This window comes from Dyadobacter beijingensis DSM 21582, from assembly GCF_000382205.1.
Taxonomy (GTDB): Bacteria; Bacteroidota; Bacteroidia; order Cytophagales; family Spirosomataceae; genus Dyadobacter; species Dyadobacter beijingensis.
In genome coordinates this window covers 519,045-634,387 of record NZ_KB907786.1, presented here as the reverse complement: position 1 = coordinate 634,387, position 115,343 = coordinate 519,045, and the positions used below count along the sequence as shown (strand labels likewise).

Annotated in this window: 103 protein-coding genes, 1 tRNA gene and 1 riboswitch (2 of these 105 cut by a window edge); of the genes, 61 read left to right on the top strand and 43 right to left on the bottom strand. The window is 51.9% G+C overall.

What is annotated here, in order from left to right:
• Nucleotides 1–410: the 3' portion of a mechanosensitive ion channel family protein gene (locus H144_RS0102745; RefSeq protein WP_019940499.1), read on the top strand. It extends 670 nt beyond the left edge of the window; 410 of the gene's 1,080 nt are visible here — the last part of the coding sequence; its start codon lies beyond the left edge, outside the window; it ends in the stop codon at nucleotides 408–410.
• A gap of 274 nt (nucleotides 411–684) precedes the next feature.
• Here H144_RS0102745 and H144_RS0102740 read toward each other — a convergent pair whose 3' ends face one another.
• From H144_RS0102740 to H144_RS0102730, 3 genes are all read right to left on the bottom strand, one after another.
• Nucleotides 685–2,055 (bottom strand): HAMP domain-containing sensor histidine kinase, encoded by a 1,371-nt coding sequence (locus H144_RS0102740; RefSeq protein WP_019940498.1) that lies wholly within the window; start codon nucleotides 2,053–2,055, stop codon nucleotides 685–687.
• Entirely contained in the window at nucleotides 2,052–2,729 is a 678-nt protein-coding gene (locus H144_RS0102735) for a response regulator (RefSeq protein WP_019940497.1), read from the bottom strand. The genes H144_RS0102740 and H144_RS0102735 overlap by 4 nt, the downstream gene beginning before the upstream one ends.
• Nucleotides 2,730–2,941: 212 nt before the next feature.
• On the bottom strand, nucleotides 2,942–3,502 hold the full coding sequence (locus H144_RS0102730) for a DinB family protein (RefSeq protein ID WP_019940496.1): 561 nt from the start codon (nucleotides 3,500–3,502) through the stop codon (nucleotides 2,942–2,944).
• A 354-nt stretch (nucleotides 3,503–3,856) separates the two neighbouring features.
• On the opposite strand from H144_RS0102730, the gene H144_RS0102725 reads away from it, so the two are divergent.
• From H144_RS0102725 to H144_RS0102715, 3 genes are read left to right on the top strand one after another with little or no spacing between them, the layout of a single operon-like run.
• Complete coding sequence (locus H144_RS0102725; RefSeq protein WP_026350360.1) at nucleotides 3,857–4,468, top strand: DUF4136 domain-containing protein; 612 nt, start codon at nucleotides 3,857–3,859, stop codon at nucleotides 4,466–4,468.
• A gap of 3 nt (nucleotides 4,469–4,471) precedes the next feature.
• Entirely contained in the window at nucleotides 4,472–5,131 is a 660-nt protein-coding gene (locus tag H144_RS0102720) for a hypothetical protein (protein WP_019940494.1), read from the top strand.
• Nucleotides 5,132–5,141: 10 nt separating this feature from the next.
• Nucleotides 5,142–7,310, top strand: coding sequence for a hypothetical protein (locus H144_RS0102715; RefSeq protein ID WP_019940493.1), 2,169 nt, complete (start codon nucleotides 5,142–5,144; stop codon nucleotides 7,308–7,310).
• Nucleotides 7,311–7,389: 79 nt separating this feature from the next.
• On the opposite strand, the gene pheA is transcribed toward H144_RS0102715, so the two are convergent.
• Both pheA and H144_RS0102705 read right to left on the bottom strand, forming a co-directional pair.
• Nucleotides 7,390–8,463, bottom strand: a complete 1,074-nt coding sequence (gene pheA / locus H144_RS0102710) for a prephenate dehydratase (protein WP_019940492.1) — start codon at nucleotides 8,461–8,463, stop codon at nucleotides 7,390–7,392.
• 111 nt (nucleotides 8,464–8,574) lie between these two features.
• Nucleotides 8,575–10,446, bottom strand: a complete 1,872-nt coding sequence (locus tag H144_RS0102705) for a DNA topoisomerase IV subunit B (RefSeq protein WP_019940491.1) — start codon at nucleotides 10,444–10,446, stop codon at nucleotides 8,575–8,577.
• Nucleotides 10,447–10,720: 274 nt separating this feature from the next.
• On the opposite strand from H144_RS0102705, the gene H144_RS0102700 reads away from it, so the two are divergent.
• The 18 genes from H144_RS0102700 (at nucleotide 10,721) to nagA (ending at nucleotide 30,436) form a co-directional block, all read left to right on the top strand.
• The gene (locus H144_RS0102700) at nucleotides 10,721–13,270 is read left to right on the top strand and encodes an SLBB domain-containing protein (protein ID WP_019940490.1); all 2,550 of its coding nucleotides are present in this window, start codon (nucleotides 10,721–10,723) and stop codon (nucleotides 13,268–13,270) included.
• A gap of 2 nt (nucleotides 13,271–13,272) precedes the next feature.
• On the top strand, nucleotides 13,273–14,370 hold the full coding sequence (locus H144_RS0102695; protein WP_019940489.1) for a GumC domain-containing protein: 1,098 nt from the start codon (nucleotides 13,273–13,275) through the stop codon (nucleotides 14,368–14,370).
• A gap of 2 nt (nucleotides 14,371–14,372) precedes the next feature.
• Nucleotides 14,373–15,206, top strand: a complete 834-nt coding sequence (locus tag H144_RS0102690) for an ABC transporter permease (protein WP_019940488.1) — start codon at nucleotides 14,373–14,375, stop codon at nucleotides 15,204–15,206.
• Between the two features lie 17 nt (nucleotides 15,207–15,223).
• Nucleotides 15,224–16,480: an ABC transporter ATP-binding protein gene (locus tag H144_RS0102685; RefSeq protein ID WP_019940487.1), complete on the top strand. Its 1,257-nt coding sequence runs from the start codon at nucleotides 15,224–15,226 to the stop codon at nucleotides 16,478–16,480.
• A complete protein-coding gene (locus H144_RS0102680; protein ID WP_019940486.1) occupies nucleotides 16,473–17,561 on the top strand; it encodes a DegT/DnrJ/EryC1/StrS family aminotransferase in 1,089 nt (362 codons plus the stop codon). Before H144_RS0102685 ends, H144_RS0102680 begins: the two co-directional genes overlap by 8 nt.
• A 4-nt stretch (nucleotides 17,562–17,565) precedes the next feature.
• Nucleotides 17,566–19,623 carry an ArnT family glycosyltransferase gene (locus H144_RS0102675; protein ID WP_019940485.1) on the top strand — a complete coding sequence of 686 codons (2,058 nt, stop codon included), beginning with the start codon at nucleotides 17,566–17,568 and terminating at the stop codon, nucleotides 19,621–19,623.
• Between the two features lie 8 nt (nucleotides 19,624–19,631).
• Nucleotides 19,632–20,330, top strand: a complete 699-nt coding sequence (locus tag H144_RS0102670) for a WbqC family protein (protein ID WP_019940484.1) — start codon at nucleotides 19,632–19,634, stop codon at nucleotides 20,328–20,330.
• A gap of 2 nt (nucleotides 20,331–20,332) precedes the next feature.
• Nucleotides 20,333–20,989 (top strand): acetyltransferase, encoded by a 657-nt coding sequence (locus H144_RS0102665; RefSeq protein ID WP_019940483.1) that lies wholly within the window; start codon nucleotides 20,333–20,335, stop codon nucleotides 20,987–20,989.
• A 41-nt stretch (nucleotides 20,990–21,030) separates the two neighbouring features.
• Nucleotides 21,031–22,254, top strand: a complete 1,224-nt coding sequence (locus tag H144_RS0102660; protein WP_026350359.1) for a glycosyltransferase family 4 protein — start codon at nucleotides 21,031–21,033, stop codon at nucleotides 22,252–22,254.
• The gene (locus H144_RS0102655) at nucleotides 22,251–23,234 is read left to right on the top strand and encodes a glycosyl transferase (protein WP_019940481.1); all 984 of its coding nucleotides are present in this window, start codon (nucleotides 22,251–22,253) and stop codon (nucleotides 23,232–23,234) included. Before H144_RS0102660 ends, H144_RS0102655 begins: the two co-directional genes overlap by 4 nt.
• Entirely contained in the window at nucleotides 23,234–23,986 is a 753-nt protein-coding gene (locus H144_RS0102650) for a DUF5672 family protein (RefSeq protein WP_019940480.1), read from the top strand. The genes H144_RS0102655 and H144_RS0102650 overlap by 1 nt, the downstream gene beginning before the upstream one ends.
• Nucleotides 23,987–23,992: 6 nt before the next feature.
• Complete coding sequence (locus H144_RS0102645; protein ID WP_019940479.1) at nucleotides 23,993–24,946, top strand: hypothetical protein; 954 nt, start codon at nucleotides 23,993–23,995, stop codon at nucleotides 24,944–24,946.
• Between the two features lie 18 nt (nucleotides 24,947–24,964).
• Entirely contained in the window at nucleotides 24,965–25,852 is an 888-nt protein-coding gene (locus tag H144_RS0102640; protein WP_019940478.1) for a glycosyltransferase family 2 protein, read from the top strand.
• Nucleotides 25,849–27,198, top strand: coding sequence for a hypothetical protein (locus H144_RS0102635; protein WP_019940477.1), 1,350 nt, complete (start codon nucleotides 25,849–25,851; stop codon nucleotides 27,196–27,198). Before H144_RS0102640 ends, H144_RS0102635 begins: the two co-directional genes overlap by 4 nt.
• A gap of 49 nt (nucleotides 27,199–27,247) precedes the next feature.
• Complete coding sequence (locus H144_RS0102630; RefSeq protein ID WP_033402353.1) at nucleotides 27,248–28,297, top strand: acyltransferase family protein; 1,050 nt, start codon at nucleotides 27,248–27,250, stop codon at nucleotides 28,295–28,297.
• A 94-nt stretch (nucleotides 28,298–28,391) separates the two neighbouring features.
• The gene (trxA, locus tag H144_RS0102625) at nucleotides 28,392–28,688 is read left to right on the top strand and encodes a thioredoxin (RefSeq protein ID WP_019940475.1); all 297 of its coding nucleotides are present in this window, start codon (nucleotides 28,392–28,394) and stop codon (nucleotides 28,686–28,688) included.
• Between the two features lie 15 nt (nucleotides 28,689–28,703).
• On the top strand, nucleotides 28,704–29,267 hold the full coding sequence (locus H144_RS0102620; RefSeq protein WP_019940474.1) for a pentapeptide repeat-containing protein: 564 nt from the start codon (nucleotides 28,704–28,706) through the stop codon (nucleotides 29,265–29,267).
• A gap of 59 nt (nucleotides 29,268–29,326) precedes the next feature.
• A complete protein-coding gene (gene nagA, locus H144_RS0102615) occupies nucleotides 29,327–30,436 on the top strand; it encodes an N-acetylglucosamine-6-phosphate deacetylase (RefSeq protein ID WP_019940473.1) in 1,110 nt (369 codons plus the stop codon).
• Between the two features lie 3 nt (nucleotides 30,437–30,439).
• On the opposite strand, the gene H144_RS0102610 is transcribed toward nagA, so the two are convergent.
• The gene (locus tag H144_RS0102610) at nucleotides 30,440–32,638 is read right to left on the bottom strand and encodes a B12-binding domain-containing radical SAM protein (RefSeq protein ID WP_019940472.1); all 2,199 of its coding nucleotides are present in this window, start codon (nucleotides 32,636–32,638) and stop codon (nucleotides 30,440–30,442) included.
• A 78-nt stretch (nucleotides 32,639–32,716) separates the two neighbouring features.
• Here H144_RS0102610 and H144_RS0102600 point away from each other — a divergent pair, with 78 nt between their 5' ends.
• Both H144_RS0102600 and H144_RS0102595 read left to right on the top strand, forming a co-directional pair.
• Nucleotides 32,717–32,950, top strand: coding sequence for a hypothetical protein (locus H144_RS0102600; protein WP_019940471.1), 234 nt, complete (start codon nucleotides 32,717–32,719; stop codon nucleotides 32,948–32,950).
• Between the two features lie 166 nt (nucleotides 32,951–33,116).
• Nucleotides 33,117–34,520, top strand: a complete 1,404-nt coding sequence (locus H144_RS0102595) for a purple acid phosphatase family protein (RefSeq protein ID WP_019940470.1) — start codon at nucleotides 33,117–33,119, stop codon at nucleotides 34,518–34,520.
• 50 nt (nucleotides 34,521–34,570) lie between these two features.
• Here the strand turns inward: H144_RS0102595 and H144_RS0102590 are convergent, their stop codons facing one another.
• From H144_RS0102590 to H144_RS0102580, 3 genes are read right to left on the bottom strand one after another with little or no spacing between them, the layout of a single operon-like run.
• Nucleotides 34,571–37,564 carry a glycosyl hydrolase family 28-related protein gene (locus H144_RS0102590; protein ID WP_019940469.1) on the bottom strand — a complete coding sequence of 998 codons (2,994 nt, stop codon included), beginning with the start codon at nucleotides 37,562–37,564 and terminating at the stop codon, nucleotides 34,571–34,573.
• Between the two features lie 6 nt (nucleotides 37,565–37,570).
• The gene (locus H144_RS0102585; protein ID WP_019940468.1) at nucleotides 37,571–38,347 is read right to left on the bottom strand and encodes a ThuA domain-containing protein; all 777 of its coding nucleotides are present in this window, start codon (nucleotides 38,345–38,347) and stop codon (nucleotides 37,571–37,573) included.
• Nucleotides 38,348–38,395: 48 nt separating this feature from the next.
• Nucleotides 38,396–40,267 (bottom strand): CocE/NonD family hydrolase, encoded by a 1,872-nt coding sequence (locus H144_RS0102580; RefSeq protein ID WP_019940467.1) that lies wholly within the window; start codon nucleotides 40,265–40,267, stop codon nucleotides 38,396–38,398.
• 123 nt (nucleotides 40,268–40,390) lie between these two features.
• Here H144_RS0102580 and H144_RS0102575 point away from each other — a divergent pair, with 123 nt between their 5' ends.
• The 3 genes from H144_RS0102575 (at nucleotide 40,391) to H144_RS31330 (ending at nucleotide 41,996) form a co-directional block, all read left to right on the top strand.
• Nucleotides 40,391–41,497: an MBL fold metallo-hydrolase gene (locus tag H144_RS0102575; protein ID WP_019940466.1), complete on the top strand. Its 1,107-nt coding sequence runs from the start codon at nucleotides 40,391–40,393 to the stop codon at nucleotides 41,495–41,497.
• Between the two features lie 67 nt (nucleotides 41,498–41,564).
• Nucleotides 41,565–41,750 (top strand): type II toxin-antitoxin system HicA family toxin, encoded by a 186-nt coding sequence (locus H144_RS0102570; protein ID WP_019940465.1) that lies wholly within the window; start codon nucleotides 41,565–41,567, stop codon nucleotides 41,748–41,750.
• A 12-nt stretch (nucleotides 41,751–41,762) separates the two neighbouring features.
• On the top strand, nucleotides 41,763–41,996 hold the full coding sequence (locus H144_RS31330; RefSeq protein ID WP_019940464.1) for a hypothetical protein: 234 nt from the start codon (nucleotides 41,763–41,765) through the stop codon (nucleotides 41,994–41,996).
• A 69-nt stretch (nucleotides 41,997–42,065) separates the two neighbouring features.
• On the opposite strand, the gene H144_RS0102560 is transcribed toward H144_RS31330, so the two are convergent.
• A complete protein-coding gene (locus H144_RS0102560) occupies nucleotides 42,066–44,243 on the bottom strand; it encodes a T9SS type A sorting domain-containing protein (RefSeq protein ID WP_019940463.1) in 2,178 nt (725 codons plus the stop codon).
• A gap of 321 nt (nucleotides 44,244–44,564) precedes the next feature.
• Nucleotides 44,565–44,636: transfer RNA gene (locus H144_RS0102555), tRNA-Glu, on the bottom strand.
• A 255-nt stretch (nucleotides 44,637–44,891) separates the two neighbouring features.
• On the opposite strand from H144_RS0102555, the gene H144_RS0102550 reads away from it, so the two are divergent.
• Complete coding sequence (locus tag H144_RS0102550; RefSeq protein ID WP_019940462.1) at nucleotides 44,892–47,372, top strand: M14 family zinc carboxypeptidase; 2,481 nt, start codon at nucleotides 44,892–44,894, stop codon at nucleotides 47,370–47,372.
• A gap of 59 nt (nucleotides 47,373–47,431) precedes the next feature.
• Here the strand turns inward: H144_RS0102550 and aroQ are convergent, their stop codons facing one another.
• Nucleotides 47,432–47,848 carry a type II 3-dehydroquinate dehydratase gene (gene aroQ / locus H144_RS0102545; RefSeq protein WP_026350356.1) on the bottom strand — a complete coding sequence of 139 codons (417 nt, stop codon included), beginning with the start codon at nucleotides 47,846–47,848 and terminating at the stop codon, nucleotides 47,432–47,434.
• Nucleotides 47,849–47,882: 34 nt separating this feature from the next.
• On the opposite strand from aroQ, the gene xerD reads away from it, so the two are divergent.
• Nucleotides 47,883–48,779, top strand: coding sequence for a site-specific tyrosine recombinase XerD (gene xerD / locus H144_RS0102540; RefSeq protein WP_019940460.1), 897 nt, complete (start codon nucleotides 47,883–47,885; stop codon nucleotides 48,777–48,779).
• Between the two features lie 2 nt (nucleotides 48,780–48,781).
• Here xerD and H144_RS0102535 read toward each other — a convergent pair whose 3' ends face one another.
• Nucleotides 48,782–48,988, bottom strand: coding sequence for a hypothetical protein (locus H144_RS0102535; protein ID WP_308425736.1), 207 nt, complete (start codon nucleotides 48,986–48,988; stop codon nucleotides 48,782–48,784).
• Nucleotide 48,989: 1 nt separating this feature from the next.
• Nucleotides 48,990–49,499 carry a SixA phosphatase family protein gene (locus tag H144_RS0102530; protein ID WP_019940458.1) on the bottom strand — a complete coding sequence of 170 codons (510 nt, stop codon included), beginning with the start codon at nucleotides 49,497–49,499 and terminating at the stop codon, nucleotides 48,990–48,992.
• Between the two features lie 199 nt (nucleotides 49,500–49,698).
• Between H144_RS0102530 and sppA the strand changes: the two genes are divergently transcribed.
• Entirely contained in the window at nucleotides 49,699–51,465 is a 1,767-nt protein-coding gene (gene sppA, locus H144_RS0102525) for a signal peptide peptidase SppA (protein WP_019940457.1), read from the top strand.
• 52 nt (nucleotides 51,466–51,517) lie between these two features.
• On the opposite strand, the gene H144_RS0102520 is transcribed toward sppA, so the two are convergent.
• From H144_RS0102520 to metH, 4 genes are all read right to left on the bottom strand, one after another.
• Entirely contained in the window at nucleotides 51,518–52,441 is a 924-nt protein-coding gene (locus tag H144_RS0102520) for a YihY/virulence factor BrkB family protein (RefSeq protein WP_019940456.1), read from the bottom strand.
• Nucleotides 52,442–52,594: 153 nt separating this feature from the next.
• Nucleotides 52,595–53,833 (bottom strand): NupC/NupG family nucleoside CNT transporter, encoded by a 1,239-nt coding sequence (locus H144_RS0102515; RefSeq protein WP_019940455.1) that lies wholly within the window; start codon nucleotides 53,831–53,833, stop codon nucleotides 52,595–52,597.
• Between the two features lie 95 nt (nucleotides 53,834–53,928).
• Entirely contained in the window at nucleotides 53,929–54,477 is a 549-nt protein-coding gene (locus tag H144_RS0102510; protein WP_019940454.1) for a nuclear transport factor 2 family protein, read from the bottom strand.
• A 200-nt stretch (nucleotides 54,478–54,677) separates the two neighbouring features.
• On the bottom strand, nucleotides 54,678–58,502 hold the full coding sequence (metH, locus tag H144_RS0102505; protein WP_019940453.1) for a methionine synthase: 3,825 nt from the start codon (nucleotides 58,500–58,502) through the stop codon (nucleotides 54,678–54,680).
• 189 nt (nucleotides 58,503–58,691) lie between these two features.
• On the opposite strand from metH, the gene H144_RS0102500 reads away from it, so the two are divergent.
• The gene (locus tag H144_RS0102500) at nucleotides 58,692–59,168 is read left to right on the top strand and encodes an Lrp/AsnC family transcriptional regulator (RefSeq protein WP_019940452.1); all 477 of its coding nucleotides are present in this window, start codon (nucleotides 58,692–58,694) and stop codon (nucleotides 59,166–59,168) included.
• Nucleotides 59,169–59,242: 74 nt separating this feature from the next.
• Here H144_RS0102500 and H144_RS31325 read toward each other — a convergent pair whose 3' ends face one another.
• Nucleotides 59,243–59,857 carry a PepSY-like domain-containing protein gene (locus H144_RS31325; RefSeq protein ID WP_019940451.1) on the bottom strand — a complete coding sequence of 205 codons (615 nt, stop codon included), beginning with the start codon at nucleotides 59,855–59,857 and terminating at the stop codon, nucleotides 59,243–59,245.
• A gap of 220 nt (nucleotides 59,858–60,077) precedes the next feature.
• Here H144_RS31325 and H144_RS0102485 point away from each other — a divergent pair, with 220 nt between their 5' ends.
• The 3 genes from H144_RS0102485 (at nucleotide 60,078) to H144_RS0102475 (ending at nucleotide 63,194) form a co-directional block, all read left to right on the top strand.
• Nucleotides 60,078–60,692, top strand: coding sequence for an RNA polymerase sigma factor (locus H144_RS0102485; RefSeq protein WP_026350354.1), 615 nt, complete (start codon nucleotides 60,078–60,080; stop codon nucleotides 60,690–60,692).
• An 85-nt stretch (nucleotides 60,693–60,777) separates the two neighbouring features.
• Nucleotides 60,778–62,217 carry a hypothetical protein gene (locus H144_RS0102480; protein ID WP_229207829.1) on the top strand — a complete coding sequence of 480 codons (1,440 nt, stop codon included), beginning with the start codon at nucleotides 60,778–60,780 and terminating at the stop codon, nucleotides 62,215–62,217.
• Between the two features lie 92 nt (nucleotides 62,218–62,309).
• Nucleotides 62,310–63,194, top strand: a complete 885-nt coding sequence (locus H144_RS0102475) for a Ppx/GppA phosphatase family protein (RefSeq protein ID WP_019940447.1) — start codon at nucleotides 62,310–62,312, stop codon at nucleotides 63,192–63,194.
• Between the two features lie 85 nt (nucleotides 63,195–63,279).
• On the opposite strand, the gene H144_RS0102470 is transcribed toward H144_RS0102475, so the two are convergent.
• The 9 genes from H144_RS0102470 to H144_RS0102425 all read right to left on the bottom strand — a co-directional run bounded on the left by H144_RS0102470 (nucleotide 63,280) and on the right by H144_RS0102425 (nucleotide 72,840).
• Nucleotides 63,280–63,648: an SxtJ family membrane protein gene (locus H144_RS0102470; protein ID WP_019940446.1), complete on the bottom strand. Its 369-nt coding sequence runs from the start codon at nucleotides 63,646–63,648 to the stop codon at nucleotides 63,280–63,282.
• A 101-nt stretch (nucleotides 63,649–63,749) separates the two neighbouring features.
• Nucleotides 63,750–63,899: a DUF5989 family protein gene (locus H144_RS34540; RefSeq protein ID WP_015812275.1), complete on the bottom strand. Its 150-nt coding sequence runs from the start codon at nucleotides 63,897–63,899 to the stop codon at nucleotides 63,750–63,752.
• A 74-nt stretch (nucleotides 63,900–63,973) separates the two neighbouring features.
• On the bottom strand, nucleotides 63,974–65,095 hold the full coding sequence (locus H144_RS0102460; RefSeq protein ID WP_019940445.1) for an SGNH/GDSL hydrolase family protein: 1,122 nt from the start codon (nucleotides 65,093–65,095) through the stop codon (nucleotides 63,974–63,976).
• A 26-nt stretch (nucleotides 65,096–65,121) separates the two neighbouring features.
• Complete coding sequence (locus H144_RS0102455) at nucleotides 65,122–66,984, bottom strand: carbamoyltransferase family protein (protein WP_019940444.1); 1,863 nt, start codon at nucleotides 66,982–66,984, stop codon at nucleotides 65,122–65,124.
• A 94-nt stretch (nucleotides 66,985–67,078) separates the two neighbouring features.
• Nucleotides 67,079–68,116: an SGNH/GDSL hydrolase family protein gene (locus H144_RS0102450; protein ID WP_019940443.1), complete on the bottom strand. Its 1,038-nt coding sequence runs from the start codon at nucleotides 68,114–68,116 to the stop codon at nucleotides 67,079–67,081.
• A 108-nt stretch (nucleotides 68,117–68,224) separates the two neighbouring features.
• A complete protein-coding gene (locus tag H144_RS0102445) occupies nucleotides 68,225–68,608 on the bottom strand; it encodes an acyl-CoA thioesterase (protein WP_019940442.1) in 384 nt (127 codons plus the stop codon).
• 142 nt (nucleotides 68,609–68,750) lie between these two features.
• Nucleotides 68,751–71,072 (bottom strand): 5-methyltetrahydropteroyltriglutamate--homocysteine S-methyltransferase, encoded by a 2,322-nt coding sequence (gene metE, locus H144_RS0102440; protein WP_019940441.1) that lies wholly within the window; start codon nucleotides 71,070–71,072, stop codon nucleotides 68,751–68,753.
• Between the two features lie 223 nt (nucleotides 71,073–71,295).
• Nucleotides 71,296–71,516: riboswitch (cobalamin riboswitch) on the bottom strand.
• A 374-nt stretch (nucleotides 71,517–71,890) separates the two neighbouring features.
• Nucleotides 71,891–72,067, bottom strand: a complete 177-nt coding sequence (locus tag H144_RS34195; protein ID WP_019940439.1) for a hypothetical protein — start codon at nucleotides 72,065–72,067, stop codon at nucleotides 71,891–71,893.
• A gap of 41 nt (nucleotides 72,068–72,108) precedes the next feature.
• The gene (locus H144_RS0102425) at nucleotides 72,109–72,840 is read right to left on the bottom strand and encodes a 6-phosphogluconolactonase (protein ID WP_019940438.1); all 732 of its coding nucleotides are present in this window, start codon (nucleotides 72,838–72,840) and stop codon (nucleotides 72,109–72,111) included.
• A 148-nt stretch (nucleotides 72,841–72,988) separates the two neighbouring features.
• On the opposite strand from H144_RS0102425, the gene fumC reads away from it, so the two are divergent.
• The 12 genes from fumC (at nucleotide 72,989) to H144_RS0102370 (ending at nucleotide 82,487) form a co-directional block, all read left to right on the top strand.
• Complete coding sequence (gene fumC / locus H144_RS0102420; RefSeq protein WP_019940437.1) at nucleotides 72,989–74,392, top strand: class II fumarate hydratase; 1,404 nt, start codon at nucleotides 72,989–72,991, stop codon at nucleotides 74,390–74,392.
• 70 nt (nucleotides 74,393–74,462) lie between these two features.
• On the top strand, nucleotides 74,463–74,978 hold the full coding sequence (locus tag H144_RS0102415; protein ID WP_019940436.1) for a HEAT-like fold family protein: 516 nt from the start codon (nucleotides 74,463–74,465) through the stop codon (nucleotides 74,976–74,978).
• A 51-nt stretch (nucleotides 74,979–75,029) separates the two neighbouring features.
• Nucleotides 75,030–75,971, top strand: coding sequence for a D-2-hydroxyacid dehydrogenase (locus H144_RS0102410; RefSeq protein WP_019940435.1), 942 nt, complete (start codon nucleotides 75,030–75,032; stop codon nucleotides 75,969–75,971).
• Nucleotides 75,972–75,987: 16 nt separating this feature from the next.
• Nucleotides 75,988–77,175 carry a galactokinase gene (locus tag H144_RS0102405; protein WP_019940434.1) on the top strand — a complete coding sequence of 396 codons (1,188 nt, stop codon included), beginning with the start codon at nucleotides 75,988–75,990 and terminating at the stop codon, nucleotides 77,173–77,175.
• A 34-nt stretch (nucleotides 77,176–77,209) separates the two neighbouring features.
• Nucleotides 77,210–78,352: an aldose epimerase family protein gene (locus H144_RS0102400; protein WP_019940433.1), complete on the top strand. Its 1,143-nt coding sequence runs from the start codon at nucleotides 77,210–77,212 to the stop codon at nucleotides 78,350–78,352.
• 113 nt (nucleotides 78,353–78,465) lie between these two features.
• The gene (locus H144_RS35050) at nucleotides 78,466–78,597 is read left to right on the top strand and encodes a DUF4160 domain-containing protein (protein ID WP_084599901.1); all 132 of its coding nucleotides are present in this window, start codon (nucleotides 78,466–78,468) and stop codon (nucleotides 78,595–78,597) included.
• 166 nt (nucleotides 78,598–78,763) lie between these two features.
• Complete coding sequence (locus H144_RS0102395; RefSeq protein ID WP_019940432.1) at nucleotides 78,764–79,009, top strand: DUF2442 domain-containing protein; 246 nt, start codon at nucleotides 78,764–78,766, stop codon at nucleotides 79,007–79,009.
• A gap of 75 nt (nucleotides 79,010–79,084) precedes the next feature.
• On the top strand, nucleotides 79,085–79,708 hold the full coding sequence (locus H144_RS0102390) for a beta/alpha barrel domain-containing protein (RefSeq protein WP_019940431.1): 624 nt from the start codon (nucleotides 79,085–79,087) through the stop codon (nucleotides 79,706–79,708).
• 138 nt (nucleotides 79,709–79,846) lie between these two features.
• Entirely contained in the window at nucleotides 79,847–80,470 is a 624-nt protein-coding gene (locus tag H144_RS0102385) for a PspC domain-containing protein (protein WP_033402351.1), read from the top strand.
• A gap of 36 nt (nucleotides 80,471–80,506) precedes the next feature.
• On the top strand, nucleotides 80,507–80,692 hold the full coding sequence (locus H144_RS0102380; protein WP_019940429.1) for a LiaI-LiaF-like domain-containing protein: 186 nt from the start codon (nucleotides 80,507–80,509) through the stop codon (nucleotides 80,690–80,692).
• A gap of 5 nt (nucleotides 80,693–80,697) precedes the next feature.
• Nucleotides 80,698–81,729 (top strand): toast rack family protein, encoded by a 1,032-nt coding sequence (locus tag H144_RS0102375; protein ID WP_026350353.1) that lies wholly within the window; start codon nucleotides 80,698–80,700, stop codon nucleotides 81,727–81,729.
• A 62-nt stretch (nucleotides 81,730–81,791) separates the two neighbouring features.
• Nucleotides 81,792–82,487, top strand: a complete 696-nt coding sequence (locus tag H144_RS0102370) for a M15 family metallopeptidase (RefSeq protein ID WP_019940428.1) — start codon at nucleotides 81,792–81,794, stop codon at nucleotides 82,485–82,487.
• Nucleotides 82,488–82,492: 5 nt separating this feature from the next.
• Here H144_RS0102370 and H144_RS0102365 read toward each other — a convergent pair whose 3' ends face one another.
• Nucleotides 82,493–83,212 carry a head GIN domain-containing protein gene (locus H144_RS0102365; protein ID WP_019940427.1) on the bottom strand — a complete coding sequence of 240 codons (720 nt, stop codon included), beginning with the start codon at nucleotides 83,210–83,212 and terminating at the stop codon, nucleotides 82,493–82,495.
• A 169-nt stretch (nucleotides 83,213–83,381) separates the two neighbouring features.
• Here H144_RS0102365 and H144_RS0102360 point away from each other — a divergent pair, with 169 nt between their 5' ends.
• From H144_RS0102360 to H144_RS0102350, 3 genes are read left to right on the top strand one after another with little or no spacing between them, the layout of a single operon-like run.
• A complete protein-coding gene (locus H144_RS0102360; protein ID WP_019940426.1) occupies nucleotides 83,382–84,002 on the top strand; it encodes an RNA polymerase sigma-70 factor in 621 nt (206 codons plus the stop codon).
• A 2-nt stretch (nucleotides 84,003–84,004) separates the two neighbouring features.
• Nucleotides 84,005–85,039, top strand: a complete 1,035-nt coding sequence (locus H144_RS0102355) for a FecR domain-containing protein (protein ID WP_019940425.1) — start codon at nucleotides 84,005–84,007, stop codon at nucleotides 85,037–85,039.
• A 21-nt stretch (nucleotides 85,040–85,060) separates the two neighbouring features.
• The gene (locus tag H144_RS0102350; RefSeq protein WP_033402350.1) at nucleotides 85,061–86,878 is read left to right on the top strand and encodes an STN and carboxypeptidase regulatory-like domain-containing protein; all 1,818 of its coding nucleotides are present in this window, start codon (nucleotides 85,061–85,063) and stop codon (nucleotides 86,876–86,878) included.
• Nucleotides 86,879–86,880: 2 nt separating this feature from the next.
• Here H144_RS0102350 and nadE read toward each other — a convergent pair whose 3' ends face one another.
• The gene (nadE, locus tag H144_RS0102345; protein WP_019940423.1) at nucleotides 86,881–88,941 is read right to left on the bottom strand and encodes an NAD(+) synthase; all 2,061 of its coding nucleotides are present in this window, start codon (nucleotides 88,939–88,941) and stop codon (nucleotides 86,881–86,883) included.
• A gap of 109 nt (nucleotides 88,942–89,050) precedes the next feature.
• Here nadE and H144_RS0102340 point away from each other — a divergent pair, with 109 nt between their 5' ends.
• Nucleotides 89,051–90,286 (top strand): ABC transporter permease, encoded by a 1,236-nt coding sequence (locus H144_RS0102340; RefSeq protein WP_019940422.1) that lies wholly within the window; start codon nucleotides 89,051–89,053, stop codon nucleotides 90,284–90,286.
• 103 nt (nucleotides 90,287–90,389) lie between these two features.
• Here the strand turns inward: H144_RS0102340 and H144_RS0102335 are convergent, their stop codons facing one another.
• The 3 genes from H144_RS0102335 to H144_RS0102325 all read right to left on the bottom strand — a co-directional run bounded on the left by H144_RS0102335 (nucleotide 90,390) and on the right by H144_RS0102325 (nucleotide 92,772).
• Nucleotides 90,390–90,824 carry an Xre family toxin-antitoxin system antitoxin gene (locus H144_RS0102335; protein ID WP_019940421.1) on the bottom strand — a complete coding sequence of 145 codons (435 nt, stop codon included), beginning with the start codon at nucleotides 90,822–90,824 and terminating at the stop codon, nucleotides 90,390–90,392.
• Between the two features lie 75 nt (nucleotides 90,825–90,899).
• Nucleotides 90,900–92,060 (bottom strand): methionine aminotransferase, encoded by a 1,161-nt coding sequence (locus H144_RS0102330; protein WP_019940420.1) that lies wholly within the window; start codon nucleotides 92,058–92,060, stop codon nucleotides 90,900–90,902.
• A gap of 103 nt (nucleotides 92,061–92,163) precedes the next feature.
• The gene (locus tag H144_RS0102325) at nucleotides 92,164–92,772 is read right to left on the bottom strand and encodes a redoxin domain-containing protein (protein WP_157504411.1); all 609 of its coding nucleotides are present in this window, start codon (nucleotides 92,770–92,772) and stop codon (nucleotides 92,164–92,166) included.
• Nucleotides 92,773–92,920: 148 nt separating this feature from the next.
• On the opposite strand from H144_RS0102325, the gene H144_RS0102320 reads away from it, so the two are divergent.
• Nucleotides 92,921–95,062 (top strand): glycoside hydrolase family 31 protein, encoded by a 2,142-nt coding sequence (locus H144_RS0102320; protein WP_019940418.1) that lies wholly within the window; start codon nucleotides 92,921–92,923, stop codon nucleotides 95,060–95,062.
• Here the strand turns inward: H144_RS0102320 and H144_RS0102315 are convergent.
• A complete protein-coding gene (locus H144_RS0102315; RefSeq protein ID WP_019940417.1) occupies nucleotides 95,049–95,540 on the bottom strand; it encodes an NUDIX hydrolase in 492 nt (163 codons plus the stop codon). The two genes, H144_RS0102320 and H144_RS0102315, sit on opposite strands and share 14 nt — an antisense overlap.
• Before the next feature lie 19 nt (nucleotides 95,541–95,559).
• The gene (locus H144_RS0102310; protein ID WP_019940416.1) at nucleotides 95,560–96,594 is read right to left on the bottom strand and encodes a LacI family DNA-binding transcriptional regulator; all 1,035 of its coding nucleotides are present in this window, start codon (nucleotides 96,592–96,594) and stop codon (nucleotides 95,560–95,562) included.
• Nucleotides 96,595–96,860: 266 nt separating this feature from the next.
• Here H144_RS0102310 and H144_RS0102305 point away from each other — a divergent pair, with 266 nt between their 5' ends.
• The 7 genes from H144_RS0102305 (at nucleotide 96,861) to H144_RS0102275 (ending at nucleotide 104,140) form a co-directional block, all read left to right on the top strand.
• On the top strand, nucleotides 96,861–97,631 hold the full coding sequence (locus H144_RS0102305; protein WP_019940415.1) for an SDR family oxidoreductase: 771 nt from the start codon (nucleotides 96,861–96,863) through the stop codon (nucleotides 97,629–97,631).
• Between the two features lie 43 nt (nucleotides 97,632–97,674).
• Nucleotides 97,675–98,505, top strand: coding sequence for a 5-dehydro-4-deoxy-D-glucuronate isomerase (gene kduI, locus H144_RS0102300; protein ID WP_019940414.1), 831 nt, complete (start codon nucleotides 97,675–97,677; stop codon nucleotides 98,503–98,505).
• Entirely contained in the window at nucleotides 98,502–98,861 is a 360-nt protein-coding gene (locus H144_RS0102295; RefSeq protein WP_019940413.1) for a cupin domain-containing protein, read from the top strand. Before kduI ends, H144_RS0102295 begins: the two co-directional genes overlap by 4 nt.
• Before the next feature lie 109 nt (nucleotides 98,862–98,970).
• Nucleotides 98,971–100,809 carry a glycoside hydrolase family 88/105 protein gene (locus H144_RS0102290; RefSeq protein ID WP_157504530.1) on the top strand — a complete coding sequence of 613 codons (1,839 nt, stop codon included), beginning with the start codon at nucleotides 98,971–98,973 and terminating at the stop codon, nucleotides 100,807–100,809.
• Between the two features lie 11 nt (nucleotides 100,810–100,820).
• The gene (locus H144_RS0102285; RefSeq protein WP_019940411.1) at nucleotides 100,821–102,356 is read left to right on the top strand and encodes a tagaturonate reductase; all 1,536 of its coding nucleotides are present in this window, start codon (nucleotides 100,821–100,823) and stop codon (nucleotides 102,354–102,356) included.
• The gene (locus tag H144_RS0102280) at nucleotides 102,337–103,653 is read left to right on the top strand and encodes an MFS transporter (RefSeq protein ID WP_019940410.1); all 1,317 of its coding nucleotides are present in this window, start codon (nucleotides 102,337–102,339) and stop codon (nucleotides 103,651–103,653) included. Before H144_RS0102285 ends, H144_RS0102280 begins: the two co-directional genes overlap by 20 nt.
• Before the next feature lie 52 nt (nucleotides 103,654–103,705).
• Nucleotides 103,706–104,140 (top strand): nuclear transport factor 2 family protein, encoded by a 435-nt coding sequence (locus H144_RS0102275; protein WP_019940409.1) that lies wholly within the window; start codon nucleotides 103,706–103,708, stop codon nucleotides 104,138–104,140.
• 115 nt (nucleotides 104,141–104,255) lie between these two features.
• Here H144_RS0102275 and H144_RS0102270 read toward each other — a convergent pair whose 3' ends face one another.
• From H144_RS0102270 to H144_RS0102260, 3 genes are all read right to left on the bottom strand, one after another.
• On the bottom strand, nucleotides 104,256–105,470 hold the full coding sequence (locus H144_RS0102270) for an ATP-grasp domain-containing protein (RefSeq protein WP_033402393.1): 1,215 nt from the start codon (nucleotides 105,468–105,470) through the stop codon (nucleotides 104,256–104,258).
• Between the two features lie 134 nt (nucleotides 105,471–105,604).
• Nucleotides 105,605–106,987 carry a leucyl aminopeptidase family protein gene (locus H144_RS0102265; protein ID WP_033402392.1) on the bottom strand — a complete coding sequence of 461 codons (1,383 nt, stop codon included), beginning with the start codon at nucleotides 106,985–106,987 and terminating at the stop codon, nucleotides 105,605–105,607.
• Between the two features lie 75 nt (nucleotides 106,988–107,062).
• Entirely contained in the window at nucleotides 107,063–108,637 is a 1,575-nt protein-coding gene (locus H144_RS0102260; protein ID WP_019940406.1) for a M20/M25/M40 family metallo-hydrolase, read from the bottom strand.
• 146 nt (nucleotides 108,638–108,783) lie between these two features.
• Here H144_RS0102260 and H144_RS0102255 point away from each other — a divergent pair, with 146 nt between their 5' ends.
• Nucleotides 108,784–109,707: a UbiA family prenyltransferase gene (locus H144_RS0102255; protein WP_026350351.1), complete on the top strand. Its 924-nt coding sequence runs from the start codon at nucleotides 108,784–108,786 to the stop codon at nucleotides 109,705–109,707.
• A gap of 3 nt (nucleotides 109,708–109,710) precedes the next feature.
• Entirely contained in the window at nucleotides 109,711–110,352 is a 642-nt protein-coding gene (locus H144_RS0102250) for a class I SAM-dependent methyltransferase (protein ID WP_019940404.1), read from the top strand.
• On the opposite strand, the gene H144_RS0102245 is transcribed toward H144_RS0102250, so the two are convergent.
• Nucleotides 110,336–111,235, bottom strand: coding sequence for an EamA family transporter (locus H144_RS0102245; protein WP_019940403.1), 900 nt, complete (start codon nucleotides 111,233–111,235; stop codon nucleotides 110,336–110,338). The two genes, H144_RS0102250 and H144_RS0102245, sit on opposite strands and share 17 nt — an antisense overlap.
• A 152-nt stretch (nucleotides 111,236–111,387) precedes the next feature.
• On the opposite strand from H144_RS0102245, the gene H144_RS0102240 reads away from it, so the two are divergent.
• Nucleotides 111,388–112,185: an HAD family hydrolase gene (locus H144_RS0102240; RefSeq protein ID WP_019940402.1), complete on the top strand. Its 798-nt coding sequence runs from the start codon at nucleotides 111,388–111,390 to the stop codon at nucleotides 112,183–112,185.
• Between the two features lie 9 nt (nucleotides 112,186–112,194).
• Here H144_RS0102240 and fabF read toward each other — a convergent pair whose 3' ends face one another.
• From fabF to H144_RS0102220, 4 genes are all read right to left on the bottom strand, one after another.
• On the bottom strand, nucleotides 112,195–113,445 hold the full coding sequence (gene fabF / locus H144_RS0102235) for a beta-ketoacyl-ACP synthase II (RefSeq protein ID WP_019940401.1): 1,251 nt from the start codon (nucleotides 113,443–113,445) through the stop codon (nucleotides 112,195–112,197).
• Nucleotides 113,446–113,481: 36 nt separating this feature from the next.
• Entirely contained in the window at nucleotides 113,482–113,715 is a 234-nt protein-coding gene (locus H144_RS0102230) for a DUF2798 domain-containing protein (RefSeq protein ID WP_157504409.1), read from the bottom strand.
• Between the two features lie 50 nt (nucleotides 113,716–113,765).
• On the bottom strand, nucleotides 113,766–114,527 hold the full coding sequence (locus H144_RS0102225; RefSeq protein ID WP_019940399.1) for an SDR family oxidoreductase: 762 nt from the start codon (nucleotides 114,525–114,527) through the stop codon (nucleotides 113,766–113,768).
• A gap of 227 nt (nucleotides 114,528–114,754) precedes the next feature.
• Nucleotides 114,755–115,343, bottom strand: partial view of a PQQ-dependent sugar dehydrogenase gene (locus tag H144_RS0102220; protein ID WP_019940398.1) — the end only. The gene runs 668 nt beyond the window's last position; the window shows 589 of its 1,257 coding nt (coding positions 669–1,257); the start codon falls outside the window, past its right edge; its stop codon occupies nucleotides 114,755–114,757.

Genomic DNA, 115,343 nt, shown 5'->3' with positions numbered 1-115,343 from the left:
TGAATATCTGGGACTTGCGCCGCATGGTCCTGCCCATTACCTATTTCATCGAAACGCCTTTCCAGAACTGGACCCGGAATGAAAGCGCATTGACGGGCGCCGCGTTTTTTTACCTTAACTACCATACCCCTGTGCAAAAACTGCGGGAGAAACTGAAAGAAATCCTGGACGGAACCCCGCTGTGGGACGGCCGTGCCTGGGCTTTGCAGGTGACCGATACGCAGGGACAGCTCATGGTCGTGCGCGCACTTATGTCTGCAAGAAATTCCAGCGAAACTTTCGACCTGCGGTGCATTGTACGCGAGAAACTGATCGAATATATTGCCGCCGAGCATCCCGAGGCATTGCCATCGAGCCGTGTGGAAGATGCTGGTGAGATGAAGTTCAAGCTGCCTGATCAGGGGATATAAAAAAATTGGCCTCCGGAAAGTCCGAAGGCCAGTCTTTTCTTACTACTCACCTAACTCAATTTAACTCAATACAGTTTGTCTTTGATATTTTAACCGATCATCGCCGCGTCCAGCTTTTTGAAATACTAAATAATGGCTGGTGAAAACGGTGGAAATGAAAGGATGAAAAGCGCTTTGAAATATAGCGGCACGCTGGCCTCACGAATCGCGTGATCTACATTACAAAGGAGCTTTTTCCTTGTTAAAGAGGCATTAACGCTGAATTAAAAAGGAATTAAAAAGGTGGGAACTTCAAAATGAACGTCGTGCCGGCGCCTAATGCTGACTCCACTTCGATCGTGGCGCCCTGCATATTGATGATGCGTTTGGTAAGGGCGAGCCCGATGCCGTAGCCGGCCTTGCTGATCGTGGACTGGCTGCGGTAGAAGGTGTCGAAAATATACGGCAGCTCGTCCCGCGCGATGCCGATACCCATATCGCGGAAGTAGATAACGATCAGCTTGTTTTTGATTTCGAGGAAAACGTTGCAGGTTTTGTCGGGCGAGTATTTGCAGGCATTGTCCATGAGGTTCAGGAACGCCGTGCGGAGCAGGCTCTCGTCGCCGAAGCGTTTCAGCTGTTCTTCGTCCTCGGGAATTTTGTCGTAATGGATATGGACCTCGTAACCCGGATTTTTCTGCTGAACGGAGGTTTTGGCCTGCCATAGCACCTCGTCGACGCGGATTTTCGAAAAGGTTACCCGGAATGCATTTTCCTCCGTCCGGGCGAGTTCGAGCAGGCGGTTGACGAGCTCGTTCATTTCCTTCGCTTCCGACCAGATTCCTTTCAATGCATCCTGATACTCCGGTGCATTCCGCTCTTTCATCAGACTGAGCTCCGCCTCGCTCATAATGAGCGCCAGCGGTGTGCGCAGCTCGTGCGACGCGTGCGAGACGAAGTTTTTCTGTGCTACAAATGCGATTTCGAGGCGTGTAAGCATCTGGTTGAATGTCTCGGCCAGCAATGCTAGCTCGTCCTTCTCACGCCCTACCCGCACTTTTTCATGCAGGTTACCGGCCGAAATATTGTTCACCTGGTCGATAATGTCGGATACCGGCTTGATAGCATCGTTGGAAAACTGCCAGCCGGCCACGCCCACAAGAACGAGCGACAAAAGCCAGCCTATGAGCAGGATTTCGCGGAGGCGGTTGAGCTGGTTCATCCCCAGATAATCATTGGCGATCACCGCCACGACCCACGGCTTGCGGTGGTCCTGCAAAATATGCCGGATAATGATGACCTCCTTCTTCTGATGTTTTGTATGGATTTCCTTACCCGCCCGCGCCTCGGTGAGCATAGCCCTGGAAAGTGTGAAATTCTCCTTGCCGCTCACGAAAATAATGGAATCGGAGCCGTCGTAGATGGTGATCTCTTCATCGAGCAGGATCGTCTTGTTCTCCTTTTCGATCTTCTCAATATCGGCCTTGCTGATGCCGTGGCTCGCTTCCACGAGCTGGGCGATCGTCTGCCCGCGCTCGTTGAGGAAAGAATGGAACTGCTTTTCGCGGTATTGATCGTAGAAAAAGTAAATGGCAACGCAAAACAGCGCCATAATGGAGCCTACCAGCAAGGTAAACAGCAACGTCAGGCGCGTTTTAATGTTCATTCTTCCTTGAAAATATAACCCATGCCCACCACGGTGTGGATGAGCTTCGTAGGATAATCCTTATCGACTTTTTTACGGAGAAAATTAATGTACACGTCGATCACATTCGTGCCCGTATCAAACCGGATGTCCCACACCTGCTCGGCAATGTCCACGCGCGACACCACGCGCCCGCGGTTACGCATGAGGTATTCGAGCAATGCAAATTCCTTGGCCGTGAGATCAATGCGGTTCCCGCCGCGGCGCGCTACCTTCTCGTCGAGGTTCAGTTCGAGGTCGGCGATGGTGAGTACCTGGCTGGACTGTTCGCGGGCGCTGTTGCGTTGCGAAAGCACTTTAATACGCGCAATCAGTTCGCGGAATTCGAAGGGTTTGACCAAATAATCGTCGCCGCCCGCTTCGAAACCGTCGAGTTTGTCGTCGATGGTGCCCAATGCGGTCAGGAAGAGGATCGGGGTGGAGAGGCCGTCGGCACGGAGCTGTTTGGCGAGGTCGTAGCCGTTGAGCAGCGGCAGGTTTACATCCAGAATGATCACATCGAACCGGTAGTTGGAAGCCATTTTCTTACCGACTTGTCCGTCGTAAGCCAGTTCTACCTCCCACGATTGTTCTTCGAGCCCCCTTTTGAGAAAGCCGGCGAGTTTCGGTTCGTCTTCTACGATAAGTATTTTCATAGGATGAGCAAGCGGTTTAAAGTGCCAAATGTTGCACAGATTTTTTGCTTAAAAAAAGGCTGCCCGAAATATCGGACAGCCTTTTTGTCTATATCCACACCATTAGAACGTTGGCATTTCTCAACATCCCACGTTCCATTATAATGCAAAATATAAAATTTAAATTATAAACAATAGGTAGTTGCCTATTTTTACAAAATTTCATGCAAGTATCAGTAGTAATCTGCGGAATTGTCATAGTCCGAACGGTCGCCGTAAGCGCCATAATCGTCATCTTCTTCCAGGCGCATGGATTTCGCTGCTTTTTTAATGAGTCCGATCTGGCCTGCGTGGTACACGTCGTGCTGGATCACGCCGTGGATCAATGTATAATAGGAGTAGTCGCGGCCGGGCACGAATTCTTCCAGGAATGTATCGTCCTCGATCTTTTCGAGTTCCGAAATAAGTTCTTCCTGTGACAGGCTGAGTTCCATTTGGATCGCTTCCCATTCGAACTCGTCCACTACCGGGAATTTCTTCCAGTCCTTATCTTGCGTTTTAATGTCGAACTCGGCATCGCCCTGCAACTTGCGCACGGCGAAAATGCGCCACGTGGTCATGTGGTACACGATTTCAGCGATGGAATGGGTGTTGGTGCTAAGGCGCGTTTCGGCCATTTTCGGCGTCACATCGCGCAGGGCTTCCACTACCGACGGCCCGTACCATGCTTCTTCGCTTTCGTAGGTGTCGTTGAGTACATCTATGATCCTTAAAATCTCTTCTTTTGATTCCATATCTTTAAATTAAACAGCTGCAAATTTACACGGATTCGGACGAACATTATCCAAATGCGTATCCAATATTAAAGAGACAAATTTCAGGTTTCCATACTCTCCTGATGCGCGGGCCTTCCAACCATTTACGGAGCGACACCGTCACCTTTGTAAGTTCGTGAGTTTAAACTTGATAAGTCCATACCACTTCATGCCGTCCCAAAGGAGCGTTTAAACTCATCAACTCTGAACTCCCGAACTTTTAAACTCATTGACTCATAGACTCACAAACTTTAAACTCATGAACTCATAGACTCATAAACTTTAAGCATTTCAATTTTCGTTTATTTAACAAATTTTAAAATACATACTCAAATGTTCAGAAAAGCCTCTTTCCTCTTATTGATAGTTGGCCTGGGGTTGATGTCGTGCTCCAAGGACCCGATCAGCGACCTTTCCAATGAGGAGTCATTGGTATACATCACCAACCACGATCAATCCGCCAATTTCAGCCAGTATAAGACATTCAGCATCGTGGATTCGGTACTGATCGTCGAAAACCAGCGCGCCGGCACGTCCCTGGACGACATCGACCGGGCCATGCTCCAGCGGCTCATTACCAACATGCAGAATATGGGTTACAAATACGTAAGCCGTACACAGAACCCCGACGTGGGCATTAATGTGTCGTGGATTACCAATACCTACCTGAATGTCGTTTCGCAGCCGCTTTCGTCGTACTACGGCGGTTATTGGGGCGGTTACGGCTACGGTTACCCGAGCTATTACAGCTACTATGAAACCAGCGAAAGTTCCTGGCTCGTGTCGATGCTGGATTTTAAAAACCCGCAGACAACGCCTTCCGGCAAAACTTTCAATGTGATCTGGGACGCGCAGATCCGCGGCTCCGCGATCGGCGACCAGAGCCTCATCGACAAAATGGCGGATTCCATTTTCGGACAATCCGAATACCTCAAAATCAAGTAACCCATGAAACGAATCATCATCATTGCCCTCTTTCTCGCGGGCGTAATACCCGCGCTCGCGCAGGACAAACCCCGGCTGTATACCATTGCCTCTCCGTTTGAACGCTACACCCATTACCTGGCCACCGTCCGCTACATGGGCGCCGTGCCGATGGGTTCCTTCAAAGACAATTATATCGACAAGTCCTCATTTCAGAATGCTTCCATTTCCATTGAATGGGTGCTGAGAAATACGCCATTCTCCGTCGGCGGCGAGATCGGTTCCACCTATTTTGAGAAACGGGTACCGCGGGCTTTGTACGATAGCGAGGACGGCACGATTTCGGCCGTACAGACGCGCACCGTGTCGCAATACCCGGTGGAATTGTTTGCCAATTACCTTTTCCTGCCCCGCAACTCGCAGGTACAGCCTTACGTGCAGGTGAGCAGCGGCGCGAGCATTCTCGACTATACGATTTACTACGGAACACTGGCGGCGCAGGACCAAAAAGTGCGTTTCAAATACGGCGTCGGTGCCGGTTCGCGTTTTTTATTTAAAAAGGACGGGACGTTCGGGGTCGATGTGCGTGTCAAGTATGATGGCACCGCTTACAAGTTCGACTACATCGACAAAGGCATCTCATCGGTGAGCGGCTCGATCGGTCTGTTCTATCGTTGGTGGTAAAAAACGCATCGTGACACATAAAAAGAAGGTTTTGACCAAAACATCGCTTATCTGGATCAGTGGCATCCTCGCATTTCTGATCGGTTCCGGGCTCTGGGCCTGGAACCGTTTTGGGCCCAGCAGCCACAAAACGTACGTCCAGGTTACAGAGGGCTTCCCCACGGCCCGGACCCTCGACTCGGCGTCCAATGCCTGCGATCTCGAAATCAGGAGATACCGGCAGATTGGCCGGGAAATGCAGTTCGAGCTCGCAGCCAATGCGGGCGGACTTTCTCCCTATGACGTCAAAATCACCCAGAACGGGCAAACGCAAACCTTCCAGGCCGTACCGCACCGCTACGGCACGTGGCTCACAATCCCTGGTGTAAAAATCACCGGCGGCGAGGCGCAGATTCAGATATCCAGCCTTGGCCAGCAAGGCTGCCAGACCACCGCCGCATTCAATTTCGACGCCGCGCTGGGCAATGAAGTGGCGGATGCCAAAGAATGGATCAGGCAGGGAAGCAAGGACAACTGGCTCGACGTGCGCCCGGTCCGCCGGGATGGCAAGCTCTATCTCCGCGATTTTGCCAATTATAATGACAGCCGCACGAAAGTCGTCATGATCGACGGCATTGTCGTGAATGGGCTGGAAAACGGTATCGAAGTAAAACCCGGCTACCTGTACTCCGTCATCGCCCGCTGGATCGATGCGCCGTACAACGACTGGTGGAACCCCGCCAAAAACCGCACGGTACGCCAGCAGAATATCTGGATCGCCGGCAAATCCGAAACCGCTTCGGGCAACGCATTGACGCGCATTAATATCCCCGACTGGTTTGCCCCCTCACGCGGCATTAATGTAGATTTCGACACAAAATTCCCTGAATTCGAGCCTGTCAAAGGCAAACTGGTGATGCAATACCGGCTGAACAACTACGTGCCTGCCGACAATTACTACAAGCGCGGTATCACACACATGGCCAATACGGACAGGGAATACCCGGCCGAAAAGATGCATTATACGGCTACACCCAACTATTTCGGCGATAAGGACGAAAAATGGTTTGCCAGCCTTTCCAAAGAACAGGTGGAAGCCCTCGCGGGCGTACCCGGCTTCGGCGTGTATGCGTACGATTACGAATTCTGGAACCAGCATTATCCCAAAGAGGTGATCCAGCGGCTCATCTGGTTTTCGAGGGTCGTTAAAAAGAACCACCCAAACATGCACCTGATGGATTACTGGGGCGGTGGGGCTTATACCAACCCGCACATCAACACGGTAGGCGGCGCCGATCCGAAGAAATTCATGGGCGAGTATGCCGATCCGAAGTCCAACAACCCGAACTTCGATCCGCTCCCGAACGGCGACAGCTTCCGCGACGTGTTCAATACCACGCCGATCGATGTATATCCGAAACCGATGTTCGCGATCGACAATGCGGGTAACTCCCCAAACAACTTCGTGCTGCTTTCGGCGATCCATTCGCTGCGCATCAACAAGCTCCTGCCCTATCAGAAGAACAACAAGTTCATCTTTTACGGCTGGAACCGGTACATGCCGCTGTACAAAGACCCCATCGTGCCCTGGAACTACCAGCTCACCGATCCGAAAGGCGAGCTCATCATGAACCAGCTCGAAATGATGCCCGCCAGCCAGGCATTGAGTTTCTCGCTATTCTCCCTCATCCTTTTCGACGGCTACTACCTCTGGCACGACGGCGCCCCGAGCGCCCGCAACCCGAATGCCTACAAACTATCCAAAGACATGTGGGGATGGGGCTACGAATGGTACCCGGCCGACGGCAAAACGCCCGAAAACGAAGTGGGCCGCAACACGAGCGGCGGCACGGCAGCCACCTACTGGGATTTCCCGACCGAATATTATGCATTGGGTAACTGGATGGCCAAGCAGGTCGAAGACGTACTCACCGGCGGCCAGAACCAGGACCTGCCGTTCCAGCTCAACGGTCAGTGGGTCCAGCCCAAAAAGGAGCAGGTATTACTGGCCATCGACGGCAAGCAGCCATTTGTCACCTCTATCGTGAAAGGTAACCAGATCGTCGTCTTGGCTGTGGATTCGTTCCAGCAGCCTTCGGCACAGCGGAAAATGAAGGTGCGGCTGCCCGACGGCGTCGAGACCGAGATCGAGGTGTACGGCAACTGGCCGTCGCTATACCGCGGGACTTTGAAGAAGTAATTTTTGGAATGCCTTATCATGCAGAAAAGCTCACTGGAACGGTGAGCTTTTCTGCATGATTATAGCCGATATGAAATTGTTACGCCACTCTGACATAGCTTCCCAGCCATTTCAAATGCGTACCGTATTTGTGCATGATCTCCTGCACCTTCGGATCGTCCATATGCCCGAGAAACTCCACCAGGAACCATGCCCGGAACGACGCCTCGCCGCGTAACGGCCGGCTTTCGATCTTCGTGAGGTTAATGCCGCGGTCGTTGAAATCTTTCAGGAATTCGTACAGCACACCGGGACGATTGGTATTCGGCAGGTTGGCGATGACGGTCGTTTTGTCGTCGCTGCTTTTTACATTGGTAAAATCTTTCGCCAAAATCAGGAAGCGCGTCTGGTTCTGGTCGCTGTCTTCGATATTGTCAAACAGGATAGGCACCCCGAAAAGCCGGGCGGAAATGGACGAGCAAATGGCTGCTGCCTCCGGTTCCTCGGAAGCGAGCTTGGCCGCTTTGGAAGTGGAATCCACGGCCACGAGTTCGATACCCATACCTTCCAGGTATTCGCTGATGAACTTCCCGCATTGCCGGAATGCAATGTCTTTCGAATAGATCCGCTTGATCGATTTCAGGTTGTCCGATTGCGACGCGAAGGTAAAATGCACTTTCAGCAGCATTTCCGCCACGATGGACAGGTTCTTTTCACGCAGAAAATCGGCCGTTTCCACCACCATGCCTTCCTGGTTGTTTTCAATCGGCACCACGCCGAACTTGGCGCGGCCGGTTTCCACACTTTCAAAAACGGAATGGATGGTAGGCAGTACCAGGTATTCGCTCATCGCTCCGAAACGGCTTTCGGCTGCCTGGTGCGTAAAACTTCCCTCGGGCCCCAGGTAGGACACCCGCTCCGGCAGTTCCAGGTTGCGCGACACCGCGAAGATTTCAAAGAAAATGGCGTCGATCGCCTGACGGGTCAGCAGCCCATTATTATGTTTTGCCAGCCGGTCGAGAATTTGCTTCTCTCTTTCGGGCCGGTAGATGATCGACTGCGAGGACCTTTTCAGCTCACCTACCTTCTTCACGAGCTCCATGCGCTCGTTCAAAATGCTCAGCAACTGATCGTCCAGCCCGTCGATCCTGTCTCTTAAATCCGTTAATTCCACAAATACACTTTAATAATGATGATCAAAACCGGGAGGTGCGTTTACACAGTTCATTAAAGAACTTCCGGTTTCAATATTACTTGACCTGCCCAAAGATAATGCACCCCGGGCCTAACCTGCGAGTGCGAGTTCTTCGACGTTCTTCTCTACTTTCAGGTTATCAATGATAAAACGCTGTCTCTCAGGCGTATTTTTACCCATAAAATAACTCAGGAGTTTTTGAATGGACGTCTCCTTTTGCAGGATCACCGGTTCCACACGCATATCTTCGCCAATAAACCGGCCGAATTCCTCCGGCGAAATCTCACCGAGTCCTTTGAACCGGGTAATTTCGGGTTTGTTGCCCAACTTCGCGATCGCCGCCTGCTTTTCCTCCTCGCTGTAACAATAGATGGTTTCCTTCTTGTTGCGGACGCGGAACAATGGCGTTTCGAGCACGAACAAATGGCCGTTACGCACCAGGTCCGGGAAGAATTGCAGGAAGAACGTCATCAGCAGCAGGCGGATGTGCATGCCATCCACATCGGCGTCGGTGGCAATGATAATGCGGTTGAAACGCAGGTTTTCCACGCCGTTTTCCACATCCAATGCGTGTTGCAGCAGGTTAAACTCTTCGTTTTCGTAAACGATCTTCTTCGTCAGCCCGAACGAATTGAGCGGCTTACCACGCAAGCTGAACACCGCCTGCGTCTGAATATCGCGCGATTTGGTGATCGAGCCGCTCGCCGAGTCGCCCTCGGTAATGAACAATGTCGTTTCGTAGCGCTGGTCGCTTTTCAAATCGGTGAGGTGCAGGCGGCAGTCGCGGAGTTTTTTATTATGCAGGTTTGCCTTTTTCGCGCGGTCGTTCGCTAATTTTTTGATACCCGCCAATTCCTTGCGCTCCCGCTCCGATTGCTCGATTCGTTTCTTCAACGCATCGCGCGATTCGGGGTTCATATGCAGGAAGTTATCGAGCCGCTCTTTCACGAAATCGTTCACGAAAGTCCTGACAGTCGTGCTGTTAGGATCGGGCGTGATGGTATTGGAACCGAGTTTGGTTTTGGTTTGGGATTCAAAAACCGGCTCTTGCACGCGGATCGCAATGGCGCCGATGATGGACGAACGAATGTCTTCCGGCGCGTAATCCTTACCGAAATGTTCACGCACCGCCTTCACAACCGCCTCCCTGAATGCAGCGAGATGGGTACCTCCCTGTGTCGTATACTGACCATTCACGAAAGAATAGTATTCTTCACCATATTGGTTGCCATGAGTCATCGCCAGTTCAATGTCCTCGCCCTTCAGATGGATGATCGGATACCGGAGCGTTTCCGCGTCGGATTTGCTTTTCAGCAGGTCGAGCAAGCCGTTTTGCGAAAAGTATTTCTGCCCGTTGAAGTTGATCGTCAATCCCGCATTCAGGTAGCAGTAATTCCAGATCATATTATCCAGGTATTGCGGGATGTACCGGAAATTTTTAAAAATGGTGCCATCCGGCTCAAACGCCACGTGGGTACCATTACGCTGGCTGGTAGGGCCTTCCGGCGATTCGCTCAGCAATGCGCCCTGGTTAAACTCCGCGCTCTTCGTCTTGCCGTCCCGGAACGATTGTACCTTAAAGTGGCTCGAAAGCGCATTCACGGCTTTCGTTCCGACCCCGTTCAGCCCGACGGATTTTTGGAACGCGCCGGAGTCGTACTTACCGCCGGTATTGATTTTAGAGACACAATCCACCACTTTGCCCAGCGGAATGCCGCGGCCGTAGTCGCGCACTTCCACGCGGTGCTCGGAGATTTTGATTTCGATCGTTTTGCCATTGCCCATCATGTGTTCGTCGATCGAATTGTCGACTACCTCCTTCACGAGCACGTAGATACCATCGTCCACCGACGAGCCGTCGCCGAGCTTTCCGATATACATCCCGGGCCTCAGGCGGATATGTTCTTTCCAGTCGAGCGACCGGATACTGCTCTCGTCGTATTGAACATTTGTACTTTCCATATTTATAACTATTCTTTTAGGAGATTCCTGCTTTTGGAACCGGTATTTTAATAATTTGAATCTTTTGTCGTTACCCTGTTATACCTTTGCGGGGCTTTGTGCGAACCGGGCCCGATTAATAGAAATTCTTTAAAAATAGGAAAAATCTAATTTACTTTGCCATGATATACACTACCACAATATTGCGTGTACTCGAATCCCAAATTCAAAAATACTAGTCTTATACATAGTTTTAATGAATTTTCAGACTTTCAATAGTACAATAATTCTTCTTATGAACAGATCCACGTTGGCTAAAAGTTATAAATCTGTACTTCCCTATTTCCTGAGTTTAATCATTTCGTTACCCGCTTTTTCACAGGTTACCGCTCCATCGGCGCCGTCGGGCACAGCAGCCCCTACATCGACCGGTGCGCAGGGAACGCCGCAGTCAGGTACGCCGCGAGGTAACTCCGGCAATACCGGAACCGGCAATTCCACATCCGGCCCCGGCGGCCAGCAAGGCAATTCGCAGCAAGGCGCAAACCAGCAGGGCGGCAACCAGCAGCAAGGCAATCAGCAGCAGGGAAACGACGGCCAGGGAGGCGATAAAGGGAAGAACGCCGCGAACCAAAACGGCCAGAGCGGCGAAGGCGGTGAACAGAGCAAGATCAACACCAGCACCAGCACCACGCTTACGCCCGAGCAGCAGGCCAAGGAAGCGCTTCGCCAGAAGATCTACGGTTACTCAATTTTCGCGGATAAAAACCTCGCTCCAATACCTGACTTACAAGTAGTTACCCCTACAAACTACATTGTTGGCCCAGGCGATGAACTAAAAATTTACCTGTACAACTACGCGGAAAGCACTTACGAGACGATCGTCAACAAGGACGGGTTCATCAGCATTCCGCGCGTCGGGAACGTGATGGTGGCCGGCCGCACGATCGACGAAATCCGTAAAATCCTGATCGACAAATTTGCCAAATTCGTGCCGGGCATGATCGGTACCGGCGGCGAAACGGCCCGCACCAAGCTGATGGTAACCCTCGGCGAAGTACGTTCCGTGAAAGTATTTGTAACGGGCGAAGTGATCAACCCCGGCACTTACACGGTATCCTCGCTGTCGTCGGCATTCAATGCCTTGTACCAGGCCGGAGGGCCTAATGAAATTGGATCTTTCCGCGAAGTGCGTGTAGTGCGCCAAGGCAAGGTAGTTTCCAAAATGGATATCTATGACTACCTCGTCAATGGTAAAATCGATGGCGATATCCGGGTACAGGAGAACGATAATATCGTAGTAGGTTACTACCTGAAACGGGCGGAAATCGCCGGTATGGTGAAGCGTCCGGGTATCTACGAACTCAAACCGGAAGAGAAACTGGGCGATGTGATCCGTTATTCGGGCGGTTTCAGCGACAAAGCTTACCGTGCACGTTTGAAAATCCAACGCATCACTTCAAAAGAGCGTAAGATCCTCGATGTAGCCGAAAGCCAGTACGACAGCTTCGAAATGGCAACCGGCGACTCGGTCAACGTGGAGACTGTTCTGGACCGCTACGAAAACATTGTGACCATCGAAGGTGCCGTAATGCGTCCGGGCGAATATTCATTGGACAACAGCCCGTCCCTGAAAGTGCTCATCGAAAATGCGCAGGGAATGCGCGAAGATGCATTCGTGGGCCGCATTAACGTACTCCGCACCCGCGAAGACCTGACGATCCAGACGATCCCTATCAACTACACCGACGTGCTGAACGGCGTTACGCCGGACCTCGTGCTGACCCGCCTCGACCAGATTATCGTGCCTTCGAAATTCGAAATGGCCGAAACGGCGTACGTGAGCGTGGAAGGTGAAGTGAACAATACTAAAATCGGCCAGAACGAAGGCAAATTCCCCTATACGACCGACATGACGCTGGAAGACGTGCTGGTGCAAGCCGGCGGTTTAAAAGAATCGGCTTATACGTCGGAAATCGAGGTGGTAAGAAGAAAAAGGAATTCGGTAGCCGGTGCGGCGAATGCGCAGATTTCGGAGGTTTATAAATTCAATGTAAGCCGCGACCTGTCACTGAATGCGAAAGCGACCAATTTCGTACTGTTCCCGTTCGACCAGGTGATCGTTCGTAAGTCGCCTAATTACGTGGAGCAGCAAACGGTATTCGTGGAAGGCGAAGTGCTCGTGACCGGCCCGTACACCATTATTAATAAAAACGATAAGATCAGCGACATTATCAAAAGATCCGGCGGCCTCACGGAGCTGGCATACCCGGAAGGTGCAACCCTACTGCGCCGCACAATCGTGAAAAACCTCGACGAGGCCGTGAACTACGAGCAAGTTCAGCAGACGGAGAAAAGCATTAAACAAGGCACGCTGACCGGCGATCTGCCTAATGTGAAGGAAGAAAAAATTGGTATCGTGCTGAAAAACATCCTGAAAAACCCGGGCTCATTCGAAGACCTGGTGGTGCAGGAAGGAGACATTATCCGCATTCCGAAACGCCTCGAAACAGTTCAGGTGACCGGTTCGGTACTTTATCCGACAACCGTGAAATACGGTAAGGGCATGAACTTCTCGGATTATATTTCACAATCGGGTGGCTTTACCGTGCAATCGCTCAGAAAGAGCTCTTACATCAAATATCCAAACGGAAATATCGACCGCACACGCAGATTCCTGTTCTTCAATGTGTACCCGAAAGTGCAGCCGGGATCGGAGATTTTCGTTCCGACACGGGCCGCTCCTGCGCTTAACACGCAGCAAACCATTTCGACCGCTACAACCTTGTTGAGCTCGATCATGGGACTTATCGTAACAGTATTGGCATTCCGAACCATCAGATAATCATGGCGACAGCGAACACACATCAAATTCCGGACGACGAACTATCCCCACAGGATGTCGTAGAGAAAGTACTGGTAGTCAAAAATGCATTGATCCGCAACTGGCCGTGGCTTTTGCTGCTGCCGGTGGTCGGCTTCGGCATCGGTTACGGCATGGATACTTACCAGAACAAGCCGCCTACCTACGAAGCGACCGTCGTGTTCAACCTCGGTGCGGCAGGTGCCAGCTCGGGCTTTGGCGACGTGGCGGGCCTGCTGGGTCTCGGGGCACAGCCGGATGCAAACATTTTTACTGGAGAAAACTTCTTCTACTTCGTGAAATCACGCCCCGTATTGGAGCGTAACCTCATGAAAGAAGTGGAGATCAACGGCAAAAAACAGATCTTCGCCAACTTCTATATCGATTCCAGCGGTATCAAAACTTCCGACTGGGCCGATTACCCGGATTTGCAGAAATTCCATTTCGAGACCAACGACGTGAAGAAAATGGACCTCAACGCACGCATTAACCTGAACTCGATCGTGAAGCGTGCCGCCGAGGCAACAGAGATTGCATCGCTCGACCGGAAATCGTCATTTACGCAGATTTCCACCAAAATGGAGAACGAGCACCTTGCAGGTATGTGGGTAACCACGCTGCTGGAAACGGTGGAAGAAATGTATACCGAAAACCAGACACAGAAAACGCGCAAGACGCTTCGCCTGCTCCAGAGCCGCGCCGATTCCCTGGCGTCGGTATTGGGTATCGCAGAACATAAACTGGCCCGACAGCTCGATTACAGCGCCCAGATCATGATGCCGGAAGCCAAAGTATCGGCTACCAGTATGGAACGGAAATCGTCCTTCCTGCAACAGCTGTACTACGAGGCAATGGCCAATGCCGAAAAAATGCGCGTTTCCCTCGTCAAGGAAGCCCCGCTTTTCACGGAAATCGAAGGTATCAAAGTCCCGCTGGACGTGAAGTATGAGGACAAACGGAATGCAAAAATCGGTGCGCTGGCAGGTTTGATGATCGCGCTGATCCTGACTTATTTCAGAACCGTGTTCTCGACACCCACTACCCCTACCACCACTGTACGCAAGGAGGTAGTAACGGCATAATCATGGCAACTCAACACTCTATTACGATCAAGGCCGGTGGTTCTGAAAAAGATTACTGGAAAGACCTCTGGCTGAACCGTCAATTACTCTGGATACTCTCGAAACGGGACATTTCCGTTCGTTATAAACAAACGCTCCTGGGCGTGGCGTGGAGCGTATTGCGCCCGCTCATGACGATGATCGTCATGGTATTCGTGTTCAGCTACCTGGCCAAGATCAAAAGCGACCCGGGCGTTCCCTACCCGCTGATGGTTTTGAGCGGATTGACGATCTGGACCTTTTTTGCCAACACATTTACCCAGATCAGCAACAGTATCCTGATCAATTCCAACCTGGTTTCAAAGGTTTACTTCCCGAGGCTGCTTATGCCGCTGAGCTCGATCGCCGTGGGTTTTGTCGACTTTTTGATCACTTTTGTCATCTTTCTCGTCCTGACGGCATTCTTCCAGCACCCTATCAGCTGGCAAATCGTGTTTCTTCCTTGCTTCATTTTACTTACATTTATTACATCAATGGGTTTTGGCCTGTTTTTTGCGGTGCTGAATGTGCGCTTCCGCGATATTGGTCAGTTAATTCCGTTCATGGTTCAAGTAGGGATGTATGCATGCCCGGTTGCGTACAGCAGCACGCTGGCACAAGGCACATGGTTTGAGAAATATTACAATCTGAACCCGCTCGTTGGGATCATCGACGGTTTCCGCTGGTGTCTCCTGGGAGATAAAGCATATTTCAATCCGGATAGCCTGTATTCCACCGCGGCCATTTCATTGATTATACTGATCATGTCGCTGATCTATTTCCGCAAAAAGGAGAATACTTTCGTTGATCATATCTGAAACATTTACTCTTGGGCATGTCTGTAATCGTAGCTGAGAATATCAGCAAAAAATATATCATCGACCACCAGCGCAAAAACGGCTCGTCCGGTTTACGTGACATTGTTTCCGATACGGTTAACAAGGTTTTTTCACGGAAACAGGATAACGGATTTGCGGAGAAAGAGGAGTTCTGGGCATTACAGGACATCAATTTCAGCATCGATAAGGGCGACCGGATCGGCATTGTGGGGCATAATGGTGCAGGAAAATCGACCCTGCTGAAAATCCTCAGCCGCATTACCGAGCCCACCACCGGTCAGATCAAGATCGACGGCCGCATTGCCAGCTTGCTCGAAGTAGGTACCGGTTTCCACCCGGAACTAACCGGCCGCGAGAACATCTTCCTCAACGGTGCCATTCTGGGCATGTCGAAAGGCGAGATCCGCCAGTCGTTCGACGCCATCGTCGATTTCGCAGGCGTGGAAAAATTCCTGGATACACCTGTTAAAAGGTATTCTTCGGGGATGTACGTTCGTCTTGGCTTTGCTATTGCAGCGCATTTGAACCCCGAAATCCTGATCGTGGACGAAGTACTTGCCGTAGGTGATACCGAATTTCAGAAAAAATGTCTCGGTAAAATGCGCGACGTGTCGGAAAGCGGCCGCACGCTGCTTTTCGTGAGCCATAACCTGACGGCCATCCAGGCGCTTTGCAACAAATCATTCTATTTCGAAAAAGGGCGGCTGATCGACCAGGGCGAAACCACCCATATCGTGACGAATTACCTGAGTAAGGTCTCGCACAAATCGCTGGAAAAGCATTGGGACAATATCGAATCGGCACCGGGTAACGACCAGGTACGCGTGAAGAGTTTCAAACTTTTCCCCGAATACCAGGACGACCTCAACCATATCGACGTCCGTACGCCGATCAACTTCCAGTTTGAATTCTGGAACCTCGTGGAAGGCGCCTCGCTCAACCTGAGCATGCACTTGTACACGTTTACGGGAGAATGTATTTTCAATGTAGGCACCGCCGCCGAAAGCTTCTCGAAGGGGCTCGTGCGCGGGACCTGCGAAATCCCCGGCAACTTCCTCAACGACGGCTCGTACGTGGTATCGATGATGATCGTGAAAGACACGAGCACCGTGTTGTATAATATGGAGGAAGCCCTTGTATTTGATATTGAGGATTACCGTGAAAATGTGACCTGGTATGGCAAATGGCCCGGATATATTCGCCCTCAACTCAATTTTTCCATTCGCCAATCTGAACACGTAGTGAATGATTAACGTCACTAAAACCTTTCTACCTGACCAGGAAGAATATCTGCAATATGTCCGTGGCATCTGGGAACGTGGTTACCTGACCAACAACGGACCGCTTTTACAAAAGCTTGAAGGACAGCTTAAAGAATATCTGAACGTCGACAACCTGTATTTCTGCGGTAATGGAACGATCGTTCTGCAAATCGCGATCAAGGCACTCGGGCTGAAAGGCGAGATCATCACGACGCCCTTCTCCTATTGCGCTACTTCCAATGCGATTTTGTGGGAAAACTGCACACCGGTTTTCGTGGACATCGATCCGGCAACATTCAATATCAATGCGGGCCTGATCGAAGCATCCATCACACCGGACACTTCGGCCATTCTCGCGACGCACGTATACGGCAACCCCTGCGACGTGGAGGCGATCGAAGCGATTGCGAAAAAACACAACCTGAAAGTCATTTACGACGCCGCGCATGCGTTCGGCGTTACCTATAAAGGCAAATCGCTCCTGGCTTACGGCGATCTGAGCACTTGCAGCTTCCACGCTACGAAAGTGTTCCATACCATCGAAGGCGGCGCATTAATTTACAACCACAACGATTCCGAGTTCGAACGCAAGCTGCATTTGCTGCGCGCATTCGGCCACCAGGGCGACGAACACTACGAGTTTGCCGGCATTAACGGCAAGAACTCCGAGTTCCACGCGGCGATGGGCCTGGTCAATCTCCCCCACGTACCCGCGATTATCCAGGCGCGTAAAGACGTTTTTGCCGCTTACGACAGCCTGCTCAACTGGGACATTCTCTACAAGCCCACATTGAGCGCCGACATCGAATATAACTATGCCTACTACCCGGTGGTGTTCCCTTCTGAAGAAGTAATGTTCCGGGTGATGGACGCATTAAAAGCCGATGACATCATTCCGCGCCGGTATTTCTACCCGTCGTTGAATACGCTTTCTTTCATGCCAAGGCAAATTGCATGTCCTGTTTCCGAGGATATCGCGGTAAGAGTGTTAAGTTTGCCATTATATGTGGGGCTGCCTTACGAGGACATCGAACGCATTTCCCGCATTATCAACGGTCATCTATCACCATAGTCGCATGGTCATTTTTTATTGGCTAACTTTCTTTCTGTTTTTATACGGGATCAGTTTTGTTGCAAAAAAGATTGCTCAACCCTCTCTTACGGAGCTGATCATCATATCTTTCCTACTTTTCGCCGGTAGCATTATCCCTGCCGGCTTTGTACTGTCGGCGCTGGACCTTACGGCCAATGTTTTTGCCTGGATCGGCGGTACCTACCTCGTGCTTGCATTGCATTACCTGCTCTGGACAAGGCTTGTTCCGCACAATCCGCATTACACCATTCGGGGACTGTTCGGGAACCGGGTTTCGACTTTCCGGCTCTGGACGAGGGAATTGTCGCTCTACCTGAAAGTCATTTTCGGGGCGATGTTCCTGACACTGGCGATCATCGGCATTACCAACCTGATATTGGTACTCTTCACCGCTCCCAATGAATGGGATAGCATGACGGGCCACCTCAACCGGGCTATCCGTTACATTCAGCGGGGCACGATGGAGCATTTCGGCGGGGCCAACTGGAATATGGATACCTATCCGAAAAGCCTCACGACGATCCACATTTACACCTACCTGATCAGCGGCGACATCGAGAATGCATTCAAACTCATTCACCAGATGGCGTATTATGTGACGCTGGTGTCTGTGTTTGGTATTGCACAAAGGATCGGACGGAACCTTTCGGCGAGCTTCTTCTGCGCATTGGCGTACAGCATGCTGCTGGACTTCCTGATGCAGGCCGTAACAACGGAAACGGATATCGTACTGACGGCCTACCTGAGCTGCCTGCTCTATTTTCTGTTCACCTTCTACACCAGCCGCGACAACCGCTATTTGTACCTTACCGGGCTGGTATTCGCGATGGTGACCGGTCATAAAGCTACGTTTGCATTGCTGATGCCGTCGGTATTTGTGATCATGATCTACACCGTCTTTCTCGCGCCCAATTTCAAGGTATTTTTCGAAAGGACGTTCCGGCTTGGCCTTGCCATCGCCCTGTTTGCATTGATATACACTATTCCAACGGGCTATATCCGCAATATCCAGGTTTTCGGGCACCCGATCGGGCCGCCGACGGCACGGTATCACCAATCGTACGAGCGGGCGGGCGGGCCGCGCAACCTCTTCGAGCAGGGCAGCCGCAACGTGGTCCGCTACGCTTACGATTTCTGCAACCTCGACGGGATCCGCAATGCGCAATGGGGCTATGACCTTAACACAGCTATCCGCAAGCCACTCGTATTCCTGGAAGATAAACTGCGCATGCGCCTGGACGAGGAAACGGATTTCACCATCGTGCCCTTCGCATTCCAGCGCGGATTTTATTATTACAATGCGAACCCGTACTGGGGCGTTTTCGGCTTTGCATTGATCCTGCCGATCATGCTGCTGGTCCTGATCCGTGTATTCCGGTCACGGGTGCATTTCTTCCTCGTGATCGCATTCTGCCTGAACCTGGCTACGATTTCCTACTCGGCGGCTTACGATCCGTTCAAAGGCCGCTATTTTATGGAAGCCGGGCTTTTCGGCGTGCTTTTCCTGCTTTTGCTGTTCTCGCACCACCGGTTGTCGATCATCAAGCCTCGCCGCAATGTCTGGAAGGGCTACATTATGATGGTAGTAGGCCTGGCCTGCATTTCTGCCATCATGGCGGTGTACCTGAATATCCGTTGTTTGCCGTTCGCCTCGTTCGGGATGGAATCGGCACTGACGATGGACCGCATTCCTTACCAGACCTTCGCACGGCCTGACATTACCAAAGCATACGTCCGTTTCGATTCCATTGTGCCGGAGAATGCTACCGTGGCGCTGGCGACCGTGAACAGCGACTTCGAATACCCGCTCTATGGTAAGGACCTGACCCGCAGACTGATTTCGATCAACCCGTTCGAAGAAGGTTTGCGCCCGATCCCGAAAGACGCCGATTACCTTTTTTACGCACGCTCCGTCGTCAACGACACGAGCAAGATCCGTGCATTACCTACCGACATCCGGCTCGGTTCCGATACGACATTGTATCACCGCACCTTTTTGAGTGAAAAAGGGGAGGATTATTATCTGAGAAAACTCAAATAGCCCGCACCATGACGATCGCCATCATGCAGCCGTATATTTTCCCATATATCGGCTATTTCCAGCTGATCAACGCCGTGGACAAATTCATTATCTACGACGATGTGAATTTCATCAACAAGGGCTGGATCAACCGGAACAACATCCTCATCGGCGGGAAAGCGCACATGATTACCATCCCGTTGAAGGACGCTAGCCAGAACAAACTGATCCTGGAAGTGGAATTGGCCAGGCATGAGCAATGGCAGAAAAAGTTATTGAAGACCATCCAGCAATCATATCAGAAAGCTCCCGGTTATCAAAAGGTTTTTGAACTCATAGAAGAAATCGTAAATTTAGAAGTTGAAACAATTAACGAACTAACTATATACGCATTGCAAAAAACCTGCGCGTACATGGGCATAGGCACGGAGATTGTTCCTTCTTCAACGATATATAACAATAAACACCTGAAAGGACAGGACCGCATCCTGGACATCTGTAAACAGGAACAGGCAAACCACTACATCAATCCGATTGGCGGCGTGGAATTGTACGACAAAGGCAAATTTGAAAACGAAGGAATCAGACTGGACTTCATAAAAAGTATATCTAGCCCGTACCCCCAATTTAAAAATGCTTTCGTACCTTGGTTGTCTGTTATAGACGTGCTGATGTTTAACGGTCCCGAAGAAATCAGGAAACAATTAGAGGCATACGAACTAATTTAAGAATGGCGAAGATTATCGTTTTTGGAGTACTCGACACAGCAGAACTAGCGCACTATTATTTGACCCATGACTCTGAGCATGAGGTTGTTGCCTTCACCGTCAATCGCCAATACATCGAACAGGACAACTTTCACGGCTTGCCCGTAGTGGCATTCGAAGACGTGGAAACGCTTTTCCCGCCTTCGGAGTACAAGTTCTTCGCCCCTATGACCGGCCGCAATATGAACCGGAACCGGGAAGCGATTTACAACCACGCCAAAGCGAAAGGCTACCAGTTCATTTCCTATATCAGTTCCCGTGCGACGCTTTTCAACAACGAAATCGGCGAGAACTGCTTTATCCTCGAAGACAATACCATCCAGCCCTTCACGACCATCGGTAACAATGTGGTGCTCTGGAGCGGCAACCATATCGGCCACCACGGGCAGATCAAAGACCACGTTTTCTTTACGTCGCATGTGGTGCTTTCGGGGCATTGTGTGGTAGAATCGTACTCATTCTTCGGCGTGAATGCCACCATCCGCGATTATACGACCATCGCGCAGGGAACTTTGGTGGGAATGGCCTCGGCGATTATGAAGGAAACCGAAGAATGGGGCGTATACGTCGGCAATCCAGCGAAAAAAGTACCCGGAAAGTTGAGTTACGAAGCCTATTAAGGGTCCGGCCAACCCACAGTCTGAGCTAGCTAATATCGGTAATGGAGCAGAAGAAAATACTTTTCGTGAGTCATGATGCTAACAGGGCAGGAAGTCAGTTGCTGTTGCTGCAGTTATTAAGGCTATTGAAAGAGCGAGGCGTTCCGATGCATTTGCTGCTCTGCAACGGAGGGGAACTGGAAGCCGAATTTGAAGAGGTTGTAGGGGTAACGCGGCTCTATCACAGCAAGAAAATCACCACACCGCCATTCACAGGCAAGATTCTCCGCAAAACCAACCTGCTGAAATTATACGAAGAACGTTCGCTGCAAAAGGGCAATGAAAAGGTCCTCGCGGAACTCGAACAGCAGAATATCGGGCTGGTTTTTATCAATTCCATCGCCAATGCGGAAGTTTACTACGATTTCCTGAAATCCTATCATCATCTGCCGCTTGTACTTTTTGTGCACGAACTGGCCATGTCGGTGAAGATTTACACCCAGGAAGTACAGCTCGCCTACCTGCTCAAAAAGACCGATCACCTCATCGCGGTGTCGAATGCGGTAGCCGATTATTATATCAAAAAATACGATTTCCCCGCCACGCGCGTCAGCACGTTCACGCTCATCGACCATGAGCATATCGACCAGCGACTGGCGGCGGTACAGCACGATATTCTTGAAAAAACCTATAAAATTCCCGAAGACGCGATCGTCATCGGCGGATGCGGGAACGCCGAATGGCGCAAGGGTAACGACATATTCAACTGGATCGCCAGCCGGGTGATCCGCAAAACCCAGCCGCTGCCCGTCTATTTTGTATGGGTAGGCGCCGGGCCGCAGCATGAAATTTACGAGCTCATCGAAAGCGACATCCGCCTGATGGGCCTCAGCGACAAGATTATCCTCATCCCGCCCACTCCGCGTGCGCTGGATTACATCAACCGCTTCGACGTATTGCTCCTGAGCTCGCGCGAAGATCCATACCCGCTCGTGGTGATGGAAGCCGCATTGCAGGAAATTCCGGTGGTATGCTTCGAAGATGCCGGCGGTGCGCCCGAACTGATCGAAAGCGATGCCGGGTTTGTGGTACCGTATATGGATATTTCGGCCGCTTCGGACGCGATCATCCAGCTGATCCTCGACCCGTCGCTGCGGAATACCCTGGGTGAAAATGCCCGCAGAAAAGTTTTGGAAAGGCATAATACAGACAAAAGCGTCGCGAGTGTCGAAGCCATTATTCAGAAGTATTTACCTTTGCAGGTTTCGGAACAGCACAATCAATGACCATTGCCTTTACCATTTGCTCCATCAACTACCTCGCGCAAGCCCGGACATTAGGAGACTCGCTCAAAGCGACCAACCCGGATGTCCGGTTTTTCATTGGTCTGGTGGACACCCTTCAGGGCGTCGCATTTGAAGATGCCTATGCGCCTTCCTACCCCATGATCGAGATCGACAAGATCGAGATCCGGGATTTCCAGGAAATGTGCGCGCGCTATAATATCACCGAGCTGAACACGGCGGTAAAGCCATTTTACTTTACCTATTTTTTCAAACATTATCCAGAGGCCGGGAACGTCATTTATTTCGATCCCGATATCATTGTTTTCCAGCCGATTACCGAGCTTAAAAAGTCGCTCGCAAAGCACAATGCCGTCCTTACGCCGCACATTAATACCCCCATCAACGACCGGCTGACGCCGAACGAGCTGCACCACCTCAATACCGGTGTGTACAACCTCGGCTTTGTGGCATTCAGCCGCTCGGAGGAAAACGACCGGTTTATTTCCTGGTGGGAGGAAAAACTGCGCTACGAATGCCTGATCGATCTTTGCAACGGCCTTTTCGTGGATCAGAACTGGATGAATTTCCTGCCGGTCTTTGTGCCAAATACCCATATCGAACGAAATCCCGGCTACAATGCGGCTTACTGGAACCTGCACGAGCGCACATTCACGCAGCGCGACGGGCATTGGTATGTAAATGAAGAGAATCCTTTGATATTCTTTCATTACAGCGGCTACGACCCTGCAAAACCGGATATTTTATCCAAATACCAGGACCGTTTCGAACTCAGCCGGCGCACCGACCTGACAGCGCTTTTCAAACTATATAAAGACAGCCTGATCGGCAACGGGAATGCCTATTACCGCCAATTTCCCTGCTCGTACATCAAGCCCGCGCCCGTACGCAGGTACCAGCGCGTGAGGAAGTATTTGAAAATGCCGGTTAATTATCTGATCGGCAAGCTGCAAACGATCTGATGAAAGAGCTGGTAACCGTCATTATCCCGATTCTCGAAACGCAGATTACGCCGACGGAGGAAAAAATACTGCATCACGCATTGCAGGTCCTTTCCGAATACCCGATCATTTTCGTAGCGGGCGAGGGCGCGGATCTGTCGGTGGTGCGGGAACATGCGGAGCAAATCGACGTCGTGCATTTCCCGAAGCGGTACTTCGAATCCCGTCAGCATTTGGGACAGCTTTTCCTGATGGCCGATTTTTACGACCGGTTCAACTGGTGTGATTTCCTGCTGATTCATGAGCTGAACAGCTGGGTGATCAAAGACGAGCTCCATTACTGGTGCAAGCAGGGCTATGATTACATCAAAGCGCCTTCGTTTCTCCCGGTGGCCAATGCGCCGGGCATGCTGAAACGCATTTCGGGGCTTTCGGACGAGGAAAAACGAGTATTCGGGTCGGGTTATGCCGATAACGGGCTATACCTTTGCCGGATCGAGCGGATGACGGGCGTGCTGAAAAGCAAGAAAAAACCCGCCCACGCGTACCGCCACGACGCCGGGCTGCCGAATGCCGATTCGGTATTCTGGGAACTGGAACCGAACCGCCTGTGGCCGCATTTGCGCAAGCCGACGGATGTTGTACGCAGCCATTTTGTACAATATGGTGTCCAATATGAAAATAAAGGCATACTGCCATTTGCATTGACGGGCATTTCAGGGGCTAACATCCGTGAAATACCTTACTTTAAAACTTTGCCTGAAACGGAATAATCGTTCATGAATATTATATACACAGTTTGTAACCGAACCAACCTGGCGCACGCACTGGCTCTGGCGGATTCTGTGTTACAACACCAGCCGGGCGATACTTTTTACATCGGCCTGGTGGACTCGATTACGGTTGATAACCTGCCGGGGCACGTGAAACTGCTGCCGGTTTCGGCACTTTCCATTCCCGGATGGGACCAGATGGCGGCCGCATATTACGATTTCGAGTTATTGCCCGCCTGCCGTCCGTGGTTCGCACTGGAATTGTTGAAAAAACATACGGAATGCCGGCAGCTGACTTTTTTGAGTCCGACGACCTTGCTCAAAGGCGCATTCAATGGCCTGCTGAACGCGGAGTCCGAAATGTTTTTGACTCCCAATATCTCAGCGCCTTTGCGGACATCGCCTATCCTGGACGACAAGCGCATACTGAATGCCGGCATGTACCACTCTGGAAGCTGGACCCTACGGCCCTCGGATAAAACCCGCGCCATGCTCGAATGGTGGGCGCACCGTACGATCGACCGGGCGAATTTTGACCTTTGCAACGGCATGAACACCGACCAGCTGTGGCTTAACTATGTGCCGGTATGGGTTCCCGCGACGACGACTTTGCACAATGCAGGCTGGCATTATGGTTTGAACGCAGTTTTGAACAAAAACCTGACGGCAAACGGCAATAGCTACCAGGTCGACGGGCAGCCACTCGTTTCCCTCGAATTTGCCGGCCTCGGCCATTTCGACCCGATCTGGTCGGACCACGCGCCGCTCGTGACCGAAAACAAGGCTTACCAGGCTTTATTTATCGAGTACCAGCGCATTGTCATTAAAAAGAAGAATGAGCTGGAACTCAACGGGGAGCCGGCATTCGGCAAGTTTGCCAACATCCTGCCGAACCGCCTGATGCGCAAAGGCATTGCCGCCAAATTGAAGCAATTGACCACTTATATCGATCAGTTTTAACCAGCGAAACAGGATTCCATGCATTTTTTAGAACATACCACACAGGACCTGCGGAACTTCGTATCGGCATTGAAACCGGCCTCCACCCAGTCCGGCCATGCCCAACGGTACCCGAAACTGACGATCATCACGCCGTCGTACAACCAGGCCGCATTTCTTGAACGCACGATCCTGAGCGTGCTCAACCAGGGTTACCCGAACCTCGAATATATCATCGTCGACGGCGGCTCGAACGACGGCAGCGTCGACATCATCAAAAAGTACGAGCAACACCTTTCCTGGTGGGTTTCCGAGAAAGACCGCGGCCAGGTACATGCCATAAATAAAGCCCTGGAACGAGCCACGGGCGAGTATATCAGCTTCCAAAATTCCGACGATGTATATTTTCCCGGCACATTTGCGCGTTTTGGAGAAGCAGCTTTGAAATACCCGGTCGATATTCTTTATGGCGACCTGTACATGATCACCACCGACGACGAAGTGACCGAAATACTTAAAACCACGTCCTACGACTTCGACTGCCAGATCCTGGAAGGGATGCAGATACACAACCAGTCGCTGTTTTTCAAGCGCGCATTGGTGGAAAAGTATGGATTGTTCGACGAGTCGTTCCGTTTCGCCTTCGATTACGACTTCATTACCCGGTATACGTCGCACAAAACGACGACGACCAAAAAGATCGACGGGCTCGGGGGCGCGCTGCGCGTGCATGCCGAAGCAAAGTCTTCGACTATCGCGACGACCATCGGCCGGGAGGAGCATGCGAGAGTACAAAAATTGTACATTTCAACGAACACTTCCCCCGTAGTCAACAAAATCAAGTATCTTTGGTGCCGTGTTCGTAAAATCGCCTATTTCATCCTGCGATTGGATATTCAGTACATCAGATTCAGGCTTTCCAGATGAATTGGAGCTTATTTAATGTAGCCAAAAATTTCAACTATCTCCGGTATTCGATGGGCATCGCCATGATGTTCAACGGGTTTCCGCTGATATTCTTTATACGCGACACACTCGGCGTAGGACCTGCGAGCAGCGTTTTTACCGCGATTTTCTTCTCGCTGGCGCTGACACTCATGGTGCCTCCCACGCTTTTCAAACGCCTTTACAAGCCGAATACGATCCTGATCAACCTCGGGCTTGGCTTCCTGCTGCTGACGCTGTGGTACTTCATTTTCATGAACCACCAGGGCAAATCGATCGCCGACATCGGTAACTTCGTGTTTACATTCGGGTTCATCGCATTGCTCATGCACGTGCCTAACGACGTGAAAGACACGCTGATACAGGTACTTTTTCTCTTTTCGTTTTTTACCAACATCACCCTCGTCTATTCCCTCATCACCGATCCCAACTGGACGCCGGGGATGCGTGCGGCGGTAAACTTCGCGAACGAGGGCGCCCAACCCGGCGGTAACCCGCACATTACGGCCCGTAACGGCGTGATCACCCTGCTCACGGCCCTGATATTGCTCGGAAACACCAAGCATCTGCTCACCCGTCTGTTCCTGTTTTTTTCCGTGCTTTTCGGCATGGGCGTGGTGGTACTGTCGCTGGCGAAATCGAGCTACCTGGGATTAGGCATTGCATTCGGGGCATATTTCCTGTTCCATTTCAAATTTTCGGACATTGCCTCGGCAGTAGGCAGTGCGTTCAAGTTCCGAAATATGATTTTTATCATAGCTATCCTACTGGTCGTCAATTATTTCCTGGCTCGCTACGGCGATATTCTGAACCTGCTTTTGGGCTACTGGGATATTTTCGAAGACCGGATTATGAACGTGATCTTTACCTCTACCGGGGTACGGCTTTCCGAAGAAGCCGATGTCGATTACTCTGCAATGGGCCGCGTGAGCGGTTTCGGGGAGTTTATGGAAACTTTGTTTTCCTGGGATATTTTCCTCGGAAGAGGTTATAAAAACGATTACCTGGACGTTCCCCTGCTCGAATCGTGGGTGAACCACGGCATTTTCGGGTTCATTTTCTTTACGAGCTTCAATTTCTTCCTGTTCCTGTACGTAATCCGCGAAGTGCGCCGGCATACCAACCCGCTGACGACCTTCCTGGCCTATTTCTTTCTGTCGATGATGGTGCTGCTTTTCACCGGCGGGCGGCCGTACGACATCGCGTTCTGGTTCCCGTATTCGGTGATGATCCGCTTCCTGGGTATCAAGTACCTCGATGCCATCCCGCGATTCAAGAGGGTGAAGAAGCCTGTACCGCAACCTATAAGTACTGTAACCACCACCTGACACGCTCCCCCGAGCAGCGGAGCCTCCGCGGAGGCCCGGCATCGCACGCATGAAGAACAGAGTTGAACAACTGGACGGTTTAAGGGGCATTTTTGCAGTCCTGGTGATCGCCCATCACCACAACGCATTCAAGGAATCCATTCTTTACAATAATTTTTTTGTGATCAATGCGAGCCTGTTCGTGGACTTTTTCTTCGTGCTCAGCGGCTTCGTGATCGCATTCAACTATGTCGACCGCATCCACAGCGCCGGCGATTTTTTCACCTTTCTGAAAAAGCGGTTCATACGCCTTTTTCCGCTGCTGTTTTACACGGAAGTCGTATTCGTCATCGCCAACCTGCTCGGCGAGCACAGCCCGATGAAAAACGTAGGCGGCCTGGGGCTGACCTACTACCTCTACACGTCGTTCGATACACTCACATTCATGGGTTCCAGCACGGTATTCGGTGCATGGATCAGCAATAATTACCCGTCGTGGTCCATTTCGGCAGAAATGATTTCCTATATCGTTTTCGGGCTTGTGGTTTTGTTGTTAGCTAAATTCAAATATGGCGCATTTGCCGTCATCGGGCTGGCTTCTGCATTATTCATCTGTTCGAGAGGCGAATATCTGCTCGCCTACGATTACGGCTACGTGCGTGGGCTGTTGTGTTTTGCATTGGGCATCTTCACGGAAAGGATATTACGCAAAAGGAATTTTCAATTATCCGCATTTGAAATCCCATTCCTCCTGCTGATGGTGGCGGCGATGTACATTGTACACCATTGGGAGCTCAATTTGTGGAAACTCATGTTCCCGTTCATTTTCTCCGTCGGCATCATCATTTTCGCGAGCTCTACGGGTATTGTCACCCAAATACTGAACAGCGGGCCATTCCAATACCTGGGCAAAATTTCGTACTCCATCTACCTCAACCACGCCATCGTATTGATTTTCGTCAATATCATTTTGTTCAGGCTGCTGAAACTGCCCGAAACAGAAATGATGTTCGCCATTTCCCTCACGTCTTCGATCGGCCTCACGATCTTTTACTCGCATTTCACCTACGAATTCATTGAAATGCGCGTCGGTAAGTTTCTGAGGAATAACTGGGGATGATGGCATGATCTTTACGGCCGCGCACTAACCGGGTTTTGGATTAAACCTTTCGGCGCCCGGATGGGTTATCATTTCAGACAAAACACTTGGCATCATGGCAACATTCTCAGAATTGATCAACAGCGATAAACCAGTTTTGGTGGATTTTTCGGCCGAATGGTGCGGCCCTTGTAAAATGATGAAGCCGATCCTGGAACAGGTGAAGGCCGATGTCGGCGACGCGGCGACGATCATTAAAGTAGACGTAGACCTGAACCAGTCGGCGGCGCAAGCCTACCAGATCCAGGGCGTGCCTACGCTCATCGTTTTCAAAAACGGAAAACCGCTTTGGCGGCAATCCGGCGTGGTGCAGGCCGACCAACTCAAATCCGTTATCAAGCAATTTATTTAATACCGCACCGGCTCAATGCGCAATACCCGCAATTTCGACATTATTGAAAACAAGGATTTTAGCATTGAGCCATTGCTGGAAAGCAGCTACGAGCAGGTGCATTTCAAACAATGCTCGCTGACCGATCTGGCGGGCATAGACTTCATCGACTGCGTTTTCGAGGAGTGTAACCTGAGCAACGCGTCGGTCAAGAATTGTAAAATTTCCGACATAGCGTTCGTGAACTGCAAGCTTACCGGCGTCAATTTTTCGGAGAGTAAAGATTTCGCATTCGCAGCCTTTTTTGAAAACTGCATTCTGGACTACGCGATTTTTGAGCGTAAAAAGCTGAACAAAAGCATTTTCAATAACTGCAAAATCCATCATGCGGATTTTACCCAAACCGACCTCTCGAAATGCAAAGTGCACAACTGCGACTTCTGGGAAGCGGTTTTCAGTGGTACCAACCTCGCAGGCGTGGATTTTTCTACCAGTAAAAACTTCACGATCGACCCTACGGCCAACAGTATCCGCAAGGCTAAATTCCTGTCGTCGGACCTGGCCGGCCTCCTCACCAAATTTGACATAATTATCAAATAGTACTTTGAACGGCTCGGCGTTTTTTGTTTCTTGGGCGCGTCTAAACCGAGCCTTTGATTATGTCTACCCAGTTTTTTGCAGAGAAAGTTTTTACAGGAGAAGAAGTACTGTTTAACCAGATTATCGTCGTCGAAGAGGGCCGTATCCGCAGCGTCGAGCACGGCACGCCCAAAACCGGCATGCCGCAGGTAACCAACCTCGCGCCGGGGCTTTTCGACAGCCATATCAATGGCGGTGAGCAGTTCTATTTCACCGAACGCGCCGACGAGGAAACGATCGACGACATTTACCAGGCGAGCGTGCGCACCGGCACCGCCTACGTGCTCCCTACGCTCATTACCTCCCCGCACGATAACATCCTGAAAGGCATCGAGGCCACGCGCAGCTACATGGAAAAGCACCCGGATTCGGGCGTGCTCGGTATGCACCTGGAAGGGCCGTTTTTGAACCCCGTCAAGCGCGGCGCACATTTGACGGCATTCGTGCGCAAGCCGACCAATGCAGAGTTGGAAGAAATCATTCAGTATGGCAGGGACGTGATCCGCCTGATCACGATCGCGCCGGAAATGTTCACCGAAGACCAGCTCGCGATGCTCCTCGAATCGGGTATTACCGTTTCCGCAGGCCATTCCAATGCTACTTATGCCGAAGCGATGACGGCTTTTGACCAGGGAATTCAGTTGGTAACACACTTGTATAATGCCATGTCGGCATTCGGCCACCGCGCTCCGGGGCTCGTGGGCGCCACTTTCGACACGGAATCGGTTTATGCGCCGGTGATCATCGACGGCACCCACTGCGATTTCGGCGCGGCCAGCGTGGCTTACAAAATCAAGCGCGACAAACTGTTCCTGATCTCGGATGCATTGTTTTTAGGTCAAAAGGTAACCCAGTTTAAATGGGGGGAATTTGATGCGTACCTGAAAGACGGAAAGTACGTCAACTCGGACGGCAACCTCGCCGGCGCCACTATTTCACTGGGTGACGCCGTACGCAACGCGATTGAAATCATCGGAATACCGGTTCAGGAAGCGATTGAAATGGCAACGATCCGCCCGGCGACAGCATTGGGTTTGCAGGATAAAATCGGCAGCATCGCACCGGATTACCCGGCTGTGTTCACCACTTTCGATGACAATCTCGAAAATTTCGAAGTGCTTCGTTACTAGTCTTTATAACACCAGCATGCCGCCATTCTTCAATTCCTGCCACGTGCGGGAATTGAGGAATGTTTCAAACGGGCCTAACCCGGCGGCCTCGAAACCGGTTTTGAACTGCTCAAAAGCGTAAGGCTCCGCATTCGAAATCAGCAGGTCAGGCAGCATTGCCGCCAGCCATTCGCCTGTTTCCACCTCGGCTTCTACGGCCCATTCTTTTTTCTTGTTATAAAAAACGAGTTCCGCCATTTCGACTACCTTTTTGCCTCTTTTCTCCTCAAAAACGGCTATTTCCGGCAAGCTGCCCGTCCACACGACGATCGCATTCGGACGCGCGGCGAGTTCTGCCGGCTCATGAATGGCCTTTTCGAGGTAATTAGGCGGAATGGACGTTGGCGGTACGCGGAAATCGAACCATTTGGAAAGCGGGAAATCGAGGCATACGCCGTGCATATAATTGAAGAGCGATTTACGCAAACCTTCGGCAAAACGGTCATGATCGGCGCCCAGCGGGTCTTGGTGTTCCAAATCGTTGTTCGCGAATTTGCCGGTGTCCGGCCCGAGGCGCATCACATCGAATTCCTCCGGGTGCAATCCCACAGGACTGTGCGCGGTCATGGCAAACCGGTGCCAGAAACCCGACTGCACAATGCCGAGCTGGAACATCTGCCGCACCATTTCCAGCGAATCGATCGTCTCCTGCGCGGTCTGCGTCGGGAAGCCGTACATCAGGTACGCATGCACCATGATGCCCGCCTGGGTGAACGCATCTGCCACACGCGCCACCTGCGCGACGGTCACGCCTTTTTTCATCCGGTCCAGCAAGCGGTCGGAAGCCACTTCGAGCCCACCGGAAATAGCAATGCATCCGGACGCTTTCAGCAGCAGGCAAAGGTCGTGGGTAAAGTTCTTTTCAAAACGGATGTTCGTCCACCAGACGACGGTTAGCTTCCGGCGGATAATCTCCAATGCCAGGTCGCGCAGCAACGCAGGCGGCGCAGCTTCATCTACGAAATGGAACCCATTCTGCTGCGTCTGGGCGATGATCTCTTCAATGCGGTCGCAGAGCAGCGAGGCCGTCATAGGCTCGTAGCGGCGGATATAGTCCAGGGAAATGTCGCAAAACGAACATTTACCCCAGTAGCAGCCGTGTGCCAGTGTCAGTTTATTCCAGCGGCCATCGCTCCACAGCCGGTGCATGGGGTTCACGATTTCAATGACCGATAGATAGTCGTGCAAGGGCAAATCGCTGTAATCCGGCGTGCCGGTTTCGCGCTGCGGCACGTCCCTTTCTTTGGCGCCGTTATGGTAAACGACATTGCCATCCACCCGCGAATACACGCGTTTCAGGTTAGCCAGCTCCCGTTCGCCGTCCAGATATTCCAGAAGCGACAGCAGCGGCGCCTCACCGTCGTCGAGACACACGAAATCGATATAATTGAAAACCCGCGGCTCTTCCAGGGAGCGCAGTTCCGTATTCGCAAACCCGCCGCCCATGACGATTTTGATATGCGGATAATGCGCCTTCAAATACTGCCCGCATTTGAACCCGCCATACAAATTACCCGGAAAAGGCACCGAAATGCAGACGATATCGGGCTGATACTGCCGTACTTTCCGTTCCAGCACATCTTTCAACGTCTGCGAGAGCCATGTATCCGGCGCTTCGAGGGCGTCTTCCATTTCATCGAAACTCGTTGCAGAACGCCCCAGGCGCTCCGCATACCGGCTGAAACCGAAATGCGGATCAACCGCCTCCTGGATCAAATCGCCGAGGTCTTCCAGGTATAATGTCGCCAGATGGCGGGCTTTGTCGTGGATACCCATGGTACCGAACGCCCAGTCGAGATCTTCCAGTTGCTGAAACCGGCTAGCCTCCGGCAGATAACTGCGGTCGCAGATGCTGTGGGCGAGCGTGGGGTTGCCGTTTTTGAGAAAACGGATCACCGGATCGATGGTCGAAATGTATTCGTCACGCAAGGCGTAAATGCGGAAACTATTGTCCGTGAGCTCGATATCCGACGCTTCCAGCATGGCAAAAAGCTTTTTTAAACCTTTCGCGGAAAACAATTCCAGGATCACGTCAATGCCCAGATCGGCCTGGTACGACTCGCGGCCCAGGGTGTTCAAAAACCCTTTGAGGTAAGCGGTAGCGGGATAAGGCGTGTTGAGCTGGGTAAATGGCGGGGTAACCAGGAGTATCTTCTTTTTCACGGATGCGCGTTTTCTTCGGTGCAAAGGTAGGGGTTTTGGAATTGAAAGATCACTTCGTCCAAAATCGAGGGTGAACCCATGGAAATCGACAGCTACGTCAAACATAAAATCCAGCACATCGAATATCCGCCGGAACTGACGCAAAAGCCCAACGACCTCTTCCGAGCTTACATTTATGCCAGGGAAAACCGGCTTACGCCAGCTCATTTCCTGCAAGCGCACCGCGTGCTAACCGAGCATCTGTTGCCGCCACACTGGCGCGGCACATACCGCCGGAGCGAAATGGTGGTAATGGAGCACCAAACCATTTAGGTGGGAAATCTCCTTGCCGACATTGAAACTTCATTCGTCACTATCACCCTTGAGCAAGTATCGCTGCACCACCCTCAATATTATCAAACTGTAAAATGAACCGCGCAACTAGTCCGAATGCATGGCAAAGGGGTAATATTGTGACCACAATTTGCTTCGAGCTCCTATGCAGTCTTTCAGTCATTTATACTTCAGATTCATTTTCGCGGGAATACTATTAGCTGCCGGTGCGGCTGCGACGCACGCCCAGGAAAACAAAAGCTACCCGGCATCGGCGTTCCCCGACAGGGTTATTCTCGGCTACAAAGGTGACCCGGCTACGTCTCAGGCCGTCAACTGGCGCACCGATTCCACCGTTTCCAATGCCATAGCGGCCATTCACGAGGCTGATCCGTCGCCCGATTTCCCGGCCAAAGCGCGCACGGTGCAGGCGGCGACGCACAAAGTCGTGCTCGACGGCAAGACGGTGCATTACCACGAAGCCAATTTCGGCGACCTCAAACCGGCCACGCAATATGTGTACCGCGTCGGTGACGGGAAGTCCTGGAGCGAGTGGTTCCATTTCAAAACAGCTTCGGACAAGCCAGCCCCGGTTTCGTTTTTGTATTTCGGGGATGCGCAGAACGATATTCGCTCGCTGTGGTCACGGGCCGTGCGCGGGGCATTTGCCACGATGCCGAAGGCGAACCTCATGATCCACGCCGGTGACCTGATCAACAATTCGAATGCCGATTACCAGTGGGGCGAATGGTTCGAAGCAGGCGGCTGGATCAACGGCATGGTGCCGAACCTGGCCACGCCGGGCAACCACGAATATTTTCGCGACGAGAAAAGGAACCTCTTCGTGTCCCGGCACTGGAAACCGCAGTTTGCATTGCCGGAAAATGGCCCGGAAGGCCTGTCAGAAACAGCCTATTACGTAGATTACCAGGGCGTGCGCTTCATTTCCCTCGATTCGCAAGCCGCCATTCTCGACTCGACGACGATGAAAAAACAAGCGGCCTGGTTCGAGCGGGTGATGACGAACAATCCCCACCGCTGGACGGTCGTCGTGCACCACCACCCTATTTATTCCACCAAAAACGGCCGGGATAATGACGAATGGCGTCAGAAAATGGAGCCATTGTACAAAAAACACAAAGTCGATATCGTGCTCCAAGGCCACGACCATACCTATGGCCGCGGACTGAACATTCCCGTTGGACAAAGCCGGAAAAAGCCCGACGGCCCCATTTATGTGGTCTCCGTGAGCGGCCCGAAAATGTATGATATCGGTTTGCAAAACTGGATGGACCGCGCGGCTTCCAACACGCAATTGTACCAGGCCATAACCATTGATCAAAACAAACTGGCATTCAAGGCTTTTACCGTGAATGGCGATTTATATGATGCATTTGATTTGAACAAAGACAAAAACGGTGTGAATACGCTCGTGGAACTTTCGAATACATTAAAGATGAAAGAGCGCCTCGACCTGCCGGAGCATTATATGAAGACATTCAAGGAGGAAGAGCTGAAAGAATATAACCAGCGTTATCAGGAATATAAGAAGCGCAAGGGCATTAATTAAGCACAAAAACGGCTGGCACTTGATTGAACTGCCAGCCGTTTGGATCGTTACTATCTGATTTTCACAGCATACAATGCATTGCGACCGGTGATAAAAAGCGTATCGCCGCGCAGGCCGCCTACCACGATCGTCGAAGGCCGCTCTGGTGTTTCGATCACCCTGATCTCATTGCCCGCAGGATCGAGCACATACACCTGCCCGTCGGCGATATACACATTGCCTTCGCTATCTACCGCCGAGCTGAACTCGCCTTTTTCGGCAAATAGTTGCGGTTCCGACAAATGTCCTTCCGGGCCGACATTAAAACGGAATGTTCTTTTCAGATATTCATCGGTACCATAAAGGACTTTACCAGGATAACCTTCTACCAATGCATTCGACCGCGCCAGGTCGTACACCACCGGCACGATAGTCGCTCCGTCGGGTGCGAGCCAGCATTCGGTAAACTGATTGGTACTTACTTTCAGAAAATCGCCCGAATCGCGGCGGCGGTTGGATGGGTTGAGCGTTCGGGCAATGCCTTTGACCTGATTCAAAGGCAACTTCGGGAGCAAATGCATCGTTTCTTCGGCCTTTTCGGGGTTCATGGCATACACAAGGGTACCGAAACCATTGTTGCCCCAGCCACTGAACGAGGTACCCGAGGCGTCGGGCGGGTTAGGGAACGTTTCTGGCTTGCCGCCAAGGAGGTAGCCGGGCTTGGGAATATATTTGAATACTACAAGTAAATTATCCTTCGTATCCATTCCCAGCGAAAGCGGCTCCCATGGGAAATCCGCCACAAGGTTCAATGCATTTGTCTCCGCCCACCATTTGTAAATGCGCCGCGCCCGCGACTCACTGAAATACACATTGCCTTTGCTATCCCGGCAAATACCGTCCGCAAACTCAAAACCTTTCGCCAACTGCACCACTTTGCCAGGCTGCAAATCCACCGCACGCGGTTTGGGATTATCGATAACCAACCGGGCAAATTCCCACGGCCGCACTTCCAGCCCCGAATTGACGTCGTAGAGCGGGATCGTGGACGGGTACTTGGTCTGGCTATAATTATGCACGTTCAGAAATTCCAGCTTCCCGTTGTTCCACGAGCGGATTGAATGCGGATAGGGCGTACTGACGCGGATCACGCGGAACATGTACAAATTCGCGAACAACATATTGTCGCAAGACTCAATTTCCAACGGCTGGCAATTCGAGCTTTCCTTACTTTCCTCCTCCAATTGCAATGCATAAACCTTCCAGTTCGATACATTTTTGAACCGCACCTCATTCCGCACATGGTGCTCCACCGACATCGCATACACGCGCCCGGGCGTGCTCGTGTTCGACACGTACGTGCCCGCGGATGCGAAGGTATTCGCAGTCCAGATATTCTTGAATGTGCCACCGCCGCCATTGGTTATCCAAAGGCTCCAGTATTGGGTATCCCAGTGCTGCTCGTTCCCGACGTGCGACGAATTATTCACGGCCTCCTGCCCCGGTCTTTTACGGGTAATGTTGCCGTGGCCGCCGAGGAATTTGACATCATTCACATACGAATTGGCTCCTGCCATCCATTTCAGGCCCACCGCCCGTGTGTTGCTCGCGGCCGTGGAAATCCCGATGCCCGACAGGATATTGGTACCGCCCTGTGGGGACTCCATCATCGGTTTCGGAGGGCCGAAGCTGCCGAATGCCTCGGTGTTATCGTGCAGAATGAACTGGGTCGAAACGGGATTGAGGCCAATGAGCGCAGTTTTCGCTTTCAACTTCAATGTCTCGGTAATACGGTACCAGCCTTGCGGGACGTAAATGGTCTCATGCTGATCGATGGCTGCCTGGATAGCCTTCGTATCGTCGGTAACGCCGTCGCCTTTCGCGCCAAGCGCTTTCAGGTTGGCCCAGGTAGCGATGGCCGGAAATGCCGGAATGTCCTTGGCCGCAGGTAATGGCCCGGTTTTCAATGGTTCGATCTCCTGTGTGGTAGTATGTGCCGGCCGGGCGTCGAGGGACGCCATTTGCAGGCCGTGGGTCAATGTTCTGACCTTATAAATGTCGCCCTGCCCCTCGATTTGCCTGCCGCTAGTCCTGAAACGGGCCAGTACCGGCACTTTTTTACAATCCACATTTCTCAAACTGACCTGCGTATACGCATTGTTTTCATTGCTGATCACCAATGCGGGCCCGCTGACGTTTTCGAACCGGCTGTCTTCGATAAAGAGTTTTTCATAAAAATCGGGATTGATCTCCAATACCGTTGGTACATTCTTCACGGTCATTCGCACAATGGTAAGTCCCGACTCCTGCGAACGGATTGCCGCTTTACGCTGCCCTTCGAAATAGGTGTCCACCATCATAAACTGCCATCCCGGCGACGGTTTGAACGTATAAATGCCATATTCACCCCCGAAAAAACGTACATCTTCCATTTCATTCCCCACATCGAACATCCCGGCTTTCCCGCTCCCCGCGTGTATGTCCACGTGCGAAATGAAGCTATGCTGGGCGAAATGCGTCCGCAATGCCACCGCCGACGGGTTACCCGCACCAATCCGCAGGTCCACATTCGACATGGCGCTGTAAAATGTACTCGCGCCCGCATCCGGCACTGGCTGGCCCTCTTTCGGGATCGACGAAGTGAACCAGAACATATATTTCGCGTGGCCCTTGTCCTGCGGGTATGCCTCCTGGTACCCCGGCGCATTGTCGGCCAGCACGATCACCGGCCGCTTTTTGCCATAACCGATCACGCGGACAGCCGTAGGGATGTAAATCGTCTTGCTGATTTGGTAGGTCCCCTCCGGAATGAACACGATCCCGAAATTAAAGTTGGTTTTCACCTCGTTGATTGCCCTTTGCAACTCGTCGGAGACGTCGGTTTTGCCGTCGCCGGTGATTTTGAAGTTTTCCGGGGTAAAATAAACGGCGTCTTCGTCGTTTAGCCGCGCTTGGTAAAACGACTTACTTTCAGGCGTTTGCGAAACTTCGCCCTTCTTTCTTTGCCCAAAGCAAAACTGCTGTACCGATATGATCAGCACAGCCATCAGAATTCTTGTCAGCATATCCGGTTATTTTTTGGCGGCCCAGAGAATGGCGTTTTTGAAAATGGTTTTGTAAACAGCGCTTTCGAACAGCACCGGCGAATGCCCCATGAAAATGTACACATTCTTCGCCTTCTTTTTAGGATTCGACCAAATGACCGGGTGGTCACCCATTTTGATCTTCGAATCGGGGCTATAACTGCTTTCGTCGACACTCGCGATCACCTCCACGTTCGGCCGCGGGCTTTTATCGTAGATGTACCATTCTTCCTTTTTCACCGGAAATGACGCCGGCACACCCTTCATGATCGGGTGCTTGCCCTTCTCGATTTTTACGGTCGCGGCGGCAAAATCGGCGATGTAGTTTTTGTATCGAATACCGCCCATAAAATCCTGAAACCACGGCCAGATTTTATAGCCGTCAAATTCCCCGAGCAATGTGGCATGGTGAAAACCGATCCAGCCGCCTTTGCCTTCATCGATATACTTTTCGAATGCGGCCGCGGCCTCGGGCTTCCAGGTATAAGGCACATAGTCAAGTTGAATAATAAGCTGATATTTAGACAAATACGACTCATTGATCGGGTCGGTATTGCTGACGTAGTCGATCGTGAAATGCTCTTTCTCCGCCAGCGAGTCGAGCCAGGGACGTGCGGCTTTGGAATAGGCAATGTGGTGACCGCCGGGCTCGGCCATCGCGAGCACATGGAACGTGGATCTGGCCTGTGCCCAGGCATCTGTCACGCCGGCGGCAAGCCACAGCGCGACCAAACAAACCGGGATTTTCCCGAATGCATTTTTCATAGGATTTAGGATTAAAGGGATTTAGGATAAAAGGGTATTGTCTTGTTGTCAGCGCATGACGGGTAAGGTAATGCTGCTGGGGTTCTTTTCATTATGGTGAATCGAAATCTGCGATTTTTGAAAATCGGATTCCGACGCTTCGAAAATATTCATAAGCTTCTGCGGGTTCCGATCGACGAGCGGGAACCAGCTGCTCTGGATCTGTACCATCACGCGGTGGCCTTTTTTGAAGGTATGCGCCACCTCGTTCAGTTTCACCGTTACCTTTTCGATCCTGCCTTTTACAAACGGCTCCGGCTTGGAGAAACTGTTCCTGAACTTCCCGCGCAGCACTTCCGCACGCACCATTTGCTGGTAACCGCTCATGTCAATGGCCTTTTCACCTTCTTTAACGGCCGGTACGGATGATCCGGCGGGCCATACATCGATTACTTTCACGATAAAATCAGCATCCGATCCCGTCATCGACACCATCAGGTTTGCTACGATTTCACCCGTCAATGTAAGGTCTTCCGTCAACGAATCCGTTTGAAAGCTGAGCACATCTGGTCGTTTCGATGCGAAACGCTGGTCTTCGGCCATGTATTCGTTGTTGCGATGGCCGCTGGTCACGGCGGTATAGGGCACGGGATTCGCCGGATCGCTTTCGTAAGTACTTGGTTCTAGTCCGGATAAGAGCCTCGCCGCAGCCATCTTTCCGCCATTTGCGAAATAGTATGTCAATGGCTGAACATTGATCGGCGGCCATTCCTGGTAATGCTTCCACTCATTGGTCCCGGTTTCAAAAACCGTCACCTCCGACTGTTCGAATGTGCCTTTGTCTTTGAGATAATGGTTAAAAAACTTCGTTTCGATCTCCTGCTGGTAATATTTGTTCACATCCGTACCGAACTGGTATTGCGCAAAACCCTTCCAGGCGGGCGCAGCCCAGCCCCCGTGCGTCCACGGGCCCATGACGAGCCTATTGTTGTTGCCCGGACTCTGTTTCTCAATGGCCGCGTAGGTTTTCAATGCGCCGTACAAATCCTCGGCATCAAACCAGCCGCCTACGACGAGCACGGCCGGTTTGATGTTTTTCAAATGCTTCTTAATATTTCGTGATTGCCAAAACTCGTCGTATACCGGATGCGCCACCGTCTGCCGCCAAATCGAGTTCGGATCGGCGAAATACGGTGCCGCATTGGCCTTTTTCAGCGGACCGAAATCGAGGAAATACTTATAGGCATCGGTGTATTCCGCATTGAAATGGCTTTTATAACCGGTTCCATCCTTGGTTTTAGGGCCGTCGAAGCCGCTGTAAAAACCGAAATTATCCATCAGAAAGAAGGCGCCGTTATGGTAGCAATCGTCGCCGATAAATTCGTCGGACATGGGCGCCTGGGGCGAAACGGCGGCCATAGCCGGGTGTGCATTTGGGAGGCCCGCGGAAGAATAGTAGCCCGGAAACGAAATGCCCCATTGCCCCACCTTGCCGTTGTTTTTAGTGTTTTTCAACAGCCACTCCACCGTATCGTAGGTGTCGCTCGACTCGTCGACGTCCTTATTACTCTTCTTGTTCGCGATCGCGGGCGTCATCTCGCGGAAATTGCCCTCGCTTTTGTACCGTCCGCGGGCATCCTGGTACACGAAAATGTACTTTTCCCGCATCAGATGTGCATTGGGGCCGAGCGAGCGGCGGTAGTTGCTTTCGCCATACGGCCTCACCGAATAGGGTGTGCGCTGCATGATGATCGGGTACGTTTGGGAATCGTCTTTGGGTGTGTAAATGGCCGTAAAAAGCTTCACACCGTCGCGCATCGTAATGTATTGCTCTGTTTTTGTGTAGTTTGCCTTTACCCAACTGGTGTCCGGCGCGGCGTTCTGGGCGGCGGCCATCGACGATAGAAAACACAGGAAATACAGCAATACATTTCTTTTCATAACCAGCGGTTTTTGTTTGTGTAAGTAAATTCAAAAATACGTAAGAAACCGTACATTCGTCCAATCATAAACTTCACATCCCTCCCACATACTATGGCTAAACGGACTATTAAATTTTCCTTCATGATATTCTTCATCATCCTGGCGCTGATCGTCATTTCGGCGGTTGTATTTATGCAGCAACCCCAATTTGGAAAACACCCCGCCGGCGCGCGCCTGGAACGCATCAAAAAATCGCCGCACTACCGCGACGGCCAGTTTCAAAACGAGAGCTTCACACCCGACCTCGCCGAGGGCAGCAGTTATGCAAAAGTTATCACGAAATTTTTCTTTGGAAAAAGCAAATACAACATCCCCGGCGCGCTGATCCCGTCGCAAAAGACCGATCTGCTGCATTTACGGCCGGACGAAGACGTGCTGGTATGGTTCGGGCATTCGTCGTATTTCATCCAGCTCGACGGCAAAACGTTCCTCGTAGACCCGGTTTTCAGCGGCAGCGCCTCCCCGATCAAATTCACGACGCCAAGTTTCAAAGGCACCGACGTGTACAAAGTGGAGGATTTCCCGGCGATCGACTACCTCTTCATTTCGCACGACCACTGGGACCACCTCGATTATGAAACGATCCTGAAATTGAAATCGAAGGTCAAAAAAGTAGTAACCGGCCTGGGCACGGCCGAACACCTCGAATACTGGGGCTACGATGCGGCCAATATCATTGAAAAGGACTGGAACGAAGGCGCCGACCTGGGCGGTGGTTTTAAGGTGAATATCACGCCGGGCAGGCATTTCTCCGGTCGCGGTTTTAGCCGCAACCGTGCATTGTGGGTGTCATTCGTGCTGCAAACGCCTTCGATGAAAATCTTTATCGGCGGTGATTCGGGTTATGATAACCATTTCAAACGGATCGGCGCGGAATTCGGGCCATTTGACCTGGCGCTGCTCGAATGCGGCCAGTACAACGAAGCCTGGAAATACATTCACATGATGCCGGAAGAGACCGTCACGGCGGCCCGTGAGCTCGGCGCGAAAAAGCTGATGCCTGTTCACTGGGCCAAATTCGCCCTCTCCATCCACGACTGGAACGAGCCTATCCTCCGCGCCAGCGCCGAAGCCGAAAAGCAGCATATGCCGCTCGTAACCCCGCTCATCGGCCAGAAGGTGGAATTAAAAGGCAACCAGGTTTTCACGCAATGGTGGAAAGAAGCGCAGTTGCAGCCGGAGGGGTGAGGTAGGAGCACTTGCCGATATCCAGCAAATTCGTTACATTTATCTTCACACGCTATTGTTTTAATGCATGACTTCAAGAGAAGTTTTAAAATTGCTCAGACAGGACGGCTGGTACGTAAAGAACCAAAAGGGTAGCCACTTACAGTTAGTACACGATGAGAAACCCGGCAAAGTGACGGTTCCGATGCACAGTGGAGATCTTAGCCCCGGCGCGTTAAACAGCATTTTGAAGCAGGCAGGCCTCAAAAATTAAACAGGCAAGAAAATGGAGAATAGTAAAACAGAAAGGCAGATCATCACACTAATCGTTGAAAATGGAGAGTCTTCCCTTTGGGGTCGTGTCACTTACGACGATAATCTGATTGTTGATGAAGCTGCAACGATTGACGAGCTGCAAGCTAAAATGCGTATGCTCCTCCTGGATTTTCATGACCTGTCGCCAGAGTCGTATGAATTCAGAATTGAGTATGACGTTACCACATTGAAAGCATTCATTTAAAATAGCCTTGACAAAAAAACGGCCGGGCTCATTGCCCGGCCGTTTTTGCACTCTAACCTATTTAAAAAATCACTCGGCTTTGATGAAACGCAGTTTCGTGCCTTCGCCGCCATGATTGATCTTCATGAAATAATGACCGCCGCCTAGTTTTTTCACATTGATGCGGTGGGCGTTTTTACCTGCCGAAATGCGGATGGTAGATGTACTTACCGGTTGCCCGGCGATGTTGTAGATGGTCACGTCCGAAGTACTCGCGCTGCGTGACGAGAACTGTACGTTCACGTAATCTGACGCAGGATTTGGCGAAACCACGGTTCCTGTAAGCACGTCGGTTTTCACGGCAACGATCTTGCTTTTGGTGAAAGTGCCGTCGATGTCGATCTGCTTCAACTGGTAGTAGTTTGTTCCCGTCAATGGGTTTTCATCGAGGAAACTGTACCGGCCGGTGCGCTGGTCGGTCAGGGATACTTTGCCGAGAACCGCTTCGTTCTGCATGCGATCGTCGTAGCGGAGGATTTCAAATTCTTTGCCATCCTGCTCTGCTACTACATTCCAGGTCAGTTCCACGCCCTTTTCAACGGCTTTGCCTTCGAAGTTCGAGATATAGATCGGAAGTGCCACGTTTACGCCGAATGCGTCGAGACTTGCCGTTGATTTACAGCTTCCGCCCTGAATTTCCAGTGTGTAGGCACCGGTAGGAAGTGTGTTATAGTTGATAACAGGCGTATTGTTCTGCGGTGCAACACGATTTTGACGGATCACATTACCATTCTGCTTGATTTTCCAGTCGATCGCAAAAACATTCTCTCCGTCGAAACGGAATTGAAGCGTCGTTTCACCTGACGACACGATCGATTGCAAATTCGGTCCGCGGGTACAAGTAGCGCGGGTATCCGTTGCCGATACGGTGAAATCCCGTGTAGCTGCCCCCGATGCCTTGCAGTCCTCGGCTCTCAATTCGAATGTATAATTACCATTTTGCAGGTAGTTGAATGTCAGGTTAGCGGAATTCGACGTCAACGTACCGGTTTTGCCGCTTGCGACAGCATAGCTGCCTTGCAGGATGCGCCACGAGAATACGCGCAGGTTGTCGCCCCCGAAGTTCACGGTTGCACTGCTCGGTGTAATAGCATTGATACCCGTCACAGATGGGCCGTTCTGGCAATCAGGAACCGTTACGACCGGCTGCTCGATCGTGAATGCACGGCTGTTAACCGCCGAGCTGCAATTATTCCCTTCGATTTCGAGCGTGTAGTTGCCGGGGGCGAGTGACTGGTAAGACAGGTTCACGCTGGTAGCGCCGCCCAGATCATTCGTCGTACCCGACCTTACCTCGTTTCCGTTGGACTTAATGCGCCATTTCAGGCTGCTTACACCCGAAGCGGAGAATGCAAGGGACAATGCGGTTTGGCTGATGTTGGTAATATTGCTGATCGTCGGGCCGGATGCACAGTTGTTGTCAGGCAGCGGCGTGGCTACTTTCGGTGTGGTTGGCCAGAAACAGCCGTTCACCATGTCGGGCGTCAGCACACCTCTCCATTTCTGGTCGAGCTCGCTGCCGTCTTTTCCCTGAATGGTTTCAATCAGAAGGCCCATTTGGTAGTTTTCCGTGCGGTCGTCGTTCTCGCCCTGCTTGATCATCACGCGCAGGAGACCGTTCACATATTTGATAAACTGGTAGGTATTACCGGTCGGCCCCCTGAAAATCCCCAGGCGCTCACCGTTTGGCATGACTACATTGTTACAAGTAATTTGACCTGACCCATTGGTACCCAGCAGGTTAACTGGATTAGTACTCGGATCGACCGGGTTTACGCAGGTCTCGATCAACCGGCTGTTGGCGTCGTTGACGGGAAATGTCCCTTCTTTCAGGTGAAAAAGTATCCAGATATTATCAGGGACCCGGCCATTCCAGTTGAGGTAAATACGGTTGTCCTGCAAGCGCACCCATACAGGCTGGTCGTCGCCTGTTCTTCCCAGGTACTCGCCGTGTGTCCAGGTACGGCCACCGCAGGAAACGCGATTAGCGAGCGGAGCGGCCGTTTTGGCGGCAATCGTGTAAGGTTTTTCCGCAGCCTCCGCGTAAGGATTGGTGATTTCGTACGAGCCATTCAGTTCACTCGCAATACTGTTTTCCAGATTTACGCTGTCCACACGCGCAAGCGTGTTTTCGACGTCGATGTTCGGAGCAGCAGCCACTGAGCTTACCACTCCTCCCGCAAGAACAAGTTTCAGTAAAAATTTCATAGAGCGTAAAAATTAGTGGGCGATATGGAAGAGCCCGGCCGGTTAATATATTTAGAATCAGCCCGTCGTCCGTTTCAAATATACTACAAAGACCTAGAAAAATTTTTATATTTGTAGAATAATATTGCTCACAAAATCGTTGAATTGCCTCGCTCGCGGGTAAAGAAGTTTGTAAAAATGCTTTCAATGCATTTCCTGACGCAATTTTTGCTACAAAGGATTGCGAAAATTCACGAGCCGAAAGTGACCTGAAACAAAAAAACCGCCCAAAATTTTGAGCGGTTTTTGAATGATTGAAAGTGCTAACTTCGCACGGTTTTGTGACCCATAGGGGAATCGAACCCCTGTTTCAACCGTGAAAGGGTCGTGTCCTAACCGCTAGACGAATGGGCCGACTGGTCTCCTACTTCGTGCGTTTTTGTTTCACTTTCTTTCACTTTCCGTTTCCCTGTTCCGAAAACGTGGTGCAAAGATGCAGGGTTGAATTCTAAAAAGCAACACTCGGGCAGAAATAAAAATCAATTAATTTTTAGTTAACTCATTTTCAGAAGTTTCAATTTGAAAAAATTTTTATCCTTTCTGCGGGTAACTTAAAATTCCGGTAACTTTCTAAATTTGGGTTTAACCGTTTCACACGTTTCACTTCCTATGACCAAACTGATCCGCTACCTCTTTTTCCTGCTTGCCGTTCAACCCGCATTTGCCCAAACTCCCACGCCCGACCAGTTCCTGGGCTTCCCGCTCGGGTCGCGATTCGCCTACCATCACCTCATTGTCGATTACTTCAAATCCGTGCAGGCGCAGAATGCCGACCGGATGAAGCTTGTCGAATACGGTAAAACCAATGAGGGGCGCCCGCTGATGCTGGCGTTCGTGTCGTCGCCGGAAAACATAGCGAAGCTCGAAAGCATACGGACCAACCATTTGAAAAGCGTAGGCCTGCTGCCCGGCAAGGCGGATGCGTCGGTGCCGCCGATCGTCTGGCTGAGTTATAATGTGCACGGCAACGAATCGGTATCGTCGAACACGAGTATGAAGGTCATTTACGAGCTGCTGAACAAGCAGAATGCATTGACGCAGGATTTTTTGAAAAATATGGTGATCCTCGTCGATCCGTGCATTAACCCCGACGGCTACGAGCGCTACACGCAATGGTACAACCGCGTGCAGAATGTCGTGCCGGACGTGACGCCCTTCGGCCTCGAACACGACGAACCCTGGCCCGGCGGCCGTTTCAACCATTATCTTTTCGACCTGAACCGCGACTGGGCATGGCAAACGCAGATCGAAACGCAGCAGCGCATTGCGCTATACAACCAATGGATGCCCCATTTCCACGCCGATTTCCACGAAATGGGCCCTTCACGCAGCTATTACTTCCCGCCGGCCGCCAGGCCTTACAACAAGGACGTAACGGCCTGGCAGCGCCAGTTTAATGACCTTATCGGCGACTATTGCCGCAAATACTTCGATAAAAACAACTGGGCCTACTTCACCCGCAACGATTACGACCTCTTTTACCCGAGCTACGGCGATACCTGGCCCACGGCAAATGGCGCCATCGGCGTCACGTACGAGCAAGGCGGGGGCGGGCGCGCAGGCCTCGCGCTCGAACGTGGGAATGAGCACGATACGCTTACGCTCAACAACCGCATTGCCCACCATTATGCTACTACGCTGGCTACTTTAGAAGCGGTGCTTTCACAAAAGGACAAGGTCGTTTCCGAGTTTATCAAATTCCACCAGGATGCGACGAACGCGCCTGTGGGCAATTTCAAAACTTATGTGGTGAAGGCGGGAAGCAATGCGCGCGCATTCAGCAGCTGGCTCGACAAGCAGGGTTTCCTGTACGGAACAGCGGGCAAGTCGCAGTCAACGAAGGGGACGGAACTGACGACGGAAACGGAGCAGCCATTTAAAATCGAGCAGAACGACCTGCTGATCAGCGCCTACCAACCAAAATCCAATCTCCTCCGCATTCTGTTTGACCCAAAACCCGCATTGGAGGATTCCGTAACCTATGACGTAACGAGCTGGGGGCTGGCCTACATTTTCGGCCTGAAGGCCTATGGTTTGAAGGAAAAGCTCACGCCGGCGAGCGCTAATCCAGCCGCTGTCGATAATCCCGTTCCGGCAACATCTCCGTACGCTTACCTGGCAAGCTGGTCGAGTGCCGGGGACGTGGCATTTCTGGCCGAATTGCTGAAAAATGGTTTGCTCGTCAAAACTTCCAATGCTGCATTTGAAATGGGCACCGTCTCCTACCCGGCCGGCACGCTGATTATTACCAAAAAAGGAAATGAAAGTCTGCCGTTCGATAAGCTGGTAACATCGCTGGCTAATAAGCATTTCGTCAAACTGACGCCGGTTGCCACGGGTTTCGTGAACTCGGGCCCGGATTTCGGGAATGACAATGTGATCGCGCTGCGCGCGCCGAAAGTGGTGGCAGTAGCCGGTGACGGCGTTTCAGCCACGGCATTCGGGGCAGTATGGCATTATTTTGAGCAACAGATCAAATATCCTGTCACGATCGTGAATGCGGCCAAACTGGCCAGCCTTCCGTGGAATGAGGTGGACGTACTGATCCTCCCGGACGGGCGGTATGGCGATATTATCTCCGAAAAGCAGCTGGAAGCCATTCAAGGCTGGGTGCGCAATGGCGGCAAGCTCATCGCCATGGAACGCGCAACCGACGCATTCGTGAGCAAAAGCGGCTTTGGGTTGAGCAAGAAATTTTCAGACAAGAAAAAGGATGACGACACTTTCAAAAAGTACGGCGACCAGCAGCGCGAGGACGCCAGCGACTCGTCACCGGGCAGCATGTTCGAGATCAGTATGGATGCCACGCATCCGCTCGCATTCGGTTGCGCAAACGACTACATTACCATTGTCCGCGACGCCTATGAGCGGGATTACCTCAAAGACGGCTGGAATGTAGGTTACCTGAAAGAAGACAACTACAAAGCCGGATTTGTAGGCAAGAAAATGTCGGGCAAACTAAAAAACACGCTTATCATCGGCGCCCAGGAAATCGGCCGCGGCCAGGTGGTATACCTGATGGACGACCCCGTTTTCCGCGCGATGCTGCAAAAGGGGAAGGTACTGTTCGGGAACGCGGTCTTTCGGTAATGTTGAATGAGTGAATGACTGAGTAAAAATTTAACTTAAAAGACTATTCAATCATTCAATCATTGAAAATATCGGATCGCCAATTCATACCCTTTCAGCCCCAATCCGCAAATCATCCCCTTGCACCGCGCCGTGAGGTAGCTGTGGTGGCGGAACGACTCCCGTGCATGGATGTTCGAGATATGGACTTCTACGGCGGGCGTCGTTACCGAAGAAAGGGCGTCGGCTAGGGCGATGGAAGTGTGCGTATAGCCGCCGGCATTGATCACGATCCCGTCGAACGAGAACCCAACTTCGTGGATTTTGTCGATCAGCGCGCCTTCGTGGTTCGATTGGTAGTAATGCAGTTCCAGGTCCGGGAAAGTGCCTTTCAACGTTTCGAGATAATCTTCGAAAGACTGGTTACCATATACGCCGGGCTCTCTTTTGCCCAAAAGATTCAGGTTAGGGCCGTTCAGGATCAATATCTTTTTCATTTGCTTTGTAGCATTAATCATTTCTTCTTACGCAATGTGGCAAAGCTACATCAAACATTTTAAAAATTACCTCCGCCTCGAACGCTCGCTTTCCGGCAATTCCGTGGAAGCCTACGTGCGGGATGTGGAAAAGCTGGAAGAATTTTTGGAACTGCAAAAGCTCGACCTCTCTCCTGCCCGCGTACAGGAAGTGCATTTGTCGGCCTTCCTGAAATACATTGCAGAGCTGGGCCTTGCGGCACATTCGCAGGCACGGATGCTGTCGGGCATCAAGGCGTTTTTCAAATATTTGTTATTGGAAAACGAAATCACCGAGGACCCTACCGAGCTGCTCGAATCCCCCCGCCTGCCGCGCAAACTGCCCGATGTGCTCTCCTATGAAGAAATCGAAACCATGCTGAGCGCCATCGACCATTCTACGCCCGAGGGCACGCGGAACCGGGCCATTATGGAGGTTTTGTACAGCTCCGGCCTGCGCGTTTCGGAGCTCACGGACTTGCAGCTGACCAACTGCCACTTCGACATTGGTTTTCTCAGGATTATCGGGAAAGGCGACAAAATGCGCCTGGTACCGATCGGGAAAGAGGCCATTAAATACACGCAAATCTACCTCGACCACATTCGCGGCGAGATCGCTCCGCAAAAGGGAAGCGAGGATATCGTGTTCCTGAACCGCCGGGGCGGCCAGCTTTCGCGGGTGATGATCTTCCTGATGATCAAGGACACGGCGGAAAAGGCGGGGATTCACAAAAACGTCAGCCCGCATACGTTCCGGCATTCATTCGCCACGCACCTCATCGAAGGCGGCGCCAGTCTACGGGCCGTGCAGGAAATGCTGGGGCACGAATCCATTACCACGACGGAGATTTACACGCACCTGGACAGGGATTACCTTCGGCAGATCATCACCGAATTCCACCCCCGGAGCTGATGCTATTTCTCGACATCTTTTAGTAGAGAATCCAGTTTCAGCGAGTCGGCGTCCGGCGTGGCGCCGGGCAAGGCGCGTTTGAGTTGCTTCGGCTTGTTCCAAGGCGCCGTGGTGCGGCTGGACATGTCGTACGAGATGTACGCGAACAAGGCTACAAAAGCGATAAAAACAACGATAAATAGCTTTCTGTTACGATTTGGCTGCTCCATTTCACTCATCTTCTTCTCTTACCTGCTTCGGCGTTTTGTACAGTACGAGGTCGCCCGTTTTCGCAGATATTTCCTCCCATTTCTGGTTTTTAAATTCAATAATTGCCACGCTTCCCTTTTTCATGGAACCGAGGCTGGCGCCCGACAGGTATTCCGCAAAATAGGTAATGTCGGGATTATGGCCGAAAAGCATCAATACCGAATGATTTTCGGATACCGTTGTGACGGCTTGAAGATACGCGCGCGGTCCACCGTCGTAAATGCCGGACTGCGTTTCGATTGCATCCACCGAAAGCTTGTACTGTCCTGCAATGATTTCCGCCGTTTTGATCGCCCTCGACGCCGGGCTCGACACAAAAATATCGGGCTTTACCCCCTCCCGGACCAGCCATTTCCCCATCGCCAGCGACTCCGACAAACCTTTGCTGTTAAGATTCCTGTCGAAATCCTTAATCCTGAAACTCTGGTCTTCGGCGGTCGCGTGCCGTACTAAAATGAGGGTCTTTTTCATTTGCTGGTTTTTTCTCCAAAAGTAAATAATCTGCTATTGTAAAACCGCTCGTCTGCGCCGAAAAATTGGAGCGGTTATTTCAACCACTTAATGTGCGCAAACGACCTTTTGACATTATTTCATCGACAAAGCGCGACAATTAATACGTAATTTTGTTCCTTGATCAACTTATAGAGACGAAATCCATTAGCAATAGATTATGTTACAGTTCCTTAAATATGTCCTTGCGACATTCGTAGGCCTCATCCTCTTCGTATTCCTCTCCTTTTTTATCATTGGTGCCATCGGTGCCCTATTTTCTTCGGATGAAAAAGTTGTAATTTCTGAAAAATCGGTCCTGAGACTGGACCTCAATCAGCCGATCAAGGAAGTGGGTGTCGACAATCCGTTATCAGAATTCGGCATTCCGTTCAGCGGGGAAGAAACGGTGGTAGGCTTGAAAGACATTCTGGATGCATTGAAGAGCGCGCAGAATGATGATAAAATCAAAGGTATTTACCTCAAAACGGAAGGGCCGGACGCCGGCTGGGCCACATTGGAAGAAATCCGCAACCAGCTGCTGGAATTCAAAAAATCAAAGAAATTCATCGTTACTTACGGTGAAAGCTATTCCGAAAAAGGCTATTACATCGCTTCGGTAGCCGATAAAATTTACCTCAATCCCGCCGGCGGTATCGAATGGAACGGGCTCTCGGCCGAGTACAGCTTCTTCAAAGGCACATTTGATAAACTGGAAATCAAGCCGCTGGTATTCCGGGTAGGCGAGTTCAAAAGCGCCATCGAAATGTTCTCCCGGCAGGATATGAGCGAGGCCAGCAAGAAGCAATCCATCGAACTCATCAGCGCGATCAATAACAATTTCCTCAAAAACATTTCGGCATCCCGCCACATCCCTGTGGATGAACTGAAAAACCTCGCCGATTCCCTGGCCGTCGAAAATCCGAAATCTGCATTGAAATACAAATTTGTAACGCACCTCGGCTACCAGGACGAACTGGAAACCGCGTTGAAAAAAGAATTGAAAGTCGAAACGGACAAATCGATTACCTATGTGGGCGTGAGCAAATACCTGGATGGGGCCAGCTCCGTTGAAAAAGGTGATTTCAACAAACGAATCGGTGTACTCGTGGCGGAAGGTGAAATCACCAGCGGCGATGGCGGCGACGGTAACATCGGTTCCGACAAGTTTGTGAAAGAGCTGAAAGAAATCCGTGAAAACGATAAGATCAAAGCGGTGGTCATCCGCATTAACTCCCCGGGCGGCAGCGCACTAGCCTCGGATGTCATGTGGCGTGAAATCCAGCTTACCGCGAAGAAGAAACCAGTGATCGCGTCCATGTCCGACGTGGCGGCTTCCGGCGGCTATTATATGGCAATGGGTTGCAATACCATTGTGGCTCAACCCAATACGATCACCGGTTCCATCGGCATTTTCGGACTGATATTCAATGTCACCGACTTTATGAACAACAAGCTTGGTATTACCTTCGACGGCGTAGGCACCAGCCCGCACGCAGACTGGCCTACCGCTACCCGCGAAATGACGGAATTCGAGAAATCGATGATCCAGAAGAGCGTGAATGAAGGCTATGAAACCTTCACGCGCAAAGCTGCCGAAGGGCGCAAAATGCCGGTCGAAAAATTGAAAAGCCTCGCGCAGGGGCGTGTATGGTCGGGCGTGGAAGCGAAGCAAAACGGCCTGGTAGACGTGCTCGGCGGTGTGGACGATGCGATCAAAATCGCTGCCAAAGCGGCGAAATTGCAGGAAGGCGACTACCGCGTACGCTTCTACCCGGAAAAAAAGCGACCGCTTGACGAGCTGATTGGTAAAGTGATGGGCGACAACGAAGAAAAGGCCACCAACAAAGCAATGGGTGACCTCGCTCCTTACGTGAAAATGTACAAGAAATTGATGAATATGGGCGGAATGCAAACGAGAATGCCGTTCGAGCTCGTGATCCGCTAATAGTTCATTCCAATACCTCTTTTGAAGGCCTGCACAAATGTGCGGGCCTTTTTTAGTCGGTAACTTCCACGCCCGTTTTCTGGTCCAGCTCCTGGCGCACGATGAGCACCGCGTGTTTGTTAGGCGCAATAGCTACGCCGTCCAGCCGTGCGTAACACTTGGTAAACTCCGCCCCGAAATAGAGGATAATGGAAGAATAATAGATCCAGGTCAGCAGTATCACGATCGACGCGGATGTACCGTATGCGGCGCCGAGATCGGACTGGCCGAGGTAAAAACTGATCACAAATTTCCCTATCAGGAACAGTATCGCCGTAAATGCGGCACCTACAATGCATTCTTTCCAGCGCAGATCGCCATCGGGCAGTACTTTGAAAATCACCGTGAACAACGCAGTGATAATCGACAATACCAATGCGAGATTGACAATGTAAAAAACAACGACAGATGCTTCCGAAAATAGCGATTCCAAACGGGAACTAAGCAAATCCACCACCGCGCTCGCTCCCAGCGAGACGACGAGCAGGAAGCCCAGCGTGAGGATCAGCGAGAAGGAGATCAGCCGGTTTTTCAGGTATTGCAGCCAGCCCTTCTTAGGTTTCGACTTAATGGCCCATATGAAATTGATCGAATCCTGCATTTCCGCAAATACTCCCGTGGCACCGACCAGCAGCGTAGCGATCCCGATCGCCGCGGCCATACCGGATTTATTGGATAGCTCGGCGTTTTTGAGGATTTCCTGCAACTGAGAAGCCGCCGAGGCACCTACCAGCCCGCTGATCTGCCCGAAAAGCTCGCCCTGGATCGCGTCGCGGCCAAAGAAAATGCTGAAAACCGAAATGATGACCAGCAGCATCGGAGCCAACGAAAATATGGTGTAGTACGATAACGCCGCGCTCAGTTTCATGCCGTTATCGTTGAGAAATTCATTGAAACTGTCTTTTAGCAAAGACCCGAAGAGTTTGATGCGTTTCATAGTAAATGTGTGAATGCGGTTTCCGGATGTTGATTAGCGGGCTGTTGGAAAGATTCGTGCCAAAAAAACAAACTTGCGTGGAAAAGGCAACAGCCCAAACGACAAAAAGGGCACATCCTGCGCCCTTTTTGCCCAAAAATCAATGCCGGATACTTACAAAAGCAACCCCGCCAGCGTAGCCGACATATAGGAAGCCAAAGTACCGGAAATCAATGCTTTAAAACCCAAACGAGCCAGGTCGGCCCGCCGTGACGGCGCCAGTTCGCCGATCCCGCCTACCTGAATGGCAATGGAACTGAAATTGGCAAAACCGCACAATGCAAAGCTGGTGATAACAATCGTCTTATGGTCGAGCGTGTCTCTGAGCTTCACCATGTCGAGGTAAGCCACGAACTCGTTGATCACCATTTTAGTACCCATTAATGAGCCAGCCGCTTCGATATCCTTGGCAGGAACGCCCATTGCCCATGCGAAAACCGAGAATATTTTACCCAGTATAAAATTGAAACTCAATTGCGGGAAAGAGAAAATCCCGCCTATGTAGCCCAACAAATAATCCAGCAATGCTACCAATGCGATGAAACCGATCAGCATCGCGATCACGTTGAAGCCTACTTTCAACCCTTCGCCCGCACCCGCGGCGATCGCGTCGAGCAGGTTCGCGTGGGTTTTCTGAATTTCTAGTTTCACCATTCCTTTCGTATCGGAATGCGTGGTTTCGGGAAAAACGATTTTTGAAATGACCAATGCGCCGGGTGCGGCCATCAAACTGGCGGCGATCAGATAAGGTGCGGGTACGCCGAGTGAAATGTAAACTGCCATTACCCCGCCGGCAATACATGCGAAACTCCCCGTCATCGACGCCATCAGTTCCGAATTCGTCATGTTTTTCAGGTAGGGCTTGATCATAATCTGCGCTTCGACCTGCCCCACAAAGGTACTGGCCACATTCGAAAGCGCCTCGGCCCCGCTCACGCCCATGAGCCAGTATACGCCGCGCGCGATGACGGACACGATGCGCTGCATAATGCCCAAATGGTAAAGCATATTTACCAGAACGGCGACGAAAATGATGGTGGGGATTACTTTAAAGAAGAAAACGAAGTCGTTGCCAGGCCCGAATGCCCGCTGCATCAGTTCGGGCCTTACCAATGTGCCGAATACGAAATCGGCGCCTTTATCAGAAAATGAGAGCAATTTCTGGACTTTTTCGCCCAGCCATTGGAAAACCCGCTGGCCGATGTCGGTTCGGAGGATGAAAACTGCGAGCCCGAATTGCAGGCCGAGCCCGACGGCGACGGTACGATAGTTGATGGCCTTTCTGTTGTTCGACATCGCAAATGCAATGCCCAGGATCAATACGATACCCAGCAATCCTGTAAATCTCTCCATGCGTAGTTTGTTGTCACTTTTAAACCAAAGGTGCAAAATAACAACAAATTAGTCGCATGGTCGCAACTAACTCAAAATATCAGGAAGAGAGGCAATTATTTAACCGTTTTGTCTGATTTTGCTACCAGCGTGATCGGATCGGCCTGGCGGTGAGCGATTTTCCAGACGTTGTTTTCTTTCCGGAAAAGGACGGTAACATGCAAATCGGCTTTGCGACCGTCGGCGAAGCGGTAATGTTCCTTCTGGATCAGGTAACCCTGCATCGGGCCTTCCTGGCTGGCTACTTTTTCATAAGTGTAGACTACATCCTGCACAGAAGTCTGGCCCGCGGTATTCAGACTGGCTTCGACGGCCTTCCATCCCTTCGAATCCGTATTTTCTACCCCGCCGAAGATAGTAACGTCATCTTCATGCGACCATAGGGTTTTGAGGAATGCCGGATTACCTTTTGCCATTTCCTGGTTTGCTTTTTGAAGATCGGCAATGGCCGCGTCGAGCGTGGGCTTTAAGGCATGTTTACGGGAAACCGGGCTGTCGTAACCTGCGGTGATGACTGGCTGGGATGTTTCCCTGGTTTTCGTCCTGTATTTAAAGGACGAAGCCAGCAGGATAAGGAGAATGAAGACAGAGATATTTCTTTTCATGGCTAATAAACTATTAAGTTCTCACTTAAGTAATGCAAATATCCGCTGTAAAATTTTGAGAAAATAGCGTATAAATACCTGATTAAACCGCGGCATACCACCTAATTACGCCTTTCTGTTAAAAAAATTATATTTTGGGCACAAAAAAAGGAGAATAGTAATCAACTATTCTCCTTTTGTATTTTTCAAATAATGCTGCATCAATAGGCGAGCACCGGCGATAGCCATTTTTCGATCTCTTCCAAAGGCATATTTTTCCGCCGCGCGTAATCCTCAACCTGATCCTTGTGAATCTTGCCCACCGGGAAGTACCGGCTGTCCGGATGCGAGAAATACCAGCCGCTGACGCTGCTTGCGGGATACATCGCAAAGCTCTCTGTGAGAGTGATACCCAGCTCCTCCGCACCGAGCAAATCGAACAAATGCCGCTTTTCGGTGTGGTCCGGGCAGGCCGGATAGCCAGGCGCCGGTCGGATCCCTTTGTAATCCTCCTTAATGAGCTCTTCATTGGTGAGCCTTTCGTCTTTGGCATATCCCCACAGCTCCTTACGCACTTTTTCGTGCATCAATTCCGCGAGTGCCTCCACCAGACGGTCGGCTAATGCCTTGATCATGATGCTGTTGTAATCGTCGTGATCTTTTTCATATTTTTCCAGCAATGCCTCGATACCCACGCCGGCCGTTACCGCGAAGCCTCCAATGTAATCGACATGGCCGGATTCCAGGGGCGCGACGAAATCGGAGAGGCAGTAATTCGGCAAGTTGGCCGCTTTCTGGCTTTGCTGACGCAAATGGTGCAGTACCGCGGCGGTATCCGCTACCAGCTCGCCCGCGTTCAGGTTTTCTACGCCATGCTTGCTGATTTTGTATTCAATATGCTGGTGCGAGCCGTGGCGTTCGCACGCCACTTCTTTCGTTTCTTCATCGAAATGGTGCAGCACAATGTCGTCCCCGATCGAGTTGGCCGGCCAGAAACCTATTACCGCACGTGCTTTCAGGGTTTTGTCACGAATGATTTCGCCCAGCAGAATTGCCGCGTCCTCGAACAACTTCGTCGCTTCCTGCCCTACTACCTTATCTTCGAAAATTTTCGGGTATTTGCCGTGCAGCTGCCAGGTCTGGAAGAATGGCGTCCAGTCGATATACTTCGCAATTTCCGCCAGATCATATTCGTCGTAGACGCGTGTGCCCAGGAACTGCGGTTTCACTGCCTTGAATGTGCTCCAATCGATCTTCGCTTTATTGTCCCTGGCCTTACCGATGGCTACATGCGCTTTTTCACCACCGCGTTTCGAATGGTCGTCCCGCAGCTTCGCATATTCGGCTTTAATATCTGCCAAAACTTCCGCCTGGCTTTGCTGGCTTTGAATGAGCTTACCTGCTACCGGCACCGAGCGCGACGCGTCGAGCACGTGGATCACCGGTCCCGAGTAATTCGGATCGATTTTCACGGCCGTGTGAATGCGGGAAGTGGTAGCCCCGCCAATCAATAGCGGCATTTTCATGCTGCGGCGCTCCATTTCTTTCGCCACGCCTACCATTTCGTCCAGCGACGGCGTGATAAGGCCCGAAAGACCGATAATATCAACATTGTGCTCCTGCGCCGCTGCGAGGATCTTGTCGGTCGGTACCATTACGCCGAGGTCGATGATCTCGTAGTTGTTACAGCCGAGTACGACGCCTACAATGTTTTTACCAATGTCGTGCACATCTCCTTTTACGGTCGCAAGCAGTATTTTCCCGGCAGATGAACCTCCTTCACTCTTCTCGGCCTCGATAAATGGTTGCAGATACGCTACGGCCTTCTTCATTACCCGCGCCGATTTCACGACCTGCGGCAGGAACATTTTACCTTCTCCAAACAAGTCGCCGACAATGCTCATGCCGTCCATCAGCGGCCCTTCGATCACTTCCAAAGGGCGTGCGAACAGGTGACGGCACTCTTCGATATCTTCGTCCACATAGTCGGAAATACCTTTGACCAATGCATGGGAAATGCGCTCCTTGATCGGAAGCTGGCGCCACGAAAGGTCCGGCCCGCTTTGGGTTTTACCCTTGTCTTTTACGGTCTCCGCATAGCTTACGAGGCGTTCCGTCGCATCAGGGCGGCGGTTGAGCAACACATCTTCCACCAGTTCCAAAACATCTTTCGGTATTTCATCATAAATACCGATCTGACCGGCATTCACGATACCCATGTCCATTCCCGCTTTGATCGCATGGTACAGGAACGCCGTGTGGATGGCTTCACGCACGGGCTCATTACCGCGGAAACTAAATGAAACGTTGGAAACCCCGCCCGAGACCTTCGCATGCGGCAGATTTTCCTTGATCCACGCCACGCTTCGAATGAAGTCGACGGCATAGTTGTTATGCTCTTCCATTCCCGTCGCGACGGTCAGGATATTTGGGTCAAAAATGATGTCCTCGGCCGGGAAACCCACTTCATCCACGAGAATACGGTAGGCGCGTTCGCATATTTCAATGCGGCGCTCGTAGTTATCGGCCTGGCCCCGCTCGTCGAATGCCATCACCACGGTAGCCGCACCATAGCGCAGCACCGTACGTGCCGATTCTTTGAATTTCTCCTCCCCCTCTTTGAGCGAAATCGAGTTCACGATGGATTTTCCCTGCACACATTTCAAACCCGACTCGATCACCTCCCATTTCGAAGAGTCGATCATCAAAGGCACTTTAGAAATATCGGGCTCGGAGGCGATCAGGTTCACAAATGTCTTCATCGCTTCCACGCCGTCGATCATACCCTCGTCCAGGTTGACATCGATCACCTGTGCGCCACTCTCCACCTGCTCGCGCGCGATGCTGAGCGCTTCGTCGTACTTGCTTTCGCGGATCAGGCGCGCGAATTTTTTGGAACCGGTCACGTTGCAGCGTTCCCCGATGTTCACGAAGTTGGTCAGCGCAGTGATTTTCACCGGTTCGAGCCCCGAAAGCTTCATCACCGTTTCCGATTCGGGCAATGTACGCGGGCTGTGCTTGCCGGCAATGTCGGCGATCACGCGAATGTGATCGGGCGTGGTACCGCAGCAGCCTCCGATGATATTGATCAGGTTATCCCTCAAAAACCCGTCGATAATTTCGCCCATCTGCTCCGGGGTCTGGTCGTATTCGCCCATTTCGTTCGGCAGACCCGCATTGGGGTGTGCAGATGTGTAAAAAGGGGATTCTTTGGCCATAATCTGCACGTAAGGACGCATCAGATCGGCCCCCAACGCACAATTAAGCCCCACCGAAAGCAATGGCAAATGCGATACCGACGTCAGGAATGCCTCGGTAGTTTGTCCCGAGAGCGTCCGTCCCGAAGCATCGGTGATCGTTCCGGAAATCATGATCGGCAATGCCTGGCCCGGCTCGATTTTCCAGGATGGCAAATGTTCCACCTTACCGGCTTTGGCATCGGCGAAGAACTGGTCGATCGCAAATAGGGCCGCTTTGGCATTAAGTGTATCAAAAATCGTTTCCACCAGCAGCAGGTCGCTACCGCCGTCGGTCAGGCCCTTTACCTGTTCGTAATAGGCTTCTACCAGCTGGTCGAAGCTGATCGCCCGGAAACCGGGGTTGTTCACGTCCGGCGAAAGCGATGCGGTACGGTTGGTAGGACCAATGGAACCGGCCACGAAACGCGGCTTATGCGGCTCACGGGCCGTAAATTCATCGGCCACCTCGCGGGCCAGCCGCGCCGATTCGTAGTTGAATTCGTAAACGAGCGCTTCCATCCCATAGTCGGCCATGGCGATGGTTGTACCTGAAAATGTATTGGTTTCGGCGATATCCGCCCCTGCCGCGAAATAGGCGGCGTGAATTTCCTTGATAACGTCAGGACGCGTCAGTGAAAGCAAGTCGTTGTTGCCCTTCACATCCTGGGCCCAGTCCTTGAACCGTTCTCCCCGGTAGTCGTGATCCTCCAATTTGTACCGTTGGATCATCGTACCCATAGCGCCATCCAGTACCAGAATACGGTTTTTGAGAATTTCGCGGATATCTGCTTTTTGAGTTGCTACCATATGTGTTTTAAATAACTGATGATCGTTTCGCCGGAAAAGCACATGCTTTCTGAATCAGCAAATTTAAGTCAATAGATGTTTTATTCAATAAAATGAAAAAATTCAGATTAAAAGTCTGGAACTTCTGACGCATCTAAACTATTTATCTATCTTCGAGGCCATCTCGAGTTGAATAAAGATATTCTATCTATGCATAATCTGGACGATATCGACGCCAAAATCCTGCATTTGCTGCAACAGGACGCTACTTTGAAAACACGCGAATTATCGGAAAAGTTGAACCTCTCCTACACGCCTGTGTATGAACGCGTGCGCAGGCTGGAAAAAGAGGGGATCATCAAAAAGTATGTCGCGCTGATCGACCGCGAAAAGGTGGGCAAGAAGCTCATGGCTTTCTGCAACATCGCATTGAAAGAGCATTCGAAAAGCATGGGCGAGAAGTTTGTAAAAGCCGTTCTGGCCATGCCCGAGGTAATGGAATGCTTCAATATTTCGGGAGATTATGATTTTTTGCTGAAAGTGGTGGTAGACGATATGTCGCAGTACCAGCAGTTTTTAATGCAAAAACTCGGATCGCTGGAAAATATCGGCAGCACGCACAGCCTGTTTGTCATGGGTGAGATCAAAAATTCGTCAGCGCTGGAAATGCTGCCCTCTAAAAAATAAATACGGCCCCGGAAAATCCAGCACCGTATTCCAACTCACCCCTAACAAAATATCTTGTTGATCAGTACGATCGGTTAATGTCTCTTATGGCCCCGTCCCACGGGTTTTTCCAGTTCCTTATTGAACGATCCGTCGGCATTGAATAGGAGCACTTTCACTTTCTCATCTACCAATATTCCTACATAATATTCCCCGGTATCGTTCGTACCGGCCAGTTTGATTTCCGCTCCCGCGTAGTTGGAGGTAATGTAGCCCGTCACATTCGCCGGCAATGCGCTCGCTTCGATTTTGGTCAGTTTCGCCTTGTGCACATGCTGTTTCAGCTCCGCTTTGAAAGCGCCGTTCGCATCGAAGAACAACCCTTTTACCGTTCCGTCGGCCAGCGTGATCGCTACAACAATCTTGCCCGACTGGTCTTTTGCCGCATATTTAATCTCCGAACCCGCGTAAGCACTGTCGATGTAAGCGGTTACCGCAGCGGGCAGGTCGGCCGTTGCCACTTCCGTCAGTTTCCCTTTGCATTTACCTACGGTCACCGAGTCGGTCAATACCGCATACCTCGCTGCCGATTCCACTACCGTTTCAAAATCACCCGCCTCAGTCTGAGGGTCCAACGACTCGCTATTCTTCTGACAGGCCGTAAACCAGATGCCTGCCAACACTACCAGCAAAAGAGAAACTTTTTTCATGATATACTCACGGGTTTTTGTGAAAGTATCAAACTGTTATCTGCCTTTACGCCCCCTGGAAAGCCCGTGTTGCATGGCTGATGCATTTTTTTCGATTTTTTTCGTGACTATCCGCGTTTTCGAACACGGAAAAGTTTTCGTAATTTTTTGCAACAGATACGCGCGCAGGGACGTAATCCAATGAGAGTAATTCTATCCCTGACAACTTGATACCCTGACCTTGCTTTTTAGAAGAAAAATATCTTTTAACGAAAACGACTTTGAGTCGGTGGTAGCGGCGTGTATTGCCGGGGATAACCAGGCGCAGAGGCATTTATATAAGCAGTATTTTGGTTATTCTAAAAGCATTTGCCTGCGCTACACCGGCACCACCGAGGAAGCTGAGGAAGTTTTGAATGAAGGATTTTTCAAAGTATTCAACAACCTGGGAAAGTACGATCCCAACCACCCGTTCAAGGCGTGGCTGCGGACGATCATGGTGAACACGGCGATCAGCTATTACCGGAAGCACAAAAAGCATACGGAAGATGTGATCGCGCTGGAAGACGCCCCTTATCCCAAATTCGATGAAGATGTAATAAGCCAGATCACTGCTGAGGAAATACTGGAACTGATCCAACAGATCAAACCAGTTTATAAGAATGTATTTTTGTTATACGTGGTGGATGGCTACAATCATCGTGAGATAGCAGACCTGCTGCAAATCAATGAGGCGACCGTGCGATCGCATTATGTTCGCGCCCGGGCCCGCTTGCAGCATTTGATCAAACAATATTACCCACATCTCTTCCCAAGTGATTGGGCCGTTAAGTCATTCAGAGGCAATGAAAACTAATAAATTTGAGAACACTATACGTCGAAAATTAGAGAGTATCGAACCGGACTTTCAAGAGCAGGACTGGGCCCGCATGCAAAATCATATGCAAACGCACACCCCGCCGTCGTTCCTGCAACAGTATGGTTCCTGGATCGGGTACGCCGCCGCCGCTTCTGTGACGTCGGTGATGGCGTTTTTGTATGTCAACCAGCTCTCTCAAAACGACCATCTGGTACAGGATGTGAAAAACCTGCAAAGCCAGATCGAAGTCATCCGCAACCAGCCCGCACAAGTAGCGAAAACGGATACGGTGTATGTGCTGCAAACCGCGCCCGACGGCCAGAGCTTGCAGGCCTCGGCCCGTACAAGCAAGCTTTACAGACAGCTGAGCCGCTTCCGGCAACCATTGCGCGGGGACCTCGCCGAAACCGGTTCCGCGGCAGCTTACACAGAAGGGCCTGCTGAAAGTGGAACGATCCGGCCTGCATTGCCGCTCGCTGACAACAGCGCTGCTGCACCGGGAGCTGGTGCCGGGATAGTCAATGCCGAAAAATCGGCCGTCTCTCCTGGCAATGCCGGCGGTGCATCGCAGGTTTCGGCGCAAGGCCTGGCAGGCAATACGCTTTCAGGCCAATATGCCGGGGCAGGGCAGCCAACCGGAGCGAATGCCCATTCCGGCAGTGCGGTCAATCCACCGATAGCACCAGGCAATGCGCGGACGTTCGATGCGCATTTCGAGATCGCATCCATCGACGCCCCGATTGAAATGAATACCGGCACCTCCCTGAAACGGAAAATGCAGTATGAACTCGCCGGCAAGCTTTCGAGCCGACAGGTCCAAAAAGCATTGCTTGCCAATCATATGCAGATCGCCAAAGCGCCTGTTTCAGGTAAGAAGGCCGAGCAGGTGGCGCAAACCGAGAGTGTCATCCCGAAACTGCCGCTCAAAACGCCTTATCGCTTCGGTGCGGGCTACCAGGTAGAAGGGAATGGTTCGGGTAAAACGGTGCTCGGGGAAGTCATTATCAAGAAGAAATTCTCTATTGCGGCGGGCATTACCTGGCTGAAAGTGAAACCGGCCGAGTTCTTCAACGAAACGGTTTTCAGGGAGAAAAATCGCAGGGATTTTAAAACGGCCCACCCGGGCGAAGTACCGCTGATATTTAACTTGTACAATATCAAAATCGACCAGAGCGTGGTACAAATGCCGCTTACCCTGGCTTTCCGCAATACAATGAAGGACGATTGGGCCTACTATGCGAGCATGGGAACGAATATCAAGCTCTCGTCCAGGGAAACGATTTCTTTCGATTGCCGCGGCCCTAAAAACGAATTCTTCAACCAGACGATCTCCAAAAGCGGGGACCTTTCGGCGATTACTTCCATGAATTTTGCAGTGGGCGTCGAGAAAACCTGGCACCCGATCGTCGTGCAGGCCGAGGCTTACTGGTTCAATTATTTCAAGGCGAGTACACCGCTGAGACAGAGCGCCGGACCTGGCCTGAAAGTGAAGCTATTGTACCAGATTGGCCGTCAAATGTAGTTTTTACGCAGGAAGTTTCGCGGGCAGGTATTGAAACTTGTCCGCGAAACTCTATTTTTGGCCTTTATTAACTTCCCCTATTTGACGAGCTTTTGAAATTCGCAGCCATCGATATCGGATCCAATGGTGCCCGTATGCAGATCTCTTCCGTTCTGCATGACGAAGGCATTTCACGCTTCAAGAAAGTCGAATACGTACGTTTTCCGCTTCGCCTGGGACACGATGTGTTCACACAGGGACGCATTACGCCACAGAGCGAAGACCGGATGATGAAACTCATGCTGGCCTATCAGCTGCTGATGGAACTCCATGAGGTCGACGATTTTATGGCCTGCTCCACGTCCGCCATGCGCGAGGCGGCCAATGGCCAGGACGTCCGCGACCATATCGAGCGGCGTACCGGTATTCACATCCAGATCATCGACGGACAGAAGGAAGCCGAACTGGTCAACAATGTGGTCGTAAAGTCGCTGAGCGAAGGCCAGTATATTCACATCGACGTAGGCGGCGGAAGTACCGAGCTGAACCTGTACCAGGACAGGCAGAAAATCAATGCGAAATCTTTCAAACTGGGTTCTGTTCGGCTTTTGGAAGGTAAAGAATCCAAGAATGCCTGGATGAAGATCAAGGAATGGATCGAGCAGAATGTCGATTACGGCAAGCCTATCCAGGCGGTGGGTACGGGCGGTAATATCAACAAGCTCTTCGATTTGTCATCCAAACTCACGGAAAGCTCGACGAGCCTGGATGAAATCGTGCGAATGAGAAACTATATCGACCAGTTCTCGCTCGCCGACCGCATTAACAAATTGCAACTCAATCCCGACCGCGCGGACGTGATCGTGCCGGCGGGCGACATTTATACCTCGGCCATGCGCTGGGCAGGCGCAAGCGTCATTCACGTTCCCGACGTGGGCCTGAAAGACGGAATGCTGCAATTACTTTACGAGCGGGCGTGCCGCAAAAAAAAGGCCTGAAACCAGGCCTTTTTCATTGAATGGGATGTTGAACTTCCGAAGTTTACGTATCAGTACATTTTCCAGCGCGCTGACGGAACGGATGTTACCAAACCTGTTCCAGGTCTTTTGCGGAGTATTTATGGTTACGCTCTGTAAATACGGTATCTGAATCTTCCTTTTTCAGGTGCAGCGGGTTCTTTTTGGACAGCCTCGCGATTAATGCCACTGGGAAAAGGACTACGAAAAACACCAGCGACAGGAGAATTTTACCATTGATCGCCCCGAGCACTTCCGCCAGCTTGTACCAGCCTTTCACAATGAGATCGCCCGCTGCAGGGATCGCGATGCTCAGAATGCCCACCGCTGCTGCGGCGATGAGGAAGTAAGGATATTGGGATTTAAAAATAAAGTAGAGAACAACCAGCCCGGTCACAATCACGAGCTGCGCTTTGACTTTTTCGGATTCACTCATTTTGATAAGGTAATATTGGAATCGGTAGCAATGCACGCTGCAATGCTACCGAGCGAAGGTTTCGAATGGAACTGGATTGATCTGCTTTTGAACTGAAAGGATCAGAACAAGGTGTAGATGAAAGGCGCAACGGCCGAACCACCACCGATCACAATCAACACGCCGATCAGGAGCAGGACGATGATCACCGGAGCGAGCCACCACTTTTTACGCTCCTTCATAAATGCAAACAAATCTGTCAAAAAATCCATTTTAATATAGTGTTTAGAAAATCAAATGTAAGACTTAAATACTTTTTATGCACACGGCGTGCATTAATAATGAGTTACCGTTTGTTAATCGCCTGGTACAGTCTGTCCGCAATGAGCTGGTTGAGCGCCGCACTTCCGTGGCCGTCATTTTTACCCACAACACGTTCTTTTTCAGGTATTTTTACCACGCCATCGTTAATACCGACCACCGTCACGTTATTCGACTGCAAGTATTGTTCCACAGGCTTGGTATAACCCGCGCTCTTGTCAACCTGGAACAGGAACGGGATGAAAACGGCATACATCTCCGCCTTGGTACTGTCGCGGTAAGCGAGCATGCCCGACAGGTCGCGTAAATGCGCATTCAGGACCGTGGTGTCGGTGTAGGCGGTTTGCACGAATTTTTCAAATGTGCTGAAACCTGTGTGCGGGAGCTGCCAGTAAATGAAATTGGGCAGATAAAAACGCTTCACGACTGTTGCCATCGGCCCGGTGAGGTCGGCGTACGGTTCCGCTCCGGTGAGTGTGAGTCCTTTTTCGCGGCCTACTTTTTCGATGTCGTTCGGGAAGTATTCGAGAATGATCATGTCCGGTTTGACGGGGAAATCCTGCAAGCGCTTCACCTCGTCGCGCGTGTCCGCGCCCGACATGCCGAGGTTATAAATGGTGTATTTATCCGCTCCCAGTTTCGCTTCAAGCATATTTGAAAAGCGCTCGTTCACGTCTTTCAGGCCATGCCCCGCCGCAAATGAATCTCCGATGACGAGTATCTTTTTCTTGCCGGGCTCATTCTGGACCTCCTTATCGTGGTAGCCGAGTGAATTCACAGGCTTCCAGTACTTTTCCCACCATATCTGTGACGCTTTCGAAAGCACTCCTTCGTGGCTTTGCGGCACGTACATGAAGATGATTTCCAGGAAAATAAGCACGACAATCAGCGGCGTCACGATCGTCACGATGTTGGCTACCAGCCCTTTGGCCTTACTTTTCACTACGCCGTAATAGAATATGCGCAGGATTTCGATGATCAGCAGGAACCAGAATGCGAATTTGGCGAGCCGTACGTGCCAGCTGTCGCTTTGCGGATAGCCCGGATAGTCGAATTTGATGTGAAACTTGTCCGGATAAAAAAGGAACACAAACAGCAATCCCAGGAACAGAATGCGGATGATACTGGTAACAATTTTAGATGCCATTATTTCGGGTGCTCAATGATAGAGGATTAGTCAAGAACGAATTCTTCCTTCCAATTATCTTTTTCCAGCCACTCGGGCTGCTTCTTTTTGTCGAAAATATAGTTTCCTACCACGAGGTAGTCCATTTCAGTACGCATAAAGCAGCGGTAAGCGTCGTTAGGCGTGCAAACGATCGGTTCCCCGCGTACGTTGAAGCTCGTATTCACGATCACCGCATAGCCCGTCATAGCCTTAAACGTGTCGATCAGGTCGTAGTAGCGCGGGTTGGTATCCTTATGTACCGTTTGAATGCGCGCCGAATAGTCGATGTGCGTGATCGAAGGCAGGTCAGAGCGTTCGAAATAAAGCTTCTCACGCAAGTCCAGCGAGCCATAATTGGCCGGCACCGGCTTGCGACGGCTCTCAGCCACGGGATGGACCAGCAGCATATAAGGTGAAATACCGTCGTAATCGAAGTAATCCGAACAATCCTCGGCCAGTACCGATGGCGCAAAGGGCCGGAACGACTCCCGATATTTAATTTTCAGATTGAGCTTCTTCTGCATTTCGGCATTGCGCGGGTCGCCGAGGATGCTCCGCCCGCCCAATGCGCGCGGCCCGAACTCCATCCGGCCCTGCACCCAGCCTACCACGTTGCCTTCCGCCAGTACACGGGCCGTTTCCTGCGCGAGGTCTTTGAAATTCTCGTAATGGGTGTAAACGGCCTTGTATTTCTTGGCCGTCAGTGCCACGTCGAGGTCGGAGAACGTAGGTCCGAGGTAGGAGCCACGCATGGCGTCCGCGTGCCAGGTTACCTTCCTGTCCTGACCGAAATAAATATGATATGCAGCTTGCGCGGCACCTAACGCCCCCCCGGCGTCACCGGCAGCGGGTTGGATGAATATGTCTTTGAAAATATTCGCCTTTTGGAGCTTACCGTTTGATACACAGTTTAGTGCGACACCACCCGCCATACAAAGGTAATCGGCGCCGGTAAGGCGTTTGGCCTCTTTCGCCATTCTTACCACGGCTTCTTCGGTAATGTTCTGGATCGCCAGCCCAAGGTTACAATGCACCGCTTCGAGCGCATCCTCCGGTCGGCGGGTTTTGAAACCGAACAATGCCTCCCATTTGTGCTCATTGACCATTTTCAGGCCGGTAGCATAGTCGAAATACTCCTGGTTAAGCCAAACCGAGCCGTCCTCTTTCAGGTCGATGAGGTCTTTCAGTATAATTTCTTCGTATCGTTTAATGTCCGGCGACGACGGGTTACCGTACGGTGCGAGACCCATCAGTTTATATTCCCCTGAGTTCACGCGGAAGCCCAGAAAATAGGTAAATGCGGAGTAAAGCAAGCCCAGCGAATGCGGGAAACGCAGCTCTTTGAGAATGCTGATATCCTTCCCTTCACCCAGGCAAATGGACGCCGTTGCCCATTCACCCACGCCATCGATGGTCAGGATCGCGGATTTGTCGTAAGGCGAGGGGTAATAGGCACTGGCCGCGTGCGACAAGTGGTGCTCCGGGAAGAGCATTTTCACTTTCTTCTTTTTATCGTATCCCAGCTTTTCCAGCTCTTCGTTGATCAGCCGTTTCAGGAACATCTTTTCCTTGATCCATACAGGCATTGCCGTCAAAAACGAGCGTACCCCTTTCGGAGCGAAAGCGTAGTAGGTTTCCAGCAATCTTTCAAATTTCAAAAGCGGCTTGTCGTAGAAAACAATCGCGTCCAGTTCGTTGATGGACAGCCCGCCGTATTCGAGGCAAAATGCAACTGCATTAGAGGGGAAACCGGGGTCGTGTTTTTTACGGGTGAAGCGCTCTTCCTGTGCTGCGGCCACGATTTCACCATTGTCAATAAGCGCAGCGGCCGAGTCGTGATAGAAAGCCGAAATACCTAAAATTTTCATTCAAGCGTGTTTAAAATACCATGTCTAGTTTACCTCACTTCACCGTTCAAAAGGCGTGCAAGATAAGCATTTTGAAGAAACGACACCCGCTTCGCTATTCCAGTATTTTGTGCCGTATGATAAATTCTACAATTTCATGGGCAAATCGCTGGGCACCGGGTTCGCTCAAATGACAGACATCACAGAACAAATTTTGTTCCTTCGGCATGCGGGCTTCCATGTCCAGGAACATCGGCCGGTATTGCCGCACCAGCGATCTCAAAATTGCATTGTGCACGTCGATTCCCTTTTTGACATTCTCAGGCCGGCCCCAAATCAGCGTCGGCGACGCGAATCGGCAACCTGCAAAATGATCCATATCTTGCTGCTCGCCAGTCAGTATGACGTGCGGAGGAAAATAGGAGGCGTAACTCATAAGCAGCAATCTATCGCCTCGTTTTCGCGCGATTTGTATGATCTGCTCCATGTTTTTCCGGTACGATGCGCCTGTTTTGATATCAGCGCCATACTGCTCAAACTGCGGATCAACCTGTTCCATGCTGATATACGTTTGGTGAATGAGCCGGTCGCGCAAGTGACTGGCCGCTATGTGTATTAAGTAAGGAATGACGGTAAAGTTGAGTTCCGGATGCGCACGCAGCAGGTGGATGTCGTGGTACCAGCGCATATGCGTATAGTCGTCGCTGAATAACGCCGGCGGAATATTGTTCGCCCGGTTCTCGTTAATGGCCTCGTAATAGATCACCAGATCGAAGCGATGGTCTTCGAGCAAGCTGTATTTCAATGCATTATCCAGTGAAGTATGCCCCGGACAGGCTATGTTGTAGAATGCGAAATCCGCTCCCGGCCCGTAATGCTTTCGTAAAATGGTGTCAAGCCGGCTTTCCATGTGAGAAAAGGGCGCGCTTACCACGGAGCCGCCGAGGATCAGGACACTTTTAACCGGACCGCCGCGTCGTACCTCTTTCGTCCTGAGCTCCTGCATGTTATCGTAGAAGCGCGTAAACAAGTAATCTGCCGGCCTCAGGAATGGATAACCAAAAAACGTCAGCCCCATCCTTAGCAGCAACTCGGTAATTAACAGCAACGTAAGCGCAAAAATGCCGGAAAACAGGGTGTAACGTAACTTCATCGGATAGCGTGTGGCAAGTATTTAGAATACTTGAACATACTATCCCTCAAAAATCTCTGGTTATCAAATTACCCTTCGGCCGGGAAAACCTTGCCTGTGGTAAAAGGTCTACAAAATCCGCGTCGGTTTGTGGTGCTCGTCCAGCGCCACAAAAGTAAAAATTCCCGTCACCGCCTTCTCGCGGCTTTCCTCATACATTTTTTCGACGAAAATATCCACGCGCACCTTCATGCTCGTGTTACCGACCGTCTCCACACGCCCGACGAGCTCGATAATGGTACCCGCAGGAATGGGATGGGTAAAGTCAATACGGTCCGACGATACCGTCACACACCGGAGCCTGCAAAAGCGCGTCGCGGCAATGAATGCGACCTCGTCCATCATCGACAGCGCCGTACCGCCGAAAAGCGTGTCGTAGTGATTGGTGTTATTGGGGAAAACGGTTTTGAAAACATGCGTCTCCGAAGCGGAAATTCTTTCTTCCAGGGTCAAAATGCAAATACTTTAATGGTAACAGGAATGAATGCAGATCTGTTGAAATAGTCAGGTAATTATCAGGTGCCGTCATGTGTGGTCAGATACTTCCGACCATACATGACAACACCTGACTATGCCTAACCGCGCAGCGCAGGCTTTAACCCGCCACTTCGACCGATTCGCGCAGCAAGTTAGCCGCAGAAATCATGTTACGCAAAGCGGCTTCGGTCTCCGGCCACTTCCGGGTCTTCAATCCGCAGTCGGGATTCACCCATAGGTTGCGGGCCGGGATAACTTTTAATGCCTTTTCGAGCAGCACGACCATCTCGTCCACCGTCGGTACGCGGGGTGAGTGAATATCGTACACGCCCGGCCCGATTTCGTTCGGGTAGTTGAACTGCGCAAATGCATCGAGCAGCTCCATTTGCGACCGCGACGTTTCGATCGTGATCACGTCGGCGTCCATGGCGGCAATGGAATCGATAATGTCGTTGAACTCCGAGTAGCACATGTGCGTGTGGATCTGCGTCTGGTCGGCCACACCCGCAGCGCTCAGACGGAAGGCATCGACGGCCCATTTCAAATAGGATTTCCAGGCATGTTTGCGGAGCGGCAACCCCTCGCGGATGGCGGGCTCGTCGATCTGGATCACCTTAATGCCCGCCTTTTCCAGGTCCACCACCTCGTCGCGGATCGCCCATGCAATCTGGAAAGTCGTGTCCTTCCTCGGCTGGTCATCCCGCACGAACGACCATTGCAGGATCGTCACCGGGCCGGTAAGCATACCTTTGACGAGCTTTTCAGAGTTGGCCTGCGCAAACGACGACCATTTCACCGTCATAGGTTCCCTGCGCTCCACGTCGCCGTAAATAACCGGCGGCTTCACGCACCGGCTGCCGTAGCTCTGCACCCAGCCATTTTGGGTAAAAACAAAACCGGAAAGCTGCTCGCCGAAATACTCCACCATATCGTTCCGCTCGAACTCGCCATGCACCAGTACGTCGATCCCGAGCTCCTCCTGCCACCGCAGCGAGTCCACGATTTCCTCCCGGATGCGCGCCTCATAATCTTCCAACGTAAGCGCACCTTTCTTAAACTGCGCCCGCAGCTGGCGAACCTCATCCGTTTGCGGGAATGAACCAATGGTGGTCGACGGGAACAATGGCAGCTTTAATTTTTCCAATTGAATGGCTTGCCGGGTGCTAAATGGATGCTGCCGTTCAAAATCTGCTTCTCTCACCTTGCTCACGCGTGCAATGACCGCAGGCTTGTGGATCAATGCCGAAGTACGGCGGCTTTCGATGGCTTTCTGATTGTCAACAAATGCGCTGTCACCCGCATAATCGATGGTCGCCAGCCTTGTCAAAGTCGTTACTTCGGTCAGTTTCTGTTTGGCAAATGCGAGCCAGTTCTTGATCTCCGGCGTGAGAACCGCTTCATTTTTCTCCAAATCCAGATCGTAAGGGCTGTGCAGCAACGACGACGAGGGCGCTACGAGCACCCGGTCATCTCCCAGCACATTCACCGCTTCCCGAATCCATTTCAGCGACTTTTGGTAGTCGTTTTTCCAGATATTGCGTCCGTCGACTACGCCCACCGAGAGTTTTTTAGTGGATAACACAAATGATTCATCGGCCAAAATCTGCGGCAACGTCTCCGCACCGCGCGTCAAATCGACGTGCAATGCATCCACTGGTAATGCCGTAGCAATGGCCAGGTTATCTTCCAGCGGCCCGAAATACGTCGCTACGAGGATACGCAGCTTAGGAAGTGCCTCCCTGATCTGGTGATACGCGCTCAGAAATGCCAGTTTTTCCTTTTCGTTCAAATCCAGCACCAAACCCGGCTCGTCGAGCTGCACCCATTCGGCGCCCCTTCCGGCCAGCTCCTTTAATATGGATATGTAAACAGGCAAGAGATTGTCCAGCAGATCGATACGATCAAACTCGGCCTCTTTTTCTTTGCCCAACAATAAATAGGTAACCGGCCCCAGCAACACGGGTTTGGTAGTAATGCCTTTTTGTAATGCATCTTCAAATTCCAGCAACGCCTTGTCCGAATACCGCCTGAACTTCTGGTTTTTTATGAACTCCGGCACGAGGTAATGGTAGTTGGTATCGAACCACTTCGTCATTTCCATCGCATTGATATCCAGACCATTCTTCTGGTATCCGCGCGCCATCGCGAAGTAGAGATCGAGCTCCCTGTTGGACTTGCCGTCGAGCAGCTGGTGGTAGCGCGCGGGAATGGCGCCGATCATCAGCGAGGTATCCAGGACGTGGTCGTAAAGCGAAAAATCATTGGAAGGAATGAGACTAATGCCCGCATTCCGCTGAGTTTCCCAGTTTTGGTGGCGGATTTTCCGGGCGACCTTCTGCAATGCATCGCGGTCGATCGTTCCGGCCCAGAACTGCTCGTTGGCCTTTTTGAGCTCGCGGAGGCTCCCCACGCGCGGGTAGCCGAGGTTGTGTGACAACATGTTTTTTTGTGTTTAAAGAGTTAATAAAAACCCTGTGAAAACACCCTCCCATCCCTGCAAACGCCTGTTATGGACGCTGGCCGGTACTTCCATCCTATCGCGGCAACACGCTGCTACCCGGCGAAACGAACCAACACAGTTCCCCCGAACCGGCCGGGAAGCCTGCATTACTGCCATAAAATGTGGTAAATCAATACTTGACGGTTCCCCACCCGTGAGGGAAAAGCCATTGAGGATGGTGGCAAGTCTCCTGGCTTGCGTCATTTTTACCGCCCTTCTCGCCGCGCCGGGGCGCTGCAATGGGTCGCGAGGGTAAAAATTGGTCCCGGAAATCCCGGAACGGACACTTACAGTAGCACGACTGCCCGTGATTTGCACACGGTTCCTTTTTGTTCTGCTCTACTTTGGCTGAGGGCACCAAAAGCAAAAACCACCATCCCGATTGACGGGCGTTCACAAAGAACTGCGTCAAATTTAGGCGTATGGGGTATTCGGGGGGAAACAGGGGGGCGATTTAAGTGAAGTAGGGAAAAATTAGAAGTGCCAATAGGATAAAATATCTGAATTGGGGTTGTAACGGGAGGTTGAAAAGTGATTCCGTATCCGAATGTCCCTTCATCTTTTTGACATGCTGCAATTCGGCTAACGGTCCGCAGCCTTAATATTATCAATCAAAGCCTTGACTTGTGACTGAATATCCGAGGGAGATTTTTTGACGTCTTGAATGAATGCACTCGTTAAATCATACTTCATACATTATTTGCCGGAAAGAAATGATTCGAAATCGTTCTTTTCTTGTTCCGTCGCGATGCCACTTTTTAACCCTCTTCCATTGCCGCCATCAAGGCAATGTCTTCCTCCTCTTCTGATGAGACACGCTCCGTTACATCAATATCAAGCGCTTTGATTACACTCATCAAAGCATGCTTTTGAACCGTGGTAACAAGAACGTCGAGTAATAGTCTTTCTTTTCTGTTTGAACTAGCAGTTGCCATCTGCAAATCCGATTAACATTCATCCTCCAATTTACAACCCGCTACGAAATCAACCCCGCTGCATCCGCGTCCAATATCAGCTCCGCATTCAGATGGTTCTGCAAAACCGTCGCCGGGAAATCCTGGGAGACGGGAAATGCCAGCGCCCGCTCGATAACGGGGGCTTTGGCGGTGCCGGATGCCAGCAAAATCGCGGACCGGGCTTCCAGGATGTGACGGATGCCAACTGTAATACCGCGGGTGAGGGTGGTCGGTTGGCTGAAATATTTTTGTCCGACTTTAACCGTAATAGGGTCTAGCTCCGAAATGTGGGCGTAGGTGTCCCAGGGCGTGCCGGGTTCGTTAAGGGCAAGGTGGCCGTTCATGCCTACACCCAATACAATCAGGTCCAGGCCGCCGAGGCTATCGACGATCTTATTCACGCGGTCGCATTCGGCTTGCGGGTCGAAGGCTTTACCGTCGAAAAAGACGATCTGGTCTGCGCGGAGGCCGATCGGTTTCAGGAAATCGCGGTCCAGCAGGTCACGGCAGCTGCCATCGTCCCCGGCGCCCAGGCCGATCCATTCGTCGAGACCGATGAAAATGCATTTCGAAAAATCGACGCGGCCGTTCTGGTTGGCTTTCACCAATGCATCGAACATGCCCTTCGGCGTGCTGCCCGACGGGAAGCAGATGACCGCCTCGGGTTTGTGGTTCATCAGGTCGATGACGCGCCCGGCGGCGGCCGAACTCATGAATGCGTAATCGGGGTAAATATTGATTTTGGGAGTCATGAAAAGCGGGGTTCAGGTTGTCGGCGCGCCAATCTAAACATTCTTTTTACAGGCCTGAACATTTATCCAAAAAAAACGCCGGAAACTGCAAAGCCAGGCCTAACTTTACCGCGCATTGTTCATTTTACATTATCATTCTACTTCAAAAATGGAATACCGTATAGAAAAAGACACGATGGGCGAAGTGCAGGTGCCTGCCCATGTATACTGGGGCGCCCAAACCCAACGCTCAATCCAGAACTTTCCTATCGCCCAGGATATCAATAAAATGCCGAAGGAAATCATCAAAGCCTTCGCATTCCTGAAAAAAGCAGCCGCTATCACCAACTTCGAGGCGGGCATTCTGCCCCAGGAAAAAAGCGACCTCATCGGCCAGGTGTGTGACGAAATCCTCACCGACCAGCTCGACGACCAGTTCCCGTTGGTAGTATGGCAGACCGGCTCGGGAACGCAGTCGAACATGAACTGCAACGAGGTGATCGCCTACCGCGGGCACGTGCTGCAAGGCGGCGAACTGGCCGATAAAACCAAGTTTTTACACCCGAACGACGATGTGAACAAGTCGCAGTCGTCGAACGACACCTACCCTACCGCGATGCACATTGCGGCATACAAAATCCTCGTGGACGTAACAATCCCGGGCATTGTGAAGCTGCGCGACACGTTGAAAGCGAAGGCGGAAGCGTTTAAGAATGTCGTTAAAATCGGTCGTACGCACTTTATGGACGCTACCCCACTGACGCTCGGCCAGGAGTTTTCGGGCTATGCCTCGCAGCTGGACCACGGTTTGAAAGCCATCCACAACACATTGGCGCACCTTTCCGAGCTCGCGTTGGGCGGTACGGCGGTAGGAACGGGCATCAATACCCCTCCCGGCTATTCCGAGAACGTAGCGCGCCATATTGCCGCATTGACCGGCCTGCCGTTTATCACTGCTGAAAACAAATTCGAAGCCCTCGCAGCACACGACGCGATTGTGGAAGCGCACGGCGCATTGAAGACCGTGGCAGTGAGCCTGATGAAAATCGGCAACGACATCCGTATGCTGTCGTCGGGCCCTCGCTCGGGTATCGGCGAGATCCATATCCCTGATAATGAGCCGGGAAGCTCTATTATGCCCGGCAAAGTGAACCCTACCCAATGCGAAGCCATGACGATGGTGGCCGCACAGGTAATGGGTAATGACGTGGCGATCGGCATCGGCGGCTCAAACGGCCATTTCGAATTGAACGTGTTCAAACCTTTGATGGCCTACAACTTCCTGCATTCTGCCCGTTTGATCGGCGATGTCTGCGTTTCGTTCAACGATAACTGCGCCGTGGGAATCGAGCCATTGCACGAGAACATCAAAAAGCACGTGAACAACTCGCTCATGCTCGTGACGGCCCTGAATACCAAAATCGGTTATTACAAAGCGGCCGAAATTGCGCAGACTGCCCACAAAAATGGCTCTACGCTGAAAGAAACGGCTGTTGCGCTGGGTTACCTCACGCCGGAAGAGTTCGATGCGTGGGTGAAACCGGAAGATATGGTCGGCGAGATCAAATTGTAGATCGACCTGACGGAGAATCCTGCGAATGCCCTGCCGAAGTGTGGGGCATTTGCATTTAACATTTGTACCGATGGATATCCGACACGAACTGCTGGCCGATCCGTACCAATCCAAATGGAAGGCAACGAAGGTGGCCGAATATGCCTGCACCTCGCCGGAGGCATTCAGGGAGCTCATGCATTGCTTCGAGTCGGACGAGTACCGCCTCGCGCAGCGCGCAGCTTACAGCGTAAGCCTGGCCACGGACATGCACCCGGAGCTCATCAGACCGTACATCGGCGTGCTCATCGGCCAGCTGAAACGGACGGACGTCCACGATGCCATTATCCGCAACAGCGCGCGCATTTTGCAGGATGTGCGCATTCCGGACGAGTTTCACGGTGAACTGATGGACGCCGCATTCGAGATCGTCGGTAACCGCCAGCTGGCGATCGCGATACGGACTTTTTGCCTGACCATTCTTTTTAACCTTTCGAAAATTTACCCCGAAATCCGCAAGGAGCTGCGGGTATTGATCGAGGAATCGATCGAATTCGAGTCGGCCGCGTTTGTGTCGCGGGCCGGGAAGATTTTGAAAAGGATTTGATAATGCCCCGGTAAATCATTTTACATTGCTTCTTTAAAACAAAAACAGTCAATGATCATATACTGCCATTCCTTACTCGACGCCCCGCTTAACGCCAAACTGAGCGAAGCGCTCAGCCCGCAGCATCAGATCCATTTCCGCAGCGAAACCGCCAGTTCCGAAGAACTGAAATCCTGGTTTTCCACCGCCGATTACATCCTCGGCAACCCGCCCGTAGCCTGGTTTGAACAAGTCCCTGCGAACCTGAAATTCTGGCAGCTCGATTCGGCCGGATTTGACCAATATGCATCGATTACGATCCCCGAAGCCATTAAAACGGCTAATATGGGCGACTGGTTTGCCCGTCCGTGCGCGGAGTCGATCGTCGGCGGCGTACTGGCATTGTACCGCGGAATCGACCGGCTGACGCTTTTAAAGCAAAAAACAGAATGGATCGGTACGCCGCTGCGTGCGGAATTGAAGATTTTGTATAAACAAAATGTGATCGTGCTCGGAGCGGGAACGATCGGGCAGTCCGTCAATGCGATTTTGAAAGGATTGGGCTGCACCACCCACCTGATGGCCCGCACATCGCCCGAGGCCGACCTGCGCAGCAAAGAAGACCTTTTCGCAGAACTACCTCATGCAGAACTGGTTATAAATACACTACCGGGTACTGCGCAGCATTTTGTGAATGCAGAATTCCTCGCGGCCATGAAAACCGGCAGCGTATATGCGAGCGTCGGACGCGGCAGTACGACGGACGAAAATGCATTGATCGACGCGCTGCGGTCGGGCAAACTCGACGGCGCCGTGCTCGATGTGACGGAGATCGAGCCGTTACCGGCTGATAGCCCATTATGGCAAATGGAAAACGTGATTCTCACCCAGCACACGGGCGGTGGTCATAAAAATGAGCATATGGGGAAAGTAGATTTATTTCTCAATAATATTTTGGCTATACAAAATGGCGTCGCCATCGCCAATGAAGTGAACCTTGTAAAAGGCTATTAAACCGACCGAAACTGAAATGCTACTGACAGAAACCGATATCGCAGAAGGTATCCAGGATAAATATTTTTTAAAGTTCGGCACCGCTACCCGCGAGTTGGTGCGCGTTTTTCGCTCCCCCGGCCGCATTAATCTCATCGGCGAGCATACCGATTACAACAATGGCTTCGTACTACCCGCCAGCGTCGATAAGGCCGTGTATTTCGTGATTGCGCCGCGCGAGGACGATCAGGTGATCCTCTACGCCGCGGACCTCGACCAGACCTATTCTTTTGCATTGGACGATTTGTCCAAACCTGAGAAATCGTGGCCGCATTACCAGCTGGGCATTATCGAGCAGGTTTACAAGAAAGGTTTGAAAATCGGCGGTTTTCAGGCGGCATTCGGTGGTAATGTACCGGTGGGCGCCGGTCTGTCGTCGTCGGCGGCACTGGAATGCTGCCTGCTTTTTGCATTGAACGAAATATACGGATTGAACCTCGACCGTTTCAGCATTGTCAAAATGTCACAAAAGGCTGAAAATGAATACGTAGGCGTCCAATGCGGCATTATGGACCAGTTTGCTTCGGCATTCGGGAAAGAAGAATCGGTGATCCGCCTCGACTGCCGTTCACTGGAATACGAATACTTCCCGTTCCCGATGGACGATTACCTGATCGTGCTTTGCGACACGATGGTGAAGCATTCTCTGGCGAGTTCCGAATACAACACGCGCCGGCAGGAATGCGAAAAGGCGACAGCCATTCTGCAGCAATACGATGCAAACGTGCTCAGCCTCCGCGATGCCACGCCTGCATTGGTAGAAGCGCATAAGGACGAAATGGGCGACGTCGTATACCGCCGCGCCAAGTTCATGACGGAGGAAATCCAGCGTGTGCAGGATGCCTGCGACCTGCTGGTACAAGGTAATCTCCCCGATTTTGGTAAGAAAATGTATGAAACCCATTTCGGATTGCAGAACGAATACGAGGTGAGCTGCCCCGAGCTCGACTACCTGGTAGTGCAGACGTTGGACGACGACTCGGTACTCGGTGCGCGGATGATGGGCGGCGGCTTCGGCGGCTGCACGATCAACCTCGTGAAGAAGGATGCCGTGGATGCATTCGAAGCTAAAATGAAGCAGGCTTATCTTGAAAAATACAATATTGACCTGCCTTGCTACCGCGTGAAAATCACCGACGGCACCGAGGAAGTTGCATTGGCATAACCTGACCATTTACACAAACTCTTAACCTTTGACTATGAGAAGAATCCCTTTTTTACTCACCGCGCTGGTTGGCCTGGCCATTTTCAGCTGCTCAAAAACCAAGAATGAAGAAAAAATGATCAGTACTATTTCCAAAGAAGGTTTCGGCCAGCTTCCCGACGGCCAGCAGGCCGACCTGTACACACTGACCAACGCCAACGGCATGACCGTGAACATTACCAACTACGGCGGGATCATCACCAAACTGACCGCGCCCGACAAAAAAGGCGAATGGGCCGACGTGGTGCTGGGTTTCGACTCGCTGCCGCCTTATTTGAGCGGGCACCCGTTCTTCGGTGCGCTGGTGGGCCGTTACGGCAACCGCATTGCCAAAGGGAAGTTTAAACTGAATGGTCAGGAGTACTCGCTGGCGATCAATAACGGTCCTAATGCATTGCACGGCGGTACCAAAGGCTTCGACAAGGTGCTTTGGAAAGCGACGGAGATCAAGCAGGATTCGATCGTAGGATTGCAGCTCGAATACACCAGCAAGGATATGGAAGAAGGCTATCCCGGCAACCTGACGGTAAAAGTGGTGTACACATTGGACAACGACAATGCGCTGACGATCGACTACACGGCTACTACCGACAAACCGACCGTCGTAAACCTGACCAACCACTCGTATTTCAACCTCACCGGCCTGAAACGCGACATTCTCGACCATGAAGTGACGCTCGCCTCGGACAGTATCGTGCCCGTAGACACCACGCTCATCCCTACCGGCAAGCTCCGCGCCGTGGAAGGAACGCCGTTCGATTTCCGTAAAGCGACGAAAATCGGGGCGGGTATCAACAAAACCGAGGATGAGCAAATAGCAGCCGGTGGCGGCTACGACCACTGCTGGGTGTTGAAGCGCAGCGGCGACGGCCTGGTACAATTCGCGACCGTACACGAGCCCGAAAGCGGCCGCGTCATGGAAGTGTTCACCACCGAGCCGGCTGTTCAGTTCTACACCGGCAACTTCCTCGACGGCTCTCTCAAAGGCAAAGGCGCCACTTACGTCAAACGTTTCGGTCTCTGCCTCGAAACCGAACATTACCCCGACTCCCCCAACCAGCCCCAGTTCCCGACAACAGAACTGAAACCAGGCGAGACGTATAAGACGACTACGAAGTACAAATTCTCCGCGAAGTAACTTTCGCTGACCGTTTGATTACCCGGGCGTTGCCGGCTGCTCATTGCCGGCAACGCCCGGTTTTTTTGTAACAGGTATTGGCTAGTTTTGGAAACGCGGTTACATACACTACTATGCCAGAAATCCTCGAATATTTCGGAATGATATTTTATTTTTATTCCAATGAGCACCTTCCTATTCATATCCACGTTTCGTACGATGAATATGAGAGCGTTTCGAGATCTACTTTGAAAATGGCGCCTTAAAAGAGGTTCGAATACGCAAAACGACCGGACAAGCATCTCTTCCTTCGGCGCAGCTTCAGGAAGCGCAGAAAGTTGTCGAGCATTATGCACAGGACACTGTGAATAAATGGACTGATTTCTTTGTGTTGAAAAAGAAAGTCAAAAGTTTGAAAATAACCAGGCGGCTATGACCAGGGTAGTTGACGCACAATACATATCGGACTACAAAATCCGGATCAGCTTTTCGGACCTGACCCAACAGGTCGTTGACTTCGGACCCTTTCTTGCAGAGCATCCGCATCTGCAATACGATAAGTACAAAAACCCAGCCCATTTCAAAAAATTCAAAATCGAAAGCGGCAACATCGTCTGGGGAAAAGACTGGGACCTTATCTTCCCGATCGACCAACTCCATGCAGGAAAGATTAGCTGACTTTTACGGGTTTTGCCTAATTTTGCGGTGTAATTTTTGAACATCCGGGCGAATAGCCGCATTTGCACTTACCCAATGCTTACTAAAACCGTAAAAATCAGCAATGTAACCAACCTTTCCGACGCACGCTATTGTGCGGGAATGGGCGTTGAAATGCTTGGTTTTTCTATTGACGAAGATTCTCCCCATTATATTTCTCCCAAAAAATTCGAGGACATTTGCTCCTGGCTGGCCGGCGTGACGCTCGTCGCCGAGACTGCCAAGACCGATCCCGACAGCATCCTGAGCGCATTGGCCGACTATCCGGTGCATGCGGTGCAGGTCAACGACCCCGGATTGCTCAACTACCTCCGCGCCGAGCTGGCCCTGCCGTTACTGCTGCGCATCAGTGTCGATCTGTACGATCCCGGCGAAATCAACCCGATCCTGAGCCGCTACGAGGGCGAGGTGACGCACTTCCTGCTTGAAAGCGACAACGAAGCCGAGCTTTCCGAGGCCTGGATGCAGGTTTTGACGGAAATCGAAGCGGAGTATCCCGTGCTCGTAGGCTTCGGGCTGGATAATGAATTTACCGTCAGCGCGCTGACCGAGCTGCTGCCGAACATCGGTATCGCATTGCGCGGAAGCGATGAAATCCGTCCCGGTTACAAGGATTTCGGCTCGATGATGGACATTCTGGAAGCGCTGGAAGAGCAATAAGCGCCGTTTTTCACGCATTCAAACACATTCTCACTAAAAATATCCGCTTAACACGCTCTCCCGCCGATAATAATTTTCCGGTTTACAGTATCTTGCATTACATACTACCTTTGATTACAAATAAACACTAAGCTAATCATGGAAAAGAAATTGCATCGCATACCTGACCAGGCTGTTTTTGGAGGAGTTTGCGCGGGGGTCGCTCAGTATCTGTCAATTGACGTCGTGATCGTACGCGTGATCTTCGTTGTAATGGCGCTGCCGATACTGCCCCCGGGTTTTGGAATGACCGGTCTGATATACATTATCCTATGGGCAGTGCTGCCTACCGGCCCCGCAGGTGAAGTGTACACGACGCACACCGCGTTCGGTTCCGAGCCTTCCAAACCCGCAGACCCGCTTTTCGATAAGAAACGGTCTGATCAAACCATGCTGATCCTCGGCGGGGTGCTGATTTTCTTTGGTGCATTGATGTTAGTGGACGATCTGCCGGTTTGGTACCAGTTTAAAAAATACTTTTGGCCGATCGTGCTGATCGCCGTAGGGGCATTCCTCATCCTTCGGCAGCGCGACAAGCAGCAGGAAACCAATTCGACCGTGTACCCGACCACGCCACCGCCCGTGGAACCCGTCGATCCCGGCCCCGATCCGCAGCCTTACACGCCGTTTTCTCCCAGCCCCGCTTCCGGAACGCATTTCCCGGAAGATCCGGAACTGAAAAAACCGGACAACGGCGACGACGACATTATTAAAGTCAACTAGGCATTACCTCCTGCATTTACCTAAAACCATACAGCCATGAATTTCAAAAACATTTTCTGGGGCGTGATCCTTATCGTAATCGGATCGCTGTTCCTCATCGAAGAACTGACCGCCTTCGATTTCGGACGCTTCTTCTGGCCCATTATGCTGATTGTCACCGGCGGATTGCTGCTCCTGCGCAACTACCTGAATGCCGACAATGCTAACCGTTCAAACATCTAAAAATCATGAGAAACTCACGTGGTATCGTTTGGGGCGGTTTGCTGATCATTCTCGGGGTGATCTGGCTGCTCAGAAGTATGAACCTGCTGAATATCGATTGGGACGCGGTGCTGCCCTACTGGCCGGTGCTCCTCATCCTCGCGGGCGCCATCCTGATGGCAGCAGGCCGCGAACGCGGATCGGGCGGCATTGTGGCGCTGCTCATTACGCTGTCCGTTTTCGGCGGGATTGTCAATAAAACCCACCAGGCAATCGATAATCACGGCGATAACTGGAATTTCGGGTGGCACGACGACGATGACGACAATTACGACCATCATCACGACGAAGACAACGACGACGAAGGTGACGACGACGACCGCGACGACGATTACCGGAAAGAGCGCTGGAAAAGCGGCGACCGGCCCGTTAACGGCTCTTACAATTATGAAATGGAGGATTTTATCCAGAAAGCCAGCTTCAACCTCGAAGGCGGCGCCGGGTCGTTCACGTTGAATGGCAATACTGCCAAATTGTTCGAAGCATCTACAAAAAGCACGGTTGTTGGCTTTAAATCAAGCACTTCGGTGAACAAGCTGAACAACACCGCCTCCGTTTCGCTGAAAATGGAAGAAGGCAATGTGAAGATCAAAAACGGCGAGATTTCCAATCAGGCGAAAATCCAGCTGAACGAAAAACCGATCTGGAATATCGACCTCGGTATAGGCGCCGGCAAAGGTGATTTCGATTTCAGCAACTATAAGGTTGAAAAACTCAAAGTAAGCACCGGCGTGGCCGATATGGACTTACGCCTGGGCGATAAGCTCCCGATGGCCGTCGTGGAAATCGAAGCGGGAGTGGCCTCGGTAACCGTGGAAATCCCGGAATCCGTCGGCTGCGAAATGCGGATGGACGGCGCGCTGAATGCCAAAAGCATGGACGGTATGAATAGCGTCGGCAACGGGGTTTACCGCTCTTCGAATTTCGATACAGCCGCTAAAAAAGTGATTGTACATTACGAAGGCGGCCTGACCAGTATCAACATCAAGCGTTACTAAGCAACCCGCCATTCCATTTAAAAAAGAATATCTTTGCAGCCTTGCAGAGATATTCTTTTTTTATGCTTAAAACCACACTAAACCTGCTGTTACTCACATTCGCGACCGTTCCTGGCATCGCCCAGTCCCCTCGGTCACTTCCCGCTATCGAGCAGAAAATGGTAGATCGCGGGCTGGTGGATATTCAAAAAGTCGACCCGGATATTTTAGTGGAATTGAAATATTCTACTACCGATAACTTCATCGGGCGCGACGTGTACGGCGAGCTCACGCGTGCGTACCTGCAACCCGAAATGGCCAGGCGCCTCGCCAAAGCCAGCGCATTGCTCAAAAAGCAGAAGCCCGGCTACCAATTGCTGGTCTATGACGCAGCGCGCCCCAATGCTGCCCAGTACGATCTGTGGAATGCACTGGACCATTTGAAAATCCCGGCCCGCAGCAAAACGCAATATGTAGCCGATCCCAAAATCGGTTCGAACCACAATTTCGGCTGCGCGATAGACCTCACCATTGCCGATGAAAAAGGCATTCCGCTCGATATGGGCACGAAATTTGACTATTTCGGCCCGCTCGCCTACCCGCGGTCGGAGCAGGAAATGCTGCAAAAAGGAAAGCTGACGGCGAAACAGATCGAAAACCGCCAGCTTTTACGAAAAGTGATGACCCAGGTGGGATTCAAGGTCAATACCACGGAATGGTGGCATTTCGACGGCATGTCGAAAGCGCAGGCCCGTGCCAAATACGGAATGATTCCCTGAACCGCCTAATCGGCCCGGACATTACTCCCACCAGTAACCTCCTTTTCGACCTTCGGGTTGCCGCGGTACCGGACCGTGCTCGCACCCGACGCCTTCACGTCCAGCAGGCGCGTCACCCACACGTTCGCATTGCTCGCGCCCGAAGCTTCCAGGTCCGACTCTTCCACCTGCAGGTCGAATGCATTGAGCTGCGACGCACCGGATGCTTCGCCGTCGAGGAACTTCATTTTACCAAACAGGTTCAGTTGCGAAGCCCCATTGATATCGAATTTCAAATTGGTACCATAGCCCTCAAAATCACATTGCGAAGCACCGGAAAGCTCGATTTCAATGCTGGGCAGGTTTTCGAAATCGTCGATCGTCGCATTCACCGCGCCTGAAAAATCGACTCCTGCCAGATCGGGCATGGTGATATTGATATCCATCCGCTGGCGTTTTCGCCACGAGTTTTTATAGCGCGCGGTCAGTTTTCCGTCCTGGACGAACAAATTGAGGTCGTCGAGGTCGTTGCGCTCGCCCGTCGCTTCCACGCTGAAAGATGCGCCGGCGACCACATGTACGCGGATGGCATCGCCTACTTCGAGCTCGTCGAAGTTTCGGAAATCGTAAGTGCGGGTCGTTTCGCCGCGCGGCGGGATGTCCTCGTCCTTGTTAATATATACACAAGACTGAAAAAACGGCGCACCGGCCAGGGCAATGGTGAATGCTAGAAAAATTCGTTTCATGGCTAAAAGATGTTTGGAGCTATGACAAGCGGCCCCCTGATTCCCCCTATTTAAAAAAATAAAATTTCTGATAGGGGGAAACACGGGGCAAGTTGTCTCAATCCAAAGGACATCCAAAATGACCGCTCTTCTATATCCGGAACCGCTAATCGAAAGAGATTATCTATTTTTGACCGAAAATCAAAAACAGATAACGGTGCATTCTTCCGACCCAGAAATAGTCAGCGCGATACGGCGGGGCGATGAACAGGCTTTTGAGCAGACATTCCGCACCTATTATCCGCGGCTGTGCAATTATGCCTGCTCGATGCTCAAAGATGAAGAAGAGTCCGAGGAAGTCGTGCAAACGGTATTCCTGACGATCTGGGAAAAACGGGAAGAGCTCGAAATCACCCTTTCGCTCAAATCTTATCTGTACCGCGCAGTGCATAACCATTGTCTGAACCGCTTCAAACACGCGACGGTACGCGAAGCTCACAAAGATTATACGCTTCATTTTACAAGCCAGTCGTACGACTCGGTGACGGAGGTCATCCACGCCAGCGAGCTCGAAGAACGCATTGAAAGAGCGGTGAGCACCTTGCCGGAGCAATGCCAGAAGGCATTCAGACTGAGCCGTTTTGAGGAATTGAAATATCAGGAAATTGCAGATCAGTTGGGAATATCCATTAAAACGGTGGAAAATCAGATAGGAAAGGCATTGAAGATCTTGCGCACGGAACTGGCGGATTACCTGCCAGTGACGCTTTGGTTGTTTGGTAGCATTGTTGAACAGTTAATCAGATCGTAAACATGAATTCTCATGCAAACATATCGGAGGAGCTGTTGGCACGTTACCTGGCCGATACAGCTTCGGAGTCCGAAAGAGATGAAGTAGAAACATGGCTCGCAGCCTCGGAAGCGAATGCCCGCGAACTGGCGGCATACCGGCTGATCTGGGACCACACGGCGTCTATGCAGAAGTCCCGGACGACCGTCGATACGGACGCAGCCTGGAAGAAAATGAAGGGTAAAATGTCGGAGAATAAGGCTCCGGCAATCTTACCGGAAGAAGTTGTCCGGGAGACCAAAACGATCGAGTTCCGGCCCGGGGTGCGGCAGCGGCGGTTGCCGGTAACCGTTTGGGCGGCCGCGATGATCGCCATTCTCGTGACCGCATTCGGATGGTTCTTCTTAATGTCGGAGAAGAAGCCCGAATCGCGTCAGGTAGCGACGACCGACAATACCACCGAACAGCTTTTACCCGACGGCACGAAGGTATTTCTCAATTACAATTCGACATTGACCTACCCTGAAAACTTCAATGGCGACCTGCGCACGGTTTCCTTGCAGGGAGAGGCGTTTTTCGATGTGAAACCGGATGCCGCCCACCCGTTTGTGATCCAGGCCAATGGAACGGAAATCCGCGTACTCGGCACGTCATTCAATGTAAAAGCATATAACGAAGCACCTGTACGTGTGGATGTTGCAACCGGAAAAGTACGTGTGAGCAAAGATGCGCACCGTGTGGAACTGGTCAAAGGGCAGAGTGCGGAAGTACTGAAAGACTCGATACGCAGCCTGCAAGCGAATATCAATATGATGGGTTACCGCACGCAGATTTATGAATTCAACGCGGCCGATCTGCAAGACGTCGTGAGCTCCATCCGCGACGGCTACCACGTGGACGTGCGGCTTTCCAACGACAAGATCGCGCAATGCAGGCTCACGATCCGATTTGAAAAAGAACCGGTAGACGCCACGCTGTCCGTGATCGCCGAAACGCTCGACCTGAACCTGCGCAAGGAAGGAAAAGTGTATTGGCTCGATGGAAACGGTTGCCAGTAAACAACTTGAAGTTATCCTGCTTTGAAACTACTTTACAGACTTGCATGCTGGTGTATCTGCATTTGCCTGCTCCCCGGCCATTCCATGGGGCAGGAACTGCTGGAAAAGCGCATTACACTGAAAGTAACGAACCAGCCGCTCGACGAGACGCTCCAAAAAATCGGCGATCTCGGCGGGTTCAGCTTTTCGTACAGCCCGGACATGATCGATATCAAAAGCCGGGTGTCCATTCAGGCCGTAAACCTGAGCATTCGCGAGATACTGACGGCCATTTTTAAAGACAAAGTCACATTCAAAGAGCGCCGCAAATACATTATCCTGCAAAAAAGTACGGCTGTGGACAAGCCCGAAGAACCTGAAAACTTCGACCTGAACGGCTACATTATCGATAACAAAACCGGCAAAAAACTGGCCAATGCCAGTATTTTCGAGTCGGTAACGCTGGCTTCGGCCGTCAGTAATCAATACGGTTATTACAAAATCCGCCTTCCGGCGACGCATCCCAGGTTAAGGCTGGAAGTGCGGAAGGAAGATTATATCGGCAAATCCATTCCCATTCCGACGCGCAAAGACACCTATTTACAGATTTCACTCAACCCCGACACCTTAAAACCGATTGCCGGGAAAGTCGCCACACACACGCCCGTACAGGTGGATTCGCTGCATACGAAAGTCGCCATTCCACAGTTTGAATTAGCGAAAGTGGATCTGCCGCGCGATACGATGTTCCTCGACAGTACCACCGGTTCCCGCAGCCTTTCCTGGACCGACTATGAGAACCTGCGAAAAAAAGCCCGCGTGGTTCAAAACAAATTCGTGAGCGCGTTCGCGTCGGCTAAGCAGGCGGTGCATACCCGCAACATCGAAGACACGCTCTATGCCCCGTTTCAGGCATCCGTACTGCCATTTTTGGGTACGAATCATGAGCTAAGCGGTAACATTGTCAATGAGTACTCGATTAACCTCATTGCGGGATACTCGCTGGGCGTATCCAAATTTGAGGTCGGCAGTCTGATCAACGTCGTACGCGGGAATGTGACGGGTTTCCAGCTCGCCGGCGTGAGCAATGTGGTGGGCAACAATGTAACGGGTTTTCAGTATGCCAATGTCCTGAATATGACGCTGGGTAACTTCACGGGCTTCCAGGGAACGCATTTACTCAACTATACCGGCCGTAATTTCAGGGGATTCCAGGTGGCAGGCGTCGGTAATGTCGTGGTGGGGGAATTAAACGGCTACCAGTTTTCAGCCGGCTACAATTACGCGCATACCGTTAAGAAAGGGCACCAGATAGGCTTCGTCAACTACTCCGACTCCACGGCTACCGTCCCTTTCGGGCTATTCAGCTGGGTGCACAGCAATGGTTACAGGCGCTACGAGTTCTCGACCGACGAGTTCAATTATTTCAATACGGCTTTTAAAACGGGCGTGCATTGGTTTTACAACATCTTCAACCTCGGCTTCAATGGCCTCGCGAAGGATAAGCCGCTTATCACCATTGGCTACGGCTTCGGAACGGCCCAAAACCTCGGCAAAGGTTGGAGCACCAACGCCGATCTCACCGGCAGCGTCGTGTTCCTGGACAACCAAAATGCCGACGGTATCCACCAGGGCATCGTCAAATTCGCATTGGGAATTGAGAAGAAGTTCGGCTCCCGCTTCGCCCTGTTCGCCGGCCCGTCACTCAACACCTTTTTCGCCGAACACTCCGGCCTGATCAATCCCGAAGGAAGAAAGGGCCTCTCGCCGATCTGGCTGGGCGAAAAACCCGACGGCTCCACCCGGGCCTACGGCTGGATCGGGTTCCAGGCCGGGATCCGGTTTTTGAATAAAATATAAGGTTAAAACCCAATCCGTTTCCGCCCGTTCTGTACCGCGGCGCCATTTACATAAGCCCTTAGTTCAGCTAGTTCCTTTTCAAAACCGCCTGAAAGGATCGGGAAACGGCACCAGGAACGGGGATCGAGATTGCGATCGTCGAGGTGGAAGGACGGGGCGTAGCGCTCACGCTTCCATTGGTTACGGCTCCAAAGCTTGAAGAAACGCTCGGTCCAGCCGAGGATTTGCTCTACGTTATAAACACCTTTGTAGCGTACATACAGGTTTCGGTAGCATTCCACCGGCGACTTCTTATCGCGGATCGCCAGCCCTTCGAGGTCGTTCAGGAACTCGTAAGGCATCAGATCGGCTTCGTCGGTTTGCGTTTGCGCCAGCGGGCGCAGTTCGGCAGTCGGTTGCAGGCTGTTTACTTTTTTCAAACCTTCAATGCGGATGTGCTTGCCTTTCACTTCACAGCCCACGGTTTCAAGCCAGCGGAGCCATTGGCGCAGGTAATGCTTGTCGATGCCTGCCAGCGGGCTGATACTGCCCGATGTGTCGCCATCCATCGTAGCATACCCAACGGCGGCTTCCGAACGGTTGGAAGTAGCGAGCAAAAGGTGGTTAGACAGGTTGGTCAACAACCACACGCCCGGGGCACGCACGCGCGCCTGAATGTTTTGCAACGCGATATCATCCTGTTCCCAGGTCAATTTCCGCCCGATCTGGTCTTCAATCAAGCCTTTGTAGGTTTCAACCAATCCATTGATATTCACATTATAAAACGTAGAACCAATGGACTCAGCCAGCGATTGCGCCGATTCCAGCGTATCTGCCGAGCTGTTTTCCGTACCCTGGTAAATATTGTGGATCAGCACTTTGGCCAAATCCTCCTCTGTTTTAGCGGACTGAATGTCCTTGATGTAAACGAGTTTCTGCTTGAAACGCTCCATACCAATGCTCTCATCGGCCAGCCGTATCATGAGCCCGCACAACGCCGTGCACGCACATGAGTCGGCGCCGCCCGAGAGCGAAACTGTGAAGCCGTTCGAACGGCTCTTGCGCAAATAATCAAACAATGCGAGGCATTCGGCCCGCGCGAATTCCTCTTCCTTCAATGCACCGCCTTTTTCAAATGGCTCTATTTCGGGTATTTGCGGCAGCACCGGTTCAATATCCGGGAAGTCGAACCGCGCTGGTACACGCCATGTGCGCTCTTTGGACGGAGCCGCGATCTTGCTCTGCACCTGGCTCAGGCGGGTATACTCCGTGTCGATAACAGCCGTGGTGATCACAAAATCCTCATAGCTGAACCGCGGGCTCGAAGCCAGCAGATCACCATTGGAAGCGATCATGGCGTCACCGTCGTAAACGGCCCGGCCGGCTTCATTACCCAGGAGATTGGTATAAATATAACTACAAGAAAATGAGCGCGATGCATCCACAACGAGCTTCTCCCGGACCATAAACTTGTTGAATGCGAAGTGGCTCGCGCTGGGGTTCAGGATAATGTCGACCCCACGCTCGTAATGCCTGCGTGCGGGACGGTTGGCTACCCAGCCGTCCTCACAGATTTCAAACGCGATCTTCACGCCATGCGAGCCGCCCAGGATAGGTCCGGTAGCCAAATCGAAAATCACGTCTCCGATCGGGTAAAACATCTGGTTCACCTCGATGCTCTCCACCACGCCCGGCTGCCACGGCTTGAACCACCGCGCTTCATAGTGAATACCATTGTTGGCCAGGTTTTGCTTGCAATAGAAACCCGCGATCTGTTTGTTCGAAATCAGGCAGGCGGCGTTGTACAGGCTGCCATTATGCCGCAGCGGCAAACCCACCGCCACGACCATCCCCGCAGTTTCTTCCGCAATTTCCAGCAAACACCGCTGCGCCTGCTCCACCAGGTCGGGCGCGAAGAAATAATCGTCGCAGCCATACCCGGAAATGCAAAGTTCCGGCAAGCATAGCAGGCTTACTTCCTGGCTCCGGGCCGCGCGGATCGCGTCGACGATATTTCGGGTATTGGCCTCCCAGGCCATGGGTGTCTGGTTTACAACTCCGGAAGCAACTTTGATCAATGGCATGGATAGCAGTATGTTTTCAAGCAGGCAACTTAATAAAAAAATGCGTTTTTAGAACCGGTAAGGTTTTTTCCTATTTTTGTCAACAACTAATTTAAAGAACAGATTCCTCTTGCAGTTCCCCTCATTCATCGCCAAACGCATTCGCCATAACGAAGCAGGGTCATTCTCTGCGACGGTTTCACGGATCGGCGTGGCCAGTATCGCGATCAGCATCGCCGTGGGGATCATCGCATTCGCCGTGCTGCTTGGTTTCAAGCAGACGATTCAGCAAAAAATATTCCTTTTCGGCGCGCATATCAATGTAAATGCATTTTCGCAGGGCAATACCTACGAGGAAGGGCCATTACCCATCAAGAACGCCGTTTCGGAAGTGCTCCCGACCATTCCCGAGGTACTCCGCTGGCAGGCGGTAGCACATAAATCGGGCATCCTGAAAACGCCCGACGAGATTAAAGGAGTGATTTTAAAGGGAGTAGGAAAAGATTACGATTGGAATACCTTCAAACCAAGCCTCGTAGAAGGCAAGCTGATCGAGCGCAACGACTCGTCGTCGATCAAATACGGGTATTCATCGCAAATCCTGATCAGCCGGAAAATCGCCTCGCAAATGCGCCTGAAAACCGGCGACGACGTGATCATGTATTCGCTGCAAAATCCGCCGCGCCCGCGCAAGCTCGTGGTGGCGGGAATATATGAAACCGAAATGGAGGAATTCGATAACAACCTCATTATCGGTGACATAGGACTCGTGCAGCGGCTCAATGGCTGGGGCCCGGATTCGGTAGGTACTTATGAAATTTATCTCAAAGATTTCCGTGACCTCGACTACGTCACGCACCAGCTCCGCCGCGAGCTGCCACCGGGGCTTTATTTGCAAAAAGTGACGAGCATTTTTCCCCAGATATTCGACTGGCTCATCCTGCTCGACCGTAACACAGCCGTGTTCCTGACATTGATCCTTTTCGTGGCCTGTTTCAATATGATTTCGATCCTGCTCGTCATGATCATGGAACGGACGCCGCTCATCGGTCTGCTGAAGACGCTCGGAAGCCCCAACGGGCAGATCCGTATGATTTTTTTCCGGGTGGGCCTGGACATGGTGCGCAAGGGCCTCATCATCGGCAATATAGGCGGCTTACTGCTCTGCTGGCTGCAATACCAGTTCAAACTCATCCCGCTTGACCCAGTCAACTATTACATGGACACCGTACCCATCGTATTCGACTGGGCTATTTTTATCACAGTAAACATTGTAACCGTCATCATCACCGCGCTCATCCTGCTGATCCCGACGCTGATCATCACGCGTATTCAGCCGATCAAGGCGTTGCTTTTCAAAAAATAGGAGAATTCAGGAGAGGAGTTTTGATTCCAGCGACCGCCGTACAGCTTCGCCCCATTACCCGTAAAATCATCGATATATGCCCTGGCTGCAAGACGGTAGGCGATCATATGTACACGCCGTGCTCCATACGACCCAACTCATTGCAGATCAGCTTCACGCCCCAGAACGAGCGCAACGTGGTGAAATCCTGCGTTTCCCCTAATACTTCGCGCGGCTTGCGCAGCCATTCCCCGAACGCCGCCACGCTTCCGAACACTTCCATGCCGAGCTCGCACATGTTTTCGAGCTGGTATAAATGCTCCGCGTAAAGCCCTTCAAATGGCTTACCTTCTTTGAGATACCGCTGCAAAGTCCTGTCACTAATGTGCAGAATATCAGCCCATTCGATTTGAGTAAAAGACAGCTTGCCCGATAGTTCCTGAAAACGGCCGATGGGAAACAAATCCACCGTTTTGCGGGCAACATACAACACTTCCGGCTCCGCCGCAATCCGCAGCGGGGTGTTATTCTCGTACTTGCGATATTGTATCGTTTTCATAACTTCCGAAATTTGTCAGATTAGGATACGACTTTTTCCGAAAGTGAGCAACGCCTTCTCTCCCTCCAATTCTTTTTACCAACGTGCTTGTTTCAATAATTTGCCGGCTTTTTCCAGCGTATTGTCATGCTTTGCGAAGCAGAATCGCAACGTTTTGTAGTCGGTTTCCCCTGCATAAAACGCAGAAACCGGGATAGACGCGACGCCGATTTCCCGGGTCAGCCGCTCGGCCAATGTAGTATCCTTTTCGTCGGAAAGGTGTGCGTAAGAAACGTTTTGGAAGAAGCTGCCTTCCGAAGGTTTCAGTGTAAAACCAATGTCCTGAATAGCGTCGTTGAACAGGTCTCGCTTGCGCTCGTAGAATGCCGAAAGCGACAGATAATGCTCCGGCTCGGACAGGTATTCTGCTACGGCAAACTGAAAGGGCGTCACCACGCTGAAAACGAGGAACTGATGTATTTTCCGGAACTCCGCCGTGAGATGCGCCGGCGCAAGGCAGAAACCGAGTTTCCAGCCGGTCGTATGAAATGTCTTACCAAATGAACCACACACAAATGTGCGCCCGGCCAGCGAAGGCAGCGACGCCGCCGAAATATGCTCGCGGCCGTCGAAAACGATGTATTCATACACCTCGTCGCTGATCACGATCAGGTCGGATTCCTCGGCCAATGCAGCCAGTTGCTGCAAATCGGCGGCCGTCCAGACTTTTCCCGTAGGATTATGCGGCGTATTGATGACGATCGCGCGGGTTTTTTCCGTCACGCGGGCTCGTACAGCCTGCCAATCGATGGATTCGTATTGCGGGTCGAGGGTGACGAACACGGGAATACCGCCACTGAGCTCGATCGCAGGTACGTAACTGTCATATGCAGGCTCGAATACAATCACCTCGTCGCCGGGATGCACCACCGTGCTGATGGCCACAAACAATGCCTCCGTGGCACCGCTGGTAATCGTGATTTCAGTAACAGGATGGTAATCCCTTGCGGAACTTTCAAAAGTTTTCCGTGCAATGGCCTCCCGCAGCGGCAATGCGCCCGGCATGGGAGCATACTGGTTCTTGCCCGATTTCACATACTTGTCGGCCAGTCGCTGCAATGCCGGTGCGCAGTCGAATTCCGGGAAACCCTGCGCCAGGTTGAGCGCCTGGTGTTCCTCGGCCAGGGCCGACATTTTGGTAAAAATCGTAGTCCCCACATTCGGGAGCTTGGACCGCAAACTGCTTTTCAATAACATATCCCAAAATCCTGTTAAACAAATACCGTGTCAGCGGCAAAACCAAAGATAATGCATGGTTGCCAGGCTGACACGGTAGGAATGCCAAAGTATGTAAAATCGGCTAGCGGCCGTCGTAAATCGCTTTCAGGATCGTCTTCGCATCCGGCGCATTGTCAAAATTTTCGTCTACAAATGCATATCCGATGCGGCGGTCGCGGCCCAGCACGAACAGCGAAGGCGTGAAAACCTCGTCGGAAATGCCGGCAATGCGGTCCCAGATCGGCGAAGTTTCCGAAAACACGCCGTATGAGCGCGCTACATTGTAATTTTTATCATGGTAAATCGGCAGCTCAGTTTCCAGCTTTCTGGCGATCCGACCGATCTCCTTCTGCGATTCGTTCGTCAAAATCAGCAGCTGACCGCCCAGCGCGTCCACCTTCGGCGCGAGTGCTTTCAGGGCTTCGAGGTGCTTCGGCGCATAGCTGCCCCAGCAATTACAATAGAAACTGAGCACAAGGGGTTTGAAATGCACGAGGTCCAGGACCGAGCGCGATTCATTGTCGGATGCCGCGGCAGTCAGCGAGGTAACGGGCAGCCCTTCCTCGTTGCGGAGGTAGAACAACGGCGCCAGTTCGCCTTCTTTCGGCGGTTCGATCTGCTCTTCCGCAACGCGCTGTTTGAGCTGTAAAGTGGAAACGTTGCCTAGTTCGTCTTCAATTTCGTAGTACATAATGCCAGGGGTCTTCTGATTTCGGAATACGAATTTAGCCATAATCTATTTATCCTACAAATTTAATAGACTTATTTTACCACCATCTGCATTTAGTATAAAACCGCATTCCAGCCTTATAGTATTGATTTACGAGCTATTATCCGCCATGCGCTACCTCTGTCACGTTCTTTCAATCCTGATTTTAAGCTCCATACCTGCCCTTCTTTTCGGGCAGATTATCACCTGGAAAGAGATCCACCCGGGCATTTGGAAGGGTACGGCAGGCAAGCCCGATGCCTACGATTTGCTCAAAGCCGCGGAAGCGACCGCCTCGCCGGCACTCGCCAGGCTGCCCAAACAGGACTTTCCGCTGGATCAAACCGCCATTACATGTCAGTTGAACAATGGGAAATCATATGTACGCCTGCCGCTGCAACGCGATGAACAGCTGTACGGCTTCGGACTGAATTTCCAGACGATCCACCAGCGAGGCCGCATTATGCAGCTCCACGCCGACCATTACGGCAAGTCGGACAATGGCCGCACGCACGCACCGGTGCCGTTTTACGTGTCATCGCTCGGTTATGGTGTGTTCGTCAATTCTGCGAAATACATTGATGTGTATGCAGGCTCAGGTGTGCGGAAAGATGCTAAAAATCCGCCCAAAGTCATGGACCGCAACACCGATAAGAACTGGGAAGCGCACCCCTATTCCGACGCGGTGGAAATGCTGATACCGGCCGAAGGCATTGAAATCTACGTTTTTGCAGGCCCGAAACCGGTCAATGCGATCGAGCGTTTCAATCTGATGAGCGGCGGGGGCTGCCTGCCGCCACGCTGGGGGCTCGGCTTCACGCAGCGCGTCCACAGGCTCTACACCGACGAGCAGGTCAAACAGGAAGCCAAAGCATTCGAAGAGAAAGGTTACCCGCTGGATTTTATCGGCCTCGAACCCGGCTGGCAAAGCAAATCCTACCCCTGTACATTCGAATGGGACCGCACGCGCTTCCCCGATCCGGCGCGGTTTGTAAAGGAAATGGACCAAATGGGCGTCAAAATCAACCTCTGGACGAACCCGTATGTATCGCCCGATGCCGCCATTTACAAAAACATAGCTCCCTATACCGGCACGCACACGGTTTGGAACGGCATTGTACCCGACCTGTCGATGCCCCAGGCGCGCAAAATTTTGTTTGACCAGTTTGAAAAAGAGCATGTCAGAATCGGTGTCAGCGGCTATAAGATCGACGAGGTGGACGGCTTCGACTCCTACCTCTGGCCCGATGTGGCGACATTCCCGTCCGGCCATTCGTCCGAGCAGATCCGCCAGACCTATGGCCTGCTGGTCCAAAAACACAGCTTCGACATGTTCCGCCGCAACAACATGCGCACCTACGGCCTCGTGCGTGCCTCCAATGCGGGCGGGGCTCCGTTCCCCTACGTGATTTACAACGACAATTACAGCCACGAAGACTTCATTACCGCGCTTATCAACAGCGGCTACACCGGCGTGCTCTGGACACCCGAAGTACGCGCCTCCAAAACCGCCGAAGAATGGCTCCGCCGATTCCAGACGGTATGTTTCTCGCCGATGGCGATGATCAACGCCTGGTCGAGCAGCATGCAGCCGTGGACATTTCCCGAAGTAGCGCCGCAAATCAAGGCATTAGCAGAGCTGCGCATGCAAATGATGCCCTACTGGTACACCGAATTTGCCAAATACCATTACAACGGCACGCCGCCTTTCCGCGGGATGAGCCTGGAAGAAGGTTTTGGAATGAATGTCCGGAAAGAAAAAACGCCCACCAACCTGCAAGACAATCCTTACGAAGAAGCTGTCACACGCGAAGTGAAAGACCAGTATATGGCCGGCGAATACCTGCTGGTAGCGCCGCTTTTCACCGGCCAAACCACCCGCAAAGTCATTCTTCCGAAAGGAAAATGGTACGATTTCTACACCGGCAAGCTCGCAGGCGATGGCGAGGTGATCACGATTACGCCCGGTATGGACCGCATTCCCGTGTTCGTCAAAGACGGGGGCATTATCCCCATGATGCCTGCCAGCCTGCACGCGCCACGCGCGGGGCAGAAAACCGACATTGAAATCCGGCATTATGGTCAAAAGAACGGCAGCTATCGGCTTTACGACGACGACGGCGAAACTTTTGCCTACGAGAAAGGTGCTTTTGCATGGCGTACCATCCATGTGGAGCGAGCAGGCGGCCGCCTGAAAGGCAGCATTTCCGCACCCGAAAACGGCAAACCCAACTCGGTCGGCAACGTCACGTGGCGATTTATGACGGAATAGGGTTTCCTGCGTCGAGATCGGTATAGCCGGAGTTGTAATGCCCTTTTTCCAGTGGACTTTTGGCTAATGCTTCGGTGAGGAATGCCGGATAAACCGCTATGGAATGCAAATCGGCCACATCGTGCCAATGGAAAAGCAACTCGTCCTGCCCTTCCGAACCCAGGAAATCCTCCTGATGCGGCAGGTCGTGGATCTGCATGGAAAAATAGAATCCAATCTCGTGGTACTTGTCGCCATCGTACGAAAAGAAATTCTCCGAAACCCAAAGCATTTCGCCCGCCTCGGCATTCAGCCCGGTTTCCTCGCGCATTTCGCGCTGTAATGTATCTTTGGAGAATTCAAAAAGCTCGGCGCGGCCGCCGGGAAGCGTCCAGAAGTTGTCCGAAGGTGTTTTGTGCAGCAGCACTTTGCCATTCAGGACAGCCACCCCGGCTACCCTGTAATTGAACAATGCTCCATCGATGCGCAGGCTGATCATCCGTAATGCGGTTTTTCCGCTAAACTACGGTTTTTCCGACAGACGATTCCCGGATTGTCAATGCCGTTTTGAGCGAGCGTGTCTCAAACTGGTCGGTTTTTTGCGGATGTTCAATAAGCCTGATCAACAATTCCACCGCCTGCTGGCCCATTTCCATGGCAGGCTGCATCACCGTCGTCAGCGGCGGATTGAGCAGGTTCGCCACGCTGATATTGGTAAACCCGACGATCGCGATCTCGTCGGGCACCCGGACACCCTTCCGTTGCAGCACCGACATACAGCCCGTTGTAAGGCGGTCGCTGGCGGTGAAAATCGCATCGGGCGGCTCGGGCAGGTTCAGCATTTCCTCGATCGCCGCTTCATTTTCCGCCTCTATTTTGCCCCCGTACAAACAATACTTGACATAAGATTCGTCAAATGGAATGCCATAATCTTCCAGTGCCTTTTTATAGCCCGCCAACCGCTCGGTGGTGATGGACAAATAAATCGGGCTGGTCAAATGCGCAATGCGTTTCCGTCCCGAAAGGATCAAATGTTCGGTGGCCTCGTAGCTTCCCGTAAAATTATCGGCTACGACCTTATGCGTCTCAATATCGTTTGGTACGCGGTCGAGAAACACGATCGGGAGCCCTTTTTCCATCAGTTCCTGAAAATGTACAAGATTGGTCGTGAGGCTCGCCAGCGACACGAGCAAACCATCCACACGCCTGGAAACCAAGTAGTTGGTATTCGCCACCTCGCGTTCGTAAGAATCGTGACTTTGGAAAATCACGACATGGTAACCCAGGTTGTAGGCAATGGATTCGATCCCGTTGATGAGCTGGGAAAAGAAATGGTTCGCGATTTCGGGGATGATGACGCCTATCGACTTGCTTTTACTGTCTTTCAGGCTGAGCGCGATGGGGTTAGGCCGGTAATTCATCCGCTCGGCGTACTCCATGACCAGTTTTTTAGTCTCCGGGTTAATCTCGTAGCTATTCCTTAATGCACGTGAGACCGTCGAAGTCGACAGGTTCAGTGCCTTGGCAATATCCTTAATGGTGATGGTTTCCAATGGAAAAATTGGTTTATTCCAACTTATTATTTGTATAAAAATATCTTACCGCACATGACAACAACTCGCCGGACTGCTATTTTATCTTAAAAGTTACATCTATCCGGCTCAACTGACAACGTTCCCGATAACGATTGCACAAAAAAAGACAATTCGTTATTTGATTTTTCTGATTATTCAGTCTAACATCGTTCGGGTGAGGTCTATTAACACCCGACGCTAAATTTATCGGATACCCCGAAAAAGACAAATCATAAAACCCATTAATGAATACCGTTAATTTATTTGACCTTACCGGAAAAACTGCATTAGTGACCGGCTGCAACCGCGGCATCGGGAAGGCGATGGCCGAAGCGCTGGCAGAAGCGGGTGCCGATATCATAGGTGTGGCATCGTCCGAATTCCAGGAAGGAAACGAAACCGAAAGCGCCGTTTTGAATGCAGGAAGGAAGTTTTTCCCCTACCGCGCCGACCTCGGCAACCGCGAAAGCCTGTATCAATTTATAGCAGCGGTCAAAAAGGCACATCCCGTCATCGACATTCTGATTAATAACGCGGGCATTATCCTGCGCCAGCCCGCCGCCGAACACCCGGACGAATATTGGGACAAAGTACTGAATATCAATCTCGACGCACCTTACATCCTCGCCCGCGAGCTGGGCAGGGACATGATCGCCCGCGGATCGGGCAAGATCATTTTCACTGCTTCGCTGCTCACATTTCAGGGGGGCATTAATGTGCCTGGCTACACGGCTTCCAAAAGCGCTATCGGCGGCCTCGTGAAAGCATTGGCCAACGAATGGGCCGGTAAAGGCGTGAATGTGAACGCGATAGCGCCTGGATATATCAATACCGACAATACCGAAGCGTTGCGCAATGACCCCGTTCGCAGCAGGTCCATCCTCGACCGCATCCCGGCCGGGCGCTGGGGCTTGCCGGAGGATTTCAAAGGGCCTGCATTGTTCCTCGCCTCGGACGCGGCCTCGTACGTGCACGGGACCATTCTCACCGTCGACGGCGGATGGATGGGCCGGTAGTCAATCATTTTTTTAACCAAAAGACCTTTAATAGCAGCCGCAAATGCAGATCAGATTTGAAAGCAGCCGGAAAGAAGTTTCGCAAATGGACACCCAGACCCTGCGCGACAATTTTCTGGTAAAAGATATTTTCCGGGATGGCGAGATCCATTTCGTGTACAGTCATTACGACCGCGTCATCATCGGCGGTGCCATTCCGCTGGCCACCCCGCTTACGATACCGTCATTCGACGCGCTGAAAGCGTCCTATTTCCTCGAAAGACGTGAAATAGGCATTATCAATATCGGCGGCGACGGCGAAGTGATCGCCGACGGCACGCACTACCCGATTTCCAAGTTAGGCTGCGTGTATATCGGCAAGGGCACGAAAGAGGTACTTTTGAGCAGTAAAAACCCGGCAGAACCGGCCGCCTACTACCTGCTCTCATCGCCCGCGCACCAGACGCACCCGACGCGGCTGTTTACCAAGGAAGACGCCACGCCGGCGACCGTGGGCAGCATGGAAACCTCGAACCACCGTACGATTTACAAATACATTCACCTCGACGGCATCCAGAGCTGCCAGCTCGTGATGGGCCTCACGGTACTGCAAACGGGCAGCGTCTGGAATACCATGCCTTCCCACGTCCACGATCGCCGCATGGAAGCTTACTGTTATTTTGATGTACCTGAAAATCAACGCGTACTGCATTTAATGGGAGAACCTTCCGAAACGCGTCATCTATGGGTAGCCAACCGGCAGGCCGTGATTTCGCCGCCGTGGTCGGTGCATTCAGGCTGCGGGACGTCCAACTACGCGTTCATTTGGGGAATGGCCGGTGAAAACAAGGATTATACAGACATGGACCCGGTACAGATCGGCGAACTGAGATGATGGAGCTACTAAAAGGAAAAGAGTTTGTCGAAGACGGTGAAATCGTGTGGGAAGACCTCGGAGGAGGCCTGAAACGGAAGATTATGGCTTACGACGACAACCTGATGCTCGTGAAAGTAGCATTTGAAAAAGGCGGGATCGGGACACTGCACAGCCATTTTCACACGCAAATGAGCTATGTCGAAAGCGGCGAGTTCGAGATAACGATCGGCGGGCGGAAACAGGTTTTGCGGCAGGGTGACGTGTATTACATCCCGCCGCACGTCGTGCATGGCGCGCTCTGCCTGTCGGCCGGAATGCTGGTCGATATTTTCACCCCGATGCGGGAGGATTTTGTCAGTATTTCCAATGTATAACCCGTTCGCGATGGCGCTTTTTCTACCCCGTTTCCGTCAGTTACCGCTCTGGATCGCCTCTTTCGCTGCGAGCTGTTCGTTCGCGCAGGAGCTGCCCATCTCGCGGCAAATGGCCGATTCGTTCATCGCAAACCACAAGGATTCCATTCTCGTAGGCAAAAACACGGCCACCAAATGGGACTACGAGCAGGGCCTGATGCTCAAAGCGATCGAGAAAGTGTGGTACCGCACGGGTGAAGGCAAGTATTTTGAATACATTAGAAAAGACATTGACCAGTACGTGCGGCCAGACGGCAGCATCCGCACCTATCGCGGCGACGAGTTCAATATCGACAACATCCCCCCCGGCCGCGCCTTGCTGACATTGTACCAGCAGTCGCAGCCCGACAAGGAGAAATACAAGAAAGCCGCCGACCTGCTCTGGAAGCAGCTCGAAGAACAGCCCCGCACAAAAGAGGGCGGCTACTGGCACAAAAAACGCTATCCCAATCAAATGTGGCTCGACGGCCTGTTTATGGGCGAGCCGTTCGCGGCCGAGTACAGCGCCATTTTCCATCATCAGGAGCATTTCGACGACATTGTCAAACAGTTTGCATTGATCAAAAAATATGCGGTCGATGAGAAGACGGGGCTCGTTTACCACGCCTACGACGAGGCACGCGAGCAGAAATGGGCCGATAAAAAGACAGGCCGCTCGCCGAGCTTCTGGGCGCGGGCGATTGGCTGGTACGCCATTGCGCTGGTGGACGTGCTGGATTATCTGCCGGCGCAGCATCCCGGACGGGCCCAGCTGATCGGCTATCTGCAACGATTAGCCCCTGTTTTGGTGAAATACCAGGACCCGAAGTCCGGCGCATGGTACCAGGTGATCGACCAGGGCAGCAGGGCCGGCAATTACCTTGAAGCATCGGCCTCGTGCATGTTCGTATATGCGCTCGCGAAAGGCGCGCGCCTCGGTTACATTCCCGGGAAATTCGCCGCTAATGCGAAGAAAGGTTACCAGGGAATCCTTCAAAATTTCGTAGAAAAAGAAGCGAACGGTGCATTGAGCCTAAATAAAACGGTAAGCGTGGGTGGCCTTGGCGGCACGCCCTACCGCGACGGCACCTATGAATATTACCTCAGCGAACCCATCCGCAAAAATGACCTGAAAGGCATCGGCCCGTTCATTTTTGCGAGTATTGAAATGGAAATTGCGGCCGAGAATGCCGTAGGAAAAGGCAAGACAGTGGGTTTGGATTACTATTTCAATCACGAAACCCGCAAAGACCTGACCGGCGCTCCTGAACAATTTCATTACACCTGGGAAGACCGTATGCATTCGGGATTCTGGCTTTGGGGAAATACATTTCGTGAGCTGGGCGCTAAAACGGTTTCAATACCTGCTGCACCGACTGCCACGAGCCTGAAAGGTGTAGACGTTTACATCATCGTCGACCCCGACACGAAAAAAGAAACGCCCGGGCCGCATTTCATCGACGACCAATCCATTACGGAAATCGAAAAATGGGTGAAAGCCGGCGGCGTGCTCGTATTGATGGCCAACGACACGGCCAATTGCGAAATACCGCATTTCAATCTACTGGCGGGCCGGTTCGGCATTCAGTTTACCAACAAGAACCGCAATATGGTGCAGGGCACGCAGTTCGAGCAGGGCCGCATTATGATACCGGCCGACGCAAAAGCCGTTTTTCCCCATACATCCAAAATTTATATCAAAGAGCTTTCGCCGCTCGCATTGCAGGCACCCGCCAGGGCGCTCATTACCGATCAGGGCGATGTGATTCTGGGTATTTCAAAGGTTGGGAAAGGAACTGTATTCGCCGTGGGCGATCCGTGGCTCTATAATGAATATGTTGACGGTCGGAGGATCGACACCAGCTTCGAGAATTTCGAGGCGGGCAAGGACCTGGCCGGTTGGTTGTTGAAACAGGTTGTAAATAAGTAAATCTCGACGCTATGGGCCATCTATTCCGGGAGAATCTCCGCCAGCTCAGGAACCAGTCCGACGTGGTCGTGGCCGATGATTCCGTTTTCCAGTTGCCCGAAAAAGTGCTGCAATTCGGCACGGGCGCATTCCTGCGCGGCCTGGCCGACTATTTTATCGACAAGGCCAACCGCCAGGGTGTTTTCAATGGCCGCATCGTGGTCGTGAAATCTACCGACCAGGGCGATACCAAGGCATTCGAACGGCAGGATAACCTCTACACCATTTGCTCGCGGGGCATCCAGGATGGTGAATTGAAAGAGGAAAACATCATTTCCTCGGCCATTAGCCGCGTGCTTTCGGCCAAAACGCAATGGTCGCTCGTACTCGACCTCGCCAAGAACCCGGCCGTGGGCCTGGTGATTTCAAACACGACCGAAAACGGCATTCAACTGGTGCAGGACGATATTTACCAATGGCCGCCCGTGTCGTTTCCCGGCAAGCTGCTGGCGTTCCTGTACGCACGCTACGTCGCATTCGGTGGTAATCCCGATTTCGGAGTAGTGATCATCCCGACCGAGCTGATCGCCGAAAACGGCAAGAAACTCGAATCGATCGTGCTCGAACTAGCGCACCGCAACGGCCTGGAAGGTGCATTTATCGACTGGATCGAGCAGTGTAATTTCTTCTGCAACTCGCTCGTCGACCGCATCGTGCCCGGTAAACCCGAGGATGCCCGGTTAAAAGAACTGGAAGAAGCGCTGGGTTACCAGGACGAGCTGCTGATCACGACGGAGCATTACCACCTGTGGGCTATCGAAGGCGACGAGCGTATCCGCAAAAAAATACCGTTTTACGGCATCGACGAGGGGTTGATCATCGAGCCGGACATCGAGCAATACCGCGAACTGAAACTGCGGCTGCTGAACGGTGCACACACGCTAGGCGGCGGCCTGGCGCATTTGTGCGGTTTCAAAACAGTGGTGGAAGCAATGAACGACCCTTTTTTTTCCGCCTACATCACCCATTTGATGGAAAGCGAAATCGCCGGGGCCATTCCGTACGCGGTTCGGCCGGACGTGGCGCTGGCATTCAGCCGGCAGGTCGCCGACCGCTTCCGCAATCCGCATATTCTGCACAAGTGGTTCAATATCAACCAGAATTTTTCAGCTAAGATACTTTCGCGGGTAATCCCTACCTACCTGAATTATGAGGCTAAAAACGGCTATCTGCCCGAATATATGACGTTTGGCCTGGCCGCATTCCTGTATTTCATGAAGGCTGTCAAAAAAGAGGGCGACCAGTATTTTGGCCGGCTCGACGGCTCGTTATACCCGATCCAGGACCCGCGCGCGCCGTTTTTTTACCAAAAATGGCAAATGGCTTCGCTGCCCGACATGGTGCAGGCGATCCTGAAAGACCAGTCGATCTGGGGCCGCGACCTCAACAAAGTCCCGGATGCGCACGCCTCCATTGTCCGATACCTCCAATCGATTTCGCAGCACGGCATTAAAGAAACACTCAAAACGCTTTTAGAACGAACAGAATATGCTTTCTCCCAACCCTGAAACCGCGCAAGTCCAAACCGACGCGCCCAAAACCAGTTACCGCTGGCGCGTGGTGGCGCTGCTATTCTGCGCGACAACGATCAACTACCTCGACCGGCAGGTGCTGGGACTGCTCAAACCAACTTTGGAAGCCGACTTTGGCTGGTCGGAGTCGGATTTCAGCCATATCGTGATGGCGTTCCAGGCAGCCTACGCATTTTCGCTGATCGGTTTCGGGGCCATTATCGATAAGATCGGCACCAAAATCGGCTACGTTATTTCGGTGGTCGTGTGGAGCATCGCCGCCATGCTGCATGCCGTCGCGACGGGCACATTCAGCTTCGGGTTCATGCGGGCCATTCTCGGGCTTGGCGAGGCAGGCAACTTCCCGGTGGCGATCAAGGCTACTGCGGAGTGGTTCCCCAAAAAGGAACGCGCCCTGGCAACGGGCATTTTCAACTCCGGCGCCAACATCGGTGCGGTGGTGGCTCCCATTATGGTGCCCTGGATTTTGGGCGCTTATGGCTGGCAGGAGGCATTCCTGATCACCGGCGCGCTGGGGTTCGTCTGGCTTATCTTCTGGTGGCGCATGTACGAGCTTCCATCGAAGCAGCCGCGCGTCAACCAGGCAGAATACGACTACATTCACAGCGACAACGAGCCCGATACGAGCAAGGAAGCGCCCGTGAAATGGCTGCAATTGTTCAAAATCCGGCAAACTTGGGCTTTTGTATTCGGCAAAATGCTCACCGATCCGATCTGGTGGTTTTTCCTGTACTGGCTACCCTCCTATTTCGCGGAGGCATTCAAACTCAACCTTTCGAAGCCCAGCCCGGAGCTGGTGATCGTTTACACAGCGACTACGATCGGCAGCATCGGCGGGGGCTATTTATCGGGGTATTTTATCAAAAAAGGCTGGCCGGTTTTCCGCGCACGGAAGACTTCGATGCTGATTTTCGCATTCCTCGTCATGCCGATTATGGCAGCGCAATACACGACCAATATCTGGCAGGCGGTGGTCCTGATCAGTCTGGCCGCGGCGGCGCACCAGGCCTGGAGTGCAAATATTTTTACAACGGCTTCGGATATGTTTCCTAAAAAGGCCGTAAGTTCGGTCGTCGGAATCGGTGGAATGGCCGGATCAGTAGGAGGCATCCTGTTTCCTCTTTTGGTAGGGATCATTCTGGACAATTACAAGGCGGCCGGAAACATCGGCGGAGGTTACAATGTGATCTTCATCATCTGCGGGTTCGCATACCTGCTTGCGTGGGGCGTGATGCACCTGTTTTCGCCGAAAATGGAAAGGGTGGATATTTGATGACCACCGACCGCTGACAGCCGAAGTCATAATCCTAATTCCCAATTAATCGATGAAAAAAACACTTTTGCTCCTCGCGTTCCTGCTGATAGGCAATGCATTCGTATTCGCCCAGGGCGCCGATGAAAAAGCCGTAGCCGCCACGGTTGAAAAACTAAAAACAGCCATTATCAGCGCCAACGAAGCCGAACTGAAAAAACTGACTTCCCCTTCGCTGTCTTACGGACACTCGAACGGCCTGCTCGAAGATCAGAAGGAATTCATCCGTGCGCTCGTGAGCGAGGAATCCAAATTCACCAAAATCGACCTGAGTGAACAAACGATCTCCATTTCCGGCGACGTGGCGATCGTCCGTCATAAGCTTTATGGCGACACCGCCAACAAGGGCAAAGACCCCGCACAGGTGAAACTGGGCGTATTCATGGTTTTTCAGAAAGTGAAAGGCAACTGGGTACTGCTCGGCCGCCAGGCATTCAAGCTGGTGTAATCGGAGCTTGACGCATTTTAAACGGGTTTGTCATTTCAATGGCGAACCCGTTTTTGTTTTCATGCCACATCATGCTGCGCCAGCCTATGCTTCGCTATTTACCAAGCAGTAGCCGCTAATGCGTCGGCTTCTTCGGCGCCGGGGCGGAGGCGTGGTACTTCTTTTGAACGATAGCCGCGTATTTGTCCATCAGTTCCAGCACTTTGTCGCGCGATTTGGAACGGACCACCAGGCCTACATGATGCGGTTCTTCCATGCGCCAGACTATTTCCGGGTCATTAAAAACCGATAGGTCAGGCCATTCCTGGCGGGCGAGCGAAATAATGATCCCCGAATATTCTTTCCGCACCGATGGCAGCTTGTAATTCTCGCCCTTTGCCTCGGCGGTTTCCATCCGGGCCCATTCTTTCCATAGATTGATACCCGACGCCGCTTCGACCATTTCGGACAAATGTGCGCCGCCTACCCGCGACGATGTTTCGAGAAAATAGTATTTGCCATCGTCGTAGCAGCGGATCACCTCGGTGTGTGAGGCGCTGTGTTTCAAGCCGAATGCTTTGAGCAAATCCACGGCGAGCGTCTGCAATGCATGCTCTTCCGATGAGTCCAGCGGGACCGTCACCGACCGGAATATGCCTCCCCCATGCGCCACATCGAACGGCGGCGCGAGGTATTTGCTATTCCAGGAGAATATGACAATTCCATTATAGGAGATCGAATCGACGTGATACACATCGCCTGGCTTGTATTGTTCTACGAGGTACGCATGGCGTTTGTCGCCCAGCTCATGAATGGTATTCCAAAGTTCTTCCGCCGTGCTCAGCTTTTGAATGCCGGTTGCCGACGCCTCGGAGCGTGGCTTGATCATCCACGGCCCGGGGTATTTTTCGATAAAACGATTGATCTGGTCGTCGTTGAAGAGTGCCGAGAAGCCTGGTACCAGAATACCCGATTCCAGCGCCTTGGTACGCATGGCGAGCTTGTCGCGGAAGTAGCGGCCGGTGGTCTGGCCCATCCCCGGAATCCGGAAATATTCGCGGATGTGCGCCGCTTTCTCCACGTCGAAATCGTCGAGCGCCACCACCCGGTCGATCGGGCGGGTGCGCATCACGTACGCGAGGCCCGTGATGATCTCGTTCATATTATAAGTCCCGTCTTCTCCTTCCTCTATATAAAAAAATTCATCCACAGCCTCCCGGACCCACGGTTTGTGTTCCAGTTTTTTGGCGGTGATCAAAAACACCTTGTTACCGGCATCTTTCAGCGCCAGCAAAAAGTCGTTGCCTTTGAAATAAGTCGAAATGCAGAGAAAAGTCAGAGTTGGGGTCATAAAATGAAATTTGGTGAACGGTAGCGGTTTCGATGGGATCACCGCAAAGCATTATTCTCAAATCTAGCAAAAAGAACCATTTAGGCAAGAAAAGCCACGGTTAAATTTCCGTTACAACGCTGCTTGCAAACCGGTCAACCCAGCTTCGACAGGTACGCAATGAGCAACCGGATGCCATACGCCGTTCCCGCCCGGCCGGGGGCAAACTCGGTGTCGCCGAACGCCATTCCGGCAATGTCCAGATGCGCCCAGGCCGGATGTTCCGCCGTAAACGCTTCCAGAAACTTGGCCGCCACAATGGCCCCCGCCAACGGTTTTCCGTGGTAGTTTTTCACATCTGCAATGTCGGAACTGATCTCTTCCCTGTATTCATCCCAAACCGGCAACCTCCAAAGCCGCTCACCGGTTGCATCGCCTGCCTCCGTGAGCGCCGCCGCGAGCTCGTCGTTCGGGCTAAACAGGCCTGCGGCCTCATAACCAAGCGTCTGTATCACGCTGCCTGTCAACGTCGCAAGGTCGATCAGCACGTCCGGCACGAATTGCTTCACGGCATAATGCAGCCCGTCGGCCAAAATCAGCCGCCCTTCCGCATCGGTATCGATCACCTCGATCGTTTTACCGGCATACGAGCCGATCACATCGCCGGGTTTCATCGCCGCCCCGTCGACCGCATTCTCCGTCGAAGGAATGACGCCCACAATGCGGACAGGCAGCTGCAATTGCGCCGCCAGCTCCACCGTGCCCAGCACGGCAGCAGCGCCCCCCATATCGCTTTTCATCAAATGCATGTTCGCCGAAGGCTTGATCGAGATCCCGCCCGTATCGAAGGTGACGCCTTTGCCCACGAGCGCCACCGTGTGTGTGTAATGCGCCGGTTGGTATTCCGAAACGATCATCACCGGCGGCTCGGCGCTGCCTTTGCTCACGGCCAGCAATGCATGCATTCCCTGCGCTTCCAGGTAGGCCTTTTCCAGTATTTGTACCGAATAGCCATTCTCCGCGCCCGAACTAACGGCCCATTCCGCCAGCGTTGCGGGCTTTTTATAATTACCCGGCGCATTCATGAGGTCCATGATGCGGGTTTGTACCAAGGCCGTCTTGCGCGCTTGTTCCGCTGCATCGGCCACGTCCAATTCCGTCGCAATGTATAATGTACCCGATTTAAAAAACTCGCTCACCGGCCTGGGCTCGGTCTTGTACAATTGCAGGTCGTAGCCGCCCAGCAGCATCCCATTCACGGCATTTCCTACCCATTGGGCCGATCTCCCGCGCGCGTCGAGCGTGATGTGTGCGGGCCAGCGGTCTTTTCTTTTGAAAAAAAGCGAACGAAAAATGCGGGCAATCGCGGGCAACTTCGGCGTTTTGCCTAATCCCAGCCATAGTTCTTTCGAAGAGTACCACCATATCTCCCCTTTTTCGGCCCTGAACATTTCCTGGTTGCCCGGCTCCGAGCCCTGCTCGAAAGGACGGATGACCAGCACGTTTTCATCAGGCTCTTGTATGATCTGTATTTGCATATCCGTGGATTTCTGTTCCATAAAAAAAGCAAAGACAATATATGCCTTTGCTTTCAAAAATGGGTTATAGGGCTGTTAATCCATCCCGCCGCGGCGTGTCGGTTTGCGTGGTTCAGGCCATGCGCCCGGCGCGCCTTTCGCATCGATGGGCAGGATGCTCTTTTCGCGCGACGTTTTGGCAGGATCTTCGCTGGCCTGGTAGGCCATGATCGCCGCCAGTATCGCGTTGCTGCGCACGTCGTCGAACACGATCTTGTCGTACGTGTCGCGGTTGGTATGCCAGGTGTAGGTGCCGTACGACCAGTTGAGCGAGCTCAGCGAGAACGCCGGTGCGCCGGCCGCGACGAACGAGGCGAAGTCGGAACCACCTGCGCCGGGAGCGCCTGGAAAGCGCGTTTCGATCGGCGTGCGGATTGGCTCGGGCACCTTCGAAAGCCAGCGGGTGAGGTATTCATAGGAATTCAAGAAGCCCTGCCCCGACAGGTTAACGACCCGCCCGGTTCCATTATCCTGGTTAAATACAGCCTGGATATTCTGCACGATTTCGGGATGGTCTTCCACAAATGCCCGCGAGCCGTTCAAGCCCTGCTCTTCGCTTCCCCAATGGCCCACGAGAATGGTGCGCTTGGGGTTTGGATATACCTTTTTCAAAATGCGCATCGCCTCCATCATCACCAGCGTGCCGGTACCATTGTCGGTAGCGCCGCTGCCACCGTCCCACGAGTCGAAATGCGCGGAAAGGATCACGTATTCGTTCGGTTTTTCTGTGCCTTTGATCTCCCCTACCGTGTTGAACGTCTGGCTCACGCCGGTTTCCTTCGCATCGGCCCGCACGCTGATTTTCGGCGTGTGACCCGATTCGGTCAGGCGGTACAGCAAGCCGTAATCTTCCAGCGAAATATCCACGGTCGGCACTGTTTTGGTGTAGGCGCCGAATATTTTATTAGCCCCAAAACCCTTCGACCAATAGGACATGACCACACCCGCCGCGCCTGCTTTTTCCAAAGCCACAGGCAATGTGCGTGCCGTGTAGCCGGTCTTTTTCATGCGGTTGGCCCAGGCGTCGGTTTGACCGTCGCGCTCTTTCTTCATTTTTTCAAACGACTCTTTGGTCGCGAATTCCTGCCAGTTGTAGTCCGGGCGGCCGGTGGGCTGGTTCATGCTGATCAGGATGAATTTACCCTTCGCCGAGGGCAGCCATTTCTGAAATGCGGCCGAATCGGCCACGTCGGGGAGGATCATCACATCGCCCGTCACGGTTTTGCCGCCGGTACCGGGGCTCCACGCGAGCTGCATGCCTTCGAGCGACTTCACACGCGGCGCGATCATGTCGATATGCGACACGCCACGTTCCCACCCGCGCCATTCGCCCCATTTCTCGTTTTTGGCTGTGATATTCCAGCCTTTGTACTTCGCAACGGCCCATTCGTGCGCCTGCTGCATTTGAGGAGAACCCACGAGCCGCGGGCCGATGACGTCCATCAGTTCGTGCGCGAGTTTCTCCAATTGTGAATTTTCCGTCGCTTCCTTCACAATGTTTTCCACGACAGGGTCCGTCCGGACGGGATCTTTCCGGACCGGTTCTTTGGTTTGTCCAACGACAAATCCGTAAGAAAGACAAAGGGTCAGGATGAGATAGATTTTTTTCATATTGATGGTGGTTTAAGAAAATATCGTTTTCGAATGTAGGAAATAGCGAGGATGCTTTCCGCAGGCTCTTGAAAAATTCTAAATTGATATTCTTATTATATTATTCCAACGCCGCGCGTACGTCGACCACTGGTTCACAGGCAGATATGTTAAACAGGATTATTGCATTTGTATTTTTTGCCAATTATTTCGTCGGCCTGCTGGCGGTGGCATTGTCCCTGGAAACGGCCTTTCAGCTGAACCTCCCGCTCAATTCGGTGGTGTATTACCTGCTCGTTTTTTGTGCGACTGTCTTCTACTACACATTTGCCTACTCGGGTCCGGTGATCCCGGCCATTTCGGCCAATCCGCGGACGGAGTGGTACCGGCTGCATTACCGGTTCGTGCGGGTGAGCCAGGTGGTGTTACCCTGTATCGGCGTGGGGCTCGGCAGTTATTTTCTGTTAAAAAATGCGGAAGCGATCCTGCATTTACCGCTTTTCTACTGGCTGGCGCTGGCTACCGTGCCGCTGGCCGCCGTGCTGTATTATGGTTTGCTTCCCAAATCCATTATCTCGCTCAACCTGCGCCGGACGGGCTGGCTGAAAGCATTCGTGATCGGTTTCGTATGGGCGGGCTGCGTGAACCTTTTTCCTGTTGCCGCATTGAAAATCGAGCAGAATATCAGCGTTACGGAGCCTTGGGTAATGCTCTGGCTGTTCGTCAAAAACTGGATGTTCTGCACCGTGAATGCAATTATGTTCGATATGAAGGATTATGAGGACGACGCGAACATCGAGCTGAAAACTTTTGCCGTGCGGATCGGGCTGCGCAATACGATCTACTACATCCTGGTGCCGCTCCTGCTGATCGGCCTCGTTTCTTTTCTCACATTTGCGCTTTTCCGAGGCTTCGGCCTTCCCACGATCCTGTTTAATATGGTGCCATTCGTTTGCCTGCTGGCCGTGGCGTTTTCGCTCCAAAAACGGCAGGGGATTCTCTTTTACCTCATCGTGATCGACGGGCTACTGCTTGTGAAAGCATTATGCGGCATCGCGGGAAGCTTTTTTGTTTATCCAAACCTGCATTAAACGATGGTGAACAACTACGACCGCATCGCCCGGTACTACGACCGGCTGAGCCGGCTCATCTTTGGAAAAGCGATCGTGCGGGCGCAGCAAAGTTTGCTCGGCCATATCGGACCGCCGGGACGTATGCTCATCGTCGGCGGTGGAACGGGCTGGATACTGGAAGAAATCGCCCGGCGGCACGGCTCGGGGCTGGTGATCGATTACGTGGAAATTTCCGGCAACATGCTGGCACGCTCGCGGCGGCGGAATACGGCTGACAATGAGGTCCGTTTTGTGCATTCGGGCGTCGAGGACTTTGTTCCCGCGCACCGGTACGACGCGGTTGTGACACCTTTTCTTTTCGACAACTTCGCTCCTGTACGTGCGGAAGCTGTTTTTCAAAAATTAGATGATCTGCTGTTGCCCGGCGGACAATGGCTTTTTGCCGATTTCAATATCGAACAAAATGGTCATGCATTCTGGCAAAAGCTGCTGCTCCGTGCTATGTACGTTTTCTTCCGGACCATCAGCCAGGTAGAAGCCCGCGAATTGCCCGATATGAAGCGCCTTTTTGCACAAAACGGCTACACATGCAAAGCTGAATATTTTCAGTTCGCCCGTTTTATCCGCTCGGCCGTGTACAAGCGTGCTAGACGAGGGCAGTAGGGTTACGCCGGAAAATAAACCGTTCGTTGAATATGATAATCGATAGCATAATCAGCGAATAGGCGGTGACCTGAATACTGTTAATCGGTTCGTGAAAGTAGAACAATGCGATCGCGAAATTCATCAATGGATTGATATACAACAAAATACCCATCGTGGAAGAAGTCACGCCCTGCAATGCGTAGAGGTTCATAAACAGCGGAATGATCGTAAATACGACGGCGATCAGCGTGATCAACACATAAAACGAAACTTCCCTGGGTAGCTCCGCGCTGTATTGGGGGTAGAACGGCAGCAGGAGCAATGCCGAAAAGATAATCTGGACCGTAAGCACGAGGAACTTGTCGATACCGGTATTCTTGCGCTGGCTTACCAGGTACAATGCGTAGGAAGCTGCCACGATGAGGCTGTACAGAATATCCGATACATTATTGAAAGACAACAAAATACAGCTCGCCACACTCAGCAGCACGGCCGTCCATTGCCAGCGGCTCAGCTTTTCGTCGAGCACGAAAAACGCGATGACGGTTGTCATGATCGGGCAAACGAGGTAGGCGAACGATGCGGCTTTGACGCTGATGTGGTTCATCACGTAAATGAAGAAAAACCAGTTGGCCGTCAGCAAAACGCCGCCGGCTAATGTCAGACATGCGACCTGCCGTTTCCGTGCCGCGGGCATTGCTTTGAATGCCGCGATGCTTTCCTTCAATACTTTCACACGCACAACCAGGCTTACGACCGCCATCACCGCCGCACAAATGAAGACGCGGTAAAAGAGGATGTCGAGCGAGGGATAACCTTTCAGCGGCTTCAATGCGAGGCTGAAAAACCCCCAGATCAAAAATGAAACAAATGCGGTGAGGTAGTATTTGGAGAATTTCATCAAACGGGCTTCTATCGTTGCGGTGTTTGATCGGCTAACAGCGAAATCGGGCAGGCGGTTCTCCGTGAATGGCTTAATTGTCGAACTTACAGTAAAACCGGAACCATAACCGGCTTATTTGGCTTGGTTAATAAGACAATATTTAATCAAATATGACATTTTCCGACATCCGGCTGGTGGCTACCGATATGGACGGTACGCTTTTGAATTCGAAACATGAAATTCACGAATCGTTTTTCCCTGTTTTCAGAAAGCTGAAAGACCACGGCATCATCTTCGTGGCAGCCAGCGGCCGGCAGTATTTTAATCTGGCCAAAACCCTCGACGCCGTGAAGGACGAAGTGATCTTCGCGGCGGAAAACGGCAGCTATGTCGTTTTTAAGGACGAAGAAATCCATATCCAGGCCATCGATCCCGACATTACCCGCGAGCTGATTGTGATTGCACGGGAGATCAAAAACACCTATCCGATCATTTGCGGCAAGAAAAAGGCGTATGTCGAAAACGACGATGAGGAGTTCATCAGCCACCTCAAACTCTATTTTGAGAGATATGAAGTGGTGGAAGACCTGCTCGAAATCAAGGACGACCAGTTCCTTAAATTCACCCTATGCGACCTCGCGGGCTCGGAGGTGAACAGCTATCCGCATTATAAAAAGTACGAGGAAAGCCTGCAAGTGAAGGTTTCGGGGCCGATCTGGCTCGATATTTCACACAAGAAGGCCAATAAAGGCCGTGCTATGGAAGTTTTGCAGGAAAAATTCCAGGTGAGCGCAGAGCAGACGATGGTTTTCGGGGATTATCTCAATGATTTTGAAATGCTGCAAAAAGCGCATTACTCATATGCAATGGCCAATGCACACCCGGATATCAAAAAAATAGCCCGTTTCATCGCCAAAAGCAACGATGAAAACGGGGTTGTAGAAGTCCTTTCGGAAATCACGGAGTAAGGCAATGCCCTACTCCGTGTATTTTTTGAAAATGGAAGTTGCGGTGTGGCCGCCGAAACCGAACGTATTGTTCAGCGCGTAGTTCACGGGCTGGTTCAGCGATTTGCCCAACACGATATTCATGCCTTCCGGGATCGCTTCGTCGAGGTTTTCGGTGTTGATCGTACCCGGAACAATGTCGTTCTGCACAGCCAGGGCGCAAACGATACTCTCAATGGCACCTGCCGCGCCCAGCAAATGGCCGGTCATCGACTTGGTGGCGCTGATCGCTACCGGATGATCCCCGAAAACCGTTTTCATTCCCTGTAATTCGCTCATATCGCCCAGTCCCGTCGAGGTGGCATGCGCATTCACGTAGTCGATCTTGTCCGGCGTAATGCCTGCTTCGGCCAATGCTTTACGCATACCCAATGCGGCGCCCATCCCGTCGGGAGGCGTGCCGGTAAGATGGTACGCGTCTGCCGCCATACCGCCGCCGACGATTTCGGCGTAGATTTTAGCACCTCTTGCTTTGGCATATTCCAGATCTTCGAGGATCAATGCTGCAGCGCCTTCACCCATGACGAAACCGTCGCGATCTTTATCGAATGGCCGGGAGGCGGTAGCAGGATCGTCATTGCGTTTCGACAATGCCTGTGCCGCGCTGAAACCGCCCAATGCGGAATAGATAATGGCCGCTTCGGAGCCGCCCGCGATCATCAACTTCGCTTTGCCCATCCGAATGGTGTCGAACGCGCTGATCAGTGCCGTGTTGGACGATGCACAAGCCGAAACGGTACAATAGTTGGGACCGTGCAGCTTGTGGCGGATCGAGATCACACCGGCCGCAATGTCGACGATCATTTTGGGAATAAAGAAAGGATTGAAGCGCGGTACCCCGCCTGACGCGTGGAATTCCAGCAGCTGGTCTTCGAAAGTACCCATACCGCCGTTTCCGGTAGCCCAGATCACGCCCATATCATGGCGGTCTTCCAGCCCGATATTCGCAAAATCCAGTCCGGCATCCTTAATCGCCGTGTCCGATGCCGCAATGGCATATTGGGTGTGGAGGTCGTATTTTTTGATCTCCTTTTTCTCAATATAATCTTCGGGATGGAAGTCTTTTACCTCGCAGCCGAATTGTGTCTTGAATTTGGAAACATCCATTTTCGTAATGGTAGCAGCACCGCTTTTACCATTTACAATATTTTCCCAGAACTCTTCCACAGAGTTCCCCAGCGGGGAGATGACGCCCAGGCCGGTAACAACTACTCTTTTCATACGATTTGGTTAATTGATCCAAGACGCCAGGAGCGTTCAGTCAACCTCCTGAGTCAGTGTATCTTTGAACATCTCGTCAACCACTTTCTGCACACGCGGGCCAATCAGCAGGATTGCCGGGATGACGATCAGGTAGGACATGCTCCAAGATTTGAGCCAAATCACCAAAAAATTGGCAACAAATCCAATATTTACAGAAATCAAAGTAAAGGAAATTATCCCCGTGGTGATGATGCCCATGATCATGGCAAAAGTGATTCGTTCTCTCATGTTCGTACTGATTTCAGGTGCTTATCGGTGACTGATTATGCTTGCGATTTTTACGCTACGTTCAATTCCACGCCCGGATTCATTGCCTGCAATGCGGCCGCCGGCGAGCTCAGGAAGAGATTGAAAATGTCGGCGGTGCGGCCGGTCAGGATTTCGTATGTATCGGTTTCAAATGCGGCCACGAGGTCGTCTGCCACTTGTTTTGGCGGGATGCCATTGGTAGCGCCGCCGATTTCGGCCGAAAATTCCGTATCCACGAGCGGGGGCAGGATTTCGAAAACTTTCACATTCGTAGACTTGCCGAGTGTAATGCGCAGCGACTGGGTGTAGGAATGCAGCGCCGCCTTACTGGCTGCGTAGGTAGGCAGGAAGTGGTTCGGGACGAGGCCGGCAATGCTGGAAACCGTTACAATGGCCGCGCTATCGGCTTTTTGAAGCAATGGAAGCAGTTTTTGGTTGAGTCGGATAATGGCCAGATAGTTGGTCGTAATTTCTTCCTCGGCGAGTTCGGCCGCATCGCTATCGCCATCCAGGTTGTAATAGGACGCTTTACCGGCATTGTTGATCACCACATTCAGTTGCGGAAACTCGTTTTGCAGACGTGTTACCAGTTCGTCGGTCGCTTTTTTATCCACCACATCGTAGACGATCGGCGTTACATTTTTCAACTGTGCGGCCGCTTTTTGCAGTCTTTCCCCGTTCCGACCGGTAATGATCACGTGGTTGCCTTTTGCATCAAATGCCTTGGCGAATTCGAGGCCGATACCAGCACTTCCGCCGGTGATCAGAATTGTATTTCCAGTAGTTTTCATTGTTTCACAAGTTCATAAATATACCAATTGGTATATTTTTATTCCAAATTAAAACCGGATGGTTGCCGGCGCCGTTTGTGAGCTAAAATTCACACGGCAAAAATATACTGATCGGTATATTTTTCCTAATAAAATTTGAAAAACTTTTCTAATACGAGCAGCGGGAAGCTAAATAGCGGCCTGGATACGCACCAGGCCGCTATTTCATTCCCTATACCAATCGATTTCTACTTCGCTGTGACACGCCAAATGGTGTTTCCTGAGTCGTCGTTAACGAGCAGTGAGCCATCTTCCATCACGGTCACGCCTACGGGCCGGCCGTACACTTTCTTTTCACTTTCCACGAAACCGGTCAAAAAATCCTCCGGCTTGCCCGAGGGCTTGCCGTTTTGGAATGGTACGAAAACCACTTTATAGCCCGAAAGCTGCGAGCGGTTCCACGAGCCGTGCTGCCCGATGAATGCACCGTTCCGGTACCTGGCGGGAAATTTGGTTTTATCGTAAAATGCCAGCCCCAGCGACGCCGTGTGCGAGCCTACCGGCACATCGGGTACGATCGTCTTCGCCACCAGGTCGGGGCGCTCGCCCTTTCTTCTCGGATCTTCATTTTTCCCGAAATAGGCATAAGGCCAGCCGTAAAAACCGCCTTCCTGCACGCTGGTAATGTAATCGGGTACCAGCTCGTCACCGAGTTTGTCGCGTTCATTAACGGCCGTCCACAGCATATTGGAGCCCGGCGCCCAGTCCATCCCGACGGGGTTGCGCAGCCCGCTCGCGAACACGCGCTCGCCCGAACCGTCGGGATTTATTTCCAGT

Coding starts and splice junctions, on each gene's coding strand:
- H144_RS0102740 (WP_019940498.1), bottom strand. CDS start 2,055: ATGAACATTAAAACGCGCCTGACGTTGCTGTTTACCTTGCTGGTAGGC.
- H144_RS0102735 (WP_019940497.1), bottom strand. CDS start 2,729: ATGAAAATACTTATCGTAGAAGACGAACCGAAACTCGCCGGCTTTCTC.
- H144_RS0102730 (WP_019940496.1), bottom strand. CDS start 3,502: ATGGAATCAAAAGAAGAGATTTTAAGGATCATAGATGTACTCAACGAC.
- H144_RS0102725 (WP_026350360.1), top strand. CDS start 3,857: ATGTTCAGAAAAGCCTCTTTCCTCTTATTGATAGTTGGCCTGGGGTTG.
- H144_RS0102720 (WP_019940494.1), top strand. CDS start 4,472: ATGAAACGAATCATCATCATTGCCCTCTTTCTCGCGGGCGTAATACCC.
- H144_RS0102705 (WP_019940491.1), bottom strand. CDS start 10,446: ATGGAAAGTACAAATGTTCAATACGACGAGAGCAGTATCCGGTCGCTC.
- H144_RS0102700 (WP_019940490.1), top strand. CDS start 10,721: ATGAACAGATCCACGTTGGCTAAAAGTTATAAATCTGTACTTCCCTAT.
- H144_RS0102695 (WP_019940489.1), top strand. CDS start 13,273: ATGGCGACAGCGAACACACATCAAATTCCGGACGACGAACTATCCCCA.
- H144_RS0102690 (WP_019940488.1), top strand. CDS start 14,373: ATGGCAACTCAACACTCTATTACGATCAAGGCCGGTGGTTCTGAAAAA.
- H144_RS0102685 (WP_019940487.1), top strand. CDS start 15,224: ATGTCTGTAATCGTAGCTGAGAATATCAGCAAAAAATATATCATCGAC.
- H144_RS0102680 (WP_019940486.1), top strand. CDS start 16,473: ATGATTAACGTCACTAAAACCTTTCTACCTGACCAGGAAGAATATCTG.
- H144_RS0102675 (WP_019940485.1), top strand. CDS start 17,566: ATGGTCATTTTTTATTGGCTAACTTTCTTTCTGTTTTTATACGGGATC.
- H144_RS0102670 (WP_019940484.1), top strand. CDS start 19,632: ATGACGATCGCCATCATGCAGCCGTATATTTTCCCATATATCGGCTAT.
- H144_RS0102665 (WP_019940483.1), top strand. CDS start 20,333: ATGGCGAAGATTATCGTTTTTGGAGTACTCGACACAGCAGAACTAGCG.
- H144_RS0102660 (WP_026350359.1), top strand. CDS start 21,031: ATGGAGCAGAAGAAAATACTTTTCGTGAGTCATGATGCTAACAGGGCA.
- H144_RS0102655 (WP_019940481.1), top strand. CDS start 22,251: ATGACCATTGCCTTTACCATTTGCTCCATCAACTACCTCGCGCAAGCC.
- H144_RS0102650 (WP_019940480.1), top strand. CDS start 23,234: ATGAAAGAGCTGGTAACCGTCATTATCCCGATTCTCGAAACGCAGATT.
- H144_RS0102645 (WP_019940479.1), top strand. CDS start 23,993: ATGAATATTATATACACAGTTTGTAACCGAACCAACCTGGCGCACGCA.
- H144_RS0102640 (WP_019940478.1), top strand. CDS start 24,965: ATGCATTTTTTAGAACATACCACACAGGACCTGCGGAACTTCGTATCG.
- H144_RS0102635 (WP_019940477.1), top strand. CDS start 25,849: ATGAATTGGAGCTTATTTAATGTAGCCAAAAATTTCAACTATCTCCGG.
- H144_RS0102630 (WP_033402353.1), top strand. CDS start 27,248: ATGAAGAACAGAGTTGAACAACTGGACGGTTTAAGGGGCATTTTTGCA.
- trxA (WP_019940475.1), top strand. CDS start 28,392: ATGGCAACATTCTCAGAATTGATCAACAGCGATAAACCAGTTTTGGTG.
- H144_RS0102620 (WP_019940474.1), top strand. CDS start 28,704: ATGCGCAATACCCGCAATTTCGACATTATTGAAAACAAGGATTTTAGC.
- nagA (WP_019940473.1), top strand. CDS start 29,327: ATGTCTACCCAGTTTTTTGCAGAGAAAGTTTTTACAGGAGAAGAAGTA.
- H144_RS0102600 (WP_019940471.1), top strand. CDS start 32,717: ATGGAAATCGACAGCTACGTCAAACATAAAATCCAGCACATCGAATAT.
- H144_RS0102595 (WP_019940470.1), top strand. CDS start 33,117: ATGCAGTCTTTCAGTCATTTATACTTCAGATTCATTTTCGCGGGAATA.
- H144_RS0102590 (WP_019940469.1), bottom strand. CDS start 37,564: ATGCTGACAAGAATTCTGATGGCTGTGCTGATCATATCGGTACAGCAG.
- H144_RS0102585 (WP_019940468.1), bottom strand. CDS start 38,347: ATGAAAAATGCATTCGGGAAAATCCCGGTTTGTTTGGTCGCGCTGTGG.
- H144_RS0102580 (WP_019940467.1), bottom strand. CDS start 40,267: ATGAAAAGAAATGTATTGCTGTATTTCCTGTGTTTTCTATCGTCGATG.
- H144_RS0102575 (WP_019940466.1), top strand. CDS start 40,391: ATGATATTCTTCATCATCCTGGCGCTGATCGTCATTTCGGCGGTTGTA.
- H144_RS0102570 (WP_019940465.1), top strand. CDS start 41,565: ATGACTTCAAGAGAAGTTTTAAAATTGCTCAGACAGGACGGCTGGTAC.
- H144_RS31330 (WP_019940464.1), top strand. CDS start 41,763: ATGGAGAATAGTAAAACAGAAAGGCAGATCATCACACTAATCGTTGAA.
- H144_RS0102560 (WP_019940463.1), bottom strand. CDS start 44,243: ATGAAATTTTTACTGAAACTTGTTCTTGCGGGAGGAGTGGTAAGCTCA.
- H144_RS0102550 (WP_019940462.1), top strand. CDS start 44,892: ATGACCAAACTGATCCGCTACCTCTTTTTCCTGCTTGCCGTTCAACCC.
- aroQ (WP_026350356.1), bottom strand. CDS start 47,848: ATGAAAAAGATATTGATCCTGAACGGCCCTAACCTGAATCTTTTGGGC.
- xerD (WP_019940460.1), top strand. CDS start 47,883: ATGTGGCAAAGCTACATCAAACATTTTAAAAATTACCTCCGCCTCGAA.
- H144_RS0102535 (WP_308425736.1), bottom strand. CDS start 48,988: ATGGAGCAGCCAAATCGTAACAGAAAGCTATTTATCGTTGTTTTTATC.
- H144_RS0102530 (WP_019940458.1), bottom strand. CDS start 49,499: ATGAAAAAGACCCTCATTTTAGTACGGCACGCGACCGCCGAAGACCAG.
- sppA (WP_019940457.1), top strand. CDS start 49,699: ATGTTACAGTTCCTTAAATATGTCCTTGCGACATTCGTAGGCCTCATC.
- H144_RS0102520 (WP_019940456.1), bottom strand. CDS start 52,441: ATGAAACGCATCAAACTCTTCGGGTCTTTGCTAAAAGACAGTTTCAAT.
- H144_RS0102515 (WP_019940455.1), bottom strand. CDS start 53,833: ATGGAGAGATTTACAGGATTGCTGGGTATCGTATTGATCCTGGGCATT.
- H144_RS0102510 (WP_019940454.1), bottom strand. CDS start 54,477: ATGAAAAGAAATATCTCTGTCTTCATTCTCCTTATCCTGCTGGCTTCG.
- metH (WP_019940453.1), bottom strand. CDS start 58,502: ATGGTAGCAACTCAAAAAGCAGATATCCGCGAAATTCTCAAAAACCGT.
- H144_RS0102500 (WP_019940452.1), top strand. CDS start 58,692: ATGCATAATCTGGACGATATCGACGCCAAAATCCTGCATTTGCTGCAA.
- H144_RS31325 (WP_019940451.1), bottom strand. CDS start 59,857: ATGAAAAAAGTTTCTCTTTTGCTGGTAGTGTTGGCAGGCATCTGGTTT.
- H144_RS0102480 (WP_229207829.1), top strand. CDS start 60,778: ATGCAAACGCACACCCCGCCGTCGTTCCTGCAACAGTATGGTTCCTGG.
- H144_RS0102470 (WP_019940446.1), bottom strand. CDS start 63,648: ATGAGTGAATCCGAAAAAGTCAAAGCGCAGCTCGTGATTGTGACCGGG.
- H144_RS34540 (WP_015812275.1), bottom strand. CDS start 63,899: ATGGATTTTTTGACAGATTTGTTTGCATTTATGAAGGAGCGTAAAAAG.
- H144_RS0102460 (WP_019940445.1), bottom strand. CDS start 65,095: ATGGCATCTAAAATTGTTACCAGTATCATCCGCATTCTGTTCCTGGGA.
- H144_RS0102455 (WP_019940444.1), bottom strand. CDS start 66,984: ATGAAAATTTTAGGTATTTCGGCTTTCTATCACGACTCGGCCGCTGCG.
- H144_RS0102450 (WP_019940443.1), bottom strand. CDS start 68,116: ATGAAGTTACGTTACACCCTGTTTTCCGGCATTTTTGCGCTTACGTTG.
- metE (WP_019940441.1), bottom strand. CDS start 71,072: ATGTTGTCACACAACCTCGGCTACCCGCGCGTGGGGAGCCTCCGCGAG.
- H144_RS34195 (WP_019940439.1), bottom strand. CDS start 72,067: ATGGCAACTGCTAGTTCAAACAGAAAAGAAAGACTATTACTCGACGTT.
- H144_RS0102425 (WP_019940438.1), bottom strand. CDS start 72,840: ATGACTCCCAAAATCAATATTTACCCCGATTACGCATTCATGAGTTCG.
- fumC (WP_019940437.1), top strand. CDS start 72,989: ATGGAATACCGTATAGAAAAAGACACGATGGGCGAAGTGCAGGTGCCT.
- H144_RS0102415 (WP_019940436.1), top strand. CDS start 74,463: ATGGATATCCGACACGAACTGCTGGCCGATCCGTACCAATCCAAATGG.
- H144_RS0102410 (WP_019940435.1), top strand. CDS start 75,030: ATGATCATATACTGCCATTCCTTACTCGACGCCCCGCTTAACGCCAAA.
- H144_RS0102405 (WP_019940434.1), top strand. CDS start 75,988: ATGCTACTGACAGAAACCGATATCGCAGAAGGTATCCAGGATAAATAT.
- H144_RS0102400 (WP_019940433.1), top strand. CDS start 77,210: ATGAGAAGAATCCCTTTTTTACTCACCGCGCTGGTTGGCCTGGCCATT.
- H144_RS35050 (WP_084599901.1), top strand. CDS start 78,466: ATGCCAGAAATCCTCGAATATTTCGGAATGATATTTTATTTTTATTCC.
- H144_RS0102395 (WP_019940432.1), top strand. CDS start 78,764: ATGACCAGGGTAGTTGACGCACAATACATATCGGACTACAAAATCCGG.
- H144_RS0102390 (WP_019940431.1), top strand. CDS start 79,085: ATGCTTACTAAAACCGTAAAAATCAGCAATGTAACCAACCTTTCCGAC.
- H144_RS0102385 (WP_033402351.1), top strand. CDS start 79,847: ATGGAAAAGAAATTGCATCGCATACCTGACCAGGCTGTTTTTGGAGGA.
- H144_RS0102380 (WP_019940429.1), top strand. CDS start 80,507: ATGAATTTCAAAAACATTTTCTGGGGCGTGATCCTTATCGTAATCGGA.
- H144_RS0102375 (WP_026350353.1), top strand. CDS start 80,698: ATGAGAAACTCACGTGGTATCGTTTGGGGCGGTTTGCTGATCATTCTC.
- H144_RS0102370 (WP_019940428.1), top strand. CDS start 81,792: ATGCTTAAAACCACACTAAACCTGCTGTTACTCACATTCGCGACCGTT.
- H144_RS0102365 (WP_019940427.1), bottom strand. CDS start 83,212: ATGAAACGAATTTTTCTAGCATTCACCATTGCCCTGGCCGGTGCGCCG.
- H144_RS0102355 (WP_019940425.1), top strand. CDS start 84,005: ATGAATTCTCATGCAAACATATCGGAGGAGCTGTTGGCACGTTACCTG.
- nadE (WP_019940423.1), bottom strand. CDS start 88,941: ATGCCATTGATCAAAGTTGCTTCCGGAGTTGTAAACCAGACACCCATG.
- H144_RS0102335 (WP_019940421.1), bottom strand. CDS start 90,824: ATGAAAACGATACAATATCGCAAGTACGAGAATAACACCCCGCTGCGG.
- H144_RS0102330 (WP_019940420.1), bottom strand. CDS start 92,060: ATGTTATTGAAAAGCAGTTTGCGGTCCAAGCTCCCGAATGTGGGGACT.
- H144_RS0102325 (WP_157504411.1), bottom strand. CDS start 92,772: ATGTACTACGAAATTGAAGACGAACTAGGCAACGTTTCCACTTTACAG.
- H144_RS0102320 (WP_019940418.1), top strand. CDS start 92,921: ATGCGCTACCTCTGTCACGTTCTTTCAATCCTGATTTTAAGCTCCATA.
- H144_RS0102315 (WP_019940417.1), bottom strand. CDS start 95,540: ATGATCAGCCTGCGCATCGATGGAGCATTGTTCAATTACAGGGTAGCC.
- H144_RS0102305 (WP_019940415.1), top strand. CDS start 96,861: ATGAATACCGTTAATTTATTTGACCTTACCGGAAAAACTGCATTAGTG.
- kduI (WP_019940414.1), top strand. CDS start 97,675: ATGCAGATCAGATTTGAAAGCAGCCGGAAAGAAGTTTCGCAAATGGAC.
- H144_RS0102295 (WP_019940413.1), top strand. CDS start 98,502: ATGATGGAGCTACTAAAAGGAAAAGAGTTTGTCGAAGACGGTGAAATC.
- H144_RS0102290 (WP_157504530.1), top strand. CDS start 98,971: ATGGCCGATTCGTTCATCGCAAACCACAAGGATTCCATTCTCGTAGGC.
- H144_RS0102285 (WP_019940411.1), top strand. CDS start 100,821: ATGGGCCATCTATTCCGGGAGAATCTCCGCCAGCTCAGGAACCAGTCC.
- H144_RS0102280 (WP_019940410.1), top strand. CDS start 102,337: ATGCTTTCTCCCAACCCTGAAACCGCGCAAGTCCAAACCGACGCGCCC.
- H144_RS0102275 (WP_019940409.1), top strand. CDS start 103,706: ATGAAAAAAACACTTTTGCTCCTCGCGTTCCTGCTGATAGGCAATGCA.
- H144_RS0102270 (WP_033402393.1), bottom strand. CDS start 105,470: ATGACCCCAACTCTGACTTTTCTCTGCATTTCGACTTATTTCAAAGGC.
- H144_RS0102265 (WP_033402392.1), bottom strand. CDS start 106,987: ATGCAAATACAGATCATACAAGAGCCTGATGAAAACGTGCTGGTCATC.
- H144_RS0102260 (WP_019940406.1), bottom strand. CDS start 108,637: ATGAAAAAAATCTATCTCATCCTGACCCTTTGTCTTTCTTACGGATTT.
- H144_RS0102255 (WP_026350351.1), top strand. CDS start 108,784: ATGTTAAACAGGATTATTGCATTTGTATTTTTTGCCAATTATTTCGTC.
- H144_RS0102250 (WP_019940404.1), top strand. CDS start 109,711: ATGGTGAACAACTACGACCGCATCGCCCGGTACTACGACCGGCTGAGC.
- H144_RS0102245 (WP_019940403.1), bottom strand. CDS start 111,235: ATGAAATTCTCCAAATACTACCTCACCGCATTTGTTTCATTTTTGATC.
- H144_RS0102240 (WP_019940402.1), top strand. CDS start 111,388: ATGACATTTTCCGACATCCGGCTGGTGGCTACCGATATGGACGGTACG.
- fabF (WP_019940401.1), bottom strand. CDS start 113,445: ATGAAAAGAGTAGTTGTTACCGGCCTGGGCGTCATCTCCCCGCTGGGG.
- H144_RS0102230 (WP_157504409.1), bottom strand. CDS start 113,715: ATGAGAGAACGAATCACTTTTGCCATGATCATGGGCATCATCACCACG.
- H144_RS0102225 (WP_019940399.1), bottom strand. CDS start 114,527: ATGAAAACTACTGGAAATACAATTCTGATCACCGGCGGAAGTGCTGGT.